Source organism: Ruegeria hyattellae, assembly GCF_041537925.1.
Lineage (GTDB): Bacteria > Pseudomonadota > Alphaproteobacteria > Rhodobacterales > Rhodobacteraceae > Ruegeria_C.
In genome coordinates this window covers 281255-396270 of record NZ_JBGOSH010000005.1, presented here as the reverse complement: position 1 = coordinate 396270, position 115016 = coordinate 281255, and the positions used below count along the sequence as shown (strand labels likewise).

110 protein-coding genes, 1 tRNA gene, 1 pseudogene and 2 riboswitches (2 of these 114 running past the window's edge) are annotated in these 115016 nt (G+C 61.1%); of the genes and pseudogenes, 74 read left to right on the top strand and 38 right to left on the bottom strand.

Annotation, left to right across the window (positions count from 1 at the left end; genetic code table 11):
- The 8 genes from AB1E33_RS15255 to AB1E33_RS15220 all read left to right on the top strand — a co-directional run.
- A protein-coding gene (locus AB1E33_RS15255; protein ID WP_372578121.1) for an aromatic ring-hydroxylating oxygenase subunit alpha crosses the window boundary here: on the top strand, positions 1-267 show its end. 1146 nt of this gene lie to the left of the window's left edge; the window shows 267 of its 1413 coding nt (coding positions 1147-1413); its start codon lies off the left edge, out of view; its stop codon occupies positions 265-267.
- On the top strand, positions 260-697 hold the full coding sequence (gene gloA, locus AB1E33_RS15250) for a lactoylglutathione lyase (protein ID WP_372578120.1): 438 nt from the start codon (positions 260-262) through the stop codon (positions 695-697). The genes AB1E33_RS15255 and gloA overlap by 8 nt, the downstream gene beginning before the upstream one ends.
- A gap of 3 nt (positions 698-700) precedes the next feature.
- Complete coding sequence (locus AB1E33_RS15245) at positions 701-1099, top strand: EutQ-related cupin domain-containing protein (RefSeq protein ID WP_372578119.1); 399 nt, start codon at positions 701-703, stop codon at positions 1097-1099.
- A gap of 154 nt (positions 1100-1253) precedes the next feature.
- Positions 1254-2693: a glutamine synthetase family protein gene (locus AB1E33_RS15240; RefSeq protein WP_372578118.1), complete on the top strand. Its 1440-nt coding sequence runs from the start codon at positions 1254-1256 to the stop codon at positions 2691-2693.
- Between the two features lie 13 nt (positions 2694-2706).
- Positions 2707-3552 carry an ABC transporter permease gene (locus AB1E33_RS15235; protein WP_372578117.1) on the top strand — a complete coding sequence of 282 codons (846 nt, stop codon included), beginning with the start codon at positions 2707-2709 and terminating at the stop codon, positions 3550-3552.
- A 68-nt stretch (positions 3553-3620) separates the two neighbouring features.
- Positions 3621-4676, top strand: a complete 1056-nt coding sequence (locus AB1E33_RS15230) for an ABC transporter substrate-binding protein (RefSeq protein WP_372578181.1) — start codon at positions 3621-3623, stop codon at positions 4674-4676.
- Positions 4677-4712: 36 nt separating this feature from the next.
- Entirely contained in the window at positions 4713-5513 is an 801-nt protein-coding gene (locus AB1E33_RS15225) for an ABC transporter ATP-binding protein (RefSeq protein ID WP_372578116.1), read from the top strand.
- Positions 5514-5564: 51 nt separating this feature from the next.
- Positions 5565-6578, top strand: coding sequence for an alpha/beta fold hydrolase (locus AB1E33_RS15220; RefSeq protein WP_372578115.1), 1014 nt, complete (start codon positions 5565-5567; stop codon positions 6576-6578).
- A 657-nt stretch (positions 6579-7235) separates the two neighbouring features.
- Here AB1E33_RS15220 and AB1E33_RS15215 read toward each other — a convergent pair.
- The 6 genes from AB1E33_RS15215 to AB1E33_RS15190 all read right to left on the bottom strand — a co-directional run bounded on the left by AB1E33_RS15215 (position 7236) and on the right by AB1E33_RS15190 (position 14338).
- Positions 7236-9092 carry a CHASE2 domain-containing protein gene (locus tag AB1E33_RS15215; protein WP_372578114.1) on the bottom strand — a complete coding sequence of 619 codons (1857 nt, stop codon included), beginning with the start codon at positions 9090-9092 and terminating at the stop codon, positions 7236-7238.
- Entirely contained in the window at positions 9086-9700 is a 615-nt protein-coding gene (locus AB1E33_RS15210; RefSeq protein WP_372578113.1) for a FecR domain-containing protein, read from the bottom strand. Before AB1E33_RS15210 ends, AB1E33_RS15215 begins: the two co-directional genes overlap by 7 nt.
- A 674-nt stretch (positions 9701-10374) precedes the next feature.
- Positions 10375-11340 carry an agmatinase gene (speB, locus tag AB1E33_RS15205; RefSeq protein WP_372578112.1) on the bottom strand — a complete coding sequence of 322 codons (966 nt, stop codon included), beginning with the start codon at positions 11338-11340 and terminating at the stop codon, positions 10375-10377.
- A gap of 21 nt (positions 11341-11361) precedes the next feature.
- Positions 11362-12642, bottom strand: a complete 1281-nt coding sequence (locus tag AB1E33_RS15200; protein ID WP_372578111.1) for a TRAP transporter large permease — start codon at positions 12640-12642, stop codon at positions 11362-11364.
- Positions 12639-13244: a TRAP transporter small permease gene (locus tag AB1E33_RS15195; RefSeq protein ID WP_372578110.1), complete on the bottom strand. Its 606-nt coding sequence runs from the start codon at positions 13242-13244 to the stop codon at positions 12639-12641. The genes AB1E33_RS15200 and AB1E33_RS15195 overlap by 4 nt, the downstream gene beginning before the upstream one ends.
- Positions 13245-13321: 77 nt before the next feature.
- Positions 13322-14338 carry a TRAP transporter substrate-binding protein gene (locus tag AB1E33_RS15190; RefSeq protein ID WP_372578109.1) on the bottom strand — a complete coding sequence of 339 codons (1017 nt, stop codon included), beginning with the start codon at positions 14336-14338 and terminating at the stop codon, positions 13322-13324.
- A gap of 134 nt (positions 14339-14472) precedes the next feature.
- On the opposite strand from AB1E33_RS15190, the gene AB1E33_RS15185 reads away from it, so the two are divergent.
- Positions 14473-15387, top strand: coding sequence for a LysR family transcriptional regulator (locus AB1E33_RS15185; protein ID WP_372578108.1), 915 nt, complete (start codon positions 14473-14475; stop codon positions 15385-15387).
- A gap of 92 nt (positions 15388-15479) precedes the next feature.
- Positions 15480-15590: pseudogene (locus AB1E33_RS15180) on the top strand (IS481 family transposase); the annotation flags it as partial.
- 35 nt (positions 15591-15625) lie between these two features.
- Here AB1E33_RS15180 and AB1E33_RS15175 read toward each other — a convergent pair.
- Positions 15626-16585 carry an NAD(P)-dependent oxidoreductase gene (locus AB1E33_RS15175; RefSeq protein ID WP_372578107.1) on the bottom strand — a complete coding sequence of 320 codons (960 nt, stop codon included), beginning with the start codon at positions 16583-16585 and terminating at the stop codon, positions 15626-15628.
- Between the two features lie 141 nt (positions 16586-16726).
- Positions 16727-16937, top strand: a riboswitch (cobalamin riboswitch).
- A gap of 86 nt (positions 16938-17023) precedes the next feature.
- On the opposite strand from AB1E33_RS15175, the gene AB1E33_RS15170 reads away from it, so the two are divergent.
- The 7 genes from AB1E33_RS15170 to cobJ are packed head-to-tail and all read left to right on the top strand — an operon-like array spanning position 17024 to position 24986.
- Positions 17024-17398 carry a DUF1636 family protein gene (locus tag AB1E33_RS15170; protein WP_249710085.1) on the top strand — a complete coding sequence of 125 codons (375 nt, stop codon included), beginning with the start codon at positions 17024-17026 and terminating at the stop codon, positions 17396-17398.
- 2 nt (positions 17399-17400) lie between these two features.
- Positions 17401-18456, top strand: coding sequence for a cobalamin biosynthesis protein CobW (gene cobW, locus AB1E33_RS15165; protein ID WP_372578106.1), 1056 nt, complete (start codon positions 17401-17403; stop codon positions 18454-18456).
- A gap of 9 nt (positions 18457-18465) precedes the next feature.
- Complete coding sequence (cobN, locus tag AB1E33_RS15160; RefSeq protein ID WP_372578105.1) at positions 18466-21759, top strand: cobaltochelatase subunit CobN; 3294 nt, start codon at positions 18466-18468, stop codon at positions 21757-21759.
- Positions 21756-22883, top strand: a complete 1128-nt coding sequence (locus tag AB1E33_RS15155; protein ID WP_372578104.1) for a ferredoxin-like domain-containing protein — start codon at positions 21756-21758, stop codon at positions 22881-22883. The genes cobN and AB1E33_RS15155 overlap by 4 nt, the downstream gene beginning before the upstream one ends.
- On the top strand, positions 22883-23512 hold the full coding sequence (locus AB1E33_RS15150; protein WP_372578103.1) for a precorrin-8X methylmutase: 630 nt from the start codon (positions 22883-22885) through the stop codon (positions 23510-23512). The genes AB1E33_RS15155 and AB1E33_RS15150 overlap by 1 nt, the downstream gene beginning before the upstream one ends.
- Positions 23509-24237, top strand: coding sequence for a precorrin-2 C(20)-methyltransferase (locus AB1E33_RS15145; protein WP_372578102.1), 729 nt, complete (start codon positions 23509-23511; stop codon positions 24235-24237). Before AB1E33_RS15150 ends, AB1E33_RS15145 begins: the two co-directional genes overlap by 4 nt.
- Positions 24234-24986 carry a precorrin-3B C(17)-methyltransferase gene (gene cobJ, locus AB1E33_RS15140; RefSeq protein WP_372578101.1) on the top strand — a complete coding sequence of 251 codons (753 nt, stop codon included), beginning with the start codon at positions 24234-24236 and terminating at the stop codon, positions 24984-24986. Before AB1E33_RS15145 ends, cobJ begins: the two co-directional genes overlap by 4 nt.
- Here cobJ and AB1E33_RS15135 read toward each other — a convergent pair.
- Positions 24959-25723, bottom strand: coding sequence for a cobalt-precorrin-6A reductase (locus AB1E33_RS15135; RefSeq protein WP_372578100.1), 765 nt, complete (start codon positions 25721-25723; stop codon positions 24959-24961). The genes cobJ and AB1E33_RS15135 overlap by 28 nt on opposite strands.
- Between AB1E33_RS15135 and cbiE the strand changes: the two genes are divergently transcribed.
- From cbiE to AB1E33_RS15060, 15 genes are all read left to right on the top strand, one after another.
- Entirely contained in the window at positions 25722-26921 is a 1200-nt protein-coding gene (cbiE, locus tag AB1E33_RS15130; RefSeq protein WP_372578099.1) for a precorrin-6y C5,15-methyltransferase (decarboxylating) subunit CbiE, read from the top strand. The genes AB1E33_RS15135 and cbiE overlap by 2 nt on opposite strands.
- Entirely contained in the window at positions 26903-27286 is a 384-nt protein-coding gene (locus AB1E33_RS15125) for a cobalamin biosynthesis protein (protein ID WP_372578098.1), read from the top strand. Before cbiE ends, AB1E33_RS15125 begins: the two co-directional genes overlap by 19 nt.
- Positions 27283-28077 carry a precorrin-4 C(11)-methyltransferase gene (gene cobM, locus AB1E33_RS15120; protein WP_372578097.1) on the top strand — a complete coding sequence of 265 codons (795 nt, stop codon included), beginning with the start codon at positions 27283-27285 and terminating at the stop codon, positions 28075-28077. The genes AB1E33_RS15125 and cobM overlap by 4 nt, the downstream gene beginning before the upstream one ends.
- Positions 28070-29401 carry a cobyrinic acid a,c-diamide synthase CobB gene (locus tag AB1E33_RS15115; protein WP_372578096.1) on the top strand — a complete coding sequence of 444 codons (1332 nt, stop codon included), beginning with the start codon at positions 28070-28072 and terminating at the stop codon, positions 29399-29401. Before cobM ends, AB1E33_RS15115 begins: the two co-directional genes overlap by 8 nt.
- A complete protein-coding gene (cobA, locus tag AB1E33_RS15110; protein WP_372578095.1) occupies positions 29398-30117 on the top strand; it encodes a uroporphyrinogen-III C-methyltransferase in 720 nt (239 codons plus the stop codon). Before AB1E33_RS15115 ends, cobA begins: the two co-directional genes overlap by 4 nt.
- Positions 30118-30153: 36 nt before the next feature.
- Positions 30154-30342: riboswitch (cobalamin riboswitch) on the top strand.
- A gap of 48 nt (positions 30343-30390) precedes the next feature.
- Positions 30391-31068: an energy-coupling factor ABC transporter permease gene (locus AB1E33_RS15105; protein WP_372578094.1), complete on the top strand. Its 678-nt coding sequence runs from the start codon at positions 30391-30393 to the stop codon at positions 31066-31068.
- Between the two features lie 59 nt (positions 31069-31127).
- Positions 31128-31871 (top strand): precorrin-6A synthase (deacetylating), encoded by a 744-nt coding sequence (gene cobF / locus AB1E33_RS15100; RefSeq protein ID WP_372578093.1) that lies wholly within the window; start codon positions 31128-31130, stop codon positions 31869-31871.
- Positions 31872-31953: 82 nt separating this feature from the next.
- Positions 31954-32427: a DUF302 domain-containing protein gene (locus AB1E33_RS15095; protein WP_372578092.1), complete on the top strand. Its 474-nt coding sequence runs from the start codon at positions 31954-31956 to the stop codon at positions 32425-32427.
- 68 nt (positions 32428-32495) lie between these two features.
- Positions 32496-34115, top strand: a complete 1620-nt coding sequence (locus tag AB1E33_RS15090) for a thiamine pyrophosphate-binding protein (RefSeq protein ID WP_372578091.1) — start codon at positions 32496-32498, stop codon at positions 34113-34115.
- A complete protein-coding gene (locus tag AB1E33_RS15085; protein WP_372578180.1) occupies positions 34102-35286 on the top strand; it encodes a CaiB/BaiF CoA transferase family protein in 1185 nt (394 codons plus the stop codon). The genes AB1E33_RS15090 and AB1E33_RS15085 overlap by 14 nt, the downstream gene beginning before the upstream one ends.
- A gap of 181 nt (positions 35287-35467) precedes the next feature.
- The gene (locus AB1E33_RS15080; RefSeq protein WP_372578090.1) at positions 35468-36838 is read left to right on the top strand and encodes a tetratricopeptide repeat protein; all 1371 of its coding nucleotides are present in this window, start codon (positions 35468-35470) and stop codon (positions 36836-36838) included.
- A 23-nt stretch (positions 36839-36861) separates the two neighbouring features.
- Positions 36862-38079, top strand: coding sequence for an OpgC family protein (locus tag AB1E33_RS15075; protein WP_372578089.1), 1218 nt, complete (start codon positions 36862-36864; stop codon positions 38077-38079).
- Positions 38076-39578, top strand: coding sequence for an OpgD/OpgG family glucan biosynthesis protein (locus tag AB1E33_RS15070; protein WP_372578088.1), 1503 nt, complete (start codon positions 38076-38078; stop codon positions 39576-39578). Before AB1E33_RS15075 ends, AB1E33_RS15070 begins: the two co-directional genes overlap by 4 nt.
- Complete coding sequence (gene mdoH, locus AB1E33_RS15065; RefSeq protein WP_372578087.1) at positions 39575-41449, top strand: glucans biosynthesis glucosyltransferase MdoH; 1875 nt, start codon at positions 39575-39577, stop codon at positions 41447-41449. Before AB1E33_RS15070 ends, mdoH begins: the two co-directional genes overlap by 4 nt.
- Positions 41450-41568: 119 nt before the next feature.
- Positions 41569-41922 carry a Rid family hydrolase gene (locus tag AB1E33_RS15060; RefSeq protein WP_372578086.1) on the top strand — a complete coding sequence of 118 codons (354 nt, stop codon included), beginning with the start codon at positions 41569-41571 and terminating at the stop codon, positions 41920-41922.
- A gap of 22 nt (positions 41923-41944) precedes the next feature.
- Here the strand turns inward: AB1E33_RS15060 and AB1E33_RS15055 are convergent, their stop codons facing one another.
- The 3 genes from AB1E33_RS15055 to AB1E33_RS15045 all read right to left on the bottom strand — a co-directional run bounded on the left by AB1E33_RS15055 (position 41945) and on the right by AB1E33_RS15045 (position 43857).
- The gene (locus tag AB1E33_RS15055; RefSeq protein ID WP_372578085.1) at positions 41945-42364 is read right to left on the bottom strand and encodes a Rid family hydrolase; all 420 of its coding nucleotides are present in this window, start codon (positions 42362-42364) and stop codon (positions 41945-41947) included.
- Between the two features lie 186 nt (positions 42365-42550).
- Complete coding sequence (locus AB1E33_RS15050) at positions 42551-43378, bottom strand: CE1 family esterase (RefSeq protein WP_372578084.1); 828 nt, start codon at positions 43376-43378, stop codon at positions 42551-42553.
- Positions 43375-43857: a rhodanese-like domain-containing protein gene (locus AB1E33_RS15045; protein ID WP_372578083.1), complete on the bottom strand. Its 483-nt coding sequence runs from the start codon at positions 43855-43857 to the stop codon at positions 43375-43377. The genes AB1E33_RS15050 and AB1E33_RS15045 overlap by 4 nt, the downstream gene beginning before the upstream one ends.
- 243 nt (positions 43858-44100) lie before the next feature.
- Between AB1E33_RS15045 and AB1E33_RS15040 the strand changes: the two genes are divergently transcribed.
- Genes AB1E33_RS15040 through AB1E33_RS15010 form a run of 7 tightly spaced genes read left to right on the top strand, consistent with a single transcriptional unit; the run spans position 44101 to position 52178 of the window.
- On the top strand, positions 44101-46980 hold the full coding sequence (locus AB1E33_RS15040) for a monovalent cation/H+ antiporter subunit A (protein WP_372578082.1): 2880 nt from the start codon (positions 44101-44103) through the stop codon (positions 46978-46980).
- A 1-nt stretch (position 46981) separates the two neighbouring features.
- Positions 46982-47326: a Na+/H+ antiporter subunit C gene (locus AB1E33_RS15035; RefSeq protein WP_372578081.1), complete on the top strand. Its 345-nt coding sequence runs from the start codon at positions 46982-46984 to the stop codon at positions 47324-47326.
- The gene (locus AB1E33_RS15030; RefSeq protein ID WP_372578080.1) at positions 47323-48864 is read left to right on the top strand and encodes a monovalent cation/H+ antiporter subunit D; all 1542 of its coding nucleotides are present in this window, start codon (positions 47323-47325) and stop codon (positions 48862-48864) included. The genes AB1E33_RS15035 and AB1E33_RS15030 overlap by 4 nt, the downstream gene beginning before the upstream one ends.
- Entirely contained in the window at positions 48861-49358 is a 498-nt protein-coding gene (locus tag AB1E33_RS15025) for a Na+/H+ antiporter subunit E (protein ID WP_372578079.1), read from the top strand. The genes AB1E33_RS15030 and AB1E33_RS15025 overlap by 4 nt, the downstream gene beginning before the upstream one ends.
- Entirely contained in the window at positions 49355-49624 is a 270-nt protein-coding gene (locus tag AB1E33_RS15020; RefSeq protein ID WP_372578078.1) for a K+/H+ antiporter subunit F, read from the top strand. Before AB1E33_RS15025 ends, AB1E33_RS15020 begins: the two co-directional genes overlap by 4 nt.
- A gap of 7 nt (positions 49625-49631) precedes the next feature.
- Positions 49632-50015, top strand: coding sequence for a Na+/H+ antiporter subunit G (locus tag AB1E33_RS15015; protein ID WP_372578077.1), 384 nt, complete (start codon positions 49632-49634; stop codon positions 50013-50015).
- Between the two features lie 9 nt (positions 50016-50024).
- Entirely contained in the window at positions 50025-52178 is a 2154-nt protein-coding gene (locus AB1E33_RS15010) for a slr1591 family oxidoreductase (protein WP_372578076.1), read from the top strand.
- Here the strand turns inward: AB1E33_RS15010 and mnmH are convergent.
- The 3 genes from mnmH to AB1E33_RS14995 form a co-directional block, all read right to left on the bottom strand.
- Positions 52169-53221 carry a tRNA 2-selenouridine(34) synthase MnmH gene (gene mnmH, locus AB1E33_RS15005; protein WP_372578075.1) on the bottom strand — a complete coding sequence of 351 codons (1053 nt, stop codon included), beginning with the start codon at positions 53219-53221 and terminating at the stop codon, positions 52169-52171. The genes AB1E33_RS15010 and mnmH overlap by 10 nt on opposite strands.
- A 37-nt stretch (positions 53222-53258) precedes the next feature.
- On the bottom strand, positions 53259-53924 hold the full coding sequence (locus tag AB1E33_RS15000; RefSeq protein WP_372578074.1) for an SOS response-associated peptidase: 666 nt from the start codon (positions 53922-53924) through the stop codon (positions 53259-53261).
- Between the two features lie 88 nt (positions 53925-54012).
- The gene (locus AB1E33_RS14995) at positions 54013-54618 is read right to left on the bottom strand and encodes a glutathione S-transferase family protein (protein WP_372578073.1); all 606 of its coding nucleotides are present in this window, start codon (positions 54616-54618) and stop codon (positions 54013-54015) included.
- 228 nt (positions 54619-54846) lie between these two features.
- Here AB1E33_RS14995 and AB1E33_RS14990 point away from each other — a divergent pair, with 228 nt between their 5' ends.
- The 3 genes from AB1E33_RS14990 to AB1E33_RS14980 all read left to right on the top strand — a co-directional run bounded on the left by AB1E33_RS14990 (position 54847) and on the right by AB1E33_RS14980 (position 55612).
- Positions 54847-55128 carry a hypothetical protein gene (locus AB1E33_RS14990; RefSeq protein WP_372578072.1) on the top strand — a complete coding sequence of 94 codons (282 nt, stop codon included), beginning with the start codon at positions 54847-54849 and terminating at the stop codon, positions 55126-55128.
- Positions 55070-55423, top strand: coding sequence for a sulfotransferase family protein (locus AB1E33_RS14985; protein WP_372578071.1), 354 nt, complete (start codon positions 55070-55072; stop codon positions 55421-55423). The genes AB1E33_RS14990 and AB1E33_RS14985 overlap by 59 nt, the downstream gene beginning before the upstream one ends.
- Positions 55424-55486: 63 nt before the next feature.
- Complete coding sequence (locus AB1E33_RS14980) at positions 55487-55612, top strand: hypothetical protein (RefSeq protein WP_372578070.1); 126 nt, start codon at positions 55487-55489, stop codon at positions 55610-55612.
- Positions 55613-55654: 42 nt separating this feature from the next.
- Here AB1E33_RS14980 and AB1E33_RS14975 read toward each other — a convergent pair whose 3' ends face one another.
- A complete protein-coding gene (locus AB1E33_RS14975; RefSeq protein WP_372578069.1) occupies positions 55655-57232 on the bottom strand; it encodes a bifunctional metallophosphatase/5'-nucleotidase in 1578 nt (525 codons plus the stop codon).
- Between the two features lie 120 nt (positions 57233-57352).
- Here AB1E33_RS14975 and AB1E33_RS14970 point away from each other — a divergent pair, with 120 nt between their 5' ends.
- The 3 genes from AB1E33_RS14970 to arsC are packed head-to-tail and all read left to right on the top strand — an operon-like array spanning position 57353 to position 59087.
- Positions 57353-57691 carry a DUF952 domain-containing protein gene (locus AB1E33_RS14970; RefSeq protein ID WP_372578179.1) on the top strand — a complete coding sequence of 113 codons (339 nt, stop codon included), beginning with the start codon at positions 57353-57355 and terminating at the stop codon, positions 57689-57691.
- The gene (locus AB1E33_RS14965) at positions 57688-58749 is read left to right on the top strand and encodes a quinone-dependent dihydroorotate dehydrogenase (RefSeq protein WP_372578068.1); all 1062 of its coding nucleotides are present in this window, start codon (positions 57688-57690) and stop codon (positions 58747-58749) included. Before AB1E33_RS14970 ends, AB1E33_RS14965 begins: the two co-directional genes overlap by 4 nt.
- Positions 58737-59087 carry an arsenate reductase (glutaredoxin) gene (gene arsC, locus AB1E33_RS14960; RefSeq protein WP_372578067.1) on the top strand — a complete coding sequence of 117 codons (351 nt, stop codon included), beginning with the start codon at positions 58737-58739 and terminating at the stop codon, positions 59085-59087. Before AB1E33_RS14965 ends, arsC begins: the two co-directional genes overlap by 13 nt.
- Here the strand turns inward: arsC and AB1E33_RS14955 are convergent.
- Genes AB1E33_RS14955 through AB1E33_RS14945 form a run of 3 tightly spaced genes read right to left on the bottom strand, consistent with a single transcriptional unit; the run spans position 59084 to position 61343 of the window.
- Positions 59084-60403, bottom strand: a complete 1320-nt coding sequence (locus AB1E33_RS14955) for an MATE family efflux transporter (protein WP_372578066.1) — start codon at positions 60401-60403, stop codon at positions 59084-59086. The two genes, arsC and AB1E33_RS14955, sit on opposite strands and share 4 nt — an antisense overlap.
- Positions 60400-60924: a PaaI family thioesterase gene (locus AB1E33_RS14950; protein ID WP_372578065.1), complete on the bottom strand. Its 525-nt coding sequence runs from the start codon at positions 60922-60924 to the stop codon at positions 60400-60402. The genes AB1E33_RS14955 and AB1E33_RS14950 overlap by 4 nt, the downstream gene beginning before the upstream one ends.
- Entirely contained in the window at positions 60924-61343 is a 420-nt protein-coding gene (locus AB1E33_RS14945; protein WP_372578064.1) for a PaaI family thioesterase, read from the bottom strand. The genes AB1E33_RS14950 and AB1E33_RS14945 overlap by 1 nt, the downstream gene beginning before the upstream one ends.
- Before the next feature lie 115 nt (positions 61344-61458).
- On the opposite strand from AB1E33_RS14945, the gene AB1E33_RS14940 reads away from it, so the two are divergent.
- The 8 genes from AB1E33_RS14940 to AB1E33_RS14905 all read left to right on the top strand — a co-directional run bounded on the left by AB1E33_RS14940 (position 61459) and on the right by AB1E33_RS14905 (position 69247).
- Positions 61459-61827, top strand: coding sequence for a MerR family transcriptional regulator (locus AB1E33_RS14940; protein ID WP_372578063.1), 369 nt, complete (start codon positions 61459-61461; stop codon positions 61825-61827).
- Positions 61828-62054: 227 nt separating this feature from the next.
- On the top strand, positions 62055-62456 hold the full coding sequence (locus AB1E33_RS14935; RefSeq protein ID WP_372578062.1) for a MerR family transcriptional regulator: 402 nt from the start codon (positions 62055-62057) through the stop codon (positions 62454-62456).
- A gap of 46 nt (positions 62457-62502) precedes the next feature.
- A complete protein-coding gene (locus AB1E33_RS14930) occupies positions 62503-64284 on the top strand; it encodes an acyl-CoA dehydrogenase C-terminal domain-containing protein (protein ID WP_372578061.1) in 1782 nt (593 codons plus the stop codon).
- Positions 64285-64339: 55 nt separating this feature from the next.
- On the top strand, positions 64340-64552 hold the full coding sequence (locus tag AB1E33_RS14925; protein ID WP_372578060.1) for a hypothetical protein: 213 nt from the start codon (positions 64340-64342) through the stop codon (positions 64550-64552).
- Between the two features lie 154 nt (positions 64553-64706).
- Positions 64707-65345, top strand: coding sequence for a glutathione S-transferase family protein (locus AB1E33_RS14920; RefSeq protein ID WP_372578059.1), 639 nt, complete (start codon positions 64707-64709; stop codon positions 65343-65345).
- 10 nt (positions 65346-65355) lie between these two features.
- A complete protein-coding gene (locus AB1E33_RS14915; RefSeq protein WP_372578058.1) occupies positions 65356-66567 on the top strand; it encodes an acetyl-CoA C-acetyltransferase in 1212 nt (403 codons plus the stop codon).
- Positions 66567-67052, top strand: coding sequence for a cupin domain-containing protein (locus AB1E33_RS14910; protein ID WP_372578057.1), 486 nt, complete (start codon positions 66567-66569; stop codon positions 67050-67052). The genes AB1E33_RS14915 and AB1E33_RS14910 overlap by 1 nt, the downstream gene beginning before the upstream one ends.
- Positions 67049-69247 carry a 3-hydroxyacyl-CoA dehydrogenase NAD-binding domain-containing protein gene (locus AB1E33_RS14905; protein ID WP_372578056.1) on the top strand — a complete coding sequence of 733 codons (2199 nt, stop codon included), beginning with the start codon at positions 67049-67051 and terminating at the stop codon, positions 69245-69247. Before AB1E33_RS14910 ends, AB1E33_RS14905 begins: the two co-directional genes overlap by 4 nt.
- A 400-nt stretch (positions 69248-69647) precedes the next feature.
- On the opposite strand, the gene AB1E33_RS14900 is transcribed toward AB1E33_RS14905, so the two are convergent.
- Both AB1E33_RS14900 and AB1E33_RS14895 read right to left on the bottom strand, forming a co-directional pair.
- Positions 69648-70295, bottom strand: coding sequence for a sulfotransferase family 2 domain-containing protein (locus AB1E33_RS14900; RefSeq protein WP_372578178.1), 648 nt, complete (start codon positions 70293-70295; stop codon positions 69648-69650).
- A gap of 39 nt (positions 70296-70334) precedes the next feature.
- A complete protein-coding gene (locus AB1E33_RS14895; protein WP_372578055.1) occupies positions 70335-71243 on the bottom strand; it encodes a DMT family transporter in 909 nt (302 codons plus the stop codon).
- A gap of 159 nt (positions 71244-71402) precedes the next feature.
- Here AB1E33_RS14895 and AB1E33_RS14890 point away from each other — a divergent pair, with 159 nt between their 5' ends.
- Entirely contained in the window at positions 71403-72416 is a 1014-nt protein-coding gene (locus AB1E33_RS14890; protein ID WP_372578054.1) for a hypothetical protein, read from the top strand.
- Positions 72417-72420: 4 nt separating this feature from the next.
- Here AB1E33_RS14890 and AB1E33_RS14885 read toward each other — a convergent pair whose 3' ends face one another.
- The 6 genes from AB1E33_RS14885 to AB1E33_RS14860 form a co-directional block, all read right to left on the bottom strand.
- Positions 72421-73173: an SPOR domain-containing protein gene (locus tag AB1E33_RS14885; RefSeq protein ID WP_372578053.1), complete on the bottom strand. Its 753-nt coding sequence runs from the start codon at positions 73171-73173 to the stop codon at positions 72421-72423.
- Between the two features lie 75 nt (positions 73174-73248).
- Complete coding sequence (gene upp, locus AB1E33_RS14880) at positions 73249-73881, bottom strand: uracil phosphoribosyltransferase (RefSeq protein ID WP_372578052.1); 633 nt, start codon at positions 73879-73881, stop codon at positions 73249-73251.
- Positions 73878-74864 (bottom strand): adenosine deaminase, encoded by a 987-nt coding sequence (locus AB1E33_RS14875; RefSeq protein WP_372578051.1) that lies wholly within the window; start codon positions 74862-74864, stop codon positions 73878-73880. Before AB1E33_RS14875 ends, upp begins: the two co-directional genes overlap by 4 nt.
- Positions 74865-74957: 93 nt before the next feature.
- Entirely contained in the window at positions 74958-76265 is a 1308-nt protein-coding gene (locus AB1E33_RS14870) for a thymidine phosphorylase (protein WP_372578177.1), read from the bottom strand.
- A 4-nt stretch (positions 76266-76269) separates the two neighbouring features.
- On the bottom strand, positions 76270-76662 hold the full coding sequence (locus AB1E33_RS14865; RefSeq protein ID WP_372578050.1) for a cytidine deaminase: 393 nt from the start codon (positions 76660-76662) through the stop codon (positions 76270-76272).
- 67 nt (positions 76663-76729) lie between these two features.
- A complete protein-coding gene (locus tag AB1E33_RS14860) occupies positions 76730-77815 on the bottom strand; it encodes a cupin domain-containing protein (RefSeq protein WP_372578049.1) in 1086 nt (361 codons plus the stop codon).
- A 144-nt stretch (positions 77816-77959) separates the two neighbouring features.
- Between AB1E33_RS14860 and AB1E33_RS14855 the strand changes: the two genes are divergently transcribed.
- The 3 genes from AB1E33_RS14855 to prpE all read left to right on the top strand — a co-directional run bounded on the left by AB1E33_RS14855 (position 77960) and on the right by prpE (position 82775).
- The gene (locus AB1E33_RS14855; RefSeq protein WP_372578048.1) at positions 77960-80233 is read left to right on the top strand and encodes an NADP-dependent malic enzyme; all 2274 of its coding nucleotides are present in this window, start codon (positions 77960-77962) and stop codon (positions 80231-80233) included.
- Between the two features lie 29 nt (positions 80234-80262).
- A complete protein-coding gene (locus AB1E33_RS14850; RefSeq protein ID WP_372578047.1) occupies positions 80263-80652 on the top strand; it encodes a GFA family protein in 390 nt (129 codons plus the stop codon).
- 233 nt (positions 80653-80885) lie between these two features.
- Complete coding sequence (gene prpE / locus AB1E33_RS14845; protein WP_372578046.1) at positions 80886-82775, top strand: propionate-CoA ligase PrpE; 1890 nt, start codon at positions 80886-80888, stop codon at positions 82773-82775.
- A gap of 35 nt (positions 82776-82810) precedes the next feature.
- Here prpE and AB1E33_RS14840 read toward each other — a convergent pair whose 3' ends face one another.
- Entirely contained in the window at positions 82811-84292 is a 1482-nt protein-coding gene (locus AB1E33_RS14840) for a peroxidase family protein (RefSeq protein WP_372578045.1), read from the bottom strand.
- Positions 84293-84511: 219 nt separating this feature from the next.
- Here AB1E33_RS14840 and AB1E33_RS14835 point away from each other — a divergent pair, with 219 nt between their 5' ends.
- Positions 84512-85966 carry an amidase family protein gene (locus AB1E33_RS14835; RefSeq protein WP_372578044.1) on the top strand — a complete coding sequence of 485 codons (1455 nt, stop codon included), beginning with the start codon at positions 84512-84514 and terminating at the stop codon, positions 85964-85966.
- A gap of 353 nt (positions 85967-86319) precedes the next feature.
- On the opposite strand, the gene AB1E33_RS14830 is transcribed toward AB1E33_RS14835, so the two are convergent.
- Positions 86320-87081 (bottom strand): NAD kinase, encoded by a 762-nt coding sequence (locus AB1E33_RS14830; RefSeq protein ID WP_372578043.1) that lies wholly within the window; start codon positions 87079-87081, stop codon positions 86320-86322.
- A gap of 169 nt (positions 87082-87250) precedes the next feature.
- Here AB1E33_RS14830 and glyA point away from each other — a divergent pair, with 169 nt between their 5' ends.
- The 7 genes from glyA (at position 87251) to AB1E33_RS14795 (ending at position 96035) form a co-directional block, all read left to right on the top strand.
- Positions 87251-88546, top strand: coding sequence for a serine hydroxymethyltransferase (gene glyA, locus AB1E33_RS14825; RefSeq protein WP_372578042.1), 1296 nt, complete (start codon positions 87251-87253; stop codon positions 88544-88546).
- Positions 88547-88565: 19 nt separating this feature from the next.
- On the top strand, positions 88566-89543 hold the full coding sequence (locus AB1E33_RS14820) for an HpcH/HpaI aldolase/citrate lyase family protein (protein WP_372578041.1): 978 nt from the start codon (positions 88566-88568) through the stop codon (positions 89541-89543).
- A 96-nt stretch (positions 89544-89639) separates the two neighbouring features.
- Positions 89640-90056, top strand: coding sequence for an IS110 family transposase (locus AB1E33_RS14815; RefSeq protein ID WP_372578040.1), 417 nt, complete (start codon positions 89640-89642; stop codon positions 90054-90056).
- A 409-nt stretch (positions 90057-90465) separates the two neighbouring features.
- The gene (locus AB1E33_RS14810) at positions 90466-92367 is read left to right on the top strand and encodes an adenylate/guanylate cyclase domain-containing protein (protein WP_372578039.1); all 1902 of its coding nucleotides are present in this window, start codon (positions 90466-90468) and stop codon (positions 92365-92367) included.
- Between the two features lie 441 nt (positions 92368-92808).
- Positions 92809-93882 (top strand): NAD(P)/FAD-dependent oxidoreductase, encoded by a 1074-nt coding sequence (locus AB1E33_RS14805; RefSeq protein ID WP_372578038.1) that lies wholly within the window; start codon positions 92809-92811, stop codon positions 93880-93882.
- Positions 93879-94529 (top strand): DUF938 domain-containing protein, encoded by a 651-nt coding sequence (locus tag AB1E33_RS14800; protein ID WP_372578037.1) that lies wholly within the window; start codon positions 93879-93881, stop codon positions 94527-94529. Before AB1E33_RS14805 ends, AB1E33_RS14800 begins: the two co-directional genes overlap by 4 nt.
- A 243-nt stretch (positions 94530-94772) precedes the next feature.
- Positions 94773-96035 (top strand): DEAD/DEAH box helicase, encoded by a 1263-nt coding sequence (locus tag AB1E33_RS14795; protein ID WP_372578036.1) that lies wholly within the window; start codon positions 94773-94775, stop codon positions 96033-96035.
- Between the two features lie 39 nt (positions 96036-96074).
- Here the strand turns inward: AB1E33_RS14795 and AB1E33_RS14790 are convergent, their stop codons facing one another.
- The 3 genes from AB1E33_RS14790 to AB1E33_RS14780 all read right to left on the bottom strand — a co-directional run bounded on the left by AB1E33_RS14790 (position 96075) and on the right by AB1E33_RS14780 (position 101961).
- Entirely contained in the window at positions 96075-98582 is a 2508-nt protein-coding gene (locus AB1E33_RS14790) for a GcvT family protein (RefSeq protein ID WP_372578035.1), read from the bottom strand.
- Between the two features lie 959 nt (positions 98583-99541).
- Positions 99542-100945, bottom strand: coding sequence for an FAD-binding oxidoreductase (locus tag AB1E33_RS14785; RefSeq protein WP_372578034.1), 1404 nt, complete (start codon positions 100943-100945; stop codon positions 99542-99544).
- Positions 100946-100974: 29 nt separating this feature from the next.
- Complete coding sequence (locus AB1E33_RS14780; protein WP_372578033.1) at positions 100975-101961, bottom strand: 2-hydroxyacid dehydrogenase; 987 nt, start codon at positions 101959-101961, stop codon at positions 100975-100977.
- A 135-nt stretch (positions 101962-102096) separates the two neighbouring features.
- Between AB1E33_RS14780 and AB1E33_RS14775 the strand changes: the two genes are divergently transcribed.
- The 3 genes from AB1E33_RS14775 to AB1E33_RS14765 all read left to right on the top strand — a co-directional run bounded on the left by AB1E33_RS14775 (position 102097) and on the right by AB1E33_RS14765 (position 103906).
- On the top strand, positions 102097-102615 hold the full coding sequence (locus AB1E33_RS14775) for an SH3 domain-containing protein (RefSeq protein ID WP_372578032.1): 519 nt from the start codon (positions 102097-102099) through the stop codon (positions 102613-102615).
- A 219-nt stretch (positions 102616-102834) separates the two neighbouring features.
- Positions 102835-102909: transfer RNA gene (locus AB1E33_RS14770), tRNA-Gln, on the top strand.
- 229 nt (positions 102910-103138) lie between these two features.
- Positions 103139-103906 (top strand): mechanosensitive ion channel family protein, encoded by a 768-nt coding sequence (locus AB1E33_RS14765; protein ID WP_372578176.1) that lies wholly within the window; start codon positions 103139-103141, stop codon positions 103904-103906.
- An 85-nt stretch (positions 103907-103991) separates the two neighbouring features.
- On the opposite strand, the gene ald is transcribed toward AB1E33_RS14765, so the two are convergent.
- The gene (ald, locus tag AB1E33_RS14760; RefSeq protein WP_372578031.1) at positions 103992-105110 is read right to left on the bottom strand and encodes an alanine dehydrogenase; all 1119 of its coding nucleotides are present in this window, start codon (positions 105108-105110) and stop codon (positions 103992-103994) included.
- Positions 105111-105249: 139 nt separating this feature from the next.
- Between ald and AB1E33_RS14755 the strand changes: the two genes are divergently transcribed.
- Complete coding sequence (locus AB1E33_RS14755; RefSeq protein WP_372578030.1) at positions 105250-105708, top strand: Lrp/AsnC family transcriptional regulator; 459 nt, start codon at positions 105250-105252, stop codon at positions 105706-105708.
- A 184-nt stretch (positions 105709-105892) separates the two neighbouring features.
- The gene (gene ppk2 / locus AB1E33_RS14750) at positions 105893-106783 is read left to right on the top strand and encodes a polyphosphate kinase 2 (protein WP_372578175.1); all 891 of its coding nucleotides are present in this window, start codon (positions 105893-105895) and stop codon (positions 106781-106783) included.
- Between the two features lie 50 nt (positions 106784-106833).
- Here the strand turns inward: ppk2 and AB1E33_RS14745 are convergent, their stop codons facing one another.
- A complete protein-coding gene (locus tag AB1E33_RS14745; RefSeq protein ID WP_372578029.1) occupies positions 106834-107970 on the bottom strand; it encodes a CAP domain-containing protein in 1137 nt (378 codons plus the stop codon).
- Between the two features lie 294 nt (positions 107971-108264).
- On the bottom strand, positions 108265-108471 hold the full coding sequence (rpsU, locus tag AB1E33_RS14740) for a 30S ribosomal protein S21 (RefSeq protein ID WP_005614280.1): 207 nt from the start codon (positions 108469-108471) through the stop codon (positions 108265-108267).
- Between the two features lie 111 nt (positions 108472-108582).
- On the opposite strand from rpsU, the gene AB1E33_RS14735 reads away from it, so the two are divergent.
- Positions 108583-109287, top strand: a complete 705-nt coding sequence (locus AB1E33_RS14735) for a COQ9 family protein (RefSeq protein WP_372578028.1) — start codon at positions 108583-108585, stop codon at positions 109285-109287.
- A gap of 42 nt (positions 109288-109329) precedes the next feature.
- Positions 109330-110316: an NAD(P)H-quinone oxidoreductase gene (locus AB1E33_RS14730; protein WP_372578027.1), complete on the top strand. Its 987-nt coding sequence runs from the start codon at positions 109330-109332 to the stop codon at positions 110314-110316.
- Here AB1E33_RS14730 and AB1E33_RS14725 read toward each other — a convergent pair.
- Positions 110313-111170, bottom strand: a complete 858-nt coding sequence (locus AB1E33_RS14725) for a DUF2189 domain-containing protein (RefSeq protein WP_372578026.1) — start codon at positions 111168-111170, stop codon at positions 110313-110315. The genes AB1E33_RS14730 and AB1E33_RS14725 overlap by 4 nt on opposite strands.
- A 194-nt stretch (positions 111171-111364) precedes the next feature.
- Here AB1E33_RS14725 and AB1E33_RS14720 point away from each other — a divergent pair, with 194 nt between their 5' ends.
- Both AB1E33_RS14720 and AB1E33_RS14715 read left to right on the top strand, forming a co-directional pair.
- Positions 111365-112348, top strand: coding sequence for a quinone oxidoreductase family protein (locus AB1E33_RS14720; RefSeq protein ID WP_372578025.1), 984 nt, complete (start codon positions 111365-111367; stop codon positions 112346-112348).
- A gap of 31 nt (positions 112349-112379) precedes the next feature.
- The gene (locus tag AB1E33_RS14715) at positions 112380-113147 is read left to right on the top strand and encodes an alpha/beta hydrolase (protein WP_372578024.1); all 768 of its coding nucleotides are present in this window, start codon (positions 112380-112382) and stop codon (positions 113145-113147) included.
- Positions 113148-113153: 6 nt separating this feature from the next.
- Here AB1E33_RS14715 and AB1E33_RS14710 read toward each other — a convergent pair whose 3' ends face one another.
- From AB1E33_RS14710 to AB1E33_RS14700, 3 genes are all read right to left on the bottom strand, one after another.
- A complete protein-coding gene (locus AB1E33_RS14710; protein ID WP_372578023.1) occupies positions 113154-113744 on the bottom strand; it encodes a GNAT family N-acetyltransferase in 591 nt (196 codons plus the stop codon).
- Positions 113745-113798: 54 nt separating this feature from the next.
- Positions 113799-114260, bottom strand: a complete 462-nt coding sequence (locus AB1E33_RS14705; protein ID WP_372578022.1) for a hypothetical protein — start codon at positions 114258-114260, stop codon at positions 113799-113801.
- A gap of 124 nt (positions 114261-114384) precedes the next feature.
- A protein-coding gene (locus AB1E33_RS14700; RefSeq protein WP_372578021.1) for an aminotransferase family protein crosses the window boundary here: on the bottom strand, positions 114385-115016 show its 3' portion. The gene runs 760 nt beyond the window's last position; 632 of the gene's 1392 nt are visible here — the last part of the coding sequence; its start codon lies beyond the right edge, outside the window; it ends in the stop codon at positions 114385-114387.

Here is a 115016-nt window from a genome sequence, read left to right as displayed (position 1 = left end):
CGAATGCGGCAGTACCGCGCGCTTTACACTACCGAAGGCCAGCACTTGAGCGCCGAGGAAATTCAGGGACTGAGAAACCTTTGGTGGGATGTCCACAAGGAAGATCACGAAATGGTCGAGCGCATGTTTGAAGGCCGCAGATCACCCGTTGCTTGGGATGGCGGCCTGCTGTCGCCCGCATGGGAAGACAGCGTCCGCGCCTTCCAGGATCTGATCGAACGCGATCTGGCGAGCGACTCGAATGGAAAGGAAAAGGTCGATGGATGATCGCATCTCCACGGGATTCCGCCTGGCTCATACGATGATGCGGGTCATCAACATGGAGAAATCGCTGGAATTCTACTGCGGGATTCTGGGCATGCAGGTGCTGCGCCGCACGGATTATCCCGAAGGCAAATTCACCAATACGTTCATTGGCTATGGGCCCGAGGCGGACTCTCCCACGCTGGAGCTTACCTCAAACTGGGACCGGAACGCGCCTTATGACAAGGGCGACGGCTGGGGCCACATCTGCATCGAGACCCCCGATGTCTATGCGGCGTGCGAACAGCTGGCAGCGGCGGGCGTGAACATCACCCGCCCGCCGGGACCGATGAAAAACGGCACGCGCGTCATCGCCTTTTGCGAGGACCCGGACGGCTACAAGGTCGAACTGAACGAATCCATTCTGAAACATCTGGCCAAGGAAGGGTCCTGACCCATGGGTGACACACCGCAACTTTTTAAATTCGACATGGTCGAGGATCGCTACAACGCGATGGGAGAAAGCGACACCTACATCAAGCCGATGGTAACCAGCCAATTCAGCAAGTCCATGTGTGGCGGTATCAATGTGCTCAACAATATCAAGGTGCCGTGGGACCTGACTTGCGATGAGATCATCTATTGCCTTGAGGGGACCTTTCGACTGATTTGCGACGGTGTCTCCTATGTGTGCAACCGGGGCGACGTTCTGTTCGTTCCCAAGGACAACCACATCTCCTACGAGGCGGACGGGAAGTGTGTGATCTTCTACGCCGCCTATCCGCATAACTGGAAACAACTGGCCGGGATCACCGAGGTCCCGGGGATCGACGCCGAGGACTTTGTCCCCGGCTGAACCATGCCACCCCTGGTCATCGGGCGTTGTCCTAAGCACTGCGAATGATGGATCGCCCGCGCTTTTGGCCAGGCACCTGCAAAATAACCAACTGAACGCTGGCCGGTCGCGGGCAGCGGGCGACTTCTGATTGCTATTCAAAGGGAGAAACACCATGCTGAAAGTCAATCCCGAAACCAGGATTTACTACGACAGCTTTCATGACGCGGTGGAGCGCAATCGCCCCCGCATTTCAGAAGTGCGCGAGCGTTTGGAGAACGCCGGCGTCAAATACGTGATGGCCGCCTGGATCGACCTGCACGGCATCCCCAAGACCAAGCCTGTCCCGATAAGCGATTTCGAACCGCTCTGCCTAGGCAAGGGCCCGCAGTTTGCCGTGCACTCGATTTCATTTGTCCCAGAACTCAGTCCTGCAGATAGCGATCAGGTTGTGGTGCCGGATCTGGACGCCGTCTATATATGCCCCTGGGACACCTCGATAGCGGTGATCTTCTCGGACCTATACTGGGAAGACGCGCCCTACAATCTCTGCCCTCGTCAGGCCCTGAAGCGTGCCATGCTTGAGGCCGCCCAGGAGGGATATACCGGCTATGCCGGTGTCGAACCGGAGTTCATCGTCATGAGATATGATGAGGCTGGCCAGCCGGTAAAAGCCTTTGACGATGATCCGGTTCACGGTGTCCGCCCGCGCCGTCAGGCATTTGGCTATGACGTGGAGTATTCAGTCGACTCGATGCCGTTCCTGAAGGACATGATCGACATCATCGAGGGTCTGGGCTGGAACCTGCACGACGTGGTGGCTGAAGGCGCATATTCGCAGTTCGAGTTGGATTTCCACTATACTAACATGCTGGAAATGTCTGATCGGCTGGCCTTTCTGCGCATAACACTCAAGGAAGTTGCCAAGAAGCACGGATGTTTCGTGACCTTCATGCCCAAACCCACCGTGGGCGACTGGCGCTCGGGCGCGCATATCAACATGTCGATGCAGCACGAAACCCGCCCGGATGAGAACATCTTCGAGACCCCGGATGGTGAGTGGAGCGACGAAAGCCGCTGGGCGGTTGGCGGGCTGATGCAGCATGCCGAGGCGATCACCGCGATCACATGTCCCACGGTGAACTCCTATAACGGCCTGGTGCCGCGAGTGGGTGGTTTTGAGGGCGGCACTGTCACCTGGGCGCCGACCAATATCACTTACGGCTACAACAACCGCTCGGCCCAGTTCCGCCTGCCGCAAAGCCGACACTGCATCGAAAACCGCGCCTGTGACATGACCATGAATGTCTACCTGGCGATGGCAATGCATCTCAGCTGCGCAGTGATGGGCATCAAGAACAAGATCGACCCGGGCAAAGCGACCGATTTCGATCTCTACGCCAAATCCGAGGCCGAACTGGCCGAGCTTGGCATTCGTCGCCTGCCGCGCACCTTATGGAACGCGATCGAAGCGTTGCGTCACGACAAGATGGCCGAACACGTCCTGGGCCCGGTGATGCGCAACTCGTTCCTGGAATACAAGAACGACGAATGGGAGCGGTATCACCAGTCGGTCACCGATTGGGAGGTGCAGGAATACCTTCGGCTTTATTAAGGCAGATTGGACGATGACCCAGGCCCTTCGGAACTTTGCAGATCCACGGCGCAGGGCCGCGCGCCCGAAACAGCGGATATTCGAATTCAAATCGGACATCCCCCTTTCCTGGCGCATCACGCTTGGCGTGGCGGTCTGGGTCATCTTTTTCAGCATCTGGCAACTGGCGGCTTGGTCTGGCGTGATGCCCGCGATCCTGCTGCCTGGGCCGGGCAAGGTCCTCACGGCGCTTTACACGCTCTTTGTCGATAACGGTTTTCTGGGCGATGTGCTGATCAGCGTCTTTCGGGTCATGCTCAGTTTTGCGCTGGCCTGTGCTGTGGCGGTGCCGCTCGGCATCCTGATGGGTGCGTTCAAGGTAGTTGAAGCGTTTTTCTCCCCATTCGTTTCTGCCTGGCGCTACCTGCCCGCCCCGTCCTTCATTCCCCTATTGCTCATGTGGTTCGGGGCGGGCAATACGCAAAAACTGGCATTGCTGTTCATTGGGGTGATCTGGTTTCTGATCACCCTTATCGCCGACCATACAAAGGCGGTGTCCAAAGATCTGATCAACACATCCGTCACCTTGGGCGGATCGCGCTGGCAAGTATTGCGCAGCGTGGTGGTTCCGGCAGCGCTGCCCAATATCGTCATCGCCATGCGCCAGATGCTGGCAGTCAGCTGGACCTATCTGGTGATTGCTGAAATCACTGCGGCCGATGCTGGAATTGGCGCCATGATGATGCGTGCCAAACGCTTCCTGCATGTGGACCAGATCATGGCAGGCATCCTGGTAATCGGTGTGCTGGGGCTGATCTTCGATTACCTGCTTCGGGCCCTGCACCGCCGGGCTTTCCAGTATCTCGACGAATATTCCTGAGGAGCCGGAACACACCGATCGAAACAGACAGACACATTCACCCACATCGCAAGAGAGGTATCGTGACAATGACCATGACATTGCTGAAGACAGTCAGCCGCTGTGTTACAGCCATAGCGCTGGCAGGCACTCCAGGGCTGGTATCGGCCGCTGAAAGCGTCAGGATCGCGGGCTTCACCTGGCCTGGCTACGGTTTCTGGCATATCGCCATTGAAAAGGGTCTCGCTCCAGATCTGGACATCGCTTACCAGACCATTGAAGACCCGTATGAAAGCTTCAATCTGGTTGCCGCCGGGCAGCTAGACGTTGTTTCCTCCACCGCCGAATTCACCCCCGTCGGGGTCGAACGTGGAATGCCGGTCAAGCTGGTCGCTTTTGGCAACCTCTCTTATGGCACCGACAAGATCGTCGCCGGTCCCGGGATTGAGAGTGCCGCCGATTTGGCAGGCAAAGAAGTTGCAGTCTTGGAGGGTGGTCTTGCCCAGATCTATGTCGCCATGTGGCTGGAGCAGAACGGTCAACCCTATGACTCTGTCACCTACCGAAACATCATTGCCGATGATGCCTTTGCCGCGATGATCGGTGGCGGGGTGGCGGCCTCGGAATTCTGGGAGCCCTATGGCACCAACACCCTCAAGGCCTTGGAAGGCGCCAGCGTTCTGGCCCAATCCAAGGAGCCGTTCTGGCTGAAAAGCGGCGTCATTGCCGATGGCCACTACATGAGTGACGCGCTGATCAGCGACCGCCGCGACGTCGCCCTGCTGACCATGAAAGCGATGTATGACTCCATCGGCTGGTGGAAACAAAACCCCGCCGAGGGCAACCAGATCATCGCTGACGGTATGAACATGAGCATCGCGGATGTCGAATTGGTGATTGGCAAAGACGGCACGGGGCTGGACGGTGGGCTTTATGTCTACGACTTCATGGAAGCTGCGCAATTCTGCGGCTCGGCGCCCGGCAACCCGCCCTTTGATCAGGTGAACGGCCAGATGACCGAACATTGGAACTTGGTCAGCGATTGGTGGGTCAAATTCAACCTGATCGAAAAGGCCGCAGCGCCGGAAACCGGCATCGATTGCAGCCTGCACAAAGAGCTTTACGACGGCGGTTATCGCGGCTGACCAAAATCGGGTCCGATCAGCAAAGAGGGTTGCATCATGCCGTCCAACACCATGCTAACCGTCCAGAATGTCTGCAAATCCTTCCCCACCAGAGGTGGTGGGATCGAGGCCTTGCGCGATGTGTCCTTCTCGGTGGCTCGGAACGAGCTTTGCGTGTTGCTAGGGCCTTCGGGTTGCGGCAAGTCTACGCTGCTCAACATAGTGGCAGGATTGCAAGCGCCCACCAGCGGCACTCTCAGCCTGGAGGGTCGGCCCATCCGCGGTCCCGCGCGCGAACGCGGCATGGTGTTTCAAAGCTATACCTCCTTCCCCTGGCTGACCGTGTTGCAAAACGTCGAATACGGGATGAAACTGAACAATGTCCCCAAGGCGCAGCGCCGCGAGCGCGCGCTGCACTACATCGACCTCGTGCATCTCACGAAATTCCGCGATGCCTACCCCAAGACCCTTTCCGGCGGCATGAAACAGCGCGTAGCCATTGCCCGCACCCTGGCCAATGCCCCGGAAATTTTGTTGATGGACGAACCTTATGGCGCACTGGATGCCGAGACACGCTGGCACATGCAGGAGATGCTGCTGGAGATCCTGCGCACCACACAAACCACGATCCTGCTGGTCACCCATGACATTCAGGAGGCAATCTTTCTCGCCGACCGAATTATCTTTCTATCGGCCCATCCCGGGCGTCTGAAAACCATCCTCGAGCTCGATTTCAAGAAAGGCAAAGAGATTCGCAGCAAAGAGGAACTGGTCGAACTGAGCGGCTACCCAGACTGCGAACGCGAAATCATGCAACTGATGCGCGGCGAAGCCAAGTTCGAAGCGGCTGACACCTGACGTGACGGGCGTCACAAGCCCCAGGGCACAATATTTCGGAGGACCAACAGAATGCCGGATTACGAAATTTTGGAACTCGGTGATTTCCCGCTGGTGTCCGGTCACGTGCTGAAAGACGCGCGGCTCGCCTATCAGACCTACGGCAAGCTGGCGCCGGCGCACGACAATGTCGTTGTGCTGCCCACATTCTATACCGGCACCAATTCCCGCAACGAGGGCTTCTTCGGCCCCGGTCGCGCCATTGATCCGGCGCGCCATTACATCATCAGCCCCAATCTTTTTGGCAATGGCCGTTCTTCTTCGCCTTCGAACACACCACCCCCCCAGGACGGCCCCCGCTTCCCTCTGGTGCAGATGTGGGACAACATCGCTGCCCAGCACCAACTGATCAGGAGACATCTGGGAATCAGGCACATCGCCCTGGTGGCCGGCTGGTCGATGGCTGGATGCCAGTCCTATCAATGGGCCGCGCAATATCCCGACATGGTGCAGGCGATCCTGCCCTTTTGCGCTTCTGCCAGAACTTCGCCGCATAACTTCGTTTTCCTCGAAGGGGTCAAGGCTGCCCTCTGCGCGGATCATACTTGGAACGGGGGCGACTACGCTGCCACGCCAGAGGGTGGGCTCAAGGCCTTTGGCCGTGTCTATGCCGGCTGGGCGTTTTCCCAGACATTCTACCGTGAGAGGCTGTACCGGAAGTTGGGGTTCAACACCGTCGAGGACCTGCTGAAGGACTGGGAACAGGACCATGTGCAGGGTTGGGACGCCAACGATCTACTGGCAAAACTCGCAACCTGGCAGGCTGGAGACATCTCGGCCGGGCCGCTCTATCATGGAGATTTCCAGGCAGCTCTGAGCGCCATCAAGGCCCGCGCCATCCTGATGCCCTGCACCCAAGATCTCTATTTCCCGCCCGAAGACAACAGGATCGAAGCCCAACACATGCCCAACGCGATCCTGCGTCCCTATGACTCCCCCTGGGGTCATTGCGCCGCCAATCCGGGCAACGACCCAGGCTTCACAGCCCAGCTAGACGCCAACATACGAGAAGTGTTGGGTGATTGAACCTGCCGAGACACAGCAGGGTAGTGCTTGGGTTTTGACCTTTTATTTCTCTTAAAATCGCGAGTGAAAGCTGCGCTGCAGCGTTAACCAACATGGCAGCAGCCGATAAGGGCCAATTTTGACAATGTATCTAGCGGTCCAGACTAGATGCCGGAGTTAGCCTCAAGTGAGTTCTCTTCTCAACTCGCATCCAACGTTCTTGATAGGGCCATAGTATTGTAGTTTTGGGCTGAGGCTGAGTGACCACTGCGGATGAGGTATGTTTGACGACATAGATCGGAGGCAGGCATGTCGGGGGTGTTGCCAAGTTATTTGAGCCTGAATGACCAAGTTGCATGGAACCGATTTGAAGCGAATTTGCGCCATGCCCCCTTAAGTCAAAGACACGTTCCTACGCCGCACGACCAAGAGATGTCATACGGTTGAGCGCTATTGATGCAACTTTCGCTTCAGCTACTCCCCACGAAGTTCCGCTTGCCGCCTTTTTTGCAGGATTTGGCAGAAGAGCAAGCTGATGGATTAGTGTGCCAGCCACTTACCCCGCCAACTTGATGTCAGTATATTCGAACACCAGTTTCTAATAATCTGTTCCTTGCTTGGTAGGGCATACTTCCATTCCATCGAACGGATCGCAGCATCAACTTTGGGAACGAACACCTAGAACTCGACAGTGGCCGGGGGCGGGCCTGTCCAGATTTCAATCGGCTCGAGTCGACCGCGAAGCGTGTGTTGACCGGCGGGGCGCAAACCCAATTTCTCAGCTCGATCGCGCGTTTCTGGATTTGACTGCAGTACCGTGCTCGACAGAGCAATGGCTGCGCCTTGAGATTTGGCAAAATCCTGCAGGCGACTGGCCGTATTTACCACGTCACCGCTGACGGCGAGCTGTTTGTGACGCTTGCCACCGATGACGCTGGTCTGGACCGGGCCAGCATGTCCACCAACCCGCAACCCGAGACCGGGCCAGTCTGAACTTGCGCCAACCGTCGCATACAGCGCATCTATGAAGCATAGCGCGCGAATTGTGTCGTCCGGACCCGGCTCTGGCAGGCCGAAGACGACCATGGCACCATCACCTGCAAAATGTGTGATGATCCCGCGCAGTGGTTCAACGGACTGTTCGACAAGTCCGTGAAAGAGCCGCAAAAAGTCGGCCGTGCCTTCGGGGCCGAGGCTTTCGGAATGTGTCGTGAAGTTTGCGACATCGACAAACAAGACAACTGCGGGCCGGGCTGAGGCTTCGAAGTGGGGGTCGGTCGCGTCTGCCAACCGCTCAACCAGCAGCGGCGACTGATAGAGTGCAAGATTCGCTGCGCGTCGACGATGTTGCATAAACCGCAGCCCGGCACCGGCACCAGCGCCGAGCAGTAGCGAAAAGACCGCCGTGACCCCGTCCAGCCACCAGCCCGCGACGAATGCGGCTTGCAACACAAGGGCAAGTGCACTGAATACCGTGGCAGTCGCAAGGACCCCCAACCAGGGCCGGTCCAGCCTTGCCGCGAAGAACCCGAGCGTGGATGCCGTTAGCGCCAATGCGATGTCCCATATCCACGTCAGTGCGTCGCGTCGCAGGAAACGCTGTTCGATCACGTTTGCAGCCAAGGTTGCATGCAACTCAACTCCGGGAAACGTGGCATCGTAGGAAGTTGCATGTCGGTCTCCGAACCCGGTTGCCGTAGCTCCAACAAATACGATCTTGCCCTGCAGGTTCGCATCGCCGAGTTCTGCGAAGGAATAGGTCGGAACCGTACCTCCCTGCCCATAAAAGTTCAGCGGAATCGCTCCCTGCATGTCCAATGCGATCAGTGTGTCCCCGACTGACAGGCGCCCGCTAGTTTGCGATAACCTCAGCCGCACGTCCAGATCATCATCCGACGCCTTTAGGGCCGAAATGGCGAGCGATGGATACCAGGTGTTTCCGCCTTCGGTTGCCAAGTACTGCGCCGCATTAAGTCGGCGCGCAGCGCCATCGGAATCATGGCGTAGGTTCACATGACCGATCGACGCAACGCCGCGCAGGGTCTCAGCCGGTCCCAGCGCCGGGAGCGGATTACCCACATCGGGAGCAATCACGACCGCAAAGTCGCCACTCTTGAGGTCTTGCAGAGATGTTTCAGCAGGAGCCTCGGCCACCCCGAGAACTGCGTTGATCCCTGCCAATGCCCCGGCAAGATCTTCGTCGCCCTCACGCGGATCAATCAGCAGAAAATCCAAAGCAATCGCTGCTGCACCAGCCTCGGTTGCAACAGACACCGCCTCTGCCAAAGCTGATCGAGACGGCGGAAAGGCCTCGAGCTGTGACATCGCGGCATCGTCAAACGCAATAATTGCGACACCGTCCGGGCGCGCCATAGGGCCGCGCCAATAGAACCTCGCGTCAATTAGTCGGCCTTCGACCCCCTGCCAAAATGCACTGCGGTCCCCGGGATGCCAGAGCGCTATCAACAGGCTCAACAGCAGTACGATCGCTCCGGTGATGCGCCGTTCTCGTCGAAACCCGTCGCGTGCTACCATTCCGCCCCGAGAAGTGCGTCGAATTCGTCAATGCGCGCCTGTCCCCAACTCGTGACCGAACCAATCTCGCCAGAGGAGGAGACATCAATGCCTTCCCCCGGGCCAAGTTGTGCATCGGCGTCATCTACTGCAACAAACACCGTGCCTTCGCGTGCGAAAACAGCGCTCGCACGGTTCTCGACTCGCATGGCCCATTCAGTGGAGCGTACCGCGGCGACGGCAGAAGGTGTTCTGACCTGGACGCCGTTCCCGTCTTCCGAGGAAAAAAGGAACCCGGCGATGCCGTCAATCAGGCGAAGTCCAAAGGGGCGCGCATCACCATCAAGCAGACCAAGTACGTCAATCTCACTCTCGGGTCCCACGACAACTTCAAGACCACCAGAGCACGCCATAGTAACCCGCGCCTCGGCTTCGGTGCGCAACTTCGCATTCAACCCTAAGCCCAAACCGATGACCGCGGATTGGGCACCTGCTCCTCGGGCAGAAACAACCGCCTGCCCTTCCACGCGAGCTACAACACAGGTTCCTTGTGTTTGAGCAACGACAGGGCAGGCCAAGCCGATCCAGAAATAGGTAAGAAGGGCAGCAAGCAATTTCTTATGAATCATTACGGCCTCGCGGCAAAAGGTACCCTCCAAGAGTGAAGAGTATGATACGAGAGGTCAACCAATGGCGGCCTTACGTTTCTGCTGCATCGGTGGGAAGCTGCACGTTTCGATCAACATCAATACCCATACCGGGCAAAAGATGACACGACTTGGGATGCGTCTGCGCTTGTACCGGGAATGGCGAGAAAGTTCGCTACAGATCCCTGAGAGACTCCTCTTCTACCCCGAATTCGCCCTGCTCCACTAATTTGAGCCTGAAAAACCTACATCCCTATCCACATAGACGCCCGCGGCCCGCCCATCCTCGGCAAATGCCGGAAGAAACGCTAGGATATCATTATCCATCGGCGTGGTCAGATCGAGCCTGGGATATCGAGAACTTTCACACAGGCATCCCGATCGGCAATCCGCTGAAGGACATAGATGCCGTCGATCATAGATCGGGTTGCTGGTCGTCTGCTCTCAAATCGCACTGAGCGATGCCGCCAGCCAACGAAGCTGGAAATCGTTGGGTAGGAAAGGCCGAGCTTCAGGGATGAGATAACCAAATCGGATAGCGATCCTGAATAACAATCAACGACCCCATAAGAACGAATTATTCCGGCACGCAACATGGGTTGGCTACGTGCCGGAACAACATGGCAACCACAAATGAGAATGCCATGGGAGGGAGCCTATTTTCGATTGTGGAAAATGAATCCGATGAAGTTCAGCAACAGTTGTGCTGCCAGAATCTGGGTGCTTTCTGACGGGTCATAAGCCGGAGCAACTTCGACCAGATCGATGCCAACGACGTCACCCCGTTTGGTCAACCCCTGCAAGATCTCCAGTACGTCGTAATACTGGAACCCACCATGACTAGGTGTTCCGGTACCCGGCGCGATCGACGGGCAGAAGGCGTCGATGTCGATTGTGACGTAATACCGGCTGCCTTCGGGGACGCGATCCAGAACAGCCTCGGTGCCCAGTTTACGCACCTGTCGAACCGACAGAATATCCGACCCACGGGCGCGCGCATCATCATACCCCTCCTTCGCCGTCGAAGACACATTGCGGATGCCCAGTTGGGTCATGCCGGAAACATAGTCTTTCTCGATCGCGCGACGCATAGGGTTGCCGTGGCCCACTGTGACACCATGACGTTCATCGACGAAATCCAGATGCGCATCGATTTGAATCACGTGGATCGGGCCGTTTTTTGCGCAATCCTCGGCATAGGCGTTGATGCAGGGAATGTTAACCGAATGATCCCCACCGATTGTGACCGGAATCGCACCAGCATCCAGGGCCTTTTTGACACCATATTCGATATTGGCGTGGCTTTCTTCGGTTTTGGTGTGGACGATATCGGCATCGCCCAGATCGACGATACGTACGTCGCTGCCCAGATAGGTGGCGTCATCCTCGTGATCATATGCGCCGGCATGACCAAAACTGAAAAGGGTTGACGCCTCGCGCACCGAGCGCGGCCCGAAACGCGCGCCCGAGCGGAACTGGCAACCGAAATCGAACGGAGCGCCAAGGATGGCCACTTCGGCATCGATTTCGTCCCAGTTCCCGACATAGGGTTTCTTGCCAAAGGTCGCTATGCCAACGAAAGGCAGATTCAGACGACCAGCTTCATATCCATGTCCCGACATGATTTCTCCGATTCTTGTGGATTAACGATAGGCCAGTTCCGGCAGGAACAGCGCGATTTGAGGAAAAGCTACCAGAAGGCCGGTCACAATCAAAAGGATGATCAGGAACGGGGGCACCCCGCGCACCACCTCGACAAAGGGCCGGCGGAAGACGGCAATCGCGGTAAACAGGTTGCAGCCGAAGGGTGGCGTGGCAGCACCGATGGCCACCTGAAGTGTGATCAGAACACCGACCAGAACCGGGTCCAGCCCGCTGGCCTTGATCATGGGCGCAAAGATCGGCACGAGGATCAGGATCACCACGATCGAGTCGACAAACATGCAGCCGACGAAGAACGCGATGTTGATAGCCAGCAGAACCATGAGCGGGCTTGCCTGCTCCAGCCCCAGCGCGGCGATGATGGTCTGCGGCACCTGCGCAAAACTCAGCGTCCAGCTAAAGGCAGCGCCCGCGGCAATCAGGATGAACACAACCGAGGTGATGGCTCCGGTGGACAGCGCGATATCGAACAGATCGCGTAACTTGATCGAGCGGAAGATCACAACTTCTAGCACAACAGCATAGAGCACACAGATGGCTGCCGCTTCGGTCGGTGAAAAGATACCGCCATAGATGCCGCCGACGATGATAGCCGGGAACCCCATGGGCCAAAGCGCCTTGCGCAGAGAGGACAAACGTTGCGCCCAGCCTTCGCGCGGCAAAACGGGGATATCATGGCGATAGGCGTAAACCATGCAATATGCCGAAAACAGCACCACGATCAGCAATCCCGGCAGGATACCCGCGATGAACAGCTGCGAGATCGATGTGCCCGACACTACGCCGTAGATGATCATGCCGATGGATGGCGGGATCAGATAGGCCAGGTCAGCGGCGTTCACGATCAGTCCGATGGTGAAACTGTCGCTATAACCCGATTTCAGCATGCGCGGTCGCATGGCGCCGCCGATGGCGACCACGGTGGCCTGGGTCGACCCGCAGACCGCACCAAACAGCGCGCAGGCCGACGTGACCGAGATTGCCAGCCCGCCCTTGATGTGGCCCATGAAGCTCATCACCAGATCGATCAGACGGTTCGCGGAATGGCCTCGGGTGATAATGTCCGCCGCAAGAATGAACATCGGCACCGCGATCAGCGCCGCAGGTTTCACACCACCGATCATCTGCTGGATCAGGATCTGCATGTTCATGTCGGGGAAATAAACGAGCAACCCCAGGACCGCCGCTGATATCAGCGGCATTTTCATTGGAAAGCCTGCAAGTAACAGGACGATCATTACGGCCAGCATCAATTCAGTCATTTGTCTGCCTCCGTCGAATCTTCATATTTCCTGATTGCAGCAGCCGTTTCCGGATCTTCATAGCTGTCGATTTCGAAGTAGGAGACATAGACGTCCTTCTCGGCGAAATTCAGATTTCGGATCGCTGTCAGCACGTATTGGATTGATGCCAGCGCCAACCCGATCGCCACCCAGACATAGGTCAAGTAAAGTGGCAGTTGCAGCGCCGGAGTGATCCGGCCGCGCGAAGCGACCTTCTGCACATATTCCAGCGCGTACCAGGCCAGTACCGCCATCACGACCGCCGTCGCGGCCGCGATCACGACCATCAGACCCTTGCGTATATTGATTGGCAGGGCGTCATAGATCGCCGACATGCGGATATGGATGCCCTTGCGGGTGGCATAGCCCAACCCCATGAAGGTGACGATCACGATCAAAAATTCATTCAGTTCTTCGGAAAAATAGATGGACTGGCTGAACACGTAGCGGCCAAAGACATTGGCGATTGTGTTCAAGGCCATCAGGATGATCCCCCAGCTCAGGATCCAGACTTCGATCCGTCCGATGACGGCGTCTATCTTTCCCAACAAGCCGAAACGAGTGGCAGTACCGCTTTGCATCGCGTCCTTCCCTTTTGAAGTTCCTCACGCACACAGCGCGTGAGGACGTTTTGAGTGAGTGGCGCATTTGGTCGGGATCAGTTGCCGGACAGCTCTGTCTGCAGGGCATCCAGCAGTTCCTGACCACGGTCGCCAACGATCTCGACATAGGCAGCAGATGTACCTGTGCTCTGGGCTCGGAAGGCGTCGCGCTCTTCGTCGGTCAGGACAATCAGACCGATGTCGGGCTTGGCTTCCTTGATGATGTCCAGGCGCTGCTGGTTGAAATCGGTCACAACGCCATCAATGAAACCGGTCATGTCGGCCATTGTGTCACGCACCAGCTGCTGACGGTCGGGGTTGAGAGTGTCGAACCAGTCCGATCCGGCGACAACAGTGGTCACCAGCTCTTGTTCGCCAGCCCAGATCAGGTGGCTGGTCACCTCGTAGAACTTCATCTCTTCGATGGTCGGGATCGGGTTGACCTGACCATCCACGGCACCCAGCTGCAACGCGCCGAATACCTCGCCAAACGGCAGCGGCGTCGGGCTGGCGCCCATGTTCTTATAGGTCTCCAGCAGGATCGGCGAAACCATCACCCGCATCTTGAAGTTTGAGAAATCCTCAGGTGCGCGGATTTCACGGTTGGTGGTCCAGACCTGGGGGCCTTCGGAATACATGGTCAGAACTTCCAGACCGCGCTGACGGAAATCATCGTTCAGCGGACCATAAATGGTTTCCGAATTGCTGAGGATGTTCGAAGTCGCCGCCGGGTCGGACGGCAACAGATAGGGCAGCAGGAACACCTGGCTTTCCGGCACGATGGTGCCGAGGTTGCCGATGGAGACGTTGGTGAACTGGATGATGCCATCAGCGGCCTGCTCGACCGTTTCGGTTGCCGTGCCAAGCGTGCCCATCGGATAGACGGTCACAGTAACCTCGCCATCTGTTGCGGCTTCGATGCGGGATTTGAACTCCTGTGCATAGGCGTCCATGATCGAGCCCGGAATTTCCTCGATCGCGAATTTCCAATCCTCGGCCATCGCGCCAATCGGCGCCAGGCTGAGCAGCGCTGCGGCTGCGGTTGTCTTCAGTATGTTGAAAGAGAATGTCACGCGATTGTCCTCCCATATCGCTTAGCGGTCACTTCTGGGAACAATCACATCATGAGTTATTGCATAAAAAAATATCATATTGTTAATGTTCACATAACCAAATTTCATGTATTGGACGGCGAGAGGATTGTCTGTTGAAACTGCTGAGAAATACACTTCTCGAAACATTTGTGGCTGTCGTCGATTGTGGCGGTTTCACCGATGCACAGTTTACGTTGGGCATCACGCAATCCGCTATCAGCATCCGGATCCGCGATCTGGAAACGGCTCTTGGCTACCGGGTGTGCGAACGCGGCCGCGGTGGCTTCCGACTCACCGAACGGGGTGAGATCGCATATGGCAAAGCCAGAGACATTCTGCGCAGCGCACGTGATTTCGACGCCGAACTGCTGGAACTCCGGGACGTCACAACAGGCGATCTCCGGATCGGTGTTGTCGATGCCGTCAATACACTTGCGGATCTGAACTTGGATAAGTCGCTAAAGCGGTTCTTGGACCGCCCGAACGACGTACGTTTGGAAATCGTAGTCGCCTCACCAACAGAACTAACGCAACGGCTGATAACCGGAGAATTGCACGTGGCGATTGCACCGTTTCGCAATCAGGTCGCCGAACTGACCTACACCGAACTGTGTCAGGAAGAGCATTGGCTGTATTGCGGTCGCGACCATCCACTGTTTGACTTGCCCAATGACCAGATCGATCTCGATGTCATTTCGCGCTATCAGATATGTCAAAGATCCTACAGCATGCTGGTGTCACCGGAACTCCAGTCGAATGACCCAAAAGCAATCGTGGCAAATATGGAAGCGATGGCGACGCTCATTGAAACCGGCCATTATTTGGGACCTTTGCCAGTTCATTTTGTAGAAAGCCGGGGGCAGAACGGAAAGCTCAAAGAGCTTGCACCTAACCGATTGCACTGGACCTCGACATTCCACCTCGCAACCCGGTCTACAAGTCTGCACAGACGAGCAGTTGAACTGTTCGTTGCAGATGTAGTCCAGTCATGTGAAGCAAACAGAGATTTGCAAGATGCCGGAACCTAAGAGTGGTCACTATGTGTCATGTACTAATGTCCGCTTCGAGGCGTCTATCTGCCTTTTGAATGCGTCGCGGCATTACGTAGTAAAGGTAGAGTCTCAAGACGCTCAAGGGCCTCACATCATACGAATACATCTGCAAAATCTGGACTTCAGAGCCAGACAGATTCATTGCTGATCCGATCCACCAGTTGCCGGGACCGAACACGATCGGGTTGCATGACGCGCCTTGGCTCGTCCGCGGTCAGCCCGGCGCTGCGGCGCCTTTGGGCACCACTTCATACCCAGACTCCTCAGGCTCGTCATCGGACATTTCGGCGGGAAAGCCGGGCGTGCGGATATCGAGGCCGGTGGCCTCTTCCAGCCGTCGGATGATGTTGGGGGATAGTTCACGTGTGCCGAAGCGGGCGATACCGTCATCGATGATGCCCATCAGAAGCGGGTTGACCTCGAGCGGTACACCGGCGCGGTCGGCCACATCCTGAAACAACCCGATATCCTTCTTCACCAGATCCATGGTGAAAGAAATGTCGCGCGAGCCGTTCAGGATCACCTGGCTTTCGGTTTCATGTACAAAGGACGTCCCCGACGAGATCGCAATCGCCTCATAGGTCGTGTTTAGGTCCATTCCGGCGGCCTTTGCCGTCACCAACGCCTCGCAGCAGGTCACCAGATTGGCCGTGGCCAGATAGTTGGTGATCACCTTCAGCACCGAGGCCGAGCCCAACTCGCCGGTATGCAGGATGCGTCGACCCATCGTCTTGAGGAACGGCGCGATACGTTCGAAGGTGGCGCGATCACATCCGGCGAAGATCGAAATATTTCCGGTCGCCGCGCGGTGACAGCCGCCTGAAACCGGACAATCCACCGCCGCCCCGCCTCGCTCTATCACCAGCGCACCCAAGCGTTTGACTTCGGCCTCGTCGGTGGTCGACATCTCCATCCAGATCTTGCCGGGCGCAATCTCGGGCAACATCTGCTGCATCACCGCATCAGAGGCAGCGGGTGATGGCAAGCAGGTGATGACCGCATCGCAGTCGCGCATCAATTGGGCCGGGCTCTCACCACTTTTTGCCCCTTGGGCAACAAATGCACCGACCAGATCGTGATCCAGGTCGTGCACGGTCAGATCGACACCGTTGCGCAGCAACGATCCCGATAGCTTACCGCCCACATTTCCCAATCCGATGAACCCTACTTTCATGCCGCTTACTCCTTCGCGCATTTTGCTCATGCATGCATGGTGACAGACGCGCGGCATGCCGCTGTGCGACCCCGGCCTGTCGCTTTTTCACCCTTGGGGTCCATAGCTGTCGCGAAGCGCTTGACAACACCGCTCTGCCTGCCGCATGTCGCTGGCGTTGGTGTCCTTGAGAGAGGATGAAAAGGGAATGTGCCAGCGGGATCCCCCGTCAAGCACAGCCGCCCCCGCGACCGTGACCGGAGAGGGTGCCCAAAGCCACTGGCCTGAATGGCCGGGAAGGCGGGTCAGCCACCGGGGCCAGATGGCCCCGACATCCGCAAGCCGGGAGACCTGCCAGCGCCCGAACTGAGACCGGACGGGGTGTGCCGGTGACGGGTCCATGTCTTGCAGCGTGGCCCGCATGTACCCCGTCCCCCGCGACCCGAGGGGGGATGAGACGTGACCGAGACCGCACCAGTGGAACTGCTGGTCTGCACCACATGCCGCCGTGGCCTGGCCATCGAGGATGATGCCCAGCGTCCAGGCAGGCTGTTGCATGACGCGCTGACCGAGGTCGAGCTGCCCGAGGGCGTGCAACTGAAACCCGTGGAGTGCCTGTCAAACTGCGATCAGGGATGCTCCATCGTGCTGCGCGGCGGTCCGTCGCGCTGGACCTTCGTGTATGAGAACCTCAACGAGGCTGCCGACGTGGACGTGATCGTCGACGGCGTCACCAAATACCACGCCACCGCAGACGGGCTCGTGCCCTGGCGCGAGCGACCCGTCCATTTCCGCAAGAACTGCGCGGCCCGCATTCCCCCGATTGGAGCCTGAGAATGAGCACTCTCGAAAAACTTCCCGTTACTGTCATCACCGGCTTTCTGGGCTCGGGCAAGACCACACTGGTGCGCCACCTGATGCAGAACCCGCAGGGCAAACGTCTGGCCGTGATCGTCAACGAGTTTGGCGATGTCGGCGTTGATGGCGACATCCTCAAGAGCTGCGCCATTCCCGATTGCCCGGCAGAAAACATCATGGAACTGGCCAATGGCTGCATCTGCTGCACCGTTGCCGATGACTTCATCCCCACCATCGAGGCGCTGATGGCGCTGGACCCGCGACCCGATCACATCCTGATCGAAACCTCCGGGCTTGCGCTGCCGAAACCGCTGCTCAAGGCGTTCGACTGGCCCGATATCCGCTCGAAAATCACCGTCGATGGCGTGATTGCGCTGGCCGATGCCGAAGCTGTCGCGGCCGGCCGTTTCGCCCCCAATGTAGAAGCCGTGGACGCCCAGCGCCTTGCGGACGATTCGATCGACCATGAAACGCCGCTCTCCGAAGTGTTCGAGGACCAGATCTCCTGTGCCGACATCATCTTGCTGACCAAGCCAGATCTGGCCGGTCCCGAGGGCGTGGCCAAAGCCCGCAAGATCATTGCCGCCGAGGCCCCTCGCCCGCTGCCGGTGGTCGAGGTTGCCGAAGGTGCGGTGGATGTGCGTGTCGTGCTGGGCCTTGAGGCTGCGGCCGAGGATGACATGGACGCGCGGCCCAGCCATCACGATGGCCATGACGACCACGAGCATGACGATTTCGAAAGCATCATCGTTGAGTTGCCCGAACAGACCGATCCGGTCGAACTGGTCGCCAATATCGAACGTCTGGCTAATGAGCAGAACATCCTGCGGGTCAAAGGCTATGCCGCCGTCACGGGCAAGCCGATGCGCCTGCTGGTTCAGGCCGTTGGCGCGCGGGTGCGACATCAATATGACCGCCCTTGGAAACCGGATGAAGCGCGTCGCTCGCGGCTGGTCGTCATCGCCGAACATGACGACATCAACGAAGGTGCGATCCGCGATATCCTCGTCGGCGTTTCCGAGCCTGCCGAGTAAGGACCTCCGATGCACGTCGTCTTCCGCGAAAGCCACGGGTTAGAGGAAACGGAAACCCCGACCGATCTGGGCCAGAGCCCGGCGGATCTGGTGGTGCTGTCGTTCTCGGACAGTGACCTCGGCGCTTTTGCGGCGGGCTGGCATCGCGGTGGCGGATCCGAAGGTCGGATGCCGACCCTGCGGCTGGCCAATCTGACGGCGCTGAAACATCCTTTGTCCGTCGACACCTATGTGGAACAGACGCTGGAGGGCGCCAAAGGCATCCTGATCCGCCTGATCGGCGGCGTGCCCTACTGGCCCTACGGTTTGCAACAGGCTCTGGCGCTGGCGCAGGCCAAGGATATCGCGCTGGCCGTGCTGCCCGCTGACGGGCGCGAGGATACGCGGCTGGACGACTATTCCACCCTGCCCGTCTCGACGCTCAGGCGGCTGGCGCATCTGTGTGACACCGGTGGCGAGGTAGCAGCACAGGCGGCTTTGGCGCAGATGGCGCTAGCGGCGGGGCTTTATGCCGGGCCGGTAATGGGGTCCAAGACCATTCCCGAATGCGGCGCGTGGTGTCCCGATCACGGCGTGATCGCGCCCGAGACGGCCCTTGACGCAAGCAAACCACGCATTCTGGTCAGCTTCTACCGCGCCTACCTGACCTCCGCCGACACTGCCCCTATTGCTGCCCTGATCCGAGCCTTCCGTGCGCGCGGGGTCGATGCGGTGGGTCTTTTCGCGCCGTCGTTGAAAGCACCCCGCGCGGCGGATTGGCTATCGGACCAGGTGGCCGCACTTGCGCCCTCCGCCATCGTTAATGCCACGTCGTTTTCCGGCAAGGGTGCCTCGGGCACGTCGCCGCTGGATACCGCCGGGGTGCCGGTGTTTCAGGTCGCGCTGTCCACCTCGCGCCGCAAGGCGTGGGAGGAGGCCGAACGTGGGCTCTCGCCTGCCGATCTGGCCATGCATGTGGTGCTCCCCGAGGTTGACGGCCGCATTTCGGCGGGCATCGCATCCTTCAAAGAGCCGAGCAAACGTGACCCGGATCTGGAATATTCCCGGTTCGCCCACCGGGCCGAGCCTGAACGGATCGAAGCCATCATCGACCGGGTGACCGGCTGGTTGAACCTGAATAACAGGCCGAATTCAGAACTGGTGCCCGCACTTGTCCTATCGACCTATCCCGGCAAGGATTGGCAGATGGCCCATGCGGTGGGTCTCGACGCGCTGGCCTCGGCCGAAGCGATGCTGTCCGATTTGCAGGACGAGGGCTATGACACCGCCCCCGCCGCGCCAATTGCCGACACTCTGCTCGATTCGCGGATGTCCTGGCCGCTACAGGATTACCTGAGCGCGCTCGCGGAGCTGCCAGACCAACTCCGCACCGACCTCGAAACTGTCTGGGGCAAGCCCGAGGACGACTCCACTTTTTTAGACGGTGCTTTCCACTTCACCGTGGCACGGCGCGGCAAGGCGTTGATCGCCCTGCAGCCCGAGCGCGGCACGCCCGAGCTGCGCGAGGATGACTATCACGACCTCTCTCGCACTCCGCGCCATGGCTATGTGGCGTTTTACCTATGGCTGCGAAAGGCCCTCGGTGCCGATGCTCTGATCCACATCGGCGCCCATGGCACGCTGGAATGGCTGCCGGGCAAATCCGTCGCCCTCTCTGCGGAGTGCTGGCCCGAGGCGCTGATCCGCGATCTGCCGGTGATTTATCCCTTCATCGTCAACGACCCCGGCGAGGCGGCCCAAGCCAAACGTCGAATCGGCGCGGTCACGCTGGGCCATATCCCGCCTGCCCTGAAAGAAAGCGGTACGCCTGATCGTATGGTGCGGCTGGAATCGCTGCTTGACGAGTTCTCGAATGCCGACGGGCTGGATCCGAAACGCCGCGACAGGCTGCAGGGTGATATCCGCGACGAGGCGCAGGCCATCGGCCTGGAAAACGATTTGGGTCTGGATCAGGCCACCTGCAGTGCCGAGGCCATTACCCGCATCGACCGCTTTGTCTGCGACATCAAGGAAAGCCAATTCGGCGACGGGCTGCACATCTTTGGCCGCGTGCCCGTAGTGGCAAGCCCCTTCGATGCCGCACAGTCGGCGCACGCCGAACGCCGCGCCCTGCTGGATGCGCTCGCAGGCAAGCGGATCGAGGCTGGCCCCTCGGGCTCGCCTTACCGGGGCCGCGAAGATGTGCTGCCTACAGGGCGCAACCTCTATACCACCGATCCGCGTTCGGTGCCGACTCGGGCGGCCTATGCACAGGGCGTGAAACTGGCAGAGGAACTCGTGCGGCGGCATCTGCAGGAAGAGGGCGACTATCCCAAGGGGCTGATCGTCGACCTGTGGGGATCGGCCACCATGCGCACGGCAGGCGAAGAGTTCGCCATGGCGCTGCACCTGTTGGGGGTGAAACCGGTCTGGGATGCCGGGTCCGAGCGGGTGTCCGGCATCGAAGTGCTGCCGATCACCGATCTGGACCGCCCCCGCCTGGACGTGACCCTGCGCGTCTCGGGCCTGTTCCGCGATGTCTTTCCGACGCTGTCGGCGCTTTATGGGCAAGCGGTTCGCGCGCTGTCTGAGCGGGATGAAGCGCCGGATTGGAACCCTTATGCCGGTCATGCCCCCGGCGTTCGGGTCTATGGCCCGGCGCCCGGCAGCTATGGTCTGAACATGACGCATCTGTCGGAAACCTATACGGACGAGGCCCGCGCGCAAGCGGGCGAGGCTTGGCTGGACGCCAGTTCCTTCGCGCTTGAGGGCGAGCATATCGCACGGGATGTCGAGGGGATCACCCAACGCGTCGCCAACGCGGACAGTTTTGTGCATCTGCAAGATCTGACCGAAACCGACCTGCTGCTGGCCAATGACTATGCCACCCACGAAGCCGGGTTCGCCGCCGCAAAAAAAGTGACCGGTGGCACCGCCCAGCTCTATCACCTCGACAATACCGATCCGGAGAAACCCCGCGCCCGCACGCTGCCCGAAGAGATTGCCCGCGTGGTGCGTGCCCGCGCCGCCAATCCCGGCTGGATCGCCGGAATGCAGCGACATGGCTTCCGTGGGGCGGCGGAAATCGCGGCGACGCTGGATCACATGGCATCCTTCGCGCATCTTTCGGGCACCGTCGCGCCGCATCTGTTCGATCTCTATCACGAAGCCACGCTGGGCGACGCTGATGTGGATGCCTTTTTGCAAGAGGCCAACCCTCAGGCGCATCAGGCCATGCAGGACAGGTTCCGCGCCCTGTTCGAGGCTGGCCTCTGGGACACGCGCCGCAACTCGATCCGCGCCGGGCTGGAGGCAGGGCTATGACCAAGCCAGTCGTACAGGGCTGGTGCCCCGGCGCCCATCGCCCGATGATGTCAGGGGACGGGCTGGTGGTGCGGGTGCGGCCCCGGCTGGCGCGGCTGACAGCGGATCAGGCGTTGGGGCTGTGTGACGCGGCCGAGCACTTTGGCAATGGCACGATCGACTTGACCAACCGTTCAAATCTGCAATTGCGCGGGGTGAAGGAGGCCGACCTTCAGGCCCTGCTTTCCGCCCTGTCGGATCTTGGCCTGCTGGATGCTGAGCCCGGGATTGAGGTAAAACGCAATATTCTGGTCTCGCCACTCTATCAGAAGGGCGATCTGACGGCGCGGCTGGCGCAAGAGCTGATCGACCGGCTGGACGAGTTGCCCGCCCTGCCTGCGAAGTTCGGATTCGCCGTCGATACCGGCCCCGAGCGCCTGCTGACCCAGGACTCTGCCGATATCCGGGTCGAGCGTGGTCAAGGCGGGCTGATTCTGCGGGCTGACGGGGCCGAAACCGGGCGGTCCGTGACTGAACGCGACGCGACCACGCAGTTGATTGCGCTTACCCGCTGGTTCTCAGAAAATACCACGCAGGACGCGCGCCGCATGGCACGACTGATCGCCTCTACGGAGTTGCCTATAATCTGGCAGGGCAGCGCGCCGGGTCCGCTCGGCAATCGCATCGAACCGGGCCAGACCTTCCTCGGCCCGCTCTACGGCGCGCCCTTCGGTCAGCTTCCGGCGCGGGCTTTGTCTGACCTTATCGGGGCGTCCAGGGCGTCGGCGTTGCGCATCACGCCCTGGCGGCTGTTCCTGCTGGAAGGCGGGGCGGCGCTCACTCCTGCAGAGTTTGTGACCAGTGGCACCGATCCGCTGATGACAACCGACGCCTGCCCCGGCGCCCCTCTCTGTCCGCAGGCGCAAGTGGAAACGCGCGCACTGGCAAGGTCATTGGCCCCAATTACGGGCGGCGCGTTGCATGTCTCGGGCTGCGCCAAGGGCTGCGCCCGCATTGGCCCTGCCGATGTCACGCTTGTCGGCAATGCCGGACGATTTGATCTTGTCAAACGGGGCCGCGCGGGGGATGAGCCCTGCCAGCGCGGCCTGACCGCCCACGACCTCATGACCATGGACCTGACCTGATGCCTTATGAATACGAAACTGATGGCGCGGCGATCTACAAGCAGAGCTTTGCCACCATCCGGTCCGAGGCCGATCTGGCGCGTTTCGATGCCGATGAGGAACAGGTCGCCGTCCGCATGATCCATGCCGCTGGCATGGTTGGGCTGGAAAAATTCGTGCATTTGTCGCCCAGTTTCGTCACCGCCGCCCGGTCCGCGCTGGAGGCGGGTGCGCCGATCCTGTGCGACGCGCGGATGGTCAGCGAAGGTGTGACCCGGTTCCGCCTGCCCGCCGAGAACGAGGTGATCTGTACTCTACATGACGATCGCGTGCGCCCGCTGGCGGCTGAAATGGGCAACACCAGATCGGCCGCGGCACTGGAGCTGTGGCGACCGCATCTGGGCGGCGCGCTGGTGGCCATTGGCAATGCGCCCACGGCACTATTTCACCTACTGAACATGCTCGAAGACCCCGATTGCCCCCGCCCCGCTGCGATCATCGGCTGTCCGGTGGGCTTTGTCGGCGCTGTTGAAAGCAAGGACGCATTGTGGGAGGCGCAGCCGGTGCCGTCCTGCATCGTCAAAGGCCGCCTGGGCGGCTCTGCCATCACCGTGGCCGCAATCAACGCCATCGCGAGCCGCTCCGAATGAGCGTTGGCACCATATTTGGCGTCGGCCTCGGCCCCGGCGACCCGGACCTGATGAGCGTCCGGGCAGACCGACTGCTGCGCGGCGCACAACATGTGGCCTATTTCCGCAAGGCGGGCCGCACTGGGCAGGCGCGCAAGATCGTCAATGGCATGATCCCTGACGACGCCGTGGAGTTTCCCATGGAATACCCGGTCACCACCGAGATTCCCGTCAGTGACCCGCGCTACAACGACCTGCTGTCGACCTTCTACGAAGACTGCACTGCACGGTTAAAAAAATTGTCGATTCAGGGCCAGAACGTTGTGGTTCTCTGCGAGGGTGATCCGTTCTTCTACGGATCTTTCATGCATCTTTACAGTCGCTTGCGCGACGAAGCTCCGGTAGAAATCGTGCCCGCCATCACCGGTATGTCCGGCGCCTGGACCGCAACGGGTGATCCGATCACATGGGGCGATGATGTGTTGACCGTGCTGGTGGGCACCCTGCCGGAGACAGTGCTGGCTGAACGCATGACGCAGACCGACGCGCTGGTGGTGATGAAGATCGGGCGCAATATCAACAAGGTGAAACGGGCGCTAAAATCCGCCGGACTCTATGAGCGGGCCTGGATTGTTGAATATGCCCAGATGCCCAACCAGACAGTGACCCGTCTGGCCGAGGCCTGTGGCGGGATCACACCTTATTTCTCCATCATCATCGTGCATGGGCAGGGACGGCGGCCATGAGCGGCTGGGTCAAGATCGCAGGGCTCGGCCCCGGCGATGCCGCACTGGTCACGCCCGAGGTGAGCGAAGCACTGGCCGACGCCACGGATGTGGTGGGCTACATCCCTTATGTTGCCTGCCTCGCCGAGCGCGCGGGGCTGACACTGCACGCCTCGGACAACCGGGTCGAGATCGACCGTTCGCAGCATGCCTTGCAGATGGCGGCAGACGGCAAGCGCGTGGTTGTGGTTTCCTCGGGCGATCCCGGCGTATTCGCGATGGCCTCAGCCGTCTTCGAGTCGGTGGAGAACGGTCCGGCAAATTGGCGTAATCTGGAGATTTCGGTGCTGCCGGGCATCACCGCCATGCTGGCCGCCTCGGCCCGCGCCGGTGCGCCGCTGGGGCATGATTTCTGCACCATCAACCTTAGCGACAATCTCAAGCCCTGGGCGTTGATCGAAAAACGTCTGCGCCTTGCCGCACAGGCGGATTTCGCCATGGCCTTCTACAACCCGCGCTCGAAGTCACGCCCGGAAGGCTTTGTGAAGACACTGGAAATCCTGCGTGAGGAATGTGAAAACGAGCGGCTGATCCTGTTCGCCCGCGCCGTCTCGACCCCGGATGAAGCACTGAATATCTCGACCCTGGCCGAGGCCACACCCGAGATGGCCGATATGCGCACCATGGTCATTGTTGGCTCTTCACGTACAAGGATCATCGAACGGCAAGGCGGCTCAATCCTTTACACGCCGAGGTTCACCCCGGAATGAGCGAGCCAGTTCAAAACCTGATCCGGGGTGGCGCATTCGCGGCGCGTAGGCAGGACGGGCCGGTCGATCATCAGAACCGGCAGGCCCAGCATCCGCGCCGCATCGATCTTGCCGCGCGCACCACTGCCCCCGGCATTCTTGGAGACCACCAATTGAGTGTCGTGGCGGGTCATGAGTGCCATATCGTCCTCCCCCGAAAAAGGTCCGCGCGCGACCACCACGTCCGCATGCGGCATCGGGATGTGCTGCGGCTCATCTACCAACCTCAGCAGGTAGTGGTGCTGGGGCTGAGCGGCGAAGACGTCAAGATGCAGGCGGCCCACGGCGAGGAAGATCCGTTTGGCGGGCCCAGCGAGTGCGCCCACTGCACCTTCGATATCCGTGACGCGCGACCAGTTATCGCCCGCGCATGCCTCCCATGGCGGACGCACCAGCGCCACCAAGGCAGTACCGGTGTCCGCGCAGGCAGCGATGGCGTTGCGACTCATCTGCGCCGCAAAGGGATGGGTGGCGTCGACCACATGGGTCACGGTCTTGTCGCGGATATAGGCGCTCAGACCAACGACACCTCCAAATCCGCCAATCCGCGTCGGCAGCGGCTGTGGGCGCGGTGTATCCACCCGGCCCGCATAAGAATATGTCGCGTTCAGACCCCGCGCGGCGACTGCGCGGGCCAGCGCGTTGGCCTCGGTTGTGCCACCAAGGATCAGAATGTTGGTGTTCGCGAGGTGCGGCATGGCTGAGCGTCCGTGGCTGACCGTGATCGGGTTGGGCGAAGATGGACCGGATGGCCTGCCCCCTGCAAGCCGTCACGTACTTGATGCCGCGCAGGTGGTGATGGGTCCGCCCCGTCATCTGTCGCTGCTGCCTGAAGGCCCGGCAGAGCGGGTGGAATGGCCGGTGCCGTTTTCGGACGGTTTGCCGCTGCTCGAAGCTCTGCGGGGCAAGCGGATTGTGGTGCTGGCCTCGGGCGATCCGTTCTGGTTCGGGGTGGGCAGCGTGATCGCGCGGCACTTCACGCCGGAGGACTGGACGGCCCTGCCCGGGCAGTCAACATTCTCGCTTGCCGCATCCCGGCTGGCATGGCCACTGGAGAAGGTTCTGACATTTGGCCTGCATGCGGCACCATTGACCCGCCTGCGCCCGTATCTGGCACCGGGTATGCGCGCGCTGGTCCTGCTGCGCGATGGCACGGCGGTGCGCGATCTTGCAGCGTGGCTGATGGATAGCGGGTTCGGGGAGAGCCGATTGCATGTGCTGGAAGCGCTTGGCGGCCCACGGGAACGGCACCGCGAAACAACCGCCGAGGCTCTGGCATATGACGACATTCAGCACCCGGTCTGCGTCGGGCTCGAGGCACATGGTGACGGCCGCGTCCTGCCCCGGGCAAGCGGATTGCCGGACGATGCATTTGAAAGCGAAGGTCAGATCACCAAACGCCCGATCCGGGCGCTGACCCTATCCGCTCTGGCCCCGAAACCGTGCGAACATTTGTGGGATATCGGCGGCGGCAGCGGCTCGGTCGGGATCGAATGGCTGTTGAGCGATGAGAGCCTGACGGCAACCTCCATCGAGCCCCGCGCCGACCGGGCGGCGCGCATCCTCCGCAACGCTGATGCTCTAGGTGTCGACCGCCTGAACGTGGTGCAGGGCGAAGCACCGGGCGCACTGGCCGGGTTGCCGATGCCGAATGCCGTCTTTGTCGGCGGCGGGTTGAGCACTGCTCTGCTGGAATGGCTGAAAGCCTATCTGCCAAGCGGCACAAGGCTGGTCGCCAATGCGGTGACGCTGGAAAGCGAGGCGCTGCTGGCCGTCTGGCACAAAACACTTGGCGGTGATCTGCTGCGGATCGAATTGGCCAACGCTGCCCCGCTCGGGCCGCGCCGGGGCTGGAAAGCGGCCTATCCGGTGGTGCAGTGGAGCGTGACGTTTTGATCGTGGCCGGGTTCGGATTTGCCTCTGCCGCGACGGCGGAAAGCCTGCAAGATGTCTATAACCGCGCGGCCCGCGATCACTTTGTCACCGCGCTGGCCACCGCAGTTGACAAGGCAGTACACCCCGCTCTAACCGCTCTGGCCGCCGACCTGCACCTACCGGTTCTGCGCGTTGACGCCGCAGCATTGCAAACCGCCAGAACACTCACCCAATCACAACGCAGCGCAACCGAGCGCGGCACCGGCAGTGTGGCCGAGGCCGCCGCCCTTGCCACCGCCGGGTCCGATGCGCGGCTGATCGCCCCCAGACATATCTCGGCCGACCGCCTTGCCACCTGCGCGGTCGCTATCGGAGGACAGACGTGACCGTTCATTTCATTGGCGCCGGACCGGGTGCCGCCGACCTGTTGACCCTGCGCGGGCGCGACATCATCGCCGCCTGCCCAGTTTGCCTATACGCCGGATCGCTGGTGCCGGAAGAGATCCTCGCCCATTGCCCCGACGGCGCAAGAATCGTGAACACCGCATCGATGGATCTGGATCAGATCATGGCAGAGATCGCCGCCGCCCATGCCGAGGACAAAGATGTGGCACGGCTGCATTCGGGCGACCTGTCGGTCTGGTCTGCCATGGGTGAGCAGATCAGACGGCTGAAGGAGAGGGGTATTCCCGTCAGCGTCACCCCAGGAGTGCCTTCATTCGCCGCCGCTGCCGCCGCCCTGGGAACCGAACTGACCCTGCCCGGTCTGGCGCAATCGGTGGTGCTGACCCGCACACCGGGGCGCGCCTCGTCCATGCCCGAGGGCGAGACGCTGGAGAACTTCGCCCGCACAGGCGCGACCCTGGCCATTCACCTGTCGATCGGCAATCTCGACAGGGTCATCTCCGATCTGACACCTGCGTATGGTGCGGACTGCCCGGTCGCCGTGGTTTACCGCGCCAGCTGGCCGGATGAGCGGATCATCCGCGCCACGTTGGACACGCTCAAGGGCGCGCTGGAAGAGAGCATCTCGCGCACCGCGCTCATCCTGGTCGGCCCGGCGCTGGCGGGCGAAGGCTTTGACGAAAGCTGCCTCTATTCCAAATCCTATGACCGCCGCTACCGTCCGCAATCCGCTGACAGCCCTTGGTCCAGTTGGAACCACGGTGATGACTGAAGCGATGATGACCCCTCCCGGCTTGCTGATCTCGGCCCCATCCTCTGGGACCGGGAAGACTACAGTGATGCTGGGGCTGCTCAGGGCACTGGCTGAGGACGGGCTGGCGGTGCAGCCTTTCAAGAGCGGACCGGACTATATCGACCCTGCCTTTCATCTGGCCGCCGCCCGGCGACCCTCTTTCAATCTCGACACATGGGCAATGGACGAGGCGCTGCTGGGGGGCATCGCGACCCAGGCAACAGGGGCCGATATCGTCTTGGCTGAAGGCTCGATGGGGCTGTTCGACGGGGTGGCCAAGCCCGGAGAGACAGGCCACGGCACCAGCGCCGAGACCGCTTTGCGCATGGGTTGGCCGGTTGTTCTGGTGCTGGATGTGGGCGGTCAGGCGCAATCGGCGGCGGCCACGGCGCTGGGGTTCCGGATGTATAACCCGGACCTGCCCATTGCCGGCGTGATCCTGAACCGCTGCGCCAGCCCCCGCCACGAACGCCTGACCCGTCTGGGGATGGAACGGGCGGGCCTGCCGGTTCTGGGCGTGCTGCCGCGCCGTGGCGATCTGACCCTGCCCGAGCGGCATCTGGGCCTGATCCAGGCGGTCGAGCACCCAGATCTGGAGAGCGCCATCGCAGGCTATGCCGCATTCCTGCGCGAACATGTCGATCTGGACGCCATAAAGCGGGCAGCGGCCTCATCAAGCCCCAAGGGGCCATCTTCGACCGCGCTGCCGCAACCTCCGGCGCAACGGATCGCATTGGCCCGCGACGCGGCGTTTTCCTTCACTTATCCGCATCTGCTGGAAGGCTGGCGCGCGGCGGGGGCAGAGATCCTGTCGTTCTCGCCGCTGGCGGATGAGGCCCCTGCTGCGGACGCCGATCTGGTTTGGCTGCCCGGCGGCTACCCGGAACTGCATGCGGGCAGGCTTGCCTCTGCTCAGGTCTATCTGAACGGCCTGCGCAAACATGCCGAAACCAAGCCGGTGCATGGCGAATGCGGTGGCTACATGGCTTTGGGCGCGGCGCTGGTCGACAAGGAGGGCATACGGCATCCGATGGCGGGCCTTCTTGGGCTGGTTACGTCATATGAGAAACGCAAGTTCAACCTTGGCTACCGCAAGGCCACTCTGATCGCACCGATGCCAGGCTTCGACACCGGTTCGGCGCTGCGCGGGCATGAGTTCCACTATTCCTCGATCCTCGAACAGCCCGACGCGCCGCTGGCTCGCGTGGTGGATGCCGAAGGCGTGGAAGGCCCGCAAACCGGCTCGGTTCGTGGAACTGTGACGGGGACCTTCTTTCACATGATCGCCGAGGCTCGGTCATGAGCGGATTTGTCTCCTTCGTCGGCTCCGGCCCCGGTGACCCCGAGCTATTGACGCTGAAAGCGGTGGACCGTCTGCAAAAGGCCGATGCGATCCTGTTCGATGACCTCAGCAGCGGCCCGATCCTGAGCCATGCACGCGAGGACGCCGATCTGGTGGGCGTCGGCAAACGTGCCGGTCGCCCCTCGCCCAAGCAGGACCATGTAAGCCGGTTGCTGGTGGATTACGCCCGAAACGGCGCACGCGTCGTGCGGCTGAAATCCGGCGATGGCGGCATGTTCGGCCGACTTGAGGAAGAGCTGGTCGCCCTGCGCGCTGCCGAGATCGGTTATGAGATCATCCCCGGCATCCCCTCGGCCTGCGCGGCGGCAGCGGCGGCGGGCATTCCGCTAACCCGGCGGCTGACCGCACGGCGGGTACAGTTCGTGACCGGTCACGATATCAGCGGCAAGCTGCCCTCGGACTTGAATCTGGCCGCGCTGGCCGACCCGATGGCGACCACGGTTGTCTTCATGGGCAAACGCACCTTCCCTCTACTTGTCGAGGCGCTGCACGAGCATGGCCTGCCGCTGGACACGCCGGCCCTGCTGGCACAATCCGTTTCGACGCCCGGTCAGAGCCTGCAGCGCACAACGATGGGCGCATTGGCGGATCAATTGGCCTCGGAAATCGGGACCGCACCCGCGCTAATCCTCTATGGGCCGCTCGCGGATGGATGAATGCCGCTTTTAGGGTTGACGCAAATGGGGTTGGCAAGACAAGAGTGCGGATACGGTGCTCGGGCCGCAAGGTCCGGGAAAAAGGGAACGGGGTGCAAATCCCCGACTGCCCCCGCAACTGTAATCGGGGAGCAAGCGTGGTAATCGCCACTGGCATAACGCCGGGAAGGTCCTCGCTTGTGACGATCCGTGAGTCAGGAAACCTGCCGTGAATTGAAACAGCCGGGCAACCGGCGCACGTATTCGCCGGGGTTGGCGGAAAGGAGACTATACATGCATATCGAACCGGGCGTCGTGCATGGCGCAAAAATGGTTTTCGCCTACGGAACAGCAGCCGCTGCCGCTGGGTATTCTCTGAAACTGATCGCAGACGATCTGAAAGAGCGCGCCGCGACTTCGTTCATCGCGCGCTCCATCGCTGCCACTCTGAGCGTCTTCATCTTCTTCGAGGTGCTGCCGCATTTCCCGGTCGGCATTTCCGAGGTTCACTTCATTCTGGGTACCACGCTGCTGCTGATTCTGGGCACCGCACCCGCTGCGGTCGGTCTGGCCGCTGGTCTGGCGATTCAGGGCCTACTGTTCGCACCCAGTGACGTGCCGATGTATTTCGTGAACCTCACCACCCTGCTGGTGCCGCTCTTCGGTATCCATGCGCTGGCCAAGCGTGCGCTGCCGCGAGACATCGCTTATGTCGATCTGGGCTATGCGGACGTGCTGAAACTGTCGGCGGCCTATCAGGGCGGCGTAATCGCCTGGGTCGCCTTCTGGGCCTTTTACGGTCAGGGTTTCGGCGCCGAGAACATGGCCGCCGTTGGCAGCTTTGGGCTGGCCTACATGCTGGTGGTTCTGGTCGAGCCGATCTTCGATCTTGCCGTTCTGGCGGGCGCCAAGTCGCTGAAGGGTCTGAAGGAGTCCGGTCTGGTCACCTCCCGCCTTTATCACGCGGCCTGATCTGATCTAACGTGCAAAGGATGGCTCCGGCTCGAAATGGGTCGGAGCCATTGTTTTTTATGCAAGAGCTTCTTCTGATCGGCATCGGCACCGGCAACCCCGATCACGTGACCCGCGAGGGCGCGCGCGCGATTCGCGACGCGGACCTGATCCTGATACCTCATAAAGGCAGCGGCAAAGAGGATCTGGCCGGTCTGCGCGAACAGATCATTACCGATCTGAGTGACAGTCCGCCGCCGCTTGTCCATTTCGACATCCCCAAACGCCACGCCGACGATGGTTACCTGCAAGGCGTGGAAGAGTGGCACGACGCCATCGCGGGGCGCTGGCAGGAGGCGATCGCAGAGCATCCTGATGCACGCCGCGTTGCCCTGCTGATCTGGGGCGATCCGTCGCTCTATGACAGTTCGCTGCGCATCGCAGACCGGCTGGACCCGAAACCGACGATCCGGGTCATACCCGGCATTACCGCCCTTCAGGCGCTGACCGCTGCCCACGCGATCCCGATCAACGAGCTTGGCGCGCCCTATATTGTCACCACCGGGCGGCGCATCCGCGACGAGGGCTGGCCCGACCCTGTCACCTCGGTTGCCGTGATGCTGGATGGCGAGTGTTCGTTTCAGTCGCTCGACCCCGCGCTCTATGACATCTGGTGGGGCGCGTTTGTCGGGATGAAGGAGCAGATCCTGATCCATGGCCCCCTGCAAGAGGTCAGTCAGCGGATCATTGACACACGCGCCGCTGCCCGCACCGAGCATGGTTGGATCATGGATATCTATCTCCTGCGCAGGTGCGCGGGCTGATCGCACGGCTCGGTCCACGGAAAAGTGATGCCACTCGTCCGCGCGACATGGCATCAAGGACCCGTGGACCTCGGAGGATGCCATGCTCAGAATCGCTTCTCTTTTTGTTGCCCTGCTGACCGCCACAATGACCCATGCAGATGATATGTCTGCGCGCGAAGGGTGGACCGTTCTGCCGACCGGCAAATCCCATGACCAACTCGTCAACGACCTGAAAGCTGCGGTGAAACAAAACGGGCTGATTGTGGTGACGCAGGCCGGGCCGACCAAGGCCGCCGCCGCGCGTGGGATCACCATACCGGGCAATCGCGTCATCGGCGTGTTCAACAATGACTTCGCGGTGCGGGTGCTGGAGCTCTCGACCGCTGCGATGATCGAAGCACCGATCCGGTTCTATGTGACCGAGAATGCCGATGGGACTGCCACGCTGTCTTACAAAACCCCCTCCTTCGTCTTTGCGCCCTACACCGATGGTGGCACCGAATTGCAGGCCATTGCGCAGGATCTCGACACCCGATTTGACACCATCGCCAAATCTGTCGCGTCCTCACAGTGACGTGATTCCACTTGCCTCTCGCCGCGCAACGCGCAATCTCCGCTCAACGTTTGTTCGGAGACCCTTTGATGCAGGAACACCCGATTCGCGCCGCTGACCTTCTGGCCCGCAGGCTGTACGAGGCGGGATGCCGTCACGCGTTCGGGATGCCGGGTGGCGAGGTGCTGACGCTGGTCGATGCCCTGGAGAAGGCCGGGATCACCTTCCATCTGGCCAAGCACGAGAATGCAGCAGGCTTCATGGCCGAAGCAGTGCATCACCGCGACGGGGCGCCCGCGATCCTGGTTGCCACGCTGGGTCCCGGTGCGATGAACGGGATCAACGTGGTCGCCAACGCGCAGCAGGACCGGGTGCCGATGATCGTGCTTACGGGGTGCGTCGATGCCGATGAGGCACTGACCTATACCCATCAGGTGATGGACCACCAAGAGGTGTTCCGCCCGATCACCAAAGGCACCTTCCGGTTGACTGCCAAGGGCGCCGACATCGTGGCCGACAAGGCGGTGTCGCTGGCGACGCAACCACGCTGCGGGCCGATCCATATCGACGTGCCAATCTCGGTTGCTGATGCGCAGGTCACGCCCCCTCGCCTGCGCCGTCTTGCCCCCGCAGCCCCGGTGGCCCCCTGCGGCACCGAGATGGAGCAAGCGCGCAAATGGCTGGCCGCAAGTGATCGGCCCATCGCGATCATCGGGCTGGATGTGCTCTATGACGGATCGGCCTGCGTGCTCCGCGCCTTTCTGGAACATTTCGGCATTCCATTCGTGACCACCTACAAGGCCAAGGGCGTGATCCCAGAGGACCATCCGCTGTGTCTGGGTGGCGCGGGCCTGTCGCCCTTGGCCGACAGCCATCTGGTGCAGTTGGTCGAGCGCGCGGATCTGGTGCTCTGTATCGGGTATGACCCCATCGAGATGCGCCCCGGCTGGCGCGAGATCTGGGACCCTGCCACGCAAAATGTCATCGATATCGTGGCGGTACCAAACGACCACTACATGCATCAGGCCGGGGTGAACCTTGTGGCCGATACCACCGCCACGCTCGAAGGTCTGGCCAAGGGCATCCCGGCCCGCCCGACATGGACCGACGGTGCGCCCGATGACACGCGTCGGGCGCTGGCCGTAGCCTTTCCCGCCCACGACGACTGGGGCCCGGCGGCAGTGATCGCCGAGACCCGCGAGGTGATGCCAGATACCACGCTAGCTACCGCCGATAGCGGCGCGCATCGTATCCTGCTCAGCCAGATGTGGGGCTGTTCCGAGCCGCGCGGGCTGATCCAGTCTTCGGCGCTGTGCACCATGGGCTGCGCGGTGCCGATGGCGATCGGGCTGAAACTGGCCGCGCCTGAACGGCCCGTCATCAGCTTCTCGGGCGATGCCGGATTTCTGATGGTTGCCGGAGAACTCTCGACCGCCGCAGAACTGGGCGGCAACCCGATCTTTCTGGTCTTCGTGGATGCCAGCCTCGCGCTGATCGAACTGAAACAGCGGGGTCGGCAAATGACGAACCGTGGCGTGGATTTCGACCGTCACGACTTTGCCGCCATCGGGCGCGCCTTTGGCGGCAATGGTCATAGCGTCCGAAACCGCGCAGAACTGCGTGCAGCTCTAGAGGCCGCACAAAGCGCCGACCGGTTCACCGTGATCGCCGCCGAGATTGAACGCGAGGGTTATGATGGCCGTATCTGAAGGCGCATTGAGCGGCGTCAAAGTTCTGGACCTCAGCCGCATTCTGGCCGGGCCGACCTGCACGCAATTGCTGGGCGATCTGGGGGCCAGCGTGCTCAAGATCGAAAACCCCGCGACCGGCGGCGACGACACGCGCCAATGGGGTCCGCCCTATGCCGAGGATGCCGACGGCAATCCCAGCGATCTCAGCGCCTATTTCATGGCTGCAAACCGCAACAAGAAATCTGTGGCGGTCGATATCACCACTCCTGAGGGGCAGGCCACCATCAGGCGGCTGGCGGCCGAGGCCGACATCCTAATCGAGAATTTCAAGCCCGGTGGGTTGGCAAAATATGGGCTGGACTACGCCAGCCTGTCGCATGAGCTTCCGGGGCTTGTCTACTGTTCCATATCGGGTTTCGGGCAAACCGGCCCGCACGCCTCGAAGCCCGGCTATGATCTGATGGCGCAGGGCTATGGCGGGATCATGTCGCTGACCGGCGATACCGATGGCAGCCCGATGAAAGTGGGCGTCGGAATCGCGGACGTGATGTGCGGGATGTATGCCACGGTGGGTATTCTGGCCGCCTTGCGCCACAAGGAACGCACCGGAGAAGGCCAGCAGATCGACATCGCGCTGGTGGATTCGCAGATCGCCTGGCTGATCAACGAGGGCGTGAATTACCTGACCACAGGCGAAACGCCGCAACGGCGGGGAAACGGGCATCCCAACATCGTCCCATATGAGGTCTATGAGACTGCCGACGGTCATGTGATCCTGGCGGTGGGAAACGATTCCCAGTTCCGGCGGTTCTGCGCATTTATCGACCGTCCAGACCTGCCCAACGACGCACGTTTCGCCACCAATCCCCAGCGCCTGGATCATCGCGAGGCGCTGAACGCCGTGTTGCGCCCGGCACTGCACCAGCGCAGCACCACAGAGGTCATCACCGGGCTGGAAGCAGTCAAGGTTCCGGTCGGTCCGGTACAGACGCTCGATCAGGTGTTTGCAACCGATCAGGTGGCGGCGCGCGACATGCGGTTGTCATTGCAGGCAGATCCCGGCCCTGTCGAGCTGATCGGCAATCCACTGAAGTTTTCCCGAACACCGGTCACCTATCGCCGCGCCCCGCCGGTCTTTGACGCGGATACGGATCAGGTTCTGGACAGCGATACGCCCTTCGACGGCTGAAACAGATTGCCTGTTTTGCAAGCGTTCGGCTGAAACATGCCGCCCCATCGGCGGATTTTTTCGCGTTTTCCGAACACGTCGTTTCACCAATTCGCGAGCAAGGTCGATACTGTTACTGGCCTTGAATAGAGTTTGCTAAGGCAATGGCAGCCTTACGAAAAATTACAGAGTGGACCCCGGCATGAAACAAGACGTTTTTGGACAGATGAACAGCCTCACACGCGCAGACAGCGCCGAGGCATGGGACGGTGTCCTGCTCGGCTTTCTGGCGCATGCCGCGGTGACGCCCGATCATCTTGCCAAAGTGCTGACGCTGGAGCCCGATTTTGCGCTGGGTCATGCGGTCAAAGGGATGTTCCTGTCGCTGCTTGGGCGGCGCGAATTGGTCCCCGCCGCCAACGAGGCGCTGGAACTGGCCGAAGATGCCGCCAGGCACGGCACGATCACACTGCGCGAACAGAAATATGTCGCGGCTCTGCGCCTGTGGTTGACCGGCAACCTAACCGAAGCGGTGCAAACCTATGAGGCTGCGCTGCGCGACCACCCCGACGATACACTGGCGATGAAGCTCAGCCATGCGTGCCGCTTTGTGCTGGGCGATTCCCAAGGAATGCGCCGTTCCATCGAACGGGTGATGCCCGCTTATGCCCCAGACCATGCCGGACGTGGGTACCTGCTGGGCTGCCACGCGTTTTCGCTGGAAGAAACCGGCGCCTATGAAAAGGCCGAGATCGCCGGGCGTCAGGCGCTGTGGATGGTATCCGACGATGCCTGGGGTCTGCACGCGGTGGCGCATGTGCATGACATGACGGGCAATGCCAAAACCGGGCTGGAATGGCTGTCAGGGCGCGAGGCCGCCTGGGCACATTGCAACAATTTCCGCTATCACGTGTGGTGGCACAAGGCGCTGATGCATCTCGACCTGGGTCAGGTGGACCGGGTGATGGAGCTTTATGACGCCGAGATCCGCAAGGACCGAACCGACGATTACCGCGATATCTCGAACGCCACCTCGCTGCTGATGCGGCTGGAGCTGGACGGCGTCGATGTCGGCAACCGCTGGGACGAGCTGGCCGATCTGAGCGCCGCGCGAACCGAAGATGGTTGCCTTGTCTTTGCCGATCTGCATTACCTGCTGGCCCTGACCGGCACCGAGCGCGGCGACGCCAGCGCTCGCATGCTGGCCCGCATTCACGCGGACGCTCAGCGCAGTGATTGCGATGTCACCCGCCGAATGGCCGATCCGGGGCTGGCCGCGGCCAGCGGACTGTGTGCCTTTGGTGAAGGCCGCTATGGCGAAGCCTTCAATAACCTGTTGGCGGCCCGCGACAAAATGCACATGGCGGGCGGTTCACATGCGCAGCGGGATGTGTTTGAACGCCTCACCATCGATTCCGGACTGCGCGCCGGGCGGTTGGACGCCGTGGAACGCATCCTCGACGACCGGCAGGCCAAGCGTGCGGGCGGTGAAGACAATTATGCCCTGGCCCGTCGCGCATTGATCGCGGCCGGGCGCGGCGGCGTAGACGCGCAAAGCGTGCCCGCCGAATAACGACCTGGAAGGACCCAAGCAGTATGGCGACGATTTCGCCCGCTTCCGATTTTGCGATGGTCCGGGACCGCGCGGAAACTCCCGTGCGCACCCGCGATCCCCGGCTGGATTTCTATCGCGGCATCGCGATGTTCATCATTCTTGTCGCCCATATTCCCGGCGATCCCTGGGCCCGATGGATACCGGCCCGGTTCGGATTCTCGGACGCGACCGAGATCTTCGTGTTTTGCTCGGGCATGGCTTCGGCCATCGCCTTTGGCGGCGCGTTCCTGAACAAGGGCTGGTGGATGGGCACCGCGCGGGTGAGTTTTCGCATCTGGCAGGTCTACTGGGCGCACATCGCATTGTTCCTTTTTGTGGCGATGTCGATGGCCGCGTTGGACAATTCCGGTGCGTTTGAAAAGAGTTACGTCAGCGCATTGAACTTGCAACACTTCTTCCGCGACCCGGCCTCGCAACTGGTGGGGCTGTTCACTCTCAGCTATGTGCCGAACTATTTCGACATCCTGCCGATGTATCTGGTGGTGCTGGCGATGATGCCGCTGTTCTTGGCGCTGCACCGGATTAGCTTCTGGGCGGCGGCGCTAACCTCGGTCGGTATCTGGGTCGTGGCACAGACCGGCGCGCTGGCGCTGCCCGCTGAACCCTGGTCGGACCGGCAATGGTTCTTCAACCCGTTTGGCTGGCAATTGCTGTTCTTCACCGGGTTTGCCTTCATGCGGGGTTGGATTCCGGCCCCGCCAATCTCGAAAGCGCTGATCTGGATCAGCGCGCTGTTTCTGGTTCTGTCCGCACCGTTCGGGTCGTGGAAGGTCTTTCTCTGGGTCGATGCCTGGAACGGACAGGTCGGAGACGCAATTCGCGACGTCTGGCCACTGACCAAGGAATTCCGCGACAAGACCGATTTCGGCCTGTTCCGCTACATGCATTTCCTGGCGCTGGCATATCTGGGCTGGGTCGTGGCGGGTGACAAGGGGCAGCGGTTGGTGGCATCCGGCAGCGGAGTGCTGGCGCAGATCTGGCGGGTGATGCTGACATGGATTACCAAGGTCGGCCAGCAATCGCTTGCGGTCTTTGTGTTCTCGATGGCCGCGGCCCGCCTGATCGGCGTTTTTCTTGACATCGCTGGGCGGAACTTTGCCAGCGTAACAGCCGCTAACCTCATTGGTTTTGCAATGTTAATCGGAGTGGCCTATGTGGCCGCCTGGTTCAAATCGCACCCCTGGAAGTCCAAGACATGACCCTGACCCGCCGCGCCTTTCTGACCACAACTTCGGCCTTTGCGCTGGCGCCTGCCATGGGGTTAGCCACCGGTTCAGGCGTGTCTTTTGATCGCACGACGGTGATCGCTCAGGCCCGGGATCTGGCCAGCCGTCCCTATGCGATGCGCGACGCGGTTCCGCAGCCGTGGCAGAACCTGACCTATGAGCAATACCGCTCGATCCGGTTCAACCTGGAGCGGGGTCTCTGGCGCGACACGCCCACGCCCTTCAATATCGATTTCTTCGCGCCGGGCCTCTACTTCCCGCGCTCGGTTCAGATCCTGTCGGTCGAGGATGGTGTTGCGACGCCGGTCGGCTTCGATCTGTCGATGTTCAACACATCCAAAGATGTGCCAGACCTGCCATCGGATGAAACACTGGGCTTTTCCGGCTTGCGCCTACGCACCGAGATGCACCGCCCCGGCCTGACCGATGAGTTCTGCGTCTTCCAGGGTGCCAGCTATTTCCGCGCCATCGGTCTGGACGAGGCCTATGGCCTGTCCGCCCGCGGTCTGGCGCTGAACACCGGCGAGCCGGATGGCGAGGAATTCCCCGAATTCACCCGGTTCTGGCTGGAACGTCCCACGCCGAGTCAGCGCAACATGGTCGTGCACGCCTTGATGGACAGCCCCAGCGTGACTGGCGCCTATCGCTTTGACATCACGCCCGGCGAGGATTGCGTGATGGAGGTCGAGGCAACGCTCTTTGGCCGCGAAGAGTTGGACCATGTGGGCATCGGCCCGCTGACCTCAATGTTCCTGTTCGATCAGACCAACCACACCCGCTTCGACGATTTCCGCCCCGCCGTACATGACAGCGACGGGCTGATGATCGAAAATGGCGCAGGCGAAGTGATCTGGCGGCCGCTGGCTAACCCGACCCGGCTGCAGATCTCGTCCTTTGTCGACCGCAACCCGCGCGGCTTCGGTCTGATGCAGCGGTCCCGTACCTTCTCGGATTTCGCCGATCTCGAGGCGCATTACCACCGCCGCCCTGGCCTCTGGGTCGAACCGAAAGGCGATTGGGGTAAGGGCACGGTGACCCTGGTCGAAATCCCGGCAGATCAGGAAATCTACGACAATATCGTCGCCTACTGGCGCCCCGCGACCCCGTTTGCGGCGGGCGAACAGGTCGACATAGCCTATCGCCTGACTTGGGGGCACGAGCCGCACCGCACTTCCCTGCCCCGCGTACTTAACACCGCGATGGGCGACAATACCTTTGGCGAGGGCCGTCTGGCCGTGATCGATTTCGAAAGCACCCCTCTGCTGGATGACTTCGACGAGATCGACGTCATCACCTATTCGCCCCATGCTAAGGTCACCGATGGTGTCTTGCAGCGCAACCCCGACACCGGTGGGCTGCGGCTGGCCTTCGGGTTCGAGCCCGCCGATCGCGACCATGTGGAACTGCGCGCGCAGCTGCGCCGCGACGGCAAGCCCGCCTCCGAGGTGTGGCTGTACCGGTGGACCACATGATTCAGGACCTGCATATCATGCCCTCCCGGGCCGAACTGAAAATGCCGGTTCAGGATTTCGGCGCGCGCTTTCATGACGCCGATGCCCCGCGCAAAGCTACCGATGCGGGTTCGGCATGGCTGTGGCGCTTTTTGGCCTTCACCCCGGCGCTGGCGGCTACGCTGGGGCTGGTCTGGGTGATGCAGGAATGGTTCGCCGATGAGGGCGTCTCACTGGTCGAAGGCATCCTGCTGGGCTTGATCTCGTTCAATTTCTTCTGGATCACCTTCACGGTCAGCACCGTGCTGCTTGGGCTGGTCTCGCTGTCGCGCCGCGTACCCCAGCGCATCCGCGAACGCCCGCAGCCGCTGCGCGTGGCGCTGTTGATGCCGGTCTTTAACGAGGTGCCGTGGTATGTGCTGGGCAATGCCCGCACTATGCTGGAAGAACTCAAGGCGCGCGGCGGCGCGCATCACTATGCCATGTTCATCTTGTCCGACACCCGTAATGACGCGATCGCCGCACAGGAACAGGCCAGTATCGAGGCACTGCGCACCACGCTTGCTCCCGATCTGGACCTCTATTACCGCCGCCGCGTGCAGAATACTGATCGCAAGGTGGGCAATATCTCGGACTGGATCAGCAATTGGGGTGCCGATTGGAACGCGATGCTGGTGCTGGATGCCGATAGCCTGATGACTGGCCGCGCCATCGCACGGCTGACCGATGCGCTGGCGCGCGATCCTTCTGCCGGGCTGGTGCAGAGCTTTCCGCAGCTGATCGGCGCGCAATCGGTCTTTGCCCGCGTCCAGCAGTTTGCCAATGGCGTCTATGGCGCCGCCTTTGCAGAAGGGTTAGCGCGCTGGTGCGGCGAGGAAGGCAATTACTGGGGCCACAACGCGATCATCCGCACACAAGCTTTTGCCAATTGTGCAGGCCTGCCGCATCTGCGCTCGCTGACCGGTCGTGAACAACTGATCATGAGCCATGACTTCGTCGAGGCGGGCTTGCTGCGGCGCGCGGGCTGGAGCGTGCGGTTCCTGCCGCGCATCCGCGGGTCGTACGAGGAAACTCCGCCAACGCTGATCGACCATGTTCAGCGCGACCGGCGCTGGTGTCAGGGCAACCTGCAGCACCTGAACCTGCTGGGCTCGAAGGGCTTCCGCTCAATCTCTCGCTTTCACATGTTCCATGGCGCGATCGGCTATCTGCTGTCACCGATCTGGTTCGCCCTGCTGGTGATGTGGGCCCTGATCGGTCGGGGTGAGGATGCCAGCGTTCTGCATTATTTCAGCCCCGACAACCCGATGTTCCCGCAATGGCCCGAAATGACCGAGGCGCGCCACGCCCTGATCATTGTGCTGATGTACGCCATGCTGCTGGCCCCGAAACTGCTGGGCGCAGCGGCGCTGCCACTGACCGGCGCGCGTTATCGCGAGTTCGGCGGAGGTGGGCGGTTCAGCCTGTCCTTCCTGTCCGAGATCTGCCTGTCGATCCTTTATGCGCCGATCCTGATGGTGCAGCAGATGATCGCAGTGTTCCGCAGCCTGTTCGGCGTGCAGAAGGGCTGGTCGCCCCAGGCTCGCGACGGCGGCAGCTATGGCTTGCGTACACTGCTGATCTGTCACGCGCTGGAAACCGTGAGCGGGTTGATGCTGACGGCCGGTATTATTGCAGGCGTGGTTTCGGCCTGGCTGATCCCCATTGCGCTGAGCCTGACACTGGCGGTTCCGCTGTCGGCCCTGAGCGGCGTCAGTGCCGGGGCGGCACGGCGTCTGCTGGGTATGCGTGAAGATTTTCGCGAACCGGCAATCACCCGCACTGCCCGCACCTATCGCAGCGAATTGAAATCCCTGCTGGACGGCAAGGGCGCGGTGACCCCGGCTGAGTGATTGGTCGAGTTGGACGCCGGCATTGCGGACTTTGTTTCCGTTCCTTGTCCGCGTGTTAACGTCCGCATTGGAATGCTGCTGCAAAATATCTTGAACGCATCAATTCGAAAGGATGCAGATTGAACATTGATAGGGTACCCAGCCGCGCTGCAGGCCGTAGCGATGCCGCTTCCTTCAACGGCCTTGCCTTTGCCGTTGCTTACGACCCGGACGCTGCTGACGGCATCAAGAAACAAACGCTGAACAGTTTAGCGTTTCTGGATACGAAACTTGCGGAAGTACACAGTGGGAAAGACGCGCTCCTCCAGGTGACTGTGTATTTGAGCGATATGTCTATGAAGACCGAGATGGATGAGGTCTGGTGTGAATGGATTGGTCCTCGCGATAACTGGCCACAACGGGCCTGTGTCGGCGCTGATCTAGGTGACGATGTAACGCTTATCGAGATCGTGGTCATCGCAGCACAAAAGTAGACACGACCCCAGCATCAGCCGCCTATCTATGTGCGACCACTCGCAATTCCACGACGACACCCTCGGAAGCAAAACCTGCAACCTCTATAGCTGTCCAAGCTGGGTATGGCTCACACATCCTTTCTGTCCAAATCGTCTTGAACGTTTCTAGGTGCGCCCTCAGTCCAATATGATAGCTCGTCACCTCTATGACGTGGCGGGCATCCATGGCACCTTCATCCAGGACGCTGAAAACCTGATCAAAGGCTGTGTTGATCTGCGTTGCAGCCTCTGATGAGGTTACCCCGTCGAGACCTGTTCCATTGAACCCGGTCAGGAAGACGAAACCATCAACTTCAGAACCTGGTGCCATCTTCCAGTCTTGATAAAGGCTGGTCATGTTCTTGGGGATGATCGCTTGCTTTGCCAATTGCGAAGCCTTCCGAAAGAGAATCTTCTTCAATGCAGACGTTAGCTGCAAGGCCGAAGGCTGTCACTATGGGCTCAAAGCCGACAAATGTAGCGAGTAGTGTTCGGAACGATACCTCCCTTGTCATGATCAGACGGCCCCGTGTTTCGCTCTAAGCACGCGAAGATTGATTATGATTGGCAAGCACCACGGGCACCACTGCTCAGTGCGCGCAAGCTCTCAGCTTCCCGGCAATCCCTCAGCCCAATTGACGACCATATCCGCCCAGCCCTGTGGGACCTGATGACCACCTGGAAACAGCGCAAATTCCAGTGCGCTGTCCTCAGCGCAGCGGGTCCATTTGCGGCGCATGAACTGGCCGGTTTCGGAAAACCCGTCAGGCTTGTTGTCGACGCATTCATTGGCCGTGCGCCAGATCTCCAGTCCCGCGAAAATATCGCCCTGAATGAAGCGCCCACCGCCAAATTGCCGCCCTTCCAGCGGCACCACCGGGTCGGTCCATCCATGGGTCTGGAACAGGCGCACTGGGCCGGCGCAGCTTTCGGGATGGGGCCGCCAGAACCCGCCGGACACCGGAGCATAGGCGGCGAATGCGTCAGGCGTGGCGCAAGCCAGATAGCTGACCATGAAGGCACCGCCCGAAAAACCCGACAGGATCGTCCGTTCGGGATCAACCCCGAACCGTGCGCTTGCATCGGCCTGCACAGCCTTGAGGAATTCCGGTTCGTCTCGCCCCTCCCAGCCCGGGTAGAAAACCCAGCTAAGGGGGCCGTCTTCGCCGCGCGGCTCACCGGTTGGGGCGATCACCGCATAGCCGCGCGCCTTGAACCTCTCGACCATGCCGCGCATTTTCAGCACGCCCTGCCCCGACCCTCCATAGCCATGCAGGAAAATGACGGCGGGCATGCCCTCTTCGCGAATGTCGGGTAGTTCGATGTGATAGATCCCGGTGTCAATCTCACAAGCGGCTTCCAGTTCGGCGCACCCGGCCTGCGCCCCCTGCGCCACAAATGCCATTGCCAGGGCCAGACATAGTGAACGGATCATCCATTATTCTCCTTAAACGCCAAAACAGGCAGATCCGCGTCGAGCCACCCAGTGGCATTGCGCGAGCCCAGCATGCCACCGGGCACGTCGATGATATTGGTAAAGCCCGCCTCGGTCAGTTGCAGGCTCAAATTGGCCGAGCGCACACCGCGCGCGCAGATCAGCGCGATGGGTTGGTCGGTGTCGGGCCCGGCAACCGACCTGAGCGCGGCGATGAAATCCTCGCGCCGCATGTCGATCGGATGTGCACCCTTGCCGATGCCCGTCCGCGCCCATTCATCGGGGCGGCGGATATCGATCAGCACGATGTCATCGCGCGCCGCCTTGTCATGCGCCTGCACTACGCTCAGCTTGCCGCCCGCATAGGCAGGCGGAATCAGCCGGTATTCCCGGATTGCAAAACCGGCAGCCACCGCCGCCGCGCCACCAAAGAACATCCTCCTGCGGGTTATCAGCCCGGTTTTTCGAGGCTCTGCCATATTCTCAACCCATTGCGTATCGACAGATGACACTTAGCATATTCGCCATAAATTGCCTGCGTTTGCCACCGCCCATGCGATCACCATCGCGTCAACCACGGGTGGATCCTGCCCTGCGCACACAGTTTTTGCAGACCTTGTTTACCCTTATGGGAAATTTGAAAACTTGCATTAACGGTTGAGGTTGGAAATTATCCGTGACAGCGCGTTGGCAGATTTCAACCAAAGACCGGAGAGCAGCTGGTGTCCCTATTCCTGATCGTGGCCCTTCCATTTCTTGGAGCAGTTTTTCCGGCCTTGCTGATCCGCGCGGGCCGCAATGCCTGCGCCTGGTCCGCCGGGGTCACGAGCGCCTTGGCCTTTGTCGGTCTGATGATCAACCTACCCGCCGTGCTGCGTGGCGAGGCAGTGACCGCCCGGCTGGACTGGCTGCCCTGGTTGGGGTTGAACGCGAACTTCTTTCTCGACGGGCTGGGCTTTCTGTTCGCCGCGCTGATCCTCGGGATCGGGCTGTTGATCATCCTCTATGCGCGGTTCTACCTGTCGCGCGAGGACCCGATGGGTCAGTTCTATACCTATCTTCTGCTGTTTCAGGGCGCGATGGTGGGGATCGTTCTGTCCGACAACATCCTGCTATTGCTGGTCTTCTGGGAGCTGACCTCGCTCAGTTCATTCCTGCTGATCGGATATTGGAAACATCTGCCCGAAGGCCGGCAAGGCGCGCGGATGGCGCTTGCGGTGACCGGCTCGGGCGGGTTGGCGATGATCGCGGGAATGCTGATCCTCGGCCATATCACTGGCAGCTATGACCTGAGCGTCATTCTGCAAAACAAGGAGCTGATCCAGTCCTCGCCGCTGTACCTGCCTGCGCTGATCCTGATTCTGCTGGGCTGTTTCACCAAATCGGCGCAGTTCCCGTTCCACTTCTGGCTGCCGCATGCGATGGCCGCGCCCACACCGGTTTCGGCCTATCTGCACTCGGCCACGATGGTGAAGGCGGGGCTGTTTCTGATGGCGCGGATGTGGCCGGTGCTTTCTGGCACACCCGAATGGTTCTATATCGTGGCCACGACCGGGCTGATCACCATGGTGCTGGGTGCGATCATCGCGCTGTTCAAGGACGACCTGAAGGCGCTGCTGGCCTTTTCGACGGTCAGCCACCTGGGTCTTGTGACCATGCTGCTGGGCTTCGGGACCGAGATCGCCGCCATCGCTGCGATCTTCCACATCATCAATCACGCCACCTTCAAGGCCGCGCTCTTCATGACCGCCGGGATCGTCGATCACGAGACCGGCACCCGCGACATCAAGCGGCTGGGCGGGTTGCGGCATCTGATGCCGGTGACGTTCACCATTGCCGTTATCGCTGGTCTGTCGATGGCAGGTGTTCCGCCGCTGAACGGCTTCCTATCCAAGGAAATGATGCTCGAGGAGACGGTCCATACGGTCTGGGGCCACTCGCATCTGCTGGTGCCCGGTCTGGCGCTGCTGGCGGCATTGTTCTCGGCGGCTTATTCGTTCCGCTTCATCGTGCATGTGTTCTTCGGTCCCGAGCGGAACGATTATCCCGCCCACCCGCATGATCCGCCGGTGGGCCTGTGGCTGGCCCCTGCCTTTCTGGTGGTGCTGGTGGTGGTCATCGGGTTCCATGCCCAAAATGTCGTTGGCCCCATCGTCAAGACCGCCTCGATGGCGGTGATCGGTGGCGAGCTACCCTATTTCAAGCTCAAGCTCTGGCACGGCTTCACGCCCGCGCTTTACATGTCTATGGCGGCGGTGATCGGCGGTGCGATCCTGCTGTCGCTGCATCGCCCGTTCGAACGGGTGTGGAATGCGATGCCGCGCCCAGAGGCCAAGACCATCTTTGACGCTGTTATCGGCGCACTGACCCAGGTCAGCCGCGTCGTGACCGACACGCTGCACAATGGCGCGATCTCGCGTTACGCGATGATCTTTGTCGTCTTCACACTGGCGATCGCGTCTTACGCCTATTTCACCGGCACGATGGAGCTACCTACGCGCGACGTTCAGGACGCGCCACTGCTGCCCATCGTAGCCTGGTTCTGCCTGATTGCTGCCACGGCGATGCTGACCTTCCTGCACCGCAACCGGCAACTAGCGCTGGTGCTGATCGGGGTGGTCGGGCTGATCGTGTCGCTGTCGTTCAACTTCCTCTCGGCGCCGGATCTGGCGATGACGCAGATCTCGGTCGAGGTGGTGTCGATCATCCTGCTGCTTCTGTGCCTGAACTTCCTGCCCAAGACCACGCCGGTGGACAGCAGCCTGTCCATCCGGGTCCGCGATGCAGTGATCGCGGGCGTGGCTGGCGTGGGCGCGGCGGCGCTGATCTACGCGGTGATGATCCGTGATTTCTCGTTCCCGACGATTTCCGAGTTCCATCTGGCCAACTCCTATAAAGGGGGCGGCGGCACCAATGTGGTCAACGTGATCCTGGTGGATTTCCGGGGCTTTGATACCTTTGGCGAGATCATTGTTCTGGGCATCGCCGCGCTGGTGATCTTTGCCCTGACCGAGGCGGTGCTGGCCTCGAACGTCCGTGCCTATCTGCTGAACCGCAAACCGGAATGGCCGCAATCGGGTGACGCGCACCCGCTGATGATGGTGGTCGTCACGCGGGTGATGATGCCGATCGCGCTAATGGTGGCGACCTATATTTTCTTCCGCGGTCACAACCTGCCGGGTGGCGGCTTCATCGCTGGGCTGGTCGCGGCGATTGCCTTTATTATGCAATACATGGCCAGCGGGTTCACCTGGGCCGCCGAGCGGCAACGGATTTTCTATCACGGCATCATCGGCAGCGGCGTACTGATCGCCGCCGCCACCGGCATGGGGGCGTGGTTCAACGGACTGCCCTTCCTGACCAGCGCCTTTGGCTATGTGCATCTCGAACCGTTGGAAGAGTTCGAGCTGGCCACCGCCGCTCTGTTTGATCTGGGCGTGTTCCTGGCGGTTCTTGGCGCGGTGATGCTGGCGCTGGAGAGCCTGTCGCGCTTTGCCTGGCAGCCGGGAATGGCAACCGAGCACGCGATGGACATCAACCCCAAACGCGACGATCCGCCCGACCCGAACGCTGATCAGCCCACTTCAGAAGGAGAGGCATAACATGGAACTCCTTCTTGCCACTGCGGTGGGTGTGTTGACGGCATCCGGCATCTACCTGATCATGCGCAAGCGCACCTTTCCGGTGATCCTGGGCCTGTCGCAACTGACCTATGCGGTGAACGTGTTTCTGTTCGCCACCGGACGCCTGGCGGTGGGCCAACCTCCGATCCTCAACAAATATGCCGAGGTCGCCTATACCGACCCGCTGCCGCAGGCGCTTGTCCTGACAGCCATCGTGATTTCCTTCGGGATGACGGCAGTGATCGTTATGCTGGCGCTCAGCGCCTACCTGTCTTCCCGGGATGACCGGATCGACCTGACCGAAGAGCCGGGAGACGACGCATGAACCATCTGATCGTTGCGCCCATCGTCCTGCCGGCGATGCTGGCCCCGTTCATTATCATGGTCATTCGCCACCATCTGGACCTGCAGCGGATCTTCTCCGTGGCGGCCACTTTGATCCTGCTGGGCATCTCCTTTGCTCTGATGGGGCAATCGCTGGGCGGTGAGATTCAGACCTATGAGCTGGGAGACTGGCCCGCGCCCTTTGGCATCGTCCTGGTGCTGGACCGGCTTTCGGCGTTGATGGTGCTGCTGACCTCGGTACTGGCCCTGCCCATCGTGCTTTATGCAATCGGTTCGGGCTGGGACAAGCGCGGGCGGCACTTCCACGCGCTTTTCCATTTTCAGTTGATGGGTGTGATCGGCGCGTTCCTGACCGGAGACGCCTTCAACCTGTTTGTTTTCTTCGAAGTGCTGCTGATCGCCTCCTACGGGTTGATGACCCATGCGGGTGGCACAAGGCGGTTGCGTGCAGGCGTGCAATATGTGGTCTACAACCTGCTCGGCTCCACCCTGTTCCTGTTCGCGCTGGGGACGCTATATGCGGTGACCGGCACGCTGAACATGGCTGATCTGGCGGTGCGGGTGGCCGAGATGCCGCCTGAAGATACCGCATTGCTGCGGGTCGGCGCGGTGCTGCTGCTATTGGTCTTTGCGGTCAAGGCGGCGCTGTTGCCGCTGCATTTCTGGCTGCCGCTCAGCTATGCAAACGCTCCTTTGCCCGTGGCCGCCCTCTTTGCGATCATGACCAAGGTCGGGGCCTATTCGATCCTGCGTATGTACACGCTGGTTTTCGGGCCCGAGGTGGCCGCGACCCAGGGGCTGGTCGGAGACTGGCTGCTGCCCGCCGCCATGCTGACCCTGGCCACCGGTGCCATTGGTATCCTGGGATCAAGGGATATCGGGCGGATTGTGGCCTTTGCCGCGATTGCCTCGATGGGCACGCTGCTGATCGCCGTGGGGCTCTTCACACCGGCGGGAACAACGGCGGCGCTGTATTACATGGTACATTCCACCTTTGCGACCGCGCTGATGTTCCTGGTCGCCGATATGGTGATGGAGCGGCGCGGCCCCGACATCACCCCCCACAGTCCTATGCCGCAATCGGGGCTGATCGCCAGCATGTTCTTCGTTGGTGCTATCGCGCTGGCGGGGATGCCACCGCTGTCGGGCTTTATCGGCAAGCTGCTGGTGCTTCAGGCCTCCTGGCCCGTGCCCGAGAGGGTGGCGATCTGGGCCGTCGTCCTGATCGGATCCTTTGTCACGATCGTGGGCCTCGCTCGTGCCGGGTCGCTTATCTTCTGGAAAAGCCATGCGGTGGACCCGCAGACCGATCCCGACACCAATGAACCGACCGAGATTGACACTGCTCCGGAACCCTATCCGGGCCTGACATTTTCCGCCGCCTTTGCCCTGCTCGCCGGATTGATCGCATTGACGATCTTTGCAGGTCCGGCAAGCGAATTCGCAGGCGCAACGGCGGATCAACTGTTCAACCCGGACCGCTATATCGAGGCGGTCCTGAAAGGAGCAGAGAAATGAGACTGCTGCGCCGCCTTCTCCCGCACCCAATGCTGACCCTGCTGCTGACACTGGTCTGGCAGCTTTTGGTCAACGACCTCTCGCTCAATTCGCTGCTGTTCGGGTTCTTCCTGGGCATCGTGATCCCGGTCGTGACCATGCCCTATTGGCCCAACCGGCCCAAATTGCGGAACTTTCCGATGGTGGTCGAATACATCCTGATCGTGCTCTATGACATCGTGATCGCCAATATCGCCGTGGCGCGGATCGTGCTGTTCAAACCCGATGCCGCGCGCAACCCCGCATGGGTCCGCATCCCGCTGGAGTTACGCTCGCCCGAGGCGATCACCGTGCTGGCAGGCACCATCACCATGACACCCGGCACGCTCAGCGCCGATCTGTCGGCCAAAGGCCACAGCCTGCTTGTGCATTGCCTGGACACCGAGGACCCAGAGGCAGTGCGCGACGAGATCAAGCAACGCTATGAACGGCGCCTGAAGGAGATTTTCGAATGATCACATATGCCATCTACTTCGCCTTCGCCTGTTTCGGCGCCGCGCTGATGATGAATCTCTGGCGCATCCTGACCTCGGACGGGGTCGGCGTGCGGGTTCTGGCGCTGGACACGATGGTGATCAATACCATCGCCCTGCTTATCCTTTACGGCATCAGCATCTCGTCCGAGATCTTCTTCGAGGCGGCGATGATCATCGCCATGCTGGGGTTCGTTTCAACGGTTGCCTATGCGCGCTTCATGCTGCGTGGCAACATTATCGAGTGAGGCGGGCATGGCATTTGCAGCAGAACTCCTTATCTCGTTCTTCCTGATCGTCTCGGGGATTTTTGGCATTGTCGGCTCTTTCGGCCTGCTGAAACTCAGCGATCCGATGTCGCGGATGCACGCCCCCACCAAGGCCACGACGTTGGGCGTGGGCGGTGTGCTGATCGCGTCGATCCTGCATTCTGTCTTCATCGATCATCACCTGTCCCTGCACGAGTTGCTGATCACGCTGTTTTTATTCCTGACCGCACCGGTCAGCGCGCATTTCATCGCAAAATGGCATATTCACCGGCATGAGACACCGGAAACGCTGCCCGATCCCGGTGAGGACGGCGTCTGGGCAACGCATGATATCGACGATGATAAGGACGTGGCCGAAAGGCCGCGATGATCTGACCATATGCATCTCCCTCCCCTGCCACTGACCCGCGATCTGGTCCTGATCGGGGGTGGTCATACGCACGCGCTGGTGCTGCGCAAATGGGGGATGAACCCGCTTGCCGGGGCACGGGTCACACTCATCAATCCCGGTCCCACCGCGCCCTATTCGGGCATGTTGCCGGGCTTTGTCGCCGGGCATTACGAGCGAGACGATCTGGATATCGACCTTGTCCGCCTGGCACGCTTTGCCGGTGCGCGGGTGATCCTCGGCGCGGTCGAGTGGCTGGACTCCGCCCGCCGCGAGATTCACGTGCCGGGGCGGCCGCCCGTCGCCTATGACGTCGCGTCGATCAATGTGGGCATCACCTCGGACATGCCCGCACTGCCCGGTTTTGCCGACTATGCGGTGCCCGCCAAGCCGCTGGGCGTGTTTGCGCAGCGCTGGTCCGCGTATCTGGACGGGGCGGGCGCGGCTCGCGTGGTGGTGATCGGCGGCGGTATTGCCGGTGCGGAACTGGCGATGGCCATGGCGCATGCGTTGCGGCAGCGCGGGCGCAACGCCATGGTCAGCATCGTCGACAGCGCCACCGCACTTGCAGCGCTTGGCGAGCGCGCCGCCGACCGGCTGCTGCAGGCGTTGGCGGCACTCGACGTCAAGCTGATCGAACAGACGCAGATCCGGTCCGTTCACGCTGATCATTTAACCCTGTCCGATGGCAGCCGCCTTGAGGCCGATTTCATCACTGGCGCCGCCGGGGCGCGGCCCTATGACTGGATCGCGCAAACCGGGCTGCAGCTAGACAATGGTTTTATCGCCGTGAACGAACGTCTGCAAAGCAGCGACGCAGCGGTCTTCGCGGCGGGCGATTGCGCGCATCTGAGCCATGATCCACGCCCCAAGGCAGGCGTCTACGCGGTGCGCGAAGCGCCGGTGCTGCACCGAAATCTGCGCGCGGCGCTGGGGGCTGGACGCATGGCGCGCTACGCGCCGCAGGATGATTACCTGAAACTGGTCTCGCTGGGTGCGCGAGTGGCCCTTGGCGAGCGGTTTGGGAAAGCTCTGAGCGGGCCTCTCATGTGGCGCTGGAAGGATCATATCGACCAAAAGTTCATGAACAGGTTCCGCTACCTGCCAAAGATGAAGCAACCCGCCCTGCCTCGCGATCATACCGACGGCATGGATGAGGCACTTGGGGGCAAACCGCTCTGCGGGGGCTGCGGCGCAAAGGTCGGACGGCTTGCCCTGCGCGACAGCCTACCCGCCCCGCAGGACCGCGCCGACATCACCCCCCTGCCCGGTGACGACGCCGCGTTGATCCGCACTGGCGGTGCGCGGCAGGTCCTGACCGCAGATCACCTGCGCGGCATCACACTGGACCCGGTCGTAATGGCGCGGATCGCAGCGCATCACGCGCTGGGGGATATCTGGGCGATGGGGGCCGCGCCGCAAGCCGCGACAGCGACGCTGATCCTGCCGCGCCTGTCGAGCGAATTGCAGCGCCGTACCGTGGCCGAGATCATGCAGGCCGCGCATGAGGTGCTACGCCACGCCGGGGCCGAGATCGTCGGCGGTCACACTTCGATGGGCGACGAGATGACCATCGGGTTCACCCTGACCGGCCTGTGCGACCGCGATCCGATCACGCTGGCGGGGGGGCGGCCCGGCGACGTCCTGATCCTGACCAAACCGATTGGCAGCGGCGTGATCCTCGCCGCCGAGATGGCCGGAGCGGCCCGCGGCGAACATGTGGCCGAAGCCTATCGCCTGATGCAGCAGTCGCAGGGCGCAGCGTCCGATATCCTGCGCGAGGCACATGCAATGACCGATGTTACGGGATTTGGCTTGGCCGGGCATTTGATCGGGATCTGCGAGATGTCGGGAACCGGCGCAGTGCTTGATCTGCAGGCCGTACCGATCCTGCGCGGGGCTGAAGACTTGGCGCGTAGCGGCACCCGCTCAACGCTGTTCACCGATAATCGGGCGCTGACCCCGGACCTGCCCGAGGGCGACAAAGCCGACCTGCTTTACGACCCGCAAACCGCCGGAGGATTGCTGGCTGCCATTGCGCCCGAAACGGAGGATGACGTCCTGTCCCGACTGCAGCGCGCAGGCTATGAGGCCGCGCCTATCGGCAAACTGACCGAAGGGGCCGGGCTGCGGCTTCAGAGCTGATCCAGCATCGCCTCGATCCGGGCCGCCGCCTGATCCAGATCAGCGGGTGACAGCGACGCCAGCTGCAATTGCGACAATACGGTCGCGCCGCGCGCCTTGCGCGATTTGTCATAGGCCGGATCGTAGTGCTGCTGCATCAGCGCCCGGGTCAGCCCGGGTTTGTCCTGCGCGTCGATCAGGGCGTTCCAGCCATCGACCACCTCATGGCCGCGAAAGAACCGCAGCGGATCAAGGCACGCGCGCAGCGGACCGGGATCCGAGAGGATATCGTCATAGGCCCGAACCAGATAGGCCGTACGCGCCTCTATGCTGGCCTGCAACTCGATCCGGGGCGCCGCACAAAGCGCCGACCACAGGCTGGGCGGCAGGATACGCTCGCCGATCTTGCTCGATTCCGCCTCGACCACCACAGGGCGGCCCGGGTCCAGCCCGCAAAGCAGCCCGGCAAGACCCGATTCGAACCCCTTCTGGCTTGGTTGCCCGCCTGGCCTTGTCCCGAGAAGCGAGCCGCGATGATTGGCCAGTGCCTCAAGGTCCAGCACCTGAACGCCGCGCGCCCGCAGATACACCAGCAAATCGGTCTTGGCGGTGCCGGTATAGCCATCCAGCGCGACCAGCCGATGCGGCAGGGGATCGTCATAGAGGTAACGCTTCACCAGCCGCCGGTAGCTGCGATAACCGCCCGCCACCACCTGCGCCCGCCAGCCGATCTGTTGCAGCATCCAAGCGAACGAGCCCGACCTCTGCCCGCCACGCCAGCAATAGACCAGTGGCCGCCAACCGCCCTCGTGATGGCCAAGGTGGTGTTCGATGTGATTAGCGGCGTTACGAAACACCAGCGCCGCACCCAACTTGCGGGCGCGAAAGGGGCTGTCCTGCACATAGATCGTGCCGACCCGCGCGCGCTCCGCGTTGTCGAGAACCGGCAGGTTTATGGCGCCGGGCATGTGATCTTCGGCAAATTCCGCCGGGCTGCGCACATCGATCACGGTATCGAAACCATGCGAGAGAATATTGGCGAGTGTTGTGAATTCGAGTGCCATGCAAAGGCTTTAGCGCGGCTGTCGCCGGAGTGAAAGCTCAGGCCGCAAGCGGCGCGATCAATTCCGCGCCGCTGGCCCGGTTCGAATTCACTGCCGGGTCAACTCGGTGAAAGGTCAGGACCTCTTCTGCTCCGGGCTGCATCAGGCGCGCTGCGCCATGGCCTGCCTCGCCCAGCCAGAGCGGCCAGTCGTCGGGTTCCAGGATCAGCGGCATCCTATGGTGAACTGCCCCCATATGCCGGTTGGCGGCCGTGGTGACGATGGCGCAGGTGGTGTACCTGCCCGCCTCCTCCCCCCAGTCCTGCCAGATACCGGCAAGGGCGATCACAGCCTGATCCCGGCGGTGGATATACCAGGGCAGGCGCGCTCCTTCTCGCGTCTTGGTCCATTCATAGAAGCCAGTGGCGATAAGGATACAGCGCCGTGCACGGCAGGCCTCGCGGAAGGCGGGCTTTTCGGCAATGGTCTCGGAGCGCGCGTTTATCAGCAGCGGTCCGGCAGTCTCTGAATTGTACCATCGGGGCAGGAAACCCCAGCGCATCGGCATCAACTGACGCCCGGTATCGCCCGTGCGCACCGCATGCACCTGATTGGTCGGGCAGACATTGAAGTTTGGTGTTTCAGGCAACGTATTTGTTGGTTGCGCCGCGAATAATTGCGCCATCGCATCATTCGGCAAAGTGACCGCGATCCGCCCGCACATGTGTCATGCCCCCCACTCTGGTCCTTCAGAGACATACCAGACACGACACGATTCGCCCTTGTCCAATATGCACCGCCTGTCGCTACCTTCAGGCGGGTTCCGGCACCGGGTTGATCCTTTGCCAGGTATCAAGCGTCTCGATCCGGTCCATCCAGCGGTCGATGTTGTCATAGGCTTGCAGCGGATACTGACAGGCCTCGCGGTAACACAGAATGGCCGCGACCGAGATATCGGCGGTGGTCATTGCGGACCCGGACAGCCAGTCGCGCCCGGACAAATGATCGTCAAGCACCCGCGCAAACGGCTCAATCTGACTGGCCGCCGCGCCCAGGTCCACATCCTGATTGCCAAAGAAGTGGTGCGCGATGAACGGGCTGCAGGCCGGCGTCCAATGGCAGGATTCCCAGAATTGCCACCGCATGATGTCATAGCGCTGGTTCGATTTTGGCCAGAGCGCTGTGTCCACCTCGGCACACAGCCGGTTCACGATCGCATTCGATTCCCAAAGTGTGCTGCCATCGTCCAGTTCCAGAACCGGCACCCTACCATTTGGATTGAGTGCGAGGAACTTGGCACTTTTTTGGTCTCCCGAAGCCAGATCCACCTGTTCGGCCTCGACACCAAGATCCAAACAAGCATTCACGAACAGCGCCTTCCGACTGTTTGGCGATTGCGAAAAAACATGCAATTTCATCAAAGAACCTCCCGAATGTTAGGTCTTTATTTTACATTAAAGTTAAATAATGTTAAGTCACCTTTTTACGCGGCGCAGATCAGGAAAATATTCCCACTTACCGGACCGGTGCCATGATTTGGCTGGAGGCCCTCTAAAACCACGTTTTCGCTGGCCCTTACCGATGACCGTATCGCGACCAACCACACCCGTGCGCTTGTGCAGGCTGGTACTACCGGACACTCCGACTTGATCCACCGGCAGAGTCTGCAGCGAACACCCAACCGGGCAAGCAACCTGTTAGAGCTGGCACGATTCCATCCGGCAGAAAGTGCCGGCCTGCTTGCTGACGAGATCGAAGCGGCCCTAGCACAATCCCTGAACACCGAGAATGCGAATTGCTTTGCTTTGACCGATCTGCTGAACCTAGCAGGCGACATGGATGATACGCTGCACTGGGCTGCGCAGGCCAATGCGCTCACTCCCGACGCGCACAAACGGCCGCGCCTTTATCGACAAGATGCCGCATAATTTTCAGCTGATCGGCTTCTTCCTGACCGCGTTCCCCTATGCGCGCGTTATCCACTGCCAGCGCGATCGGCGCGACGTGGCACTGTCAAAGTGGCTGGCCCGCTTTCCGGCTGCCGGGCTGACTTATACGTCCGATCTCGACGCCTTGGCCGAGGCCGCCAACACCTACCGGCACCACATGGCACGGTGGGAAGCGCTGTATCCGGAACAGGTTCTGACCATGCGGAACGAAGATCTTGTCGCGATGCCGGAACCGCTCAGCCGCCGCATGTTGGATCATTGCGGGTTGGAGTGAAGCGAAGAGATCTTGCGCCCGGAATAAAACACCGCGTGCGTTCACACAGCAAGCGCGCATCAGGTGCTCAATCCTATCTCGGGCAAGGCGGCGGGCCGCTGGCATCAGGCCGAGAATTTCCTGCAGCCCTCTGTCGACAAACTAGATCCGGAACTTTGGCCGGAATTCGACCTGCTTGAACAGGCCTGAGCGGTAGACCGCGCCGCGCAAAAGGCGCGACGCGGTCAGGTGTCACTTCTGTTTGATACGGCCGTCCGTATAGGGCTGATAGGGCGAGTTTGCGGCCAGGTATTCAGCCGTCACATCCGCCAGATCGGGACCGAAATCATAGGCGTTCTTGTCGTCGCCCGAAAACACGTCATAGCCGTCGCCGCCATTGCGAACATAGTCGTTGGTCACCACCAAATAGGTTTGCGCCAGGTCTATCGGCGCAAACCCGTCGGGCCCGGCCACCATCACTTCGGCGATCCGTCCTTCGTTCGGGGCGGCGGACGGGTCCCAGGTGAATGTCAGTCCCGCCACCTGCGGGAAGCGACCCTTGACCTCTTCGACCTGGCTGACGCCGTTTTCTAGCGCGTCGACCAGACCCTGGCCGCTGATCTCGAATGTCGAAAGCGTGTTCTGGAAGGGCAACACGGTCAGCACCTCGCCCATGGTCACTTCACCCGGATCGATCGAGGCGCGCAGCCCACCGGAATTTGCGATAGCGATGGTCACGCCCTGATCGGCGACCCGATCCAGCATCGCATCGGCCACCAGATTGCCCATCGCGCATTCCTGCACCCGGCAAACCTCGCGCTCGCCCATGATCGGTTCGGCAGCAGCAGCGACGACCTTTTTGCGAATCTCTTCAAGCGGTTGCGCCAGCTCTTTGATCCGGCTAACGGTGTCGGCATCCTCGACCACCTGACCGTCCATGACCAGCGGCTCGCCGGTGGCGGCGGTGACGTTGCCCGCGTCATCGAACGTGACGTTCAATTCCCCCAGGAACTTACCATAAGCATAGGCCTGCACGATCTGAACGCCGTTGACGACAGTGGGATAAGGCCCCGCAGCCTTGTCCGAAACATTGCTGAGATAGGTGTTGGAATGGCCGCCTACGATTACGTCGACACCGGTGGTGTTCTCGGCCACGCGCTGATCGACGGCAAAGCCGGAATGGCTGAGCACAATGATCTTGTTGACCCCCTCGGCGCTCAGGCGATCCACCTCGCCCTGCACTGCCGCCACCGGGTCCGAGAAGGTGATATTGGGACCGGGCGAGGCCAGATCATGGGTGTCCTCGGGCGTCAGGCCGATCAGGCCCAGCTTTTCGCCGCCCACCTCAAGCACCACGGATTTGCTGATCTTGTCGGTCAGCAGTTCTTCGTCGGCGATGTCGGCATTCGACATCAACACCGGGAAATCCACCGCGTCGATGAACCCGCGCAGCACCTCGGGACCGTCGTCAAACTCGTGGTTGCCCACGGTCATCGCGTCATAGCCCTGCTTGTTCATCATCTCGGCAGCGACTTTGCCCTTGTAATAGGTATAGAACAGCGAACCCTGAAACTGATCCCCGCCATCGACCAGAATGCTGTTCCCGGCTCGCGCGCGCGCTTCGCTGATGGCGGTGACCAGACGGGCGGACCCGCCAAAACACTCGCCTGCGGCGTTATCCTCGGGGTCGCAGCCGCTGTCATATTTCGAGATCGGTTCGAACCGAGAATGGAAATCATTGGTATGCAGGATCGTCAGCTCATAGTCCGCCGCAGCCAGACCGGCGGTCAGACCCAGTGCGGCAAGCGATGTCAGAAATCGCGTCAACATCGTTATTCTCCCAGTTGTTGATTGGCTTGGATGGTGCGCCGGACCGCGACCGGAGTCAAAGGGGAGATATCAGGAAAATGCCGCTTGATTCCGCGTCAACTGCACGGCATCAGGACGGTCATGCTGATCTACAAGATTTTCCGCGCGGACGAGTGGTCCGCCCTGCAGGCGGCTGGCGAAAGCGCCGGTGCGCCCATTGATCTGACCGACGGCTATGTGCATTTCTCGACCGCCGAGCAGGCACGAGAAACAGCGGCGAAACATTTCGCCGGTGAAGAGGGCCTGTTCCTGCTGGCCTGCAACGGCGATGCGATGGGCGAGGACCTGAAATGGGAGGTGTCGCGCGGCGACGCGCTATTTCCACATCTCTACCGACCGCTTCGGATGGCGGATGTGCTGTGGTCGGTGCCCCTAACCCTGTCCGAAGGCAGCCACCATTTTCCCGAGGACATGACATGACGCTGAGAGAGAGGTTTGGCCTTGCCGTCCTGCACCGCCTGGACCCCGAAACCGCACATGGCCTGTCGATCAAGGCGCTAAGACTGGGGCTCGGGCCCGCGTCCGGCCCGGTGACAACGCCGCGACTGCGCACGCAGATTGCCGGTCTCGATTTGCCGAATCCGGTCGGGCTGGCCGCAGGCTTTGACAAGAATGCCGAAGTGCTGGGGCCGCTGTCGCGCGCGGGCTTCGGGTTCATCGAGGTGGGCGCTGCAACGCCCAGACCTCAGGCGGGCAATCCCAGACCGCGCCTCTTTCGCCTGACCGAGCATCAGGCAGCCATCAACCGGTTCGGCTTCAACAACGAGGGGATGGGCCCCATTGCGCAGCGTCTGTCACAGCGCCCGCGCAACGCGGTGATCGGCCTCAACCTGGGCGCCAACAAGGACAGCAGCGACCGGCCCGGTGATTTTGCGACTGTGCTGGCGCATTGCGGCACGCATCTGGATTTTGCGACGGTGAATGTATCCTCGCCCAACACCGAAAAGCTGCGCGATCTGCAGGGCAAGGCTGCGCTTACGGCCTTGCTGGGCGGCGTGTTGGCCGCACGCGATGATCTTGCGCGCCGCATTCCGATCTTCCTCAAGGTCGCGCCAGACCTGACCCAGGACGAGATCCGCGACGTGGCCGAGGTTGCGCTGGAGACCGGCATCGACGGGATCATCGCCACCAACACGACGCTTGCGCGCGACGGTGTGGATGAACGCTACCGCGATACTGCGGGCGGGCTGTCGGGCCAGCCGCTCTTTGATCGTGCAACGCGGGTCGTGGCGCATCTGAGCGCCGCAACCGAGGGGCGTCTGCCCCTGATCGGCGTTGGTGGCGTATCCTCGGCACAGCAGGCCTATGCTAAGATCCGCGCCGGGGCTTCGGCGGTGCAGCTTTATACCGCGCTGGTCTATCACGGGCTATCTCTGGTGCCCGAGATCGCGCGGGACCTGGACGAGTTGTTGGCTCGGGACGGGTTTGCCAATGTGGCCGATGCGGTCGGTACCGGGAGGGACGAATGGCTGTCATAACCTATTGGCATAATCCCAGATGCTCGAAATCCCGCGCGGGTCTTGCCCTGTTGGAGGAACCCGGTGCAGTGGTCACGATCCGCAAGTATCTGGATGATGCGCCCAGTATCGAAGAGTTGCGGCAGGCGCATCTGGCGCTGGGGCAACCGCCCGCCCTCACCATGGTGCGAACCGGCGAGGCGCGGTTCAAGGAATTGGGCCTGTCGAAACAGGACCCCGACGTCGTGCTGCTGGCCGCCATGGCGGACAATCCGATCCTAATCGAGCGACCGCTGGCGATCTGCGGCGATCGCGCTGCGATCGGACGTCCGCCCGAGGCATTGTTGGAACTGCTCTAAGCAGCAATCTGTGCCTCCAGCCTTGGATAGCGCAGCCCCAGCGTCACGCCGCGTGCGATGTTGAGCACCATCAGCGCCGCCCAGAGCCCGTGATTGCCCATCAGCGGCACCAGCGCCAACAGAGCGACGACGTAGATCGCGACCGAGACCAGCATCGCGTTGCGCATCTCGCGGGTCCAGGTGGCGCCGATATAAATCCCGTCGAACATCCAGCTTGCGATGCCAATCACCGGCGCAAGCGCAGCCCACCACAGATAAGCACGTCCTGCGGCCCGCACCTCGGGCGCCGTGGCCATCAGGTCGATCAGCGATGGCCCGACCAGCCAGAAGAACAGCCCCAGCAGCACCGAGCCACCCACGCCCCATTGCGACGCGATGATGGCCGAGCGGCGCAGATCCCCACGCGACTTCGCCCCCACCGCCCCGCCCACCAGTGCCTCGGCCGAAAAGGCGAACCCGTCCAGCGCAAAGGCGGTGATCTCGAGGAATTGCAGCAGCACCTGATTGGCTGCCAGCGTCACATCGCCCAGATCGGCCCCGACAAACAGGAAGGTGGTGAAAGACCCGGTCAGCAGCACCGACCGCACCATGATATCGGCATTTACCTGCATCATCCGCCGCAACCGCGCCGGGTCGAACACCCGCGCCCAGTCGCGCCACTGATCGCCCGCGAACGCCTCGCGGCATAGCCACAACCCCAGCGCGATACCGGTCCATTCGGCGATCAGGGTCGCGATAGCCACGCCCTCGATACCCCAGCCGAGACCCAGCACGAACCACAGGTCCAGCACGATGTTGAGCCCGTTCATCCAGAGCTGCAGCACGAACACTCCGCGTGTCCGTTCAACCGCGATCAGCCAGCCGGTCACCGCATAAAGCGCAATGGTCGCGGGCGCCCCCCAGATGCGGATTGCCAGATATTGCCGGGTCAGCGCCTCGACCTCTGCGCTTGCGGGCGAAAGCTTGAACGCGCCCCAGAACAGAGCTGCCTGCGTCACGATGAAGAGCAGCCCGGCCGCCCCGCCGATCATTACGCCGCGCATCAGAAGCGCGCCGGTTTCGGCGCTGTCTCCTGCCCCGCGCGCCTGTGCTGCCAGGCCGGTTGTGCCCATGCGCAGAAAGCCGAAAATCAAGTAGACCGTCGACAGGATCACCGCCCCCATACCGACCGCGCCGATCGGCGCGGCCTGTCCCATCTGGCCGACAACCCCGGTGTCGACCGCGCCCAGAATCGGTACGGTGGCATTAGACAGAACGATCGGCGCGGCGATGGCCAGCACCCGGCGATGGGTGATCGGCGCGCGCGCGGCGCTCACGACGCGGTCTCGGAATCCTTGGGCTGAGGCATCAGGAAATGCCCGGTCCCCTGCGCAAAAGGTTTCGAGCGTGAATCCTGCCAAGCCTCGACCCGGATCGTGGCATAGCGGCGGCCCGACCGGCCCACCCAGGCCCGCGCATAGGCGTCGCGCGGCAGTCCGGTGCGCAAATAGTCGACGGTGAAATCGATGGTTTTAGGGAAGCTCGGAATATTCTCGAGCGTCAGCGCTTCGATCTCAATATCTCCGGCCTCGACCATTGGCAGGAAATGTTGCCAAGCGAGCGTCAGGATCGCGGTGGTTTCCAGAAAGGCCGAGATCACGCCACCATGCAGCGCGGGCAGAAACGGGTTACCGATGAGCTTGTCGTCGAAATTCAGGACGCCGGTCAGTTCATCACCCCGTCGTTCCAGCGAGATGCCAAGGAATTGCGCATAGGGAATGCCATCGACCAGCGCCGTGAACGCCGCATCGCGCCGCTGCTTGACCACATGCATCGGTTCGGGACGGGCGCGGGCCATCAGCGCCCCTCAACCGTAAAGGCACCGGTGGCGGTGGCGACAGGATTGTCCACATCATCGTCAGTTGCGACTGCCCGGACAAAGGCCACGTTGCGGGTGATGTGGTAACAGGTTGCCTTGGCGGTGATGGTCTGGCCGGGGTTGGCGCCGCGCATATAGTCGATCCGCAGGTCGATCGTGGCGGTTCCCGCCGGGGCCTCGGGGTGACACATCACCGCAGCACCGCAGCACGTGTCCATCTGCGCCGAGACCGCGCCACCATGCACGACACCGTTTCGTGGATCGCCTACCAGCTCGGGCTTGTAGGGCATTGAAATCTCGGCCTGCCCTTGGCCCAGCTCGACAAGTTCAAGCCCCAGCGCCCGCGCGTGCGGGATCGCCTCGATGAACTGTTTTGCGATTTTCTTGCTGTCGACCAATTGTGTCTCCAATACCGGTGCCACCTCTTTATGATGTGCCGCGCCGCAAAAGAGCAAGCCCCACTGTTGCGCAGAAACAGACGACGCAATAGGTTGCGATACAAGGAGATTATCGATGACCGAGACGCGTCTGTCCTTCAAGGAAATGTGCTCCAAGTTCGAAGTGACGCCACGCACTTTGCGATATTATGAGTATATCGAACTGCTGCAGCCCGACCGCGAAGGCCGGTCCCGGTTCTATGGGCACAGGGAAGTGGCGCGCATGGAATTGATCATGCGGGGGCGACGCTGCGGATTTGCGCTGGAAGAGATTCGCCAGTGGCTGCTGATCTACGAAGACAAGGGCGACAAGGTGCAGATGGCTACCTTTGTCGAAATGGCCGACCGTCAACTGGCTGAATTAGGCAAACAGCGCCAGCAGCTGGATGATGCGATGAACGAGTTGATACGCCTGCGGGATCAGACGGCGAACCTGCTGAAATAGGCATTTTCGGCCCGGTCCCGCCGATGTAAGGGGGCTAACGCATTGTTATCGTTGTGTAAAATCTGCGTTCGACGCCACGCCCGTTTGCTACCCAACGAGATGATCCGACGTCAACGCAGCAAGTGACGCAGCGTCTCACTTACGTCAACGTAAAGATGGTGTTGTATTGCGCCCGCAGGCTGCGCATTTGCATGGCGTAATGCTTGTTAGTTTGAAGGTCTGAGAACATGCACGAAGACACGATGACAATTCGCGAGATGTGTGATGCATATGAGGTCACGCCTCGCACCCTGCGCTTCTACGAAGCCAAGGAGTTGCTGTTCCCGATCCGGGACGGCCAGAAACGCCTGTTTACTAAACGGGACCGAGCGAGATTGAAACTGATACTGCGCGGCAAGCGCTTCGGTTTCAGCCTCGAACAGATCCGCCAATTGCTCGACCTTTATCACATTGGTGACCAGCAACACACGCAGCTGCAACGCACATTCGAAATTGCCCGTGATCGCCTTGCCGACATGGAATCGCAGCGCGAGGAACTGACCCAGGCGATAGACGATCTGAAAGCGCAGTTGAAATGGGGCGAAAAAATCCTCGTCTCGATGGAAGAAACAAAAAAAACCGCCAAATGATCTTAATACCCTGAAGATTGCCGACCAGTCCAAAAGGAAGCCCTTCATGCCAATCTACAACGCTCCTACCAAAGACACACAGTTTGTGCTGCACGATGTGCTGAATGTCTCGGCCTCGGATATTCCGGGTTATGACGATTTGGAAGCCGATTTCACCGGCGCCGTCCTGGCGGAATCCGGCAAGATCGCCAGCAACGTGCTGCACCCGCTGAATGTGGTTGGCGACAAGGAAGGTTGCCGCCTGGAAAACGGCGTCGTCTATACACCCTCCGGGTTCAAAGACGCATTCGAGCAGATGAAAGCGGGCGGCTGGACGGGTCTGGACATGCCGGAGGAATATGGCGGGCAGAACATGCCCTATGTCCTGGCAACCGCCGTGGGCGAGATGTTCTCGGCCGCCAACCAGGCGTTCACCATGTATCAGGGTCTGACCCACGGTGCGGCCTCGGCGATCCTGGCGCACGGCACCGAAGACCAAAAGAACACCTATCTGCCCAACATGGTCAGCTGTGAGTGGACTGGCACCATGAACTTGACGGAACCGCATTGCGGCACCGATCTGGGTCTGATGCGCACCAAGGCGGAACCTCAGGCGGATGGCAGTTACAAGATCTCGGGCCAAAAGATTTTCATCTCGGCCGGCGAACATGACATGGCCGACAACATCATTCATCTGGTGCTGGCTAAGATCGTAGGCGGCCCCGATGGAATCGGAGGCGTGTCGCTGTTCATCGTGCCTAAATTCGTTGTGAACGAGGATGGCAGCCTGGGCGAGCGCAATGGCGCGGCTGTCGGCAATATCGAAGAAAAGATGGGCATCCACGGCAACTCGACCTGTGTGATGAACTACGACGAAGCAACCGGTTACCTTCTGGGTGATGAACATAAAGGCATGCGCGCCATGTTCACCATGATGAACGAGGCCCGTTTGGGTGTCGGCATGCAGGGCCTGAGCCAGGCTGACGCCGCCTATCAAAACGCCGTGGAATACGCCAAGGACCGTCTGCAGGGTCGCGACGTGACCGGCGTGAAAAACCCAGATGGTCCGGCCGATCCGCTGATCGTGCACCCCGACATCCGCCGCAGCCTGATGGATCAGAAGAGCTTTGCCGAAGGCGCGCGTGCCTTCATCCTGTGGGGCGCAACCATGATCGACAAGGCGCACCGTTCCGGTGACAAGGATGCAGACGGCCTGATCTCGCTGCTGACCCCGGTCATCAAGGGCTTCCTGACCGACGAAGGTTACGACATGACCGTTAAAGCCCAGCAGGTCTATGGCGGACATGGCTACATCGAAGAATGGGGCATGTCTCAATACACCCGCGACGCCCGTATCGCGATGATCTACGAAGGCGCCAACGGCGTCCAGGCTCTGGACCTGGTGGGCCGAAAGCTGGCGCAGGATGGCGGCAAGCATGTCATGGCGTTCTTTGAAATGGTAAAAGGTTTCTGCAAGGCAAACGCCGGTCAGGACGAAGCCTATGACCGCGACTTCATCGAACCGCTCAAAGCGGCCTCGAAGGATCTGCAATCGGCAGGCATGTATTTCATGCAGCACGCTGCGAAGAACCCGAACGAGGCGCTGGCTGGCAGCAACGACTTCATGCACATGTTCGGTCATGTCTGTCTGGGTCTGATGTGGGCCCAGATGGGGCTGGCCGCGCGCAACGCGCTAGCCGAGGGTGCCTCGGACAAGGCCTTCTATGAGACCAAATTGGTCACCGGCCGCTACTACATGGCCCGCCGCCTGCCTGCCACCGGCATGCACCTGGCTCGCATCCAATCGGGTGCGGCACCGGTGATGACACTAGACGCCGATCAATTCTGATCCCAGATTGGCACCGGGCCACCCGGCCCGGTGCCCTTCAACCTCGAGGATCGAGATGCCGAAACGTTTCCGCCTGACCCGCCGCTTCCCTGTCGCCATGACCGAGGATGGCTATCGCAGACTCAAGAGGTTTGCCACCGAGGCAGGGTTGGACGAAGGCGAAGCATTGTCGTTTCTGTTCGAGAATTTCAACAGCGTCATCAATGACGAGAACCTGACCCACAGACTCCGTCTGTTCAATGCGGAACTGGAGGACCGAAAACGATAACCAACCCCCTGACGGCCTTCACCAGGGCCTAGGGCGATGCGCCTTTGAAGCAAGAAGATATTGCCGCGGTGCATCCGCGCGACCGATCCTGTCTTTTTTCTTGAAATACGCGGAACCAGATATCTGCGACACGCACCATGGGAGGGGCGTAGAGATGGCAATAAAACTCCACTGCTTCGGAGAAAGCGGGAATTCATACAAGGCGGCGCTAGCCCTTGAGCTGTCGGGGCTCGACTGGGAGCCTGTGTTTGTCGACTTTTTCAACGGTCAGACCAGAACCCCCGAATACCGCCGTGACGTCAACGAAATGGGCGAGGCGCCGGTGCTGGTCGACGGCGATTTCCGGACCAGCCAGTCCGGTGCGATCCAGGCCTATGTCAGCGACAAATCCGGCAGATTCGGTGGCAGCACCGAGGCCGAGAGATACGACATTCTGCGCTGGGTCCTGTGGGACAACCACAAATTCAGCTCGATGGCGGGCCTGACCCGGTTCCTGATCAACTTCCTGCCCGAAGACAAACGCCCCGCCGAGGTGATCGCCTTCAACCAGGGCCGGCTCAAGGCCGCTTATGCGACACTGAATACGCATCTCGACGGGCGCGACTGGATTGTCGGCGACGGGATCACCAATGCCGATATCAGCTGCTGCGGCTACCTCTATTATCCGGAACCTTTCGGGTTTGACCGGGCCGACTGGCCCCATATCGACACCTGGCTCACGCGGATCAGTGAAACGCGTGGCTGGAAACACCCATATGATCTGATGCCCGGCAAACCGTCGGACCGAGCTTGAGGAGAGCAACATGACCGAAGCATACATCTACGATGCTCTGCGTACCCCCAGGGGTAAGGGACGCAAGGATGGCAGCCTGCATGAGGTGACATCCGCGCGGCTCAGCGCAGAGACGCTGAATGCTGTGAAAGAGCGCAACGGCCTGGAAGGCCATGCCGTCGAGGACGTGATCTGGGGCAACGTGACCCAGGTGATGGAACAGGGCGCCTGCCTGGCACGGACTGCCGTGCTAGCCTCCGACCTCGACGAATCGATCCCGGGTCTTGCCATCAACCGGTTCTGTGCCAGTGGCATGGAGGCAGTCAACCTGGCCGCCAACCAGGTCAAGGGCGGTGCAGGCGATGGCTATATCGCCGGTGGTGTCGAAATGATGGGCCGCGTGCCGATGGGCAGCGACGGGGCAGCGATTGCGGTCGATCCCTCGATCGCGATGAACACTTATTTCGTACCGCAAGGCATCTCGGCCGATCTGATCGCCACAGAATACGGCTTCACCCGGGATCAGGCCGATGCGCTGGCCATGGAATCGCAACGCCGCGCGGCGAAGGCATGGGAAGAGAACCGGTTCTCGAAATCGGTGATCACCGTCAAGGACCAGAACGGCATTCCGATTCTGGATCATGACGAATACATGCGCCCCGGCACCGACATGCAGTCGCTGGGTGGCCTGAACCCGGCTTTTCAGATGATGGGCGAGCAGATGCCCGGCTTCGACAAGGTCGCGCTGATGAAATACCCCCATCTTGAGCGCATCAACCACATCCACCACGCGGGCAACAGCTCGGGCATCGTGGATGGTGCGGCCGCCGTTCTGATCGGCAACAAGGAGTTTGGCGAGAAAAACGGTCTGACGCCGCGCGCCCGCATCAAGGGCACTGCAAAAATCGGCACCGAGCCCACGATGATGCTGACTGGCCCGGTTCCGGTGACCCAGAAAATCCTGGCCGACAATGGCATGAGCATCGGTGATATCGACCTGTTCGAAGTGAATGAGGCCTTCGCCAGCGTCGTGCTGCGCTTCCAGCAGGCCTTTGACGTCGATCCCGAAATGGTCAACGTCAATGGCGGCTCGATCGCGATGGGCCACCCGCTGGGTGCGACCGGCGCGATCATCATCGGCACCTTGCTGGACGAGCTCGAACGCTCGGACAAGGAAACCGGCCTTGCCACGCTCTGCATAGCATCGGGCATGGGTGCCGCAACGATCATCGAGCGTGTCTGATGCCAAAGCTGGACCTTACACAGATCGAGCGGCAGACCGGATCGGGCTATCCCGGCAAGCTCGCGCGCAATGGCGAGGGCCGCAGCAGCCAACGGCTTGGCGATGCCGGTGGCCTGACCCAATACGGGGTCAATCTGGTTCGGCTCGAACCCGGCGCTGCGTCCTCCCTGCGCCACTACCATATGGAACAGGACGAGTTCGTGATGGTGACTGAAGGGGTCTGCACGCTGATCGACGACGACGGCGAACATGCGATGCAACCCGGCGATTGCGCCACCTTCCCGGCCGGAGATGCCAACGGGCACCACCTTGTAAACAAATCGGATGCCCCTGCCGCCTTTCTGGTGGTGGGCACCCGAACCCCGACTGAAACCGGCTATTACAGCGATATCGACATGATGGTGAAGGTTGACCAGAACGAGTTCACCTTCACCCGCAAGGATGGCAGCCCGCTGACGGCTGACCAGATCGGAGATGAGACATGACCGATTTTAAATATGAAGTGGACGCTGACGGCGTCGCGATTATCACCTGGGACGCCGAAGGCAAAAGCATGAACGTGCTGACCCGTGAGGCTTTTGGATTGGTCGAGGGCTATATTGATCAGGCGCTGGCGGATGACGCCGTCAAAGGGATCGTGATTACCAGCGCAAAGAAGGACTTTGCCGGCGGCATGGACCTGAACACGCTGGCCACGATCCGCGAAGAAGCGGGCGATGAACCAGCAAAGGCGCTGTTCGATTTCACCATGAGCGGCCACCGCACCCTGCGCAAACTGGAGCGTGCGGGCATGGAGCCCAAGACCAACAAGGGCGGCAAACCGGTGGCCTGTGCCATCAACGGCACCTGCGCGGGCATCGGCACCGAGATCGCGCTGGCTTGCCATCACCGTGTGATGACCGACAATCCGAAATCCAAGATCGGTCTGCCCGAGATTCTGCTGGGTATCTTCCCCGGCGGCGGTGGCACCATCCGCTATTCGCGCATGGTAGGGCTGATGGCGGCCTCGCCGGTTCTGCTGGAAGGCAAGATGCTGGACCCGGCCAAGGCCAAGGGCGCTAAGCTGGTGGACGAGGTTTCCGCTGATCCGCTCGCTGCGGCGCGCGAATGGGTACTGAACGCCACCAACGCCGATATCATCAAACCTTGGGATGCCAAGGGCTACAAGATGCCTGGAGGTGCGCCCTACAACCCCGCCGGGTTCCCAAACTTTGTCGGTGCCTCGGCGCTGGTCAACAGCAAGACGCAAGGCGCCTTCCCCGCCGCCCAGGCGCTGCTTTCGGCAATCTACGAAGGCGCGCTGGTCGATTTCGACACCGCGCTCAAGATCGAAGCACGCTGGTTCACCAACGTGCTGATGAACCCGTCCTCTTCAGCAATGATCCGCAGCCTGTTCCTGAACAAGCAGGCGCTGGAAAAAGGCGCCGTGCGGCCTGCGGGCGTCGCGGACCAGACGGTCAAGAAGCTCGGCGTTTTAGGCGCGGGCATGATGGGCGCGGGCATCGCGCTGGTCTCGGCGCAGGCCGGTATCGAGGTTGTTCTGATCGACCGCGACCAGGCCGCCGCCGACAAGGGCAAGGCCTATACCGAAGCCTATCTCGACAAAGGCATCAAGCGCGGCAAGGCGACCCCCGAAAAGAAAGAGGCGATGCTGTCGCGGATCACCGCAACGCCCGATCTGGCAGCACTTGAAGGCTGTGACCTGATCGTCGAAGCCGTCTTCGAAGACCCCGCCGTCAAGGCCGAGATGACCAAAAAGGTCGAAGCGGTGATCCCCGAGGATTGCATCTTTGCCTCCAACACTTCGACCCTGCCGATCACTGATCTGGCCAAGGCGTCCTCGCGCCCCGAACAGTTCATCGGCATTCACTTCTTCTCGCCGGTCGAAAAAATGCTGCTGGTCGAGATCATCAAGGGGCGCGAAACCGGTGACCGCGCGGTGGCCAAGGCGCTGGACTATGTGCGCCAGATCCGCAAGACGCCGATCGTGGTCAACGACGCGCGCTTCTTCTACGCCAACCGTTGCATCATTCCCTATATCAACGAAGGTCTGCGGATGCTGACCGAAGGCGTCTCGCCTGCCCTGATCGACAATGCCGCACGGCAGCTCGGCTTCCCAGTGGGTCCGATCCAGCTGAACGACGAGACCTCGATCGATCTGGGGGCCAAGATCGCGCGTGCGACCAAAAAAGCGATGGGCGACGACTATCCCGAGAACCCCGCCGACGAATTGATCTTCTGGCTGGAAGACCTGGGCCGTCTGGGCCGCAAGGCAAATGCCGGCTTCTTCGAATATGACGAGAAGGGCAAGCGCGTCGGTTTCTGGGATGGTCTGGCCGAGAAATACCCGCTGGCCGACGATCAGCCCGATCTGACCGAGGTGCAGGAACGCCTGATGTTCGCACAGGTTCTGGAAGCGGTGCGCGCGCTGGAAGAGAACGTGCTGATGGACATCCGCGAAGGCGATGTGGGTGCGGTTCTGGCTTGGGGCTTTGCGCCCTGGTCCGGCGGCCCGCTTAGCTGGCTCGACATCATCGGCACGCCTTATGCCGCCGAACGCTGCGACCAGTTGACCGCTGCCTATGGCGACCGGTTCGCCTGCCCGCCGCTATTGCGCGACATGGCCGCCAAGGGTCAGAGCTTTTATGGAAGGTTCGACCCCGAAGCCAAAGCGGCCTGATCGCAGCTCTATATGAAACGGAAACCGGCGCCCCGTAATTGGGCGCCGGTAATGTGTTTGGAGGTAGAGGGGGGGGCTCCAAACAACCCGCCAAAGCGGGATCTCATTCCAGGGAAAGTGTTTTTTCTACCATCCCCAAGGACCCAGCCCAAGACAGGGCTTTGCGACCCGCCATTGCAGCGGCATCGCACTTGGTCCTAGGTTCGGCCATATGCTTCTCTCCCCAAGGTAGCAAAATAGACCATCCATCCCAAGTTTACCTTAGGTAAAGCAAGGCCGATTCGGAAGTCTTATTCAAGCTCCGAACTGAACGGATTTGTGTCAGATATCAACGCGATACAGACAATCTCGCGAGAGGTTCAATCATCAAGTCTCATTTCGAAACAATTTTTCCTGAAAATCACTCAAATTGGTACTGCATCCTGTGGATGTCGTCGGCGCAGGCCCCGGCGATCGCATCGACCATTGGCGGTGTATAGTAGCGCCGGTAATCTGCCAAACGTTCGGACCGGTTGGTGTGTGACATGACAACCTCAAAGCCCAGATGCTGCCAGAGCGTTGTGGCATCGGCCTTAAAATGCTCGATACGGATATAGAGACTGCCGCGGTCGACCCCCGCCGCATCCCGCATGTAGCTGGCAAAGGGGTGGCTGCGGAAGGCGGCCAGCGTGTCGGGATGCTGCACGAAAGCTTCAAACTCAAGCCGCTTCGCCAATGTCACTGCCGGATGGCCAAAACGCTGCTCTCGCAACCAGTGATAGTAGCTGACCGCGCGATCCCAGGGGTTGCGCACCAGCGTGAACACAAAGAAATCCCCAAGCTCATCACCGCTGACCACACCGTCGATATCGCGTAGCGTGGCGTGTTTCCACAACCGCCCGCTCGCGGGCAGCGTCTGCTGCCGTTGGCGGCGGCGGCGGGCCTTTGGCGTATCGCCGATCAGGATGTCATCCTTCATCGCCCGCGCCTCGAGAGCCAGCGCCAGCGACGTGCCCCCGGTTTTGGGAATGTGAACAAAGATATAGGACCGGCCGCGCGAGATGATCATGGGGGACACGCTAACCGCTTGGGCCGCCCGGCAAAACCATTAACCCGAGCGCAAGGCGATGGTGATACCCGCAAGCGCAATCAGGCCGATGCCGAAGATCTGCGTTACATCTAGGGACTGACCGAAGGCAAACCAGGCAAAGAGCGGTCCGAAGATCATTACCGAGTACTCAAAAACCGACACATAAGAAGGCTCCGCCAGTTGATAGGCCTTGGTCAGCATATAGACCGCGATCACCGATCCCACGGCTTGAAGCAGCACAAACGGGATCGCCGGTGTCATCGGCCAGACCCAACCGCGAGCCGCAAACCCGTCCGGGCCGGGCGCTGCCTCAAGCGGGAACAGGGACAAACCCAGAAGGGCAATACCTCCGATCAGACCAAGCGCGCCGATCGATGCGCCGAGCAGGACAACCGTACTTTCCTCTGCACAAAGGCTCCGGGTGGTAATCGCGCTCAGCGCATAGAAGAAACCACCACAGAGCGGGATCAGAATGCGATAGTCAAAGGCGTTCGGATCGGGCTGCAAAACCAGCAGGATACCAGAAAACCCGATCAACACCGCACCGATCCGCCATGGTCCAACCGGTTTGCGCAGGACGAAGGCGGTGATCAGCAGTACGAAGATCGGAGAACTGAACAGGCCGGCCAATGCCTGCGCGATAGGCATAAAGGCCAGCGCGGTAAAATAGCACATCATTGCTGTCGCGAGCAAAAGGGACCGCAGCAGAACCGCCCAGTATCGTACCGGCCGCAACCCGCCCAGCCCCAGCAATGACAGGCCGGCAATCAGCGGCAACGCCACCAGTGTACGCGTCACATGGAATTGCCAGAGCCCGATAAACTCGGCCAAAACGACGATATAATTGTCGATCACTCCAATGATGGACATCGCCGCGATCATCAACATGGCCGCGCTGAGCAACGATCCCTGCGATGTTGGTTGCATGTTCCGTCCCGCGCCCCATCCGATCCGGCCCATGCTGCGGTGCAAGACCGGGCCATTGCAATCCCAAATTCGTGCCCCTTCGCGGGTGCAAGGCGTTTGCGGCGCAGGCAGCCCGCATGTTAGGCTGCGCCAAAAGACAAACGAGCAGTTTCAGCGCATATGACCGCCCTCACGCAATATGACCGGATCGAGGCCACCGGGCTCTGGCGCCCGCATCCCGATGAACAGCGCCGCGAGGTTGTTGTCTCGATCGGTGAAGCGACGCTGACCATCTCGGACTTCAACGATCAGGCGATCACCCATTGGTCGCTGGCCGCGCTGGAGCGTCAGAACCCGGGCGCTTTCCCGGCCATTTTCCATCCTGACGGCGATCCCGAGGAAACGCTGGAACTGGCCGAATCCGAAACCACGATGATCGAGGCAATCGCGCGGCTGCAAAGCGCCATCGCGCGGGCGCGCCCGCATCCCGGCCGCCTGCGTTGGGCCAGCGTCACCGGCGTTATCGCGGCAGTTGCGGCGCTGCTGGTGTTCTGGCTGCCTGGCGCGTTGCAGCGGCATGTGACTTCGGTGGTGCCCGAGACTAAGCGCATCGCGATCGGGCACGCGGTTCTGGACCGCATCGAACGCGTTGCCGGGCGCGCCTGTTCGGCCAATGAGGAGGAAGCCGCGCTCGGCGTGCTAGCGCGCCGCACCGGTGTGGACCGGCTGGTTGTCCTGCCAGGGGGCATTGCCGACACGCTGCATCTGCCCGGCGGCATCGTCGCCGTGAACAAGACTCTGATCGAGGATCACGAAGACCCCGCCGTTGCCGCCGGCTACATTCTGGTGGAACGCGCGCGGGCACAGGCGGTGGACCCTCTGGCCGAGTTGCTGGATACCGCAGGCCCGCTTGCCGCTTTTCGCCTATTGACCACCGGTGATCTTACCCGCGAGAGCCTCGATCACTATGCCGAACAGGTGCTGTCGGCGCCGCGCGCCGAGTTGCCCGATGATGTCATACTGTCGGTCTTTGGTCAGGCCGCTATGCCCTCGACGCCCTACGCCTATGCCCGCGACATCACCGGCGAGACCGTTCTGGGCCTGATCGAGGCCGACCCCATGGCCGGACGCACTCTTGAACCGGTGCTGCCGGACAGCGTCTGGGTGCGGTTGCAGAATATCTGTGGCACTTGATCCGTTACTTTATCATCCGCGCCTTGCGGAACCCGGCCTTGCGCGCCTTGGCAAGCGCCGCCTCAGCCGCATTCTCACTGCCGAATGGCCCGGCCAGAACCAGCGTCCGGTCGCCGCGTCGCGTCACGCCATAGCGCATGGGCAGCCCGGTTGCCTGCACCTGACGCGCGACACTCTGTGCTTCTGCCCTGGTGTCATGCGACGAGATTCGCAGGTAACGCTGCGGTTCCAGCGACGGGTCCGACCGGGTCGAGACCCGCAGAACCCCCCGTTCGTCCGGCGTGGCGGCCAGCAGGTCGTCGGTTTCAGTCAGATCATAGACGGGTTGATCGGTCGGCAGTTTCACCAGTTTACGCGGTACCGTACGCTGCCAGATCCGGTCGGTCTGCGCGTCACCTGCAGGTGTGCGCAGCCCGCGCCCGGGATTGAGGCGGTCATCTTTACGCAAGACATAGCGGTATCCGCGCGGGACCTTGTAAGTCTGGCGCGTCACCGCCACCGCCGGGGCGACGGTAATCTCAGCGCGATGCGTGTTCAGCCGGTCATCATCCCAGACCCGACGATAGCCGCGCGGCACGTACTGGCCGGTCGTGTTGCGCCTGTTGTCATAGACATGCCGGGGCACGATGCGCGTCCCCGGCTTTAGCGTGATCGTCTGTGCCGCTGACTGAGGCTGGTTCGAGGTCTGCGCCAATGCGTCCCCGCCACCGATCAGCGCTGCGGCAAGTGCGGATACGATTGTTCCCGTTAGCTTCATGACGACCTCTCAATATTTTGAAAATCATGACCTATTGGACGCGATGAGTAAAGGATGCAACCGTTAGAATGCCCGTTACTTGGTGCCGAACATCCGGTCGCCTGCATCGCCCAGACCCGGCATGATATAGCCCTTGGAGTTCAACTCGCGGTCCAGCGAGGCGGTGACGATGGGTACATCCGGGTGCGCCTCATTCATCCGGGCAACGCCTTCGGGGGCGGCCAGCAGGCAAAGGAACCGGATATCGGTGGCCCCTGCCTTTTTCAGCAGATCAACCGCCGCAGCCGAACTGTTGCCGGTGGCCAGCATCGGATCGACCGCGATCACCATCCGGTCCTTCAGCCCCTCGGGCACTTTGAAGTAATACTGCACCGGTTGCAGCGTTTCCTCGTCGCGGTAGAGCCCGACAAAGCCCACCCGCGCCGAGGGGATCAGTTCCAGCACCCCGTCCAGCATCCCGTTGCCCGCCCGCAGGATCGACACCAGCGCCAGCTTCTTACCCGCCAGGATCGGCGCGTCCATCTCTTCCATCGGGGTCTCGATCTGCCGCGTGGTCATCGGCAACTCACGGGTGACCTCATAGGCCAGCAACTCGGTGATCTCGCGCAGAAGCTGCCGGAACAAGGCGGTCGAGGTGCCCTTGTCCCGCATCAGCGTCAGCTTGTGCTGCACCAGCGGGTGATCGACGACGGTCAGATGTTGGTTCATGATGTCTCCAGTCTTTTTGCGACACGCGCACGCGTGTCCTCATCGCAGAATGCAGCGCCCAGTGCGGTCTTGTTCACCTCGGCGAAATCGGCCTCTTCCCAGCCGAATGCCGCATTCAGCATCTCATATTCGCGCACCATGGTGGTATGGAAAAACGGCGGGTCGTCGGTTGAAACCGTGACTTTCACCCCTGCCTCGCGCAGACGCTGGATGGGATGCGCCGCGATCTCAGGGTAAAGACCCAGAACCACGTTCGAGCCCGGACAGACCTCCAGCACGATGCCGCGATCGGACAGTTCGTGGACCAGATCGGCATCCTCGATGGCGCGCACGCCATGGCCCAGCCGTTCCACCCCCAGATCACGCACTGCGTCGCGCACGCTGTCAGGGCCGCCGAACTCGCCCGCATGGGTTGTCAGGCGCAGCCCAGCCTCGCGGGCACAGTCAAAGCTCCAGGAGAAATCGCCCTGTTTGCCCATCCCCTCATTGCCGCCCATGCCAAAGCCGACGATCCGGTCTCCGGCGGTTTCGGCAGCACAATGCGCCGAGTCGCGCGCCAGTTCCGGCCCGCGATGGCGGATACAGGTCACCACGCTGCGCATGGTGATGCCCAGCTTACGCTCGGCCTCGTCGGCTGCCTCGTGGATCGCGTGCACATATTCGCGCCAGGCGTTCAGGTCTCCACCACCGCAAAAATCCGGGCTCACAAAAGTCTCGGTATAGACAACGCCATTTGCGGCGCTCTCTTCCAGAATGGCCATGGTGAGACGCCGGAAATCCTCGGGCGTCTGCAACACTTCGCAAGCGGCATCATAGACCGACAGGAAATGCGCGAAATCGCGGAATTCATAGGTGCCATCGGCGCGGAAGATACGGCTCAGGTCGATCTTTTTCTCATGCGCCAACTGGCGAATGAAGGCGGGCGGTGCGGCCCCTTCGTGATGCAGGTGCAATTCAACCTTCGGCAATGCGGCAACGCTCACAGGACACTCCTTGTCTTTCCCTTCGCGCCATAACGCGCACGGTCTCTGCGTAGTCGGCGCTACCTATCACTTGTTTGTGCTCATGCAAGCGGATCAGGCGCGGATGACCTCGTGAATCAACTGCGGCGCTTCAATCGGATCAGGCGACAGCGTGATCGCCGCGCGCACCGCCTGTTCCGTGTGCCGCGCCGCATCCTCGCGCGCGGCATGGATCACCGCCAGCGGCGCGCCACGTTCGACCTTTTCGCCCAGCCGCACGACCGAGGACAGCCCGACCGACGGATCAACCACGTCGCTTTCCACCTGACGCCCGCCACCCAAAGCAACCACCGCAAGGCCCAGCGCCTCGCCATCGATGGCGCTGACATAACCCGCTTCGCGCGCTGAAATTTCCTGAATCACATGTGCCTCGGGCAAGAACCGTGACCAGTTTTCGACAAATTGCACCGGGCCACCCACAGCAGCGAGCATGCGCCCGAAGCGCTCGGCCGCGCGGCCATCCGCAATTATGCCCGACAAACGCTCGGCTCCCGCCTGCGCATCATCGGCAATCCCGGCATCGGCAAGCAGGACACCGCCCAGTTCCACCGACAGGCGCGACAGCGGTGTCTCGGTCCCGCAGGTCAGGGCCTGCATGACCTCATCTACCTCAAGCGCATTGCCCAGCGCGCGTGCCAGCGGCTGGTTCATGTCCGAGATCACCGCCGATGTTCGGCACCCGGCGGCATTGGCCGTCTCAGTCAGAGCCGTAGCGAGCGATCGCGCTTCCTCAAGCGATTTCATGAACGCGCCAGAGCCCAGCTTGACGTCCAGCACCAGCGCATCGGGGCTGACCGCCAGTTTCTTCGACAGGATCGAGGCGGTGATCAGATCGAGGCTTTCCACCGTCGCCGTCACATCCCGGACCGCATAAAGCCGCTTGTCCGCTGGGGCGATCTGCGCGGTTGCACCGACAATCGCGGCACCGGTGTCGCGCACGATCTGCGCCAACCGCTCCTGCCCCACCTGCGTTGTGACGCCGGGGATCGCCTCCATCTTGTCGAGCGTACCGCCGGTATGGCCCAGCCCGCGCCCCGAAATCATCGGCACATAGGCCCCGCATTCGGCCAGCGCCGGAGCCAGAACCAGCGAGACGCAATCGCCTACGCCACCGGTCGAATGCTTGTCGATCACCGGTCCGGGCAAGTCCCAGCGCAAGACTTCACCGCTGTCACGCATAGCCACGGTCAACGCCGCGCGGCCCTCTGGGCCCAAGCCACCCATGCAGACGGCCATGGCGAATGCCCCGGCCTGTGCATCGCTGACGCTGCCGTCGGCCAAACCTTGCGCAAACCAGGCTAGTGCTGCGGCGTCCGGCACTTCACGGCGGCGAAGCTTGGCGATGATTGCCCGTGCATCCATACTCTCAAACATCTTTCATATGCTCCGCGCCGAAAGCACCGGGCAGCAGGTCGCCGATGGTCATCACCTGCTCCATACCGCCGGTAGTCGCCATGGTCACCACCACGTCACTTGCGCCAAATTCCGAGAGTTTCTGCCGGCACCCGCCACAGGGTGGCACCGGCGCAGGGCTGCCCGCCACCACGTAGACCTCGGTCAGTTGGGTCTCGCCTGCCGCAACCATAGCCGCGATTGCGCCCGCTTCGGCGCAAGTGCCTTCGGGATAGGCGATGTTTTCAACGTTGCATCCAGCATAGATCACGCCCGAGGCAGACCGGATCGCCGCGCCCACCTTGAAGTTAGAATAAGGCGCATGGGCGTTTTCGCGGACCGCAAGTGCACTGTCTTTCAAACTCATGGCGATTCCCCGGTTTTTGATCATCTGGTCAGGAATAAATACCGCAAAGCAATCCGCGAGACATCCCCTATCGAAGCACGGTATTGAACACGCCCGGCAGCGTCACCTCAAGCAGTTCCACATCCGCGCTGGGATCGCTCAGCCGCGTCTTCATCCCCGGCGGAATGACAAATGCGTCGCCCTGTTCCAGCCGGTACGGCTCACGCCCTTCGCCCTCCAGCGTCACCGTACCGTCCATGACGAAGGTGAAGTGAATGTCGGTGTCATGGCTGGCCCAGACCGGATCGCCCTGCCCCTTTTTTATCACCTGCACGCCCGCCACGCCTCTGGTGTTCTCGGCAATCGTGGTGTCACGGCAGACATAGCCCGGCAGGCGAAAGGGCATCCACGCAGCCCCGGCACCCTTGTTGAAAACGAACCTCTGGCCCTGCCATTCGCGCTCGGGGCGCAGATGCGGTGTGGGCAATTCCATCTCATGGTCGATCTCGGTTACATGCTCGGCCGGAACCCCGATCTCGATCACCTGCACATTGTCCGACGCCTCCAACACCCGATGCCGGATCTCGGGCGGCTGGATAAAGCAATCTCCAGCATATAGCCGCATCTTCGGTCCCTGATCCTCATAAACCACGTCAACCCAGCCATGGATGCAGAAGATCAGCTGAAATCCCACCTTGTGGAAATGCACCATATCCGGCACCGGGCCGCCATCGGGGATGCGGATATGGCTGGCGATGATCGACCCGCCCAGACGGTCCGGCACCAGATCGCGATAATGCATCCCGGCCCGCCCGATGATCCACGGCGCCTGATCCTTGAGACGACACACCACAAAGGAATGTACCGTCTCGGGCATCACCATCGGTGGGTTGCGCGCATCAATCTCGATCCGTGTGCCATTGGGCGCGGTCAGGGCGCGCGCGCCATCTGCAAACCCGTCGGGATCATCGGTAAGGATGCGGATCGTACCCGGCGGCTCGGGCGCGTCTTTTTCCACACGCAACCGCAAACCATGGCCCGAAAACACCGCAACACGCGGGTCGTCAGCGGGATAAATCATATCCATCCGCATCCCCAGAACCCTAGTGAAAAAGGGAATATCTTCGCGCAATTCCTGCGTCGGCAGGCGCATTTCGGCAATCGTGTCTGACATGTGGTCCGGTCCTCCGCCGCGCAGATTGGCCGCGCCCTGCCGCTTTTGCAAGAAGCCGCCCGCGACAGCTGTTGACGAACGCCCCCATTTCCCTCACGCAAGAGATAGTTTAAGGGTAAACTAAATTCAGCCGGGAGCTTTGGAATGTCTGACACACAGAAACTGCGCGAAACCGCGCTGGACTATCACGAATATCCAAAACCCGGCAAACTCGAGATCCGCCCGACCAAACCCATGGCCAACGGCCGCGACCTGTCGCTGGCCTATTCTCCGGGCGTTGCCGAAGCCTGTATCGAGATCAAGGGCAATGCCGAGCACGCCGCGCGCTATACCGCACGCGGCAATCTGGTGGCGGTGGTGTCGAACGGCACGGCGGTGCTGGGGCTGGGCAATATCGGCGCGCTGGCCTCGAAACCGGTGATGGAAGGCAAGGCCGTCCTGTTCAAGAAATTCGCCAATATTGACTGTTTCGACATCGAGCTGGACGAGGCCGATCCCGAAAAACTGGCCGATATCGTCTGCGCGCTGGAACCCACCGTCGGCGCGATCAACCTCGAAGATATCAAAGCCCCCGATTGTTTCATCGTCGAACAGCTTTGCCGCGAACGGATGGGCATCCCCGTCTTTCACGACGACCAGCACGGCACCGCCATCGTGGTGGGGGCCGCCGCCAAAAACGCGCTGCATGTGGCGGGCAAGTCATTCGAAGACATCAAGATCGTGTCGACGGGTGGCGGCGCGGCGGGCATTGCCTGCCTGAACATGCTGCTGAAAATGGGCGTGAAGCGGGAAAATGTCTGGCTCTGCGACATTCACGGGCTGGTCTATGAGGGCCGGACCGAGGATATGAACCCGCACAAGGCCGCCTATGCACAGGACACCGATCTGCGCACTCTGGACGAGGTGATCGACGGCGCCGACCTGTTCCTGGGCCTTTCCGGCCCCAACGTGCTGAAGCCCGAGATGGTTGCCAAGATGGCCGATCGCCCGATCATCTTTGCCTTGGCCAACCCGACGCCGGAAATCCTGCCACAGGCCGCGCGCGAGGTTGCCCCCGATGCCATCATCGCTACTGGACGCAGTGATTTTCCCAATCAGGTCAACAACGTGCTGTGTTTTCCGTTCATCTTCCGGGGTGCGCTTGATGTGGGCGCGACCGAGATCAACGATCAGATGCAGCTGGCTTGCATCGACGGCATCGCCGAACTGGCCCGTGCCACCACCAGCGCCGAGGCGGCGGCGGCCTATCGTGGCGAGCAGCTGACCTTCGGGCCGGACTACCTGATCCCGAAACCCTTCGATCCACGGCTCGTTGGCGTCGTCTCCTCGTCCGTGGCCAAGGCTGCAATGGAGAGCGGTGTCGCGAAACGGCCCATTGAGGATCTCGAGGCCTATAAGCAGAAACTGAACCAGTCGGTATTCAGATCCGCCCTGCTGATGCGCCCGATCTTTGATGCTGCCCGGATCGCCTCGCGCCGGATCGTGTTCGCCGAGGGCGAGGATGAGCGCGTGCTGCGCGCCGCCCAGGCCATTCTTGAGGAAACCACCGAAACGCCGATCCTCATCGGTCGCCCCGACGTGATCGAGGCGCGCTGCGAACGGCTTGGCCTCGACATCCGCCCCAGTCGGGATTTCCAGATCGTGAACCCTGAAAACGACCCGCGCTACTATGACTATTGGAATTCCTACCACGAATTGATGATGCGGCGCGGTGTTTCGCCAGACATCGCAAAGGCCGTCATGCGCACCAACACTACCGCCATCGGCGCGATCATGGTGCATCGCAGCGAGGCGGATTCGCTGATCTGCGGCACGTTCGGGGAATATCGCTGGCATCTGAACTATGTGAACCAGGTGCTTGGGCGTGGCGGTCTCTATGCCCATGGCGCGCTGTCGCTGATGATCCTCGAGGAAGGCCCGCTGTTCATCGCCGACACCCATGTCTACCAACTGCCCAATCCCGAACAACTGGCCGAGATCGCCATCGGCGCTGCCCGCCATGTCAAACGGTTCGGGATCGAGCCGCAGATCGCGCTGTGCTCGCAATCGCAATTCGGTAATCAGCCCGAAGGGTCGGGCAAGCGCCTGCGCGAGGCGCTGAACATCCTCGATTCCGAACGCCGCGATTTTGTCTACGAAGGCGAAATGAACGTCGATACGGCGCTGGACCCTGCACTGCGGCAACGAATTTTCCCGCATAGCCGATTGGACGGCGCGGCCAATATCCTCATCTTCGCCCATGCAGATGCGGCAAGCGGTGTGCGCAATATCCTCAAGGCGCGAGCCGGCGGACTTGAGGTCGGGCCGATCCTGATGGGCATGGGCAACCGCGCCCATATCGTCTCGCCCTCGATTACCGCGCGCGGGCTGCTGAATATGTCTGCAATTGCAGGAACGCCGGTTGCGCATTACGGTTAAGCCATCTGAGTTCAGTGGGAGGTGTTCAGATGAAAGGACATTGCCATTGCGGCGACGTGCGCTGGGAAAGCGATGGGGCCGTCGCCTGGAGTTGTTATTGTCACTGCGCCGATTGCCGACGAAACTGCGCCGCCCCGGTCACCGCCTTCTTCGGCGTCCCGGCTGACAGCGTGCGCTGGTCCGGCGGCGATCCGCGCATTTACCGGTCGTCGGAGCGGGTCGAGAGGCTGTTCTGCGGCACCTGCGGAACGCCGATGGCCTACCGCAATGACACGGACCAAGAGACAATGCATCTCTATGTAGCGACGCTGGATAACCCCGAGGATATCGCCCCCCAGATCCACGTATTCCACGGCGAGCATATCCCGTGGCTGCAGATAGGAGACCATTTGCCGAAATACGCGAGCCTTCCGGGCTGACCGGCGCGAATCAGGAAAGGCGGCTTTGCAACGCGTGAGAGACGGGTTTGCAAAGTGACGGTCAAAGCAAACATAACTCGTGAAAACGCTCAGGGTTTGCAGAGTTTAGCAAGCCACCCGAGAGCAGAATTGCAAATTCTTGCGATAATATGACGCAATGGAACTTATTGGTCTTGCCCCGCCCAGCACGCCCTTTCTAACACCGGTGCCAGACGAATGGAGGAGACAGGGACTTGGCCTATCAGGACGTGTATGACAGCTGGAAAAACGACCCCGAAACATTCTGGCTGGAGGCGGCGAAGGGAATCGACTGGGTCGAGGCGCCGACACGGGCGCTCTTTGATGACAACGCGCCGCTTTACGAGTGGTTTTCCGATGCCAAGGTGAACACCTGCTGGAACGCTGTGGACCGTCATGTCGAGGCGGGGTGCGGCGAACAGATCGCCATCATCCATGACAGCCCAATCACCCATAGCAAGCGGCAGATCTCTTATATCGAGCTGCGCAACCGGGTGGCCTCGCTGGCCGGGGCGCTGCGGGCCAAGGGAATCGAAAAGGGCGACCGGGTGATCATCTACATGCCGATGATCCCCGAAGCGCTGGAGGCGATGCTGGCCTGCGCGCGGCTGGGCGCAGTGCATTCGGTGGTGTTCGGCGGCTTTGCCGCTAGCGAGTTGGCGGTTCGGATCGACGATTGCCAACCCAAGGCGATCATCGCGGCCTCCTGCGGGTTGGAGCCGGGCCGCACCGTGCATTACAAACCACTGCTCGATGGGGCCATCGACCTGGCCAAGCACAAGCCCGATTTCTGCGTCATCTTCCAGCGTGAACAAGAGGTCGCGCAGCTGATCGAGGGGCGCGATGTCAACTGGCACGGGTTCCAATACGGCATCGAACCCGCGGAATGTGCGCCGGTGAACGGCAATGATCCGGCCTATATCCTCTATACCTCTGGCACCACCGGCGCGCCCAAAGGCGTGGTGCGACCCACCGCGGGCCATCTGGTGGCGCTGAACTGGACCATGAAGAATATCTACAATGTCGATCCCGGCGAGGTGTTCTGGGCGGCCTCGGATGTGGGTTGGGTCGTGGGCCATTCCTACATCTGCTACGCGCCGCTGATCCACGGCAACACCACCATCGTGTTCGAGGGCAAGCCGGTCGGCACCCCCGATGCGGGCACCTTCTGGCGGGTGATCTCGGAACACCACGTCAAGAGCTTCTTCACCGCCCCCACCGCCATCCGCGCCGTCAAGCGTGAGGACCCCAATGGCGACCTGATGGCAAAATATGACCTGTCCTGCCTCAAGGCACTGTATCTGGCCGGCGAACGCGCCGATCCGGATACGATCGAATGGGCAAAGAAGGCGCTGAACGTGCCGGTGATCGACCATTGGTGGCAGACCGAAACCGGCTGGACCATCGCCGGAAACCCGCTGGGGATCGAGGAACTTCCGATCAAGCTGGGCTCTCCGGCCAAGCCGATGCCCGGCTATGACGTGCATATCCTCGACGAGGGCGGTCATCCGGTGAAACCCGGCGAACTGGGTGCCATCGCCATCAAGCTGCCCCTGCCCCCGGGTACGCTACCGGGGCTGTGGAATGGCGAGGACCGGTTCCGCAAATCCTACCTGACCCAGTTCCCCGGCTATTATGAAACCGGCGATGCGGGAATGATGGATGAGGACGGATACCTCTATATCATGGCGCGTACCGATGACGTGATCAACGTGGCGGGCCACCGCCTGTCCACCGGCGGGATGGAAGAGGTTCTGGCCGCTCACCCGGATGTGGCCGAATGCGCGGTGATCGGCGTCTCGGACCAACTCAAGGGCCAGATGCCAGTGGGTTTCCTCTGCCTCAACTCCGGAGCCGCGCGCGACCCTGCCGAGGTCACTGGTGAAGTGGTCAAGATGGTGCGCGACACAATCGGGCCCGTTGCGGCCTTCAAACTAGCGGTGGTGGTGGATCGACTGCCCAAGACCCGCTCAGGCAAAATCTTGCGCGGCACCATGGTGTCGATCGCGGATGGCAAGGACTACAAGATGCCCGCAACAATCGACGATCCCGCCATTCTGGGCGAGATCGAAACCGCGCTGCAAAGCATCGGCTACGCACGGTAAGCAGCAGGGGCGCCATCAGGCGCCCCGCTTTTTTCTCAAGCAAAACCGATCCCGTCGGGCTTCAGCCCCGCAAGCCGGATGATCGACGCCAGGCTCCAGGACGGATCATCGATCTTGTCGTCCTCTTCCAGCAGCGGATCATCATCCGGCGACCAGCAAGGCGCGACGTTGATCCACGAACACGGATCGCCCTTGAGCAACCCGGCAAAGACCGCAGCGACAATGATCGAGCCCACTGCGCCCAGTGAATTGCCGCCAACATCCTGCCCCTCGCGCAGGATGTAGTACCACAGCGAATCCGGCTCGCTCTCGCACAGCGCAATCGGTTCGACGCAGAGTTTCCGCGCCACGTCACTGCCCGAGGGCAGCCCCATCTGCATACCGCGTTTGAGGTTTCGGAAAGCAAGGATGTTCAGATTGTCGCCCACCGGCCCCTCGTGCAGGAAGGACAGCGCGTTGCTCATTTTGGCGTCGATCTTGCGCGCCATCTGCGGGAACGGAGGCCGCGAGGTTGTCATCGGCAGGAACCAGTCCCACTGGATCGAATTGCGCGCCAACATCGGCCGGAACCCTTTCAGATCGTCCGGATCAGGCGCGCCGGAATTGTCGAAGATCGGCGCAAAAACGCCAAACCCGCGCACCGGGAAATTGGTCTGATAGGCGTTGCGCACCATCGAATGGCCAAAACGATACGCCGCGACCGAGAACTCGACCGGCATGTAGGGCTGATGCTTCCAGCTATAGATATCGTCCAGTCCACACACCCAGTGTTTGCGATCACCGCAGGCTTCCTCAAGCGACAGCGCGCAGCAATGAGTGCCCGGCAGCAGAATACGCCGCAGGAAGTCGTGCCAGACGATATGCTGGTAGAGCCAGCGCAGCGTTGTGCGTGCGGCCTCGAACGCGTCTGACGTGCTGATCCCCGGCGTGACGGCCCGGGCGCGATCGACCAACCTGTTATGGGCCAGCAGAAAAGCCAGTTGCAACTGGCTGACCATCGAGTTCTCGTCATTGCGCATATCGCCGATCACGGCGGTGCCGTTCAGGCGCGGCAGGTCCGGCAGTGAGGCATCGTCGGACACCGCACCGATGGCCAGCTTGGCCTTGTCCGCGGGATCGTACAGATAGGGTTGATCCGCCGGCCCGCGCCCATAGACATTGTCCAGGTCCAGCCGCGGCGTACGGAAATTCAGCAGCCCGTTGGGATCGGTACGGCGCATCGACAGGGCCGTGGGATCAAAGGTAATGTCGTGATCGACGAACTGGCCGAAATAGGTATAGCCCGCCGGAATGTCCGAGCCGAACTGATCCTCCAGATCGTCGATGGTCCCGGGATCGGTCAGCTCTCCGGGCGTTTTGCCCGGCACCTCGACCATCAGATCGTTCGCTACCTGCTTCAGCGCGGCGTCATCCATGCCCGGCCATGCCGGAAGATCGGGGCAAATACGGCCAAACGGGCCTTGGTAGAATTTTGAACGGGGGGCAAGAATGTCGAAATGTCTTGAGCCATGGGCCATGGTCAAATCCTCTTTAAAGTAAGCTAATTATTAAAATGTGTACTTATATGCGCATTAATTCGCTCATTGAGTGTGCAAATAACCGCTTGCACCCACAACATGTCGATTCTGGTTGCTGGAAACTCGGCGGAATTCCGCCCAACACACCGTTCTTGTACCCACCCGGTTTCGCTTGTACTTGCGTCCCGCCCGGCTAGGCTGCGTCGCGGGAGAACGGGCATGAACAGCAATGAAATCTGGCAACTGACTGCAAGCGAAACGGTCGAAAAGACCCGTTTGGGCGAACTGAGCGCCGAGGCCACGGTCGCCGCTGCGCTGGACCGGATGGAGTTTGTGAACCCGGCGCTGAACGCCGTGGTGGACAGTTGTGCGGACGAGGCATGCGCACGCGCGCGCGCGCTGGACAAGGCGCGTGCTGCGGGAACCCCCTGCGGACCGCTCCATGGTGTCCCGGTGACCATCAAGATAAATGTGGATCAGAAAGGCTATGCGACCTCGAACGGGATACCTGCGCTGAGGGACCTGATCGCACCGGATGACGCGCCGGTCGTGCGCAACCTCCAGCAGGCGGGTGCGGTGATCATCGGGCGCACCAATACGCCCGAGTTTTCATTCCGCGCCGATACCGACAATCCGCTTTTCGGACGCACCCATAACCCTTGGGGCGATCATGTCTCGGCAGGCGGTTCCTCGGGTGGTGCGGGTGCCGCGGTGATGGCAGGGATCGGCGCGCTGGCCCATGGCAATGATATTGGTGGCTCGCTGCGCTTTCCTGCTGCAGCCAACGGCGCGGTAACGGTCAAACCGGGGATCGGCCGGGTGCCCGCCTGGAACCCCAGCCAAAGCGCAGAACGCGGCATGCTGGCGCAATCCATGTCGGTGCAGGGGCTGTTCGCCCGCACGGTGCAGGACCTGCATCTGTCGATGCCTTCGCTCATCGCCGCCGATCCGCGCGACCCGTTCCATGTGCCGATGCCTTGGCGGCTCGACCCACTTGAGGAGCCGCTCCGTGTGGCTTTCACCCGCGAAACCTATGGCTATGACCTGCACCCCGAGGTCGAGGCCGCGCTGCTGACCGCACGCGACGCGCTGATCGACGCCGGATACCAGGTCGAAGAAGTCGAGACCCCGGATGTCTTCACCTCTGGCCGCGCGGGCTATCGCGCGCTGATGGGCGAGGTCTATTCGATGATGAAGGATGATGTGGACCGCATCGGCTCACAACAGATTCGCGACATCTTCGCCACCTACTTTCAGGAGTTTCCACCCTATCTAGGCCAGGACCTGCTTGAGATGATGGCCAAGCGCAGCTTTTTCACCCGCGAATGGACGATGTTCCAGCAACGTTACCCGCTGGCCCTGACCCCGTTTCTGCCGCAGCCTTTCTTCCGACCCGACCGCGACACCGAAGGCGCCAAGGGCGTGCATGAAGTTCTGGGCAGCGCGGTCTGGTCCTATTCGATGAATTTTATGGGGCTTCCGGCGGCCAGCGTGCCGGCGCGTCTGGCGCATCTGCCCGTCGGAGATCAGCCGATCAACGTCCAGATCGTTGCCCCGCGCTGGCGCGAGGATCTGGCGGTTGATGCGGCGCTGTCCATAGAAAAGCGGGTCGGGCACATGTGTTCCCATCTCTGGCAACGCATGACCCGACCCGGTCTGAGCCCCCAACTTTAATATCAAAGCCCCCCAGCTCTAATACGTGCCGCGTGGCGTCCCCCCGGACTCGCCAATGGTATTCACGGCTTTGTGACGGGCCCCGGATGAAACCACTCAAACTTCATCCGGGACCACTTCACTTCTAACTGCCGACTTTTGACGAACACAGGTGCTACCCCCCGGCTTTCCCTGCGCTCACTCATGCAAAACAATGCATACTAGTTAGCGAACGCGTCCCCGAATTGCCACTCACTCAATTTGTCGGGACCATGTCGTCGGCAAGATCAAAATTAGCTGATTCTTGCCGACCCGGCTGTGACCTGCTTCACAGAGCTTCCAAAAAGTTGAAAATTTTAAGAGACGGGACCGTTTCAGGTGAACTGTTCCGAGATCAACCGCTCTTCCAGCCCATGGCCGGGATCAAACAGAATCCGGTGCGAGACCGAGGGGTCGGACCGGATCTCGACCCAGTCGATATCGGTGATCGATATCGAGTCCGCATCCGCCATGACCGGGCGCTTTTCCGGGTCCTGCACGTCAAAACGGACCATTGCGGTCTTGGGCAGCAGCGCCCCGCGCCAGCGCCGCGGCCGGAACGCAGCAATCGCGGTCAGGGCAAGCACATCCGCGCCGATCGGCAGGATCGGCCCGTGTGCCGAATAATTATAGGCGGTCGACCCCGCTGGCGTCGCCACCAGCGCGCCGTCGCAAACCAGCTCTGCCAGCCGCACCCGGCCATCGATGGTGATCTTCAGACGTGCCGCCTGCGGCCCGGCGCGGAGCAGCGAGACCTCGTTGATGGCCAGCGCCTCGTGGGTCCTGCCGTGCTGATCCATCGCCCGCATCGACAACGGATTGATGATCTCTTCCTCAGCTTCGGCCAGCCGTTCCAGCAGATCGCTTTCGCTATATTCGTTCATCAGAAAGCCGATCGTGCCGCGATTCATACCATAGACCGGCGTGTTCAAATGCTGCGTGCTGTGCAGCGTGCGCAGCATGAAGCCATCGCCGCCCAGCGCCACGACGATCTCAGCCTCTTGCGGGACGGCATCTCCGTAGCGACCAATCAGGGCGGCGCGCGCAGTTTGCGCCACGGGCGCCTCGCTGGCCAGAAAGGCGATTCTCTTGGTCATGTCACTGGGTTTCCGGTGCTGCGCATATGGTTCCGAAACAAACATACCTTTCCGCAATAGACCAGACTTGACGCCCCCAAGGGTCGATTAGTCGCTTTACAGTCTTTCTCGCCCGGGCAGTTTCCGATAGGAAATCCGCCAAATCACACCCCAACCAGTCGGAGCGACCATGAACGCTAGCCCACGTGACACCGGTTTTTTCACCCAGTCCCTTGTCGACCGCGACCCTGAGGTTTTCGGGTCGATCACATCAGAGCTGGGCCGCCAGCGCGATGAAATCGAGCTGATCGCAAGCGAAAACATCGTCAGCGCCGCGGTGATGGAGGCGCAGGGCTCGGTGATGACCAACAAATACGCCGAGGGGTACCCGGGCCGGCGCTATTATGGCGGCTGCCAGTTCGTCGATATCGCCGAGAACCTGGCCATCGACCGCGCCAAGCAGCTCTTTGGTTGTGAGTTTGCCAATGTGCAGCCGAACTCGGGGTCTCAGGCCAACCAGGGTGTGTTCCAGGCGCTGATCCAGCCCGGCGACACCATTCTGGGCATGAGCCTGGATGCTGGCGGCCACCTGACCCACGGCGCGCGCCCGAACCAATCGGGCAAGTGGTTCAACGCGGTGCAATATGGCGTGCGCCAGCAGGACAACATGCTGGATTACGACCAGGTCGAAGCGCTGGCGAAAGAGCATAGCCCCAAGCTGATCATCGCCGGTGGTTCGGCCATCCCGCGCCAGATCGACTTTGCCCGCATGCGTCAGATCGCCGATATGGTCGGCGCCTATCTGCACGTGGACATGGCCCATTTCGCCGGTCTGGTTGCGGCCGGTGAACACCCCTCACCGTTCCCGCATGCGCATGTGGCGACGACCACAACCCACAAGACCCTGCGCGGCCCACGTGGAGGCATGATCCTGACCAATGACGAAGCGATCGCCAAGAAAGTGAATTCGGCGATTTTTCCGGGCATTCAGGGCGGCCCGCTGATGCATGTGATCGCCGGCAAGGCGGTGGCCTTCGGCGAGGCGCTGCGCCCCGAGTTCAAGGATTATATCAAGCAGGTCGTGACCAATGCGCAGGCGCTCAGCGATCAACTGATCAAGGGCGGTCTGGACACCGTGACCCACGGCACCGACACCCATGTGGTGCTGGTCGATCTGCGCCCCAAGGGGGTCAAGGGCAACGCCACCGAAAAGGCTCTGGGCCGGGCGCAAATCACCTGCAACAAGAACGGCGTGCCGTTCGATCCCGAAAAACCGACCATCACCAGCGGCATCCGCCTGGGCTCTCCCGCCGGGACCACCCGCGGCTTCGGCGAGCCTGAATTCCGCCAGATCGCCGACTGGATCATCGAGGTGGTCGACGGGCTGGCGGCCAATGGCGAAGATGGCAACGCCGCGGTCGAGGCAAAGGTCAAGACCGAGGTCGCCGACCTCTGCGCCCGTTTCCCGCTCTATCCAAACCTGTAAGTCGAAGGACCACCAAACCATGAGCTTTCATCCCATCGAACCGGCGCCGGCGCGTCTCAATCGCAGCGAATTGGCCGTCCCGGGCAGCCAACCCGGCATGTTCGAAAAGGCCGCGCAGTCGGATGTCGACGTGATCTTTCTTGATCTCGAAGATGCGGTCGCACCCGACGAAAAGGAACAGGCCCGCCGCAACATCATCCAGGCCCTGAACGAGATCGACTGGGGCACCAAGACCATGTCGGTGCGCATCAATGGGCTGGACACCCACTACATGTATCGCGACGTCGTCGATGTGGTCGAGCAGGCCGGAGCGCGGCTGGACCTGATCATGATCCCCAAGGTGGGCACGGCGGCGGATGTCTATGCGGTCGATATGCTGGTGACTCAGATCGAGGACGCCAAGGGCCTGACCAAGCGGATCGGCTTCGAGCACATCATCGAAACCGCGCTTGGCATGCAGAACGTGCACGAGATCGCACAGGCATCGAAACGCAATGAAAGCCTGCATTTTGGGGTGGCCGATTACGCCGCTTCGACCCGCGCGCGCACCACCATCATCGGCGGCGTGAACCCGGATTACTCGGTGCTGACCGACGCGGCGGCTGATGGCGGGCGCGACACCCATTGGGGCGACATGTGGCACTATGCGCTGGCTCGCATGGTGGTCGCAGCCCGCGCCAACGGGTTGCGGCCCATCGATGGCCCGTTCGGGGATTTCCAGGACCCCGACGGCTACCGTGCCGCCGCCAAACGGGCCGCCGTGCTGGGCTGCGAGGGCAAATGGGCCATCCATCCCAGCCAGATCGCGCTAGCCAACGAGGTCATGTCGCCGAGCGACGCCGAGGTCAACAAGGCGCAGCGCATCCTGGTCGCCATGGCCGATGCCGAAACCGCCGGTAAAGGCGCAGTGTCACTGGATGGCCGCCTGATCGACTATGCCTCGATCCGTCAGGCCGAGGTCATGGTCGAAAAGGCCCGCCAGATCGCCGCAGCGTAAGCCACATTTCCGATCGCGCTAAAAAAGTACCATGCTGGACGGCGTTGCAGATAGTTGCTGCGATGCGGGGATATTCCAAACAAGGGAGTTTCCAGCATGGTCAAGAAAGCTACACGGATTTCGCATTTTGTCGCCGCCGTTGAGGAACGGCCCATTTTTGACGGGTTGGACGTTCAAAAGAAGACCTATTCGGTCGCATTGATCGATCCAGAGGACGGGTTGGTTGAGCCCTATGCCTGTCCCTCGGGTGAGGAGGCGCTGGCCGGGCAATTGGCAGGTCTTGGATGCCAGTTAGAGCATGTGGTCTACGAGTCCGGTCCGATAGGCTTTGCACTGGCCCGTGCTTTGGAACGTGCAGGGTTCGCAGTGTCAGTGATTGCCGCCTCACGTATCCCGCGTGGCTATGCAGCAGCGGCCAAGACGGACCGGCTCGACGCGGTGAGATTGGCCAACTATTTCGCACGAGGGTTATTGCGGCCCATAGCCATTCCGACCGTCGAGCAAGAGGGCTAAGCGACAGCAAAATAGGGCGGGACCCTCATCAACCGGCGCGTACCGAAATCGGTACTCGGAGATCCTGCATCCAGACAGGCACGAAAAAGAAAAGGCTTACGCGAAGCCGGCAAACCGCATTGGTATGGCCCCTATCTTGCCGCGCGAGCTGCGTGCAAGCTGGTTTTTGGTGGCCAATGGGCAAGGTCTGGTGTGCGGACAACGCTGCAGTTGAGCCAAAGGTTCGATCCTTTCGGCTGATCCCGAAACCTGCCATTCGGGCTACAGGAAGGCTTCACCACTTTCAGAGGTTTCGTCGCTCGCCACGGCATTCGGATGACGCTCGACAGGGATTTTGCGGCCCGATGTACATTTTACGGCGTTTGCTCCACACTTCCGCCTGGATGCTCCGGGGAAGTGAACCTCACGAATGACCGACACAAAACCCAAACGCCACCTTGCCGCCATTCTTGCTGCTGACGTGGTGGGCTATTCAAGACTCATGGGCAAAGATGAAGAAGGCACTCTCGCTGCACTGACATCTCATCATGTAGACCTCATCGAACCTTGCATAGCAGCGCACCAGGGCCGTCTAGTGAAGACCACTGGTGATGGTTTGTTAGTCGAGTTCGCGAGTGTCGTGGATGCAGTGCGGTGCGCAGTGGCGGTTCAGGAGGGCATGCGACCCCGAAACGCCGAAATGCCGGAGGACAAGCAGATTCTGTTTCGAATTGGCATTAATCTCGGCGACGTGATCGCGCAAGATGACGACGTCTTCGGCGACGGTGTGAACGTCGCGGCACGACTGGAGGGTTTGGCCGATCCCGGCGGAGTCTGCATTTCGCGAGCGGCTCGCGATCAGGTGCGCGACAAGTTTGACTATCCTCTGCAGGACCTGGGCGAGGTCGAGGTCAAAAACATCTCTCGGCCTGTTTGGGTGTTCAAGGTGCTCTTAGACGGCAGCCCACCGGCAGCAAACAGTCGTCCGAGTCGGAAGTTGCTTTGGCGCGTGTCAGCCGCCATTGTGATTATCGGCCTACTTTTTGGCGGTGGTCTATTGTGGTGGCATCAAGCCGGGTCGACCGATCCAAGCGACGCAATTCTGGCGTTGTCCGGCAAACCATCAATCGCTGTCCTTCCCTTTGACAATCTGTCTGCTGACGCGGAGCAGGAGTATTTCTCGGACGGAGTAACCGAGGACATCATTACCGATCTGTCGAAAATTTCTGGGCTTTTGGTGATCGCGCGGAACTCGACATTCACCTACAAAGGGCAAGCGGCTAAGGTCAGTCAGGTCGCCGAGGACCTGGGTGTGCGCTATGTGCTGCAGGGCAGCGTTAGGCGGACCGACGAGAATATACGGATCACAACACAGCTCATAGACGCGGCCACCGAAGGGCACCTTTGGGCCGAGCGCTATGATCGCGACGTCACAGACGTATTTGCGGTTCAGTCCGAGGTCGCGCGGCAGGTGGCAAGAGCCCTGTCCGTGACGCTGAAAGCCAACGAGAACGAGAGGCTGTACCAGAAGCACACAACGAACATCGACGCCTACGATGTTTTCTTGCAGGCGCGCCGCACAGTCGATGTGCCAAGCAGGGATAATATCCTGCGCGGCGAGAAACTCTTTGAGCAAGTGATCGAGCTGGACCCAGATTTTGCAGGTGGTTACGCCGGGCTCGCCTTCAACCTCTCGGTACAGGTGCGTTTCCAATACACAGACACGCCATCAACCCACCTGTCACGGGCACTAGAATTTGCCAGAAAGGCAATCGAACTCGACAGGGATTTTGCGTGGGGGCACATTGCTCTGGGAGGCGTATTTGTCGCCAACGGCGACGCTGATGCAGCCGTAGACGCTGTGCATCAGGCACTTATCCTCGAACCTAACGGCTACGAGGCTAACCTATTCATGGGTTTCTATCTCCAGTTTGCGGGGGACGCTGCAAGTGCCGTGGACTATCTGTTGATCGCCAAACGTCTTAGTCCTGTGGAGACATACCGGGATGTCTCGTTTCTAGCTCTGGCGCAATTCATGAACCGAAACTACGAAGAGGTCGTGCGCCTTTGGACGAAAACATCCATTAAGCCGGGGGGGCAGGCTAAAATTTTTTTGGCGGCGACCTATTCGCTGCTTGACAGGCCAGAAGAAGCTGCTGTGCTCGTGGAGCAATTTTTGGAAACTGATCCCGATTTCAATCTAGCTGAATGGCGGTATCTTGAAACCTGGAAATCCGAGGAAAACCGGACGAGGCTGTATGAAGCGGCGAAAGCCGCAGGGGTCCCGGAATTTGCCCGCGAAAACGAACCTGCCAACAGCAACATCCGGTAATTCGTTCTCAACGGGTAGATCCGGAAACTGACCATGCAGAAAGGTCAAACGCATTAGGGATCGCCGCTGCTAAGTCATTCTTCGCGCACGATACATTCTCGTTTTATGCCCGCCTTCGTGCAGACCTACGCGTAGACGCTGCCCTATGAATGTCCGCTCCTGCAACCCGGTCTCTAAGTTGGTGCACCGCACCATATTGCAGTATGGGCTCGAAGCTGCCATTGCCTGGCTAAATGAGCCCCGCAGCATCACTCGTCACGCTTGACAGTCGTCCACATAAGAAAAGGGACCGCAAGCACATGCCTCGCGGGCTGCTCTTTGATCCCAGATGTTAATTCCGGCTTGCTGCAGGTTGCGGTCTTTTCATTTTCCCGGCCCGGTGGCAGGCTTTGCCCACGCCGTTGCCACGGATCGGTGAGGCGTAGCAAGGAGCGTTTCGAGGTGTTCGATTTTGTGATCATCGGCGGCGGCGTCGCGGGGCTGGGCGCGGGCGCGTGCCTGTCGGAACAGGGCAGCGTACTGCTGCTCGAGGCGGAAAGCGCGTTGGGCTACCATACATCGGGCCGATCGGCTGCGATGTTCGAGCCGAATTATGGCGCGGCCCCTATCGTGGCGCTCAGCCGCGCCAGCGAGGCCTTTCACCGATCCGAAAACGGCGGCTATCTCACTCCGCGCGGTCTGATGCTGTTGGCGCGGGAGGATCAGAATGCTCAGTTCAATGCCGATATCAAGGAACTTGCCCTGCACCCGATCCCGGTCGAACAGGCTTTGGAGCGTGTGCCGATCCTGAACCCCCAGGTTCTGGGGTTCGCGGCCCATCACGACACGGCTGAGGATATCGACACGGATCGCCTGCTGCAGGATTTCGCCAAGCGTATCCGCGCTAACGGGGGGCAGGTCGTCACCGGCGCGCAGGTGACCGGGATCGAAGGCCGGGGTCCATGGCGGGTCAAGGCCGGAGAGGTTCATGAAGCGCGCATGCTGGTCAACGCGGCAGGAGCCTGGGCAGACCGGATCGCCGTTTTGGCCGATGTGGCCCCGATCGGGCTTGTGCCATATCGCCGGTCGATGGCGCGCATCCCGGCACCGGGCGGGCGCGACGTGCGAGGCTGGCCGATGCTGATGGGCGCGGGCGAGGCATGGTATGCCAAGCCGGATGCGGGCAAGCTGCTGATCTCGCCCGCAGAGACCGATCCGGTCGATCCGCATGACGCCTATGCCGATGACATGGTGCTGGCCGAAGGCATCGCGCGGTATCAAGAGATGGTCACCGAAGAGGTCACGCGGGTCGAAAGTAACTGGGCCGGGCTGCGCAGTTTCGTTTCCGACCGGGTGCTGGTGCTTGGCCCCGACCCGGATGTGCCCGGGTTCATCTGGTGCGCGGGGCAGGGGGGGTACGGGTTTCAGACTGCGCCTGCGGCCTCACGCCTGCTGGCCGATCTGGCCACCGGTGGGCCACCTGAACTGGAGCCGGAAATTGTGGCCGCGCTCAGCCCTGGCAGGTTGCGCCGGTGATACGTCGCCCGCAGCCACCAAGGGCTAGTGTTGTCGAGGCAGGCGACGGCGGGCGGCTGGTTGCACCCGCCGCAACGCGCAATGCCGACGCGATTTGTGACCTGCTGCTGCGGGTTGCACCCGAGAGGGGTCGCGCGCTGGAACTGGCCAGTGGCACCGGTCAGCACGTCGCCGCTTTTGCCACCCGTCTTCCGGGTCTGGATTGGCAACCCAGCGAAGTCGACGCGGGACGCCTCACCAGCATCGACGCTTATTGCGACCCACTCACCAATGTCGCGATTGCCGTGCATCTGGACGCTTCGAGTCCCGGCTGGGCCAAGCACCATGCGGGTCAGGATCTGATTGTCGTGATCAACCTGTTGCACCTTGTCAGCATGGACGAGGCCGCCTGCCTGATCGGCGAGGCCGCGCAGGCCCTGTCCCGCTCCGGTCGCTTGCTGATTTATGGCCCGTTTATGCGCGATGGCGTTCTGACCAGTGACGGGGACCAGCGATTTCACGCGGCTCTGTCGGGGTCGGACCCTCGGATCGGATACAAGAATGACCGCGATATTCTTGATGAGTTGAGTGCAGCGGGTCTTATTCCGGTCGACCCGGTTGCGATGCCTGCGAACAATCTGGCGTTCCTGGCGGAGAAACCGGCCTGACGCCATGCTTCTCGGCCATACACGCGGGGTTGACAAGGTCGCCGCGATGCAGCATACGGTCCACTGTTGTGCTGTCGCGTGAGCAGGCCGTGCCCGACTGAACGGGCCAAGGCACGATATTCCACCTGATCCCCATCACGCAGGGTTCCTAATGCAAGACCGGACCGATCGGGATTCGCCCGTATGGCCGAGGTTTTGCTGTATCCTCGTGCGCCACCAGAGAGGTGGCAGGAAAGAGATACTTTGTTCGATTTTAATACGCTCGGCCTCGTGCCGGCGCTGACCGATACTTTGAAAAAGTCCGGTTTCTCACATCCCACACCTATCCAGGATCAAGCGATTCCGCTTGCGCTGGAAGGACATGACGTCTTGGGCCTGGCCCAGACCGGCACCGGCAAGACGCTAGCGTTTGGCCTTCCACTGATCCAGCACTTGCTTGAAATGCCTGGCAAGCCCGCCCCAAAAACTGCAAAGGCGCTAATCCTCGCACCTACCCGCGAATTGGTGAACCAGATCGCTGACAGCCTGCGTAACCTGACCGGCGAGACCCGGTTACGTGTGAACATCGTAGTCGGCGGGCAATCGTTGAACCGCCAGATCAGCACGCTCGCGCGCGGAACCGACATTCTGGTCGCGACACCGGGCCGCCTGATCGACCTGATGGAACGCCGCGCTGTCGACCTGAGCACGGTGCGGCACCTCGTGCTGGATGAAGCCGACCAGATGCTGGACATGGGTTTCATCCATGCGTTGCGCAAGATCGCACCCGCTCTGGGAACGCCGCGCCAGACCATGCTGTTTTCGGCCACGATGCCGAAACAGATGGAAGAACTGAGCCGCGCCTATCTGGACAACCCGCGCCGGGTGCAGGTTTCGCCCCCGGGCAAGGCCGCCGACAAGATCACCCAGTCGGTCCACTTTGTCGAAAAGCCCCAAAAGAGCGCCAAGTTGCGCGAGATTCTGTCTCGGGATCTTGACGCACTGACGCTGGTATTCGGACGCACCAAGCACGGCGTCGAGAAAATGACCCGGCAACTGGTCGCGGATGGCTATAACGCCGCCTCGATCCACGGCAACAAAAGCCAGGGCCAGCGCGACCGCGCCATCAAGGCGTTTCGCGACGGCACGGTGACCACTCTGGTTGCCACCGATGTGGCTGCGCGCGGCATCGATATTCCCGGCGTGGCCTATGTGGTCAATTATGACCTGCCCAACGTGCCCGACAACTATGTCCACCGCATCGGACGGACCGCGCGCGCGGGCCGCGAGGGCGAGGCGATCACGCTGTGCGCAGCAGATGAAATTGATCTGCTGTTGCAGATCCAGAAGGTCATGAAGATCGAGATCCCCGTCGCCAGCGGCGAAATGCCCGAGGCCGTGGCCCCCGCCAAACCCAATCGCGGTGGCGGTAATCGCCGTGGTCGAGGCAAACCGCAAGGTGGAGCCCCGAAGGGCGGTAACGGGCAGGCCAATAAACGCCGCCGCCCACGTCGACGCGCGGCCTGAGGTCAAAGAAAAGGCGGGGTGAACACCCCGCCTTTTTTCTTAGCCGTCCTTGCGGATGACTTCGTTCTTGGGGTCATAAGGACTGTCGCAGGTCACTGTCGCATCCCACAGCTTGTCCTGCATTTTGACCTTCAGCACAGTGCCCTCAACGGTCAGCTCGGGTTTCACATAACCCATTCCGATTGATTTCTCGAAGGCCACCGAATAACCACCCGAAGTCAGACGACCGACACGCTCGCCTTCCGGCGTGTAGAGCACTTCGCGGCCCCAGGGGTCGGCATCTTCGGGTCCGTCGATCAGCAGGGTGCAGCATTTCGCCCGCACGCCGGTCTCTTCCAGCTTGGCCTTGCCGTGGAACTCCTTGGACAGGTCGACAAAGCGCGGCAGGTCAGCCTCGAGCGGTGTGGCATCACGGCCAAGTTCGGTGCCGAAGGCACGATAGGATTTCTCCTGCCGCAGCCAGTTCTGGGCGCGGGCGCCGACCAGTTTCATGCCGTGCTTCTCGCCCGCTTTTTCCAACAGGTCGAACAGATAATTCTGCATCTCCATCGGGTGATGCAGTTCCCAGCCGAGCTCTCCGGTATACGCCACGCGGATCGCGTTGACCGGGCACATGCCCAGTTCGATCTGACGCGCCGACAGCCACGGGAAGCGCTTGTTGGAGAGTGTAGTTTCCGGATCGGCGTCCTTGATGACCTCTTTCAGCACGTCGCGCGATTTCGGCCCGGCGATGGCAAAGACGCCCCACTGGGTGGTGACATCCTGGATCTCAATGTACCCGAATTCGCCCATCTTGTCCTCGGCCGCCTTGCGCAGGTAGTCTGCGTCATACTCGGTCCATGCACCGGCGGAGACGATATAATAGGTGTTTTCGCCGTTGCGGACGATGGTGTATTCGGTGCGGGTGGTACCGTGGCTGGTCAGCGCATAGGTCAGGTTGATACGCCCGACCTTGGGCAGCTTGTTGCACGTGAACCAGTCGAGGAACTGGGTCGCACCGGGGCCTTTGACGACATGCTTGGTAAAGGCGGTCGCATCGATCAGGCCGACGCCTTCGCGGATCGCCTTGGCCTCTTCGACGGCGTATTGCCACCAGCCACCGCGCCGGAAGGACCGCGCGTCGTGGTCGAAACTCTCGGGTGCATCCAGCGGGCCGTAATAGTTGGGACGTTCCCAGCCATTGACCCAACCGAATTGCGCGCCGCGCGCCTTCTGGCGGTCATAAGCGGGCGCGGTGCGCAGCGGGCGGGCTGCCGGGCGTTCTTCGTCCGGGTGGTGCAGGATGTATACGTGGTCGTAGCACTCTTCGTTCTTGCGGGCTGCAAACTCAGTGGTCATCCAGTTGCTGGAATAGCGTTTGGGGTCCAGTGAGGCCATGTCGATCTCGGCCTCGCCATCGACCATCATCTGCGCCAGATAATAACCGGTGCCACCCGCAGCGGTGATGCCGAAAGAAAACCCTTCGGCCAGCCACATGTTGCGCAGACCTGGTGCCGGGCCGACCAGCGGGTTGCCATCGGGGGTGTAACAGATCGGGCCATTGAAATCGTCTTTCAGACCACTTTCCTCGCAGGATGGCATCCGGTGGATCATCGCCATGTACTGATCTTCGATCCGCTCAAGGTCCAGCGGGAACAGGTCGGCGCGGAAACTGTCCGGCACGCCGAACTCAAAGCAGGCGGGCGCGTTCTTTTCATACACACCCAGAATCCAGCCGCCGCGTTCCTCGCGGACATAGCTTTGCGCGTCGGCATCGCGGATGACGGGGTGCTCGGGATTGCCCTCTTCGCGCCACGCCTTGAGCGACGGGTCAATGTCGGTGACGATGAACTGGTGCTCGACCGGGATCGCGGGAATCTTGATGCCCAGCTTTTTGGCAGTGCGCTGCGCGTGGTTGCCGCTGGCGGTCACCACGTGTTCGGCGGTGATCACCACCTTTTCGTCGCTCTCGATCAGATTGCCGCCCTTTTCCACCATCCTGGTGCAGGTGACCTCCCATTGGGTGCCATTCCAGTGGAATTCATCAGCCTGCAGCTTGCGGACGATCTCAGCCCCGTGCTGGCGCGCGCCCTTGGCCATCGCCTGGGTGACGTCGGCGGGGTTAATATAGCCATCGGTGTGATGATAGAGTGCGCCCTTCAGGTCCTCGGTCTTGATCAGCGGCCAGCGGTCCTTGATTTCGTCCGGGCTCAGCCACTGGTAGGGCACGCCGCAGGTCTCGGCGGTCGAAGCATAGAGCATGTATTCGTCCATGCGCGCGTCTGTCTGCGCCATGCGCAGGTTGCCGACCACGGCGAACCCTGCGTTCAGGCCGGTTTCTTCCTCGAGCGTCTTGTAGAAATCGACCGAGTATTTGTGGATATGCGTTGTCGCGTAGGACATGTTGAACAGCGGCAGCAGGCCCGCCGCGTGCCAAGTGGAACCAGATGTCAGCTCATCGCGTTCGATCAGCATCACATCGTCCCAGCCTGCCTTGGCCAGATGATAGGCAATCGAGGTTCCGATGGCGCCGCCGCCAACGACCAGTGCTTTGACTTGGGTTTTCATAACCGGGCGCCTTTCCTTGAATCCAGTTGCCACCATATGGCGCATTTGCACAGTCGCAGGCGACATTCATCCGACCAGTGATATGAAAAAAACGACCCGCAGCTTCCTGCAGGTCGTTTTCGTCAGTGCTTGACGCCTTTCGGCCGCCGCTGAGGGAGCATCGCTGAAACGCGCCCTTGGTCGCACACCTGCTGCCCGACCCGGACCTGCCCTTGCTCACGCGAACTGTTGGCGCCTCTGCGGTTTCGGTATGGCTGGAGAATGGCTGCGACCCGCCGATGAACCCGTCAAGACCCTGCTCTGCCCGCGGTGCGGTTGAGGCATTTCTCTTGGGCTTGGAAAAGAGGCGGCCGAACAGGCCGCCATCATCTGCGCTGGCTTATTCGGTTTTTGACTGCATCAGGTCGTTCAACCCCTTGAGGTAACCGAACTGGATCAGATCAAGCGGCGTGGCAATCCTGTTTGCGGTCAGATCTAACCTGTCGTTTGGCGACCCTTATTGGCCTGCAACGTCGCCTCTTGCACCGCGACCTTGAAGGCCAGAGGCCCTGCGGCTTCGCTTACCTTGGCCAGTGCCGGACCGGTGCGGGCATCAACCGAAAAATCGCCTCCGCAATCGCGCGCGCACCCGTTCTGCACTCGAGGCCGGCAGATAGAGCCTGGCGCATGCCTTCCACCGTTTCTGGTGAGCGCGCTCGGTCCGCGCCAGTTTGCGTTCCACCTGCGCGTCCAGGAATCTTTCCTGAAACGTGTCGGCGCATTGCTGCATCGACAGGACCGATTTGACCTTTTTTGCGTTTGGTAATCGACATCTGCCACCGCGATGGCACCCACAAAAAACCGCCAGAGCCTTCGCGCTCATTTTCGATACACCCTTTTTTTTGGCAATGGTATCAGGTTTTTTCGGCCTCTGGTTCAGGGCGATCTGAAGGCGCGGTGGCGACGCAAATGAGAAAATGTCAGCCGGGCAGAATTTTTCCTGGATTCAGAATGTTGTCAGGGTCGAGCGCCTGCTTGATCGCGGCCATATAGTCGGTCGCAGCGCCAAGCTCTTTGACCAGATAGGGTCGCTTTCCCTGCCCGATCCCGTGCTCGCCCGTACAGGTGCCGTCCATCGAGATCGCCAGATCGTTCAACCAGCTGACAAAATGCCGGGCGTTGGTGATCTCGGTCTCGCTGTCCATATCCACAAGGATCAGCGAGTGGAAATTGCCGTCGCCCACATGGCCCACGATCGGGGCCATCAGCCCCAGTTCCGCCGCCTTGTCCTGCGCGGCGGTAACGCATTCGGCCAGCCGCGAGATCGGGACACAGACATCGGTCGAGATGCCGCGCGCGCCGGGGCGTAGTTGCAGCGTTGCCCAGTACATGTCATGGCGCGCCTGCCACAGACGGTTGCGTTCTTCGGTCGAAGTGGTCGCGGCGAAGCCCGCGCTGCCAAACTCATCGGCGATGGTGCGAAAGGTGTCGGCCTGCTCGACCACGCTGGCCTCGGAGCCGTGGAATTCGAGCAGCAGGAGCGGCGTTTCAGGCAGGCTCAGCTTTGAATAGGCATTGGCCGCACGCACGCTCAGTTCATCCAGCAATTCGATCCGCGCCACCGGCACGCCGTACTGGATCGTCATCATGACCGCGCGACATGCAGCATCGACGCTTGGGAAGGAACAGCGCGCCGAGCTGATCGCCTCGGGGATGCCTTGAAGGCGCAGGGTAATCTCGGTGATGATGCCCAGCGTACCTTCGGACCCGATAAGCAACCGGGTCAGGTCATATCCGGCGGACGACTTCTTGGCGCGTTGCGCGGTGCGGATGACGCGGCCATCGGCCATCACCGCTTCAAGCGCCAGGACATTGTCCTTCATCGTGCCATACCGCACCGCGTTGGTGCCCGAGGCGCGGGTCGCGGCCATGCCACCAAGTGAGGCATTGGCGCCGGGATCGATCGGAAAGAACAGTCCCTGATCACGCAGATGGGTGTTCAGATCTGCACGGGTGACGCCAGGCTGCACCACGCAGTCGAGGTCCTGCGCATGAACGGCGAGCACCTTGTCCATCTGGCCCAGATCGACCGAGATCCCACCGCCCGGAGCGTTCACATGCCCTTCGAGCGAGGTGCCGGTGCCAAAGGCAATGACCGGGACTTTGTGAGCGGCGCAAATGCGCACCACATCGGCCACCTCATCGGTGCTCTGTGGAAAGACCACAGCGTCAGGCGACTGGTTTTCGATCCAGGTGGTCGTGTGACCATGCTGCTCGCGCATCGACACGCCGGTGTGCAGGCGCTCGCCAAAGCGTTGCCTCAGTACGCTGATGGCGGTTTCGATCCCATCGTCGTTTCGCGTCAGCAGGGGGGCCTCGGTCATGCGGCGGTGTTCCTCGGGTACAGGTTGGGTCAGATCATCGACGGGACAACCAGATCGGGCGGGCGGTGGCCATCCTCAAAGGTCTTGATGTTGATGATCACCTTCTCGCCCATCTCGATTCGCCCTTCCAGCGTGGCCGAACCCATATGCGGCAGCAGTACAACATTGGGCAGCTTGCGCAGGCGCGGGTTCACATCCGCACCATGTTCATAGACATCCAGTCCGGCGCCGGCGATCTCTCCGGCGCGCAACATTCGGGTCAAGGCGTTTTCATCAATCACCTCGCCGCGCGAGGTGTTCACCACCACGGCGTTGGGTTTCAGCAGCTTGAGTCTGCGTGCGTTCAGCAGGTGAAAGGTCGAGGGCGTCGCCGGACAGTTGACCGAGATCACATCCATCCGCGCCACCATCTGGTCGAGGCTTTCCCAATAGCTGGCCTCATATGCCTGTTCGATATCGGCATGCAGCCTGCGCCGGTTGTGATAATGCACCTGCATACCGAAAGCTGCCGCGCGCTTCGCTACGGCCTGCCCGATGCGCCCCATACCGAGGATACCCAGACGCTTGCCGCTGATCCGTCCGCCCAGCATCGCCGTGGGTGCCCAACCGGTCCAGTCGCCCTGCTGCATCCTGTTCCAGCCTTCGGGGATGCGGCGGGTCACCGCCAGCATCAGCGCCATGGCAATATCGGCAGTGTCATCAGTCAGCACACCAGGCGTGTTGGATACGTGGATGCCTCGCTGCCGCGCGGTCTGTACGTCGATATGATCCACACCCGCGCCGTAGTTGGCGATCATCCGCAGCTTTTCACCCGCTTGTCCCAGCAGGCCTGCGTCAATCTTGTCGGTCACGGTCGGAATCAGGACATCCGCGCTTTGAACGGCGGAGACCAGTTCCGCGCGCTCCATCGGCGAGTCATCCTCGCGCAGGCGCGCGTCGAACAACTCGCACAGCCGGGTCTCGACAACATCGGGCAACCGTCGCGTAACGACAACACTCAGACGATCTCTGGCCACCGAATTCCTCCAGGCACTTTTCAATCAGGTCCGCGCCATGCCATCGTGGCGCAGGAACGGGCGGGGCACAAGAACCCCATGCGCAAAGACGCAGCCTTTTTTGAGTGAGCAGTCGGTATTTCGGGCGGGCAGTCAGTGACAATTTTCAGGGGATCAAGGCGCGTCTTTCTGGCGCTTTCGGCAGGTGCGTTGCTCTGTGCGGGCGGCGTGGCTCTGGCCGAACCCAAACGCGGGGTGGTGACCAACCTGCCGCTGCCGCGGTATGTTTCGATGAAAGCCAATGAGGGCAATGTGCGTCGGGGGCCGTCGCTGACTCATCGGATCGACTGGGTGTTCAAACGCCGCGACATGCCGCTTCAGATCACGGCCGAGCACGGCCACTGGCGCAAGGTCCGCGATCGCGACGGAGCCGGAGGCTGGGTGCATTACGCGCTGCTCTCAGGCGTGCGAACCGTGCTGGTCGAGAAGGAAATGACACCGGTCTATACGCGTCCCGACCTCGCGTCCCAGATCAGCGCCCATTTCGAAACCGGCGTCGTGGCGCGGCTAGGCGCTTGTTCCGAAAACTGGTGCAGAATCTCGGCGGGCGGCTATCGGGGCTGGGTTCCAAAATCCGTTCTTTGGGGTGTGGGTGCAGAAGAGATTCGCGAGTAGGCGGGCCAAAATTCGACCCTAACAATCGAAGCGCGCCAACGCATCCGCGAATACTCTTGGGTTCGCGCCATGCCCTTTCGAAACGCCTAGGCTAGGCATTAAAAACCGGGTTGCTCGGCTCATTGGTGCCGCTAAATAAGATCGGTTCAAAAGACCCAAAAAAAGTGACAAAGGACCCTTGAACCCCTCGCGCAAACTGCGTAGACAGCCGCTCACCGTTGGGGTGTAGCCAAGTGGTAAGGCAGCAGTTTTTGGTACTGTGTATCGTAGGTTCGAATCCTACCACCCCAGCCACGTTTCACTGAAAACTCAAACGAACATCAGGAAACCACTCGATCCCCTTCTTTGTACAATCCGGTCCCGCCCGAGTTACGGGGAACAGGTGTGCAATCCTTACCTAGACCCATTCGCGCTTTTGCTGGATGATCCGGCGCGACCCCGCAGCCGAATGCGCGGGAATCACGCGATAATATTGGAGTTGCACGTGGAAGAACTACTCACTCAGACGGAATTTGTCTGGCCGATGATACTCAACGCGGCCAAGGCGCTTGCCGTTCTCATTGTCGGCTGGATCGTGGCCGGAGCCATCGGCGGAATGGTGCGCCGCAAGGTGAATTCAACGCCTCATATCGACCCCACGCTGGGGAACTTCCTGGCGAGTATGGTGAAATGGGCGATTCTGGCGATGGTCATCGTCGCCGTGCTTGGCATCTTCGGGATCGAGGCCACCAGTGTCGTCGCGGTTCTTGGTGCCGCGTCGCTGGCGATCGGTCTGGCGCTACAGGGCACGCTCAGCGATCTTGCCGCTGGTGTGATGATCGTGGTTTTCCGACCCTACAAGCTGGGCCAATATGTCGATATCGGCGGCACCGCAGGCACAGTGCAGGAGGTCAACCTGTTCACCACTGAACTGGTGACGCCTGACAACGTGCAGATCATCGTGCCTAACGGTCAGGCCTGGGGCTCGATCATCATCAACTTTTCGGCCCATGACACGCGCCGGGTCGATCTGGTTTTTGGCATCGATTATGGCGACAACGCCGATGCTGCGATGAAGATCATCCTGGACACCGCGCAGGCCGATGGTCGGGTTCTGTCCGATCCCGAGCCTTGGGTGCGGGTCACCAATCTGGGCGACAGCTCGGTCGATCTGACAGCGCGGCTCTGGTGCAATGCCGCCGATTACTGGGATCTGAAATTCATGCTGACCCAGAAGGTGAAGGAAGCATTCGACGCGCAGGGCATCTCAATCCCGTATCCGCACGCGGTCGAGATCCAGAAGGCCGGATGAGGCCCATTGGGTTGCGAGAATTCACTACCCACCACTCACTGACGAAACGCCGCGCATAGCGCGGCGTTTTCTGTGTTCCGGCGCGTCAGGATTTGACCGCGACCGAGGGCGAGACCACGTCAATCCCCAGCGCCTTGCCGACTGCGTAATAGGTCAGTTGCCCGGCATGCACATTCAGCCCGTTCAGCAGATGCGGGTCGTCCTGGCAGGCCTGTTTCCAGCCCTTGTCCGCCAACGCCAGCAGGAACGGCATTGTGGCATTGCCCAAAGCAATGGTCGAGGTCCGCGCCACCGCGCCCGGCATGTTGGCCACGCAGTAGTGCATGATCCCGTCCACATTATAGATCGGCTCAGCGTGGGTGGTGGCCTTGGATGTCTCGAAACAGCCGCCCTGATCGATTGCCACATCCACGATCGCCGCGCCCGGCTTCATCTCGGACAGCTGCGCTTTCGTGATCAGCTTGGGTGCTGCGGCACCGGGGATCAGAACCGCGCCGATCACCATATCCGCCTGACGCACCAGTTCTATAGTTGATCCGGCAGTCGAATACTGGTTCTTGAAGGTTCCGCCAAAGACGTCATCGAGGTATTTCAGCCGGTTGAGCGAGCGATCGAGCACGGTCACATCGGCGCCCATCCCCGCCGCGATACGCGCCGCATGGGTGCCCACAACGCCGCCGCCGATCACCACGACCCGCGCCGGGCCGACGCCGGGCACGCCGCCCATCAGCACGCCGCGCCCACCATTGGCTTTTTGCAAGGTCCAGGCACCCACTTGCGGCGCCAGCCGTCCGGCGACCTCGGACATAGGCGCTAGCAGCGGCAGGCCTCCGGCATTGTCGGTCACGGTTTCATAAGCGATGGCGGTACAGCCCGAGGCCAGCAGATCATGGGTCTGATCCGGATCGGGGGCCAGATGCAAATAGGTAAACAAGAGCTGGCCTTCGCGCAGCATCTTGCGTTCGACCGCCTGTGGTTCCTTGACCTTGACGATCATGTCGGCGGTGGCGAACACCTCTTCTGCCGTATCAACGATCCGTGCGCCTGCGGCGACATAATCGGCATCCTCAAAGCCCGATCCGGCCCCGGCATTGGTTTCGATGATCACCTCATGACCATGCTGCACCGCTTCATACGCGGCATTGGGCGTCATGCCGACGCGGAATTCCTGCGGCTTGATCTCTTTCGGGCACCCGATTCTCATTGTCTCACTCCAAATTCGCAAACTGCCTAAAATATGGGCATAAAACCGGGGGGATTTCTGTGAAACCTTCCTCGTATTTCGCCGCAATTGGTGTATATTCTTCGAAAATTTGGATAAATCATGCAAAAGGCTTGCGCGTTTGACCCTGGATGCAACAGATCGACGGATTCTCACTGAACTTCAGAAAAAGGGCCGCATGTCGAACGCCGACCTGTCCGAGAAGGTGAACCTGTCGCCATCGGCCTGTCACCGGCGCGTGCAGCGGCTGGAGGCCGAGGGCTATATCCGCGACTACGTGGCGCTGCTGGATGCCCGCAAGCTGGGCGTCCCGACCACGGTGTTTGTCGAGATCACGCTGCAGGGGCAGGCGGATGAGGTGCTGGACGCGTTCGAGAAGGGCGTGTCCCGGATACCGGACGTGCTGGAATGCCATCTGATGGCGGGCACGGCGGATTATATCCTCAAGGTCGTTGCCGAAAACACAGATGATTTCGCGCGCATCCATCGGCAATATCTGGCGCGGTTGCCGGGAGTTGCGCAGATGCAGTCCTCGTTTGCGTTGCGTACCGTGTTCAAGACCACTGCGCTTCCGGTCTGAGCCGTTTGCGCGGTGCACGGGGCTTGCCTCGCCCTGCGAGGCGGGCGATTATGTTGTGTTCGGAACAGGGTGCTGACCCAGATTTGACCGACATCAGAGATTTACACGCGCCGGATATGGCATACATCCGATTGTGAACCGAGAGAAGGAGCTGACCTTGACCGACGATTCCGAAGACCTGGGCATGAAATGGCTTGAGGCCGAGTTGGAGGATACGCTGGACGAGGATTTCGAGATCGAGTTCAGCGAACCGATGCTGTCGATGGAGATCCGCAAGCTGTATAAGTCGCAGAATCCCGGAATGCTCGATCGGAGGGTCTATTTCCGCAATCTGCTGCGACTGCAGGCGGAACTGATCAAGCTGCAGGATTGGGTGCAGCATACTGGGGCCAGGGTACTGATCCTGATGGAGGGGCGGGATTCAGCTGGCAAGGGGGGCGTCATAAAACGCATCACCCAACGCCTGAACCCGCGCGTCGCACGCGTGGTCGCGCTGCCCGCGCCCTCGCGCCGGGAACAGAGCCAGTGGTATTTTCAGCGCTACGTGCCGCATCTGCCCTCGGGAGGCGAGATCGTGTTGTTCGACCGCTCCTGGTACAACCGTGCAGGGGTCGAGCGGGTGATGGGCTTTGCCACCGAAGATCAGGTAGAGCAGTTCTTTCAGGACGTTCCCGAATTCGAACGGATGCTGAAACGGTCGGGGATCATCCTATTGAAATATTGGTTCTCGATCACAGACGAAGAACAACAGCTGCGATTCCTCATGCGTATCCACGATCCGATGAAACAGTGGAAGCTGAGCCCGATGGATCTGGAATCCCGCATCCGCTGGGAAGACTATACCAAAGCCAAGGAAGAGATGTTCGCGCGCACCAACATCCCCGAGGCGCCCTGGTACATCGTCGAAGGCAACGACAAGAAACGCGAGCGGCTGAACTGCATCGAGCATCTGCTGACGCAGATCCCCTATGAGGACGTGCCCGGCGAAAAGGTCACGCTGCCGGATCGCAAATATAATCCGGAATACGAACGCCAGGTTCTGCCCGACGAACTTTACGTGCCAAAGGTTTACTGAGCGACAGCGCTGGCCCGGCGCACTGCCGGGCCAGCCTATGCGTCAGGGGATCAGACGAAGTCGAACATGCAGCCGTCCATGTCGGGCCGCATCATCATGTCATCATCCTCGGCGCCACAGGTGTTCATGACGATCTCGGTTTGCGCGGGGTCCTCGGGTGTGTCGAAGAAGGTGTCAAAGACCTCGGTGACAAGCCAGAGACCAACCAGCCCGGTTGCAATATCCGCAACATCGGCGTCATTCGTCCCGGGCGCGCACCAGTCGAACTGATCGACGAAGTCCTGCACCTCTTCGAGAATACTGGTGACATGCGCTCGGATGACATCCTCGCAGCCGCCCGGATCGCCGTTGTCGGTAACATCGGTGTCCGGTTCTTCGGTCTCGGGGTCTTCGGTGTCAGTGACGTCGGTGCCCGGTTCCTCGGTTTCGGGGTCCTCGGTGTCAGTGACGTCGGTGCCCGGTTCTTCGGTCTCGGTGTCCTCGGTGTCAGTGACGTCGGTGCCCGGTTCTTCGGTCTCGGGGTCTTCAGTGTCAGTGACGTCGGTGCCCGGTTCTTCGGTCTCGGGGTCCTCGGTGTCAGTGACATCGGTGTCCGGTCCCTCCGTCTCGGGGTCTTCGACATCTGTGACGTCGACATCGGGGTCTTCGCCATCTGTCTGTTCATCCTCGGGCGAGGGCGTCTCGGCGACCGGGGTTTCCGGTTCAGCCGGCGGCGTATCCTCGGGCGGGATGTCGAGCAGGACCGACGCATCGGTGGTCGCAAAGTTTTGCGTGACCATGACGGCATCCCAGCCATTGAGATCGCCATCCTCGACCCCGATCCCGATATATCTGTAATCGGGGTTCAGGATATTGGCCCGGTGTCCGGGGCTGTCCATGAGCCCGGCATGCAGATCGGCCACGTCATCGCTGTTACCGGGCGCGCCGCGTTCCGATTGCCAGGCGATGTTCTCGCCCGACCGCCAATTGCCTGAGAACTCGAAGCCCGCATCTTGCATGCGCTCCTGCGCGCTCGAACCGGCCTCACCGGTATGCGAGAAATTGTCGCTGTCCAACATCCATGTACTGTGATCCTCGGCCGATGCATTCAAACGGGTTTCCAGTTGCAGCGGCTCGATCCCGCGTGAGGTGCGTTCCTGGTTTATCAACGCCAGCATCTCGCGTTCGACCGTGTTTGCATTCGACATTTCAGCCTCCTTTTTTTGCCTGTGTCCGAAAGGACAGCGACGAGATAGAAGGAGCCGCAGACAGTCTGAAAGAGGCGCGCCATCAAAGGTTGCATCTAAGCGGCTGGGCGCTGCCAACGCGGGATTCGCACGGCTGTAAAATGCCGGGCAAAAGGTCGCTTAGGGGCGAAAAGGCGGAATGCTGCGTCAATCGCCTATGACGCCAGCGGATTACCCCGGTCCTGAAACGACAAACCCCCGGGCGATGCCTCGGGGGTCGTCAAATAGTGTCGTCCAAAGCTGGACGGGAAGGGATCAGAGCAGACCTTCGCGCTGGGCTTTTTTGCGTGCCAGCTTACGGGCACGACGGATCGCTTCTGCCTTCTCGCGCGCTTTCTTCTCGGACGGCTTCTCGAAATGTTGCTTGAGCTTCATTTCGCGGAACACGCCTTCGCGCTGCAGCTTCTTCTTCAGGGCACGGAGCGCCTGATCGACATTGTTGTCGCGAACACTAACCTGCATGTGGTTGTCACCACCTTTCTAGATATGAGTTGCAAGGAAATTGCAGGAAGTGGCGATATAGCAAAGCGCCGCGAACTTGTCTAGTAGTGGGGCAGACAAAGGAGTTACGCCATGACAATGCCTTACGAGACCGTGCGCGACCAGCTTCTGGACGCGGCGCTTAATCATGTGCCCTTTGAAGGTTGGTGCGCCGCCTGTTTCGACGCGGCGGTCGCAGATACCGGTCTGGACCGGACCGTGGCACAGGCGGCCTGTCCGCGCGGGGCGGTCGACCTGGCGCTGGCCTTTCACAAGCGCGGCGATGACATCATGCTCAAACGCCTTGAGGACACCGACCTGAGCGCGCTCAAGATACGTGAACGGGTCACATTGGCCGTGCGCTGCCGGATCGAAGCGGCCAGCACGCCTAACGAAAAAGAGGCGGTGCGCCGGGGTGTCGTTCTGTTTGCCCTGCCGCATCTTGCGGCCGAGGGCACCCGAGCGATCTGGAATACCTGCGATCTGATCTGGGCGGCGCTGGGCGACTCGTCGGACGACCTGAACTGGTATACCAAACGTGGGCTGCTCTCGGGGGTCTATTCCTCGACGCTGCTATTCTGGATGGGGGATGATTCGGCTGACAATGCCGCGACATGGACCTTTCTCGATCGGCGCATCGAAGACGTCATGACGATTGAAAAGGTCAAGGCGCAGGTGAATGCAAACCCGTTGCTGAAACCCTTCATGGCTGGGCCAATGTGGTTGTCCAAACAGATCCGCGCACCCACGCGCGCGCCGCGTGTCGATCTTCCGGGCCTTCTGCGCCCGCGCCGATAAATTCGCCCCTGCTGCAAACCCGAGCCACAAGGACCAGATGGAATGACCCAGATGATGCGTGCCGTCGAAATTTCAAAACCCGGCGGCCCGGAGGTGCTGAACCCCGTGCAGCGCCCGGTTCCCGAACCGGAACTGGGCCAGGTGGTACTCAGGGTCGCCTATGCCGGTGTGAACAGGCCCGACGCGCTGCAGCGGGCCGGGGCCTATGACCCGCCGCCCGGCGCCAGCGATCTGCCAGGGCTGGAAGCGTCGGGTGAGGTGGTGGCGCTGGGCGATGGCGTCACGTCGCTAGCCGTCGGTGATCAGGTCTGCGCGCTGTTGCCGGGCGGTGGATATGCCGAATATGTCGCGACCTCTGCCGCCCATTGCCTGCCGGTTCCCAAGGGGATGGGAATGAAAGAGGCGGCTTGCCTGCCCGAGACTTTCTTTACCGTCTGGTCCAATGTCTTCTCCCGTGGCGGGCTGAAGGCGGGTGAGCGGTTTCTGGTTCATGGCGGTTCCAGCGGGATCGGTACCACCGCCATTCAGCTTGCCAATGCGTTTGGCGCGCGGGTGTTCGCGACCGCGGGCTCCGAGGCGAAGTGCAAGGCCTGCGCCGATCTTGGCGCCGAGCGCGCGATCAACTACCGCGACGAGGATTTCGTGAAGGTGGTGAAAGCCGAGGGCGGCGCAGACCTGATCCTCGACATGGTGGGAGGCGATTACATCCCCCGCAACGTCAAGGCGTTGGCCAATGATGGCAGGCTGGTGCAGATCGCGTTCCTGCAAGGCCCGGTGGTCGAACTGAACTTTGCGATGATGATGGTCAAGCGGCTGACGCTGACCGGCAGCACCCTGCGCCCGCAAAGCGATCTGGCCAAGGCGCAGATCGCGCAGAACCTGCGCGAGGCAGTCTGGCCACTGCTTGAGGCCGGGCGCGTCGCCCCGGTCATGGATAGCAGCTTTGATCTGGACGATGCGGCGCAGGCCCATGCGCGGATGGAGGCCTCGAACCATATCGGCAAGATCGTCCTGAACGTGGGTGGCTAGGCCACCGCGCGCCGGTAGAGATGCCAGGTGGCATGGCCCAGCACGGGCAGCACGACGATCAGCCCCAGCATGAAGGGGATCGAACCCAGAACCAGCAGCGCCGCAACCATCGCGCCCCAGCTCAATATGACGGCGGGGTTTTGGCGCAGCACTCGAACCGAGGTGACCACTGCGACCGGCACGCCGACCTTGCGCTCCAGCAGCAGCGGAAAGCTGACCACGCTGACGGCCAGTGCAATGACCGCAAACAGAAGCCCCACCGCGTTGCCCGCGACGATCAGGGCCCAGCCCTGCGGCGTAGTGAGCAGGTCACCCACAAACGCCATGACCGAGGCCGGCGGCTCGGGCCCAAGCGTGGCGGCATAGATGCTCTGCGCTGCCATCATCCAGACCAGAAACAACATGACCAGGTAAAGCGCCAATACAAAGATCGACCCGAAAGAGGGCGCGCGAAAGACACCAAACGCGTGCCGCCAGCGCGCGTCCAGACCGGCCTCGCGCCTGCGACTGATTTCATAAAGGCCGACCGCCGCGGCCGGACCCACCAGCGCGAATCCCAACACAAGAGGTGCAAGCAGCGGTACAAGGTCCATCTGCATGCCCATCCCGAACAGGATCAGCCCCGCGATTGGATAGATCGCGATGGCAAAGATTGCATCGGCGCGGGTGGCGATGAAATCGTCATATCCGGCCCGCAGGCAGGCCGGGATGTCACGCATTGTCAGCACCTGGACCATCGGTATCTCGGCTTTGGTCTCGCCGCCCAGCCCCGAGATCGCCTCGCCCACGTGGTCGCTGGTGCTGCCCAGGTTGCGGGCGGCCCAACTGATTGGATTTCCGATAGTTTTCGCCATGGTTCACCCTTCCTTGGCGTTGTGGATGCGCCTTGGTCCTGGGTCTCGGCGTCGCCTCAGACCCGACCGGTCGGCGACAGATGGTGCAAGTATAACATGATTCCCCGCTCGTTTCGGTCACGGCTTGGCGAGCGGGCGCTTGCCCTTTGCCTGACGCCTGTTAGCTTCAGCCGAAACAGGGGAGGGAGACGCAGATGCCACAGACAGCCCGAACGGTCGTGATCCATGAAACCGGTGGCCCCGAGCGGCTACGCATCGAGGACCGGAGCATTGGCGATCCCGGGCCGGGCGAGATCCGTATCCGCCACCATGCCTGCGGGCTGAACTTCATCGATGTCTATCAGCGCATGGGGCTCTATCCGCTGGACCTGCCACAGGCGCTGGGCATGGAGGCCGCCGGTATCATCGAGGCGGTGGGACCGGGCGTCTCGCATCTCAAAACCGGAGACCGCGCCGCTTATGCGGCGACACCGCCCGGTGCTTATGCCGAGGCGCGGGTGATGCCAGCCGCGCAGGTCTGCCCGCTGCCCGCGGCAATCGGCTTTGATCAGGGCGCGGCCATGATGCTAAAGGGAATGACAGTGGAATACCTGTTTCACCGTACCACGCCCCTCAAGCGGGGCGACACGGTTCTGTTTCATGCGGCGGCGGGTGGTGTCGGTCTTATCGCCTGCCAATGGGCACGGTCCGAAGGCATCCGGCTGATCGGTACAGCGGGCTCGCGCGAGAAATGCGAATTGGCGCTGCATCACGGCGCCAGCGCGTGCATCAACTACCGCAGCGAGGATTTCGCGCAACGGGTGCGTGACATGACCGACGGGGCGGGTGTCGATGTGGTAATGGATTCGATCGGTGCCGATACGTTCGTAGGATCGCTAGATTCACTAAAGCCGCTGGGCATGATGATCTCGTTCGGCAATGCCTCGGGACCGGTGCCGCCCGTTGATCTTGCGATGCTGGCGCAGCGCGGATCGCTCAAGATCACCCGGCCGACATTGTTCACCCATATCGCCAATGCCGCCGACTGTCAGGACATGGCGCAGCACCTTTTTGGCAAGGTGACGAATGGCGATATCCAGATCCGCATTGATCAGCGCTTTGCGCTGGACCAGGTGGGTGACGCCCATCGCGTGCTTGAAGCGCGGCAGACGACCGGCAGCACGATACTTGAACCTTGAACGCTTAAGTTGCCCCTGAAGGAGGCATCGAATGACTGATGCACCTGTTGTGTTTCTGCACGGCACAAATGGCGGTCCCTGGACCATGGAGAATTTCAGCCGCTATTTCGAAGCGCAAGGCTATGCTTGCCATGCACCGGCCTATCGGTTTCATGACATGCCGCCATCAGAGGCGCGCGATGCGGTGCTGAAAGGTCTGAGCATCGCCGATTACGTGGATGACCTGTCCGCGTTCATCGAAACGCTGGATCAACCCCCGGTCCTTGTCGGCCATTCACTGGGCGGGCTGGTGGCGCAGCTGCTGGCTGCCAAAGGGCTGGCGCGGTCTGCGGTTCTTCTCAACAGCAGCATCATAAACGGCACCCTGCCCACCACCGAGCGCGAGCGGCGTCTGGGCAAGCTGTTCATCTCGGCCGGAGCATTCTGGGAAGAAACGCCGGGGCAGGATTTCGATCTGCTGGCCGATTTCGGCCTCAACACGTTGCCCGAGACCCTGCAGCATCAACTTTACGACCGGCTGGATACGGAATCCGGCCGGGTTCTGTTCGAGTTTGTGTTCTGGATGTATGACGAGAACCAGACCACCAAGGTGGATATTGATGCAGTCACCTGTCCGTTGCTGTTCCTGTCGGGCAGCGAGGACCGGGCAGTGCCGCCTTCAACCGCGCGTGCTATGGCCGCCCGTTACGGCGACCGCGCCCAATTTGCCGAGATCGAGGGGGCCTGCCACTACATGCAATTCGACGACGGTTGGGAGAAAACCGCGCAGCACTGCATTGACTGGCTCAAGGGGCTGTAACCCGGCTCAACCGCGCGGCTGCTCCAGCATCCAGCGCAGGTTTGACCGGACCGCAGGCCATTCCGCCGCCGTGATCGAATAGACCGCTGTGTCGCGCAGGCTGCCATTGGCCATGATCATGTGCGATCGCAACACCCCGTCCAGCTTGGCCCCCAATCGTTCGATGGCGCGGCGGCTCTGCTGGTTCATGAAATGGGTGCGGAACTCGACCCCGATGGCGTCGAGCGTCTCGAAGGCATGGGTCAGCAGCAGCAGTTTGCATTCGGTGTTGAGCGGCCCGCGCTGCACGGCTTTGCGATACCAGGTCGAGCCGATTTCCAACCGTCGGTTAGTGTGGTCGATATTCATATAAGTGGTCATGCCGATCGCTTTGCCGCTGCCATCCAGGATCGCGAAGGGCACCATGCTGCCTGCCTCCAGCAGCGAAAGGCGGCGGTCGATCTCGTCCGCCACCGCTTCGGGGGCCGGAACCGAGGTATACCACAGCCGATGCAACTCCCCGTCCCCCGCTGCCTCGGTCAGGTCGGCCGCAAAGTCCTGCGACAAGGGAGCGACCGAAACATGAGAGCCGGTCAGAGAAACGGGAGAAGCCCACATGGCGAGAATCCTCATAGCGAATGGCAGGCACTGCGATTGACGCGGGCGCCAGACCTATTTTTCGCCGTCTTTTTTAACCAGTTGTGCCGCGAATGAGACACCGGTGCCCGGACCGGCATAGGTAATCAGTAGCACATCATCCAGATAGACCCCGTTGAAGATCCCCGATGACACATCGTCACCCGAAATTCCGGCCTCGGCCAGAACGAAGCGGGTCGGATCATCGAGGCTGAAGGTGCCCATTGCCTCTTCTACAATCCACTCACTGTCACCGATCCGGCGCCAGCGGTTGGTGGCGGTGATGAGGTTGCCGTCGAGCTTGGTGATTTCAAGTTCCATCTCGGTGCGCAAAAGCCCTTTCTCATGGTTCGGGTTCGATTTGGCAAAGGCGACCAGATAGGTGCCGGTCCAGGTGCCGACGATCTGAGGGAACCCACCGCCTTCATCCGCGCTGGTCGGGGCGGCGAGGGCAAGCACAAGAACAGCGGCAAGACTGCGGGCGAGGTTCAATAACATGAGTCGGTCTCCTGCATCGGTGTGGGGTGGCGTCAGGCTATCCGAGTTCAGGCATTTGGCAATCTGTTGCGTAGACAAAAAACCGGCGCGGGGGCGCCGGTTTCCGTTGTCATTTTACAGCAGATTAGCCGAAGACACGCCCCAGCGCGCCATCCACCGCATCGGTGATCTGGTCGATATCGTCTGCTGTCGCAATCAGTGCGGGCGAGAAGCATAGCGTGTTGTTGCGACCCGGGATCGACCGGTTTGTCACGCCAATGATCACGCCCTGCGCCATGCAATCCGCCACAACCGCCTGCGCCAGTTTTTCCGGAGCCGGCTCCTTGGTGGCGCGATCCGCCACCAGCTCGGCCCCCAGGAACAGGCCTTTGCCGCGCACGTCACCGATCACTTTGTGCTTGTCCATCAGTGCCTGCAGATTCGCAGTCATGCGGTCGCCCATCGCTGCGCAATTGCCCAGCAGGTTCTCGTCCTCGATGATCCGCATATTCTCGATCGCCGCCGCGGGACCCGCGGTGCAACCGCCAAAGGTCGAGATGTCGCGGAAATAGTTCAGCGGATCGTCGACATCGTCCTTGAACATGTTGAACACCTCTTCGGTGGTCACCATGCAGGCAATCGCCGCATAGCCCGAGGCAACGCCCTTGGCCATGGTCACGAAATCGGGCTTTATGCCGTATTGCTGATAGCCGAACCAGGTGCCGGTCCGGCCCACGCCACAGACAACCTCGTCAATATGCAGCAGCACGTCGTATT

Bases quoted from the DNA above. Each gene is read 5' to 3' on its own strand.
- gloA (WP_372578120.1), top strand. From the start codon at position 260: ATGGATGATCGCATCTCCACGGGATTCCGCCTGGCTCATACGATGATG.
- AB1E33_RS15245 (WP_372578119.1), top strand. From the start codon at position 701: ATGGGTGACACACCGCAACTTTTTAAATTCGACATGGTCGAGGATCGC.
- AB1E33_RS15240 (WP_372578118.1), top strand. From the start codon at position 1,254: ATGCTGAAAGTCAATCCCGAAACCAGGATTTACTACGACAGCTTTCAT.
- AB1E33_RS15235 (WP_372578117.1), top strand. From the start codon at position 2,707: ATGACCCAGGCCCTTCGGAACTTTGCAGATCCACGGCGCAGGGCCGCG.
- AB1E33_RS15230 (WP_372578181.1), top strand. From the start codon at position 3,621: ATGACCATGACATTGCTGAAGACAGTCAGCCGCTGTGTTACAGCCATA.
- AB1E33_RS15225 (WP_372578116.1), top strand. From the start codon at position 4,713: ATGCCGTCCAACACCATGCTAACCGTCCAGAATGTCTGCAAATCCTTC.
- AB1E33_RS15220 (WP_372578115.1), top strand. From the start codon at position 5,565: ATGCCGGATTACGAAATTTTGGAACTCGGTGATTTCCCGCTGGTGTCC.
- AB1E33_RS15215 (WP_372578114.1), bottom strand. From the start codon at position 9,092: ATGGTAGCACGCGACGGGTTTCGACGAGAACGGCGCATCACCGGAGCG.
- AB1E33_RS15210 (WP_372578113.1), bottom strand. From the start codon at position 9,700: ATGATTCATAAGAAATTGCTTGCTGCCCTTCTTACCTATTTCTGGATC.
- speB (WP_372578112.1), bottom strand. From the start codon at position 11,340: ATGTCGGGACATGGATATGAAGCTGGTCGTCTGAATCTGCCTTTCGTT.
- AB1E33_RS15200 (WP_372578111.1), bottom strand. From the start codon at position 12,642: ATGACTGAATTGATGCTGGCCGTAATGATCGTCCTGTTACTTGCAGGC.
- AB1E33_RS15195 (WP_372578110.1), bottom strand. From the start codon at position 13,244: ATGCAAAGCGGTACTGCCACTCGTTTCGGCTTGTTGGGAAAGATAGAC.
- AB1E33_RS15175 (WP_372578107.1), bottom strand. From the start codon at position 16,585: ATGAAAGTAGGGTTCATCGGATTGGGAAATGTGGGCGGTAAGCTATCG.
- cobW (WP_372578106.1), top strand. From the start codon at position 17,401: ATGAGCACTCTCGAAAAACTTCCCGTTACTGTCATCACCGGCTTTCTG.
- cobN (WP_372578105.1), top strand. From the start codon at position 18,466: ATGCACGTCGTCTTCCGCGAAAGCCACGGGTTAGAGGAAACGGAAACC.
- AB1E33_RS15155 (WP_372578104.1), top strand. From the start codon at position 21,756: ATGACCAAGCCAGTCGTACAGGGCTGGTGCCCCGGCGCCCATCGCCCG.
- AB1E33_RS15150 (WP_372578103.1), top strand. From the start codon at position 22,883: ATGCCTTATGAATACGAAACTGATGGCGCGGCGATCTACAAGCAGAGC.
- AB1E33_RS15145 (WP_372578102.1), top strand. From the start codon at position 23,509: ATGAGCGTTGGCACCATATTTGGCGTCGGCCTCGGCCCCGGCGACCCG.
- cobJ (WP_372578101.1), top strand. From the start codon at position 24,234: ATGAGCGGCTGGGTCAAGATCGCAGGGCTCGGCCCCGGCGATGCCGCA.
- cbiE (WP_372578099.1), top strand. From the start codon at position 25,722: ATGGCTGAGCGTCCGTGGCTGACCGTGATCGGGTTGGGCGAAGATGGA.
- AB1E33_RS15135 (WP_372578100.1), bottom strand. From the start codon at position 25,723: ATGCCGCACCTCGCGAACACCAACATTCTGATCCTTGGTGGCACAACC.
- AB1E33_RS15115 (WP_372578096.1), top strand. From the start codon at position 28,070: ATGACTGAAGCGATGATGACCCCTCCCGGCTTGCTGATCTCGGCCCCA.
- cobA (WP_372578095.1), top strand. From the start codon at position 29,398: ATGAGCGGATTTGTCTCCTTCGTCGGCTCCGGCCCCGGTGACCCCGAG.
- AB1E33_RS15105 (WP_372578094.1), top strand. From the start codon at position 30,391: ATGCATATCGAACCGGGCGTCGTGCATGGCGCAAAAATGGTTTTCGCC.
- cobF (WP_372578093.1), top strand. From the start codon at position 31,128: ATGCAAGAGCTTCTTCTGATCGGCATCGGCACCGGCAACCCCGATCAC.
- AB1E33_RS15095 (WP_372578092.1), top strand. From the start codon at position 31,954: ATGCTCAGAATCGCTTCTCTTTTTGTTGCCCTGCTGACCGCCACAATG.
- AB1E33_RS15090 (WP_372578091.1), top strand. From the start codon at position 32,496: ATGCAGGAACACCCGATTCGCGCCGCTGACCTTCTGGCCCGCAGGCTG.
- AB1E33_RS15085 (WP_372578180.1), top strand. From the start codon at position 34,102: ATGGCCGTATCTGAAGGCGCATTGAGCGGCGTCAAAGTTCTGGACCTC.
- AB1E33_RS15080 (WP_372578090.1), top strand. From the start codon at position 35,468: ATGAAACAAGACGTTTTTGGACAGATGAACAGCCTCACACGCGCAGAC.
- AB1E33_RS15075 (WP_372578089.1), top strand. From the start codon at position 36,862: ATGGCGACGATTTCGCCCGCTTCCGATTTTGCGATGGTCCGGGACCGC.
- AB1E33_RS15070 (WP_372578088.1), top strand. From the start codon at position 38,076: ATGACCCTGACCCGCCGCGCCTTTCTGACCACAACTTCGGCCTTTGCG.
- mdoH (WP_372578087.1), top strand. From the start codon at position 39,575: ATGATTCAGGACCTGCATATCATGCCCTCCCGGGCCGAACTGAAAATG.
- AB1E33_RS15050 (WP_372578084.1), bottom strand. From the start codon at position 43,378: ATGATCCGTTCACTATGTCTGGCCCTGGCAATGGCATTTGTGGCGCAG.
- AB1E33_RS15045 (WP_372578083.1), bottom strand. From the start codon at position 43,857: ATGGCAGAGCCTCGAAAAACCGGGCTGATAACCCGCAGGAGGATGTTC.
- AB1E33_RS15035 (WP_372578081.1), top strand. From the start codon at position 46,982: ATGGAACTCCTTCTTGCCACTGCGGTGGGTGTGTTGACGGCATCCGGC.
- AB1E33_RS15030 (WP_372578080.1), top strand. From the start codon at position 47,323: ATGAACCATCTGATCGTTGCGCCCATCGTCCTGCCGGCGATGCTGGCC.
- AB1E33_RS15025 (WP_372578079.1), top strand. From the start codon at position 48,861: ATGAGACTGCTGCGCCGCCTTCTCCCGCACCCAATGCTGACCCTGCTG.
- AB1E33_RS15020 (WP_372578078.1), top strand. From the start codon at position 49,355: ATGATCACATATGCCATCTACTTCGCCTTCGCCTGTTTCGGCGCCGCG.
- AB1E33_RS15015 (WP_372578077.1), top strand. From the start codon at position 49,632: ATGGCATTTGCAGCAGAACTCCTTATCTCGTTCTTCCTGATCGTCTCG.
- AB1E33_RS15010 (WP_372578076.1), top strand. From the start codon at position 50,025: ATGCATCTCCCTCCCCTGCCACTGACCCGCGATCTGGTCCTGATCGGG.
- mnmH (WP_372578075.1), bottom strand. From the start codon at position 53,221: ATGGCACTCGAATTCACAACACTCGCCAATATTCTCTCGCATGGTTTC.
- AB1E33_RS15000 (WP_372578074.1), bottom strand. From the start codon at position 53,924: ATGTGCGGGCGGATCGCGGTCACTTTGCCGAATGATGCGATGGCGCAA.
- AB1E33_RS14995 (WP_372578073.1), bottom strand. From the start codon at position 54,618: ATGAAATTGCATGTTTTTTCGCAATCGCCAAACAGTCGGAAGGCGCTG.
- AB1E33_RS14985 (WP_372578071.1), top strand. From the start codon at position 55,070: ATGCGCTCACTCCCGACGCGCACAAACGGCCGCGCCTTTATCGACAAG.
- AB1E33_RS14975 (WP_372578069.1), bottom strand. From the start codon at position 57,232: ATGTTGACGCGATTTCTGACATCGCTTGCCGCACTGGGTCTGACCGCC.
- AB1E33_RS14970 (WP_372578179.1), top strand. From the start codon at position 57,353: ATGCTGATCTACAAGATTTTCCGCGCGGACGAGTGGTCCGCCCTGCAG.
- AB1E33_RS14965 (WP_372578068.1), top strand. From the start codon at position 57,688: ATGACGCTGAGAGAGAGGTTTGGCCTTGCCGTCCTGCACCGCCTGGAC.
- arsC (WP_372578067.1), top strand. From the start codon at position 58,737: ATGGCTGTCATAACCTATTGGCATAATCCCAGATGCTCGAAATCCCGC.
- AB1E33_RS14950 (WP_372578065.1), bottom strand. From the start codon at position 60,924: ATGGCCCGCGCCCGTCCCGAACCGATGCATGTGGTCAAGCAGCGGCGC.
- AB1E33_RS14940 (WP_372578063.1), top strand. From the start codon at position 61,459: ATGACCGAGACGCGTCTGTCCTTCAAGGAAATGTGCTCCAAGTTCGAA.
- AB1E33_RS14935 (WP_372578062.1), top strand. From the start codon at position 62,055: ATGCACGAAGACACGATGACAATTCGCGAGATGTGTGATGCATATGAG.
- AB1E33_RS14930 (WP_372578061.1), top strand. From the start codon at position 62,503: ATGCCAATCTACAACGCTCCTACCAAAGACACACAGTTTGTGCTGCAC.
- AB1E33_RS14925 (WP_372578060.1), top strand. From the start codon at position 64,340: ATGCCGAAACGTTTCCGCCTGACCCGCCGCTTCCCTGTCGCCATGACC.
- AB1E33_RS14920 (WP_372578059.1), top strand. From the start codon at position 64,707: ATGGCAATAAAACTCCACTGCTTCGGAGAAAGCGGGAATTCATACAAG.
- AB1E33_RS14915 (WP_372578058.1), top strand. From the start codon at position 65,356: ATGACCGAAGCATACATCTACGATGCTCTGCGTACCCCCAGGGGTAAG.
- AB1E33_RS14910 (WP_372578057.1), top strand. From the start codon at position 66,567: ATGCCAAAGCTGGACCTTACACAGATCGAGCGGCAGACCGGATCGGGC.
- AB1E33_RS14905 (WP_372578056.1), top strand. From the start codon at position 67,049: ATGACCGATTTTAAATATGAAGTGGACGCTGACGGCGTCGCGATTATC.
- AB1E33_RS14900 (WP_372578178.1), bottom strand. From the start codon at position 70,295: ATGATCATCTCGCGCGGCCGGTCCTATATCTTTGTTCACATTCCCAAA.
- AB1E33_RS14895 (WP_372578055.1), bottom strand. From the start codon at position 71,243: ATGCAACCAACATCGCAGGGATCGTTGCTCAGCGCGGCCATGTTGATG.
- AB1E33_RS14890 (WP_372578054.1), top strand. From the start codon at position 71,403: ATGACCGCCCTCACGCAATATGACCGGATCGAGGCCACCGGGCTCTGG.
- AB1E33_RS14885 (WP_372578053.1), bottom strand. From the start codon at position 73,173: ATGAAGCTAACGGGAACAATCGTATCCGCACTTGCCGCAGCGCTGATC.
- upp (WP_372578052.1), bottom strand. From the start codon at position 73,881: ATGAACCAACATCTGACCGTCGTCGATCACCCGCTGGTGCAGCACAAG.
- AB1E33_RS14870 (WP_372578177.1), bottom strand. From the start codon at position 76,265: ATGGATGCACGGGCAATCATCGCCAAGCTTCGCCGCCGTGAAGTGCCG.
- AB1E33_RS14865 (WP_372578050.1), bottom strand. From the start codon at position 76,662: ATGAGTTTGAAAGACAGTGCACTTGCGGTCCGCGAAAACGCCCATGCG.
- AB1E33_RS14860 (WP_372578049.1), bottom strand. From the start codon at position 77,815: ATGTCAGACACGATTGCCGAAATGCGCCTGCCGACGCAGGAATTGCGC.
- AB1E33_RS14855 (WP_372578048.1), top strand. From the start codon at position 77,960: ATGTCTGACACACAGAAACTGCGCGAAACCGCGCTGGACTATCACGAA.
- AB1E33_RS14850 (WP_372578047.1), top strand. From the start codon at position 80,263: ATGAAAGGACATTGCCATTGCGGCGACGTGCGCTGGGAAAGCGATGGG.
- AB1E33_RS14840 (WP_372578045.1), bottom strand. From the start codon at position 84,292: ATGGCCCATGGCTCAAGACATTTCGACATTCTTGCCCCCCGTTCAAAA.
- AB1E33_RS14835 (WP_372578044.1), top strand. From the start codon at position 84,512: ATGAACAGCAATGAAATCTGGCAACTGACTGCAAGCGAAACGGTCGAA.
- AB1E33_RS14830 (WP_372578043.1), bottom strand. From the start codon at position 87,081: ATGACCAAGAGAATCGCCTTTCTGGCCAGCGAGGCGCCCGTGGCGCAA.
- glyA (WP_372578042.1), top strand. From the start codon at position 87,251: ATGAACGCTAGCCCACGTGACACCGGTTTTTTCACCCAGTCCCTTGTC.
- AB1E33_RS14820 (WP_372578041.1), top strand. From the start codon at position 88,566: ATGAGCTTTCATCCCATCGAACCGGCGCCGGCGCGTCTCAATCGCAGC.
- AB1E33_RS14815 (WP_372578040.1), top strand. From the start codon at position 89,640: ATGGTCAAGAAAGCTACACGGATTTCGCATTTTGTCGCCGCCGTTGAG.
- AB1E33_RS14810 (WP_372578039.1), top strand. From the start codon at position 90,466: ATGACCGACACAAAACCCAAACGCCACCTTGCCGCCATTCTTGCTGCT.
- AB1E33_RS14790 (WP_372578035.1), bottom strand. From the start codon at position 98,582: ATGAAAACCCAAGTCAAAGCACTGGTCGTTGGCGGCGGCGCCATCGGA.
- AB1E33_RS14785 (WP_372578034.1), bottom strand. From the start codon at position 100,945: ATGACCGAGGCCCCCCTGCTGACGCGAAACGACGATGGGATCGAAACC.
- AB1E33_RS14765 (WP_372578176.1), top strand. From the start codon at position 103,139: ATGATACTCAACGCGGCCAAGGCGCTTGCCGTTCTCATTGTCGGCTGG.
- ald (WP_372578031.1), bottom strand. From the start codon at position 105,110: ATGAGAATCGGGTGCCCGAAAGAGATCAAGCCGCAGGAATTCCGCGTC.
- ppk2 (WP_372578175.1), top strand. From the start codon at position 105,893: ATGAAATGGCTTGAGGCCGAGTTGGAGGATACGCTGGACGAGGATTTC.
- AB1E33_RS14745 (WP_372578029.1), bottom strand. From the start codon at position 107,970: ATGTCGAATGCAAACACGGTCGAACGCGAGATGCTGGCGTTGATAAAC.
- rpsU (WP_005614280.1), bottom strand. From the start codon at position 108,471: ATGCAGGTTAGTGTTCGCGACAACAATGTCGATCAGGCGCTCCGTGCC.
- AB1E33_RS14735 (WP_372578028.1), top strand. From the start codon at position 108,583: ATGACAATGCCTTACGAGACCGTGCGCGACCAGCTTCTGGACGCGGCG.
- AB1E33_RS14730 (WP_372578027.1), top strand. From the start codon at position 109,330: ATGACCCAGATGATGCGTGCCGTCGAAATTTCAAAACCCGGCGGCCCG.
- AB1E33_RS14725 (WP_372578026.1), bottom strand. From the start codon at position 111,170: ATGGCGAAAACTATCGGAAATCCAATCAGTTGGGCCGCCCGCAACCTG.
- AB1E33_RS14720 (WP_372578025.1), top strand. From the start codon at position 111,365: ATGCCACAGACAGCCCGAACGGTCGTGATCCATGAAACCGGTGGCCCC.
- AB1E33_RS14715 (WP_372578024.1), top strand. From the start codon at position 112,380: ATGACTGATGCACCTGTTGTGTTTCTGCACGGCACAAATGGCGGTCCC.
- AB1E33_RS14710 (WP_372578023.1), bottom strand. From the start codon at position 113,744: ATGTGGGCTTCTCCCGTTTCTCTGACCGGCTCTCATGTTTCGGTCGCT.
- AB1E33_RS14705 (WP_372578022.1), bottom strand. From the start codon at position 114,260: ATGTTATTGAACCTCGCCCGCAGTCTTGCCGCTGTTCTTGTGCTTGCC.